Here is a 112,604-nt window from a genome sequence, read left to right as displayed (position 1 = left end):
TGGCGGACGAGACCACTTTCTACGCGCTGCCGGAAGGCTCGCGCGGCATCTTCGTGGGCGGCGGCGGCGCGGTGCGCATCCCGCGCCTCATCGGCACGGCCCGCATGACCGACATGATGCTCACGGGCCGTGTCTACAAGGCGGATGAAGGCGAGCGCGTCGGCTTCGCGCAGTACCTCGTGCCCGCGGGACAGGCCTTCGCCAAGGCGCTGGAGCTTGCGAGGCGCGTGGCCCAGAACGCGCCGCTGACCAATTACGCGCTGATGCACGCGCTGCCGCGCATCGCCGAACAGCCGGCCGACCAGGGCTTCCTGACGGAGGCGCTGATGGCCGCCATCGCGCAGAGCGCGCCCGAGGCCAAGCAGCGGGTGCGCGACTTCCTCGAAGGCCGCGCGGCCAAGGTCGGCAAGAGCTGAGATGGACACGACAGCGTCCACTCCCCGCTACCGGCCGCTGCGCTTCGGCGTGACCCGCGCGGTGCTGCGCGACGGCCCCGGCGGCGTGCGGTATGTGCGCGCCGACCAGCAGCTGGAGGGCCACGCCTCCCGCATGACCGACCGCCTGGCGCACTGGGCCGAGACAGCGCCCAACCGCGTGTTCATCGCGCGCCGCATGCGCAATGCCGACGGCAGCACCGGCGAGTGGCAGAAGATCACGTACCGAGAAGCGCTCGACACCGCACGGCGCGTCGGCCAGGCGCTGCTGGACCGCCGCCTCGGCCCGGAGCGGCCGGTGGCCATCCTGTCCGAGAACAGCCTGGAGCACGCGCAGATCGCACTCGGCTGCCTGTACGCCGGCATTCCCTATTCGCCGGTGTCGTCAGCCTATTCGACCATCAGCCAGGACTACGACAAGCTGCGGCACGTGCTGCAGACGCTGACGCCGGGTCTCGTCTTCACCACGGACGCGGCGCGCTACGGCAAGGCCATCCAGGCGACCGTGCCCGCCGATGTGGAGGTCGTGCTGGGCGAAGGCCGCATCGAAGGCCGCAGGACAACGCCGCTGGAGGACCTGCTGAACACCGAGCCGACGCCCGCCGTCGACCAGGCGATGCGGGCCACCGGCCCGGACACGATCACCAAGTTCCTGTTCACCTCCGGCTCCACCAAGCTGCCCAAGGCGGTGATCAACACGCACGGCATGTGGTGCGCCAACCAGCAGCAGATGCGGCAGTCCATGCCGGTGCTGGCAGAGGAGCCGCCGGTGCTGGTGGACTGGCTGCCGTGGAACCACACCTTCGGCGGCAACCACAACATCGGCCTGACGATCTACAACGGCGGCACCTACTACATCGACGACGGCAAGCCCACGCCGGGCGGCATGGCCGAGACGCTGCGCAACCTGCGCGAGATCGCGCCCACCGTCTATTTCAACGTGCCCACCGGCTTCGAGGCGATCGCCCATGCGATGAAGTCCGACGCCGTCCTGCGCCGCAACCTGCTGTCGCGCGTGCGCATGTTCTTCTACGCCGGCGCGGCGCTCGCGCAGCCGGTCTGGGACCTGCTGCACGAGGTGCAGGAGACAGAGATCGGCGAACGCATCGTGATGGGCACCGGCCTGGGCATGACCGAGTCGTCGCCGTTCGCCGTCTTCGTCACCAGTCCGGAGGTCAGGTCCGGTTACCTGGGCCTGCCGACGCCCGGCATGGAATTGAAGCTGGTGCCCACGGAGGGCAAGACGGAGATCCGCTACAAGGGCCCGAACGTCACGCCCGGCTACTGGCGCAATCCGGAAGCCACCGCCGAATGCTTCGACGAGGAAGGCTTCTTCTGCACCGGCGACGCCGTGCTGTGGATCGACGAAAGCCAGCCGAACAAGGGCCTGAAGTTCGACGGCCGCATCGCCGAGGATTTCAAGCTGGCCACCGGCACCTTCGTCAGCGTCGGGCCGCTGCGCGCGAAGATCATTGCGGCCGGCGCTCCCTACACGCAGGACGCGGTGATCACCGGCCTGAACTGCAACGAAGTCGGCGCCCTGCTCTTCCCCACCGCCGCGGTGCGCAAGCTGGTCCCGCACCTGCCGGCCGACGCCCCGCTGAAGGACGTGCTGGAGAGCGCTGCCGTCCAGGACCACTTCCAGGGCGTCGTCAACGCGCTCGCGAAGCAGGCAACCGGCAGTTCCAGCCGCGTGGCGCGCCTGCACCTGCTGCACGAAGCGCCCTCCATCGACAAGGGCGAGGTCACCGACAAGGGGTCCATCAACCAGCGCGCGGTGCTCAAGCACCGGGATGCCCTGGTGCAGGCCTTCCACGAAGACCGCCTGCCCTTCACGCTCAAGCCGCAGCAGGAGAAGAAATGAACATCCAGGGTCATGCCGCGCTGGTCACCGGCGGCGCCTCCGGCCTCGGCGAAGCGACGGCGCGCGCACTGGCGGCGGCCGGCGCGAAAGTCGCCGTTCTCGACGTGAACTTCGCACTGGCCCAGAAAGTCGCCACGGAGATCGACGGCATCGCCTGCGAGTGCGACATCACCAGCCCCGACAGCGTCGCGGCCGCCATCGCCAAGGCAGCGGCCCGGCACGGCCCGGCGCGCATCCTCATGAACATCGCCGGCATCGGCACGGCCAAGCGGGTCGTGCAGAAGGACGGCAGCGCCGCGCCGCTGGAAGACTTCGCCCGCGTCATCAACGTCAACCTGGTCGGCACCTACAACGTCAGCCGGCTGTTCGCCGCCGACTGCGCGAAGCAGCCCCCGCTGGCAGACGGCGAACGCGGCGTCATGCTGTTCACGGCCTCGGTCGCCGCCTTCGACGGCCAGGTCGGCCAGCAGGCCTACAGCGCCTCCAAGGGCGGACTGGTCGGAATGACGCTGCCGATGGCGCGCGACCTGCCGCAGCACGGCATCCGCGTTTGCACCATCGCGCCGGGCCTGTTCTCCACGCCCCTGATGAAGCAGCTGCCCGAGCCGGTGCAGCAGTCGCTTGCCGCGTCGATCCCGTTCCCCTCACGCCTGGGCAAACCCGAAGAGTTCGCCCAGCTCGCCTGTCATATCGTCAGCAACACGCACCTCAACGGCGAGGTGATCCGCCTGGACGGCGCCCTGCGGATGGCGCCGCGCTGAAACCCTCACCAACCCACGGAGACATAGCCCCATGAAAAAGATCGCGCGTACCCTCGTTGCCGCAGCGGTGGCCCTTGCCGGCGCCGGCGCCGCGCTCGCGGACATCAACATCGGCGTCAGCCTCTCGCTGACCGGCCCGGGCTCCGGCCTCGGCATCCCGATGCAGAACCAGTTCAAGCTGTTCCCCAAGGAGATCGCGGGCGAGAAGGTCAACCTGATCGTGCTGGACGACGCGTCCGACCCGGGCAAGGGCGTGAGCAACGCCCGGCGCTTCGTCACCGAGGACAAGGTGGACCTGATCATCGGCTCGTGCCTGACTCCCGTGGCCGGCGCGATGACGCCGGTGGCGACCGAATTCAAGACGGTGCAGCTGGCGGCGTCTCCGGTGGGCGGCGACAGCCCGTGGCTGTTCCGCCTGCCGCAGGGCAACGAAGTCATGGCCCACGCGGTGGTGGAGCACATGAAAAAGCAGGGCGTCAAGACGATCGGCTTCCTGGGCTACACCGACGCCTATGGCGAACTGTGGCTCAAGGCGCTGACGCCGGAAGCCGAGAAGGCCGGCATGAAGATCGTGGCCACCGAGCGCTTCGCCCGCACCGACACCAGCGTGACCCCGCAAGCGCTGAAGCTGACTGCCGCGAACCCGGACGCGATCCTGGTGGTGGCCTCGGGCTCCGGCGCCGCCATGCCGCAGATGGCCATCGTCGACCGCAACTACAAGGGCAAGATCTACCAGACGCATGCCGCGGCCACGCAGGACCTGATGCGCATCGGCGGCAAGGCCGTCGAAGGCACCTACGTGGTGTCCGGCCCGGCGATGGTCGGCGAGCAGTTGCTCGACAACCATCCGTCCAAGAAGGTGGCCGTGGACTTCTACACCAAGTACGACAAGGCCTTCGGCGCGCCGAACCAGTTCGCCGGCCACTCCTACGACGCCGCCATCGCGCTGGAAAAGGCGGTGCCGATCGCGCTGAAGAAGGCCAAGCCCGGCACCCCCGAATTCCGCGCCGCGCTGCGTGACGCCTTCGAGACCATGGGCCGCACCGTGTTCGCGCATGGCGTGATGAACTGGACGAAGGACGACCACTGGGGCTACACCAACGAGACCGGCGTGATGCTGAAGGTCGCGGGCGGCAAGTTCGTCGTCGAGAAATAAGCGGTATTGCTCCTTCCCCTCTGGGGGAAGGCCGGGATGGGGGCGCTCGCGCGCTGAAGCGCCCCCACCCCAACCCTCCCCCAGAGGGGAGGGAGGAAATCCAGAACAACGAAACTCCCATGGATCTCTCCATCGCCGGCATCCTCGCGCTGGACGGCCTCACCAACGGTGCCGTCTATGCGCTGCTGGCGCTCGCCACCGTCCTCGTGTTCGCGGTCACCCGCGTCATCTTCATTCCCCAAGGCGAATTCGTCGCTTTCGGCGCACTGACGCTCGCCCTGCTGCAGACCGGCAAGGTGCCTGGAACCGTGTGGTTCCTGCTGGTCCTGGCCGCCGCCGCCGCCATCATCGACCTGGTCGATGGAATCCGCCTGCGCCAGCCGCCGGCGCGCATCGCGGTGCAGGTCCTGCGCACCCTCGCCACGCCCGTTGCCGTGTCGATCGTCGCCATCTGGGCGGCGCCGCGCAACTTCCCGCTGGTGATCCAGGCGCTGCTGACGCTGGCACTGGTCACGCCCTTCGGCAAGCTGATCTACCGGCTGGCCTACCAGTCGCTCGCGGACGCATCGGTGCTGGTGCTGCTGATCGTCTCGGTCGGCGTGCACTTCGCGCTGGTGGGCCTGGGCCTGTTCTTCTTCGGCGCCGAAGGCTTTCGCAATCCCAGCTTCTGGGATGCACGTTTCAACGTCGGCCCGCTGGCGCTCACGGGACAGGCCGTCATCATCTTCCTGGCGTCCGTGGCGCTGATCGTGCTGCTGTACCTGTTCTTCGAGCGCACGCTCACCGGCAAGGCGCTGCGCGCCACCGCCGTCAACCGGGCCGGCGCGCGGCTGATGGGCATCTCCTCCAACAACGCCGGCCAGCTGGCCTTCACCATGGCGGCCTTCATCGGCGCGCTGTCCGGGCTGCTGATCGGTCCGACCACGACGATCTTCTACGACAGCGGCTTCATCATCGGCCTGAAGGGCTTCGTCGCCGCGGTGTTCGGCGGCCTCGCCAGCTATCCCCTGGCCCTGGTGGGCGCGCTGGGGGTCGGGTTGCTGGAGAGCTTCGGCTCCTTCTGGGCCAGCGCGTTCAAGGAGGTGATCGTGTTCGCCTCCATCCTGCCGGTGCTGCTGTGGCGGTCGCTGCGCGACCCGCACACGGAGGACCATTGAATGCGCACGTTGCAACGCTTCGCATTCCCCGCCTTCGCGCTACTGATGCTCCTGCTGCCGGCGTTGCCGGTGCCCGACTTCTGGATCACGCAGAGCAACTACGTCGGCCTCTACGCGCTGGTGGCCCTCGGGCTGGTGCTGCTGACGGGCGTGGCCGGCCTCACCTCCTTCGGCCAGGCCGCTTTCGTCGGCATCGGCGCCTACACCGCCGCCTTCCTGGCGGTGAAGATGTCCGCCTCGCCGTGGCTGGCGCTGCTGCTCGGCGTCGGCATCGCCATGGCCGCCGCGCTGCTGCTGGGCGCCATCACGCTGCGCATGTCGGGCCACTACCTGCCGCTGGCCACCATCGCCTGGGGCCTGGCGCTGTACTACACCATGGGCAACATGGAGTTCCTGGGCAAGTACGACGGCATCCTGAACATTCCCACGCTGAAGGTCTTCGGCTACGACCTGGGCACGGGCCGCGGGCTGCACGTGATGATCTGGGCCTTCGCGCTGCTGGCCGCACTGGCTTCCATGAACCTGCTCGATTCGAGGCCGGGCCGGGCCATCCGTTCGCTCAAGAGCGGCGCCACGATGGCCGAAGCCATGGGCATCTCGACCTTCAAGTCCAAACTCACGGTGTTCGTGATGGCGGCGGTGCTGGCCGCCGTTTCCGGCTGGCTGTTCGCCTTTTTCCAGCGCACCGTCAGCCCCAGCCCTTTCGGCATCAACAAGGGCATCGAGTACCTGTTCATGGCGGTGCTCGGCGGCGTGGGCCATGTGTGGGGGGCCTTCATCGGCGCCGGCGTGGTGAAGATCATCGAGGACCAGCTGCAGGTGCTGCTGCCGCGGCTGATCGGCACCAGCGGCAACTTCGAGACCATCGTCTTCGGCGTGATCCTGGTGATCGTGCTGAAGTACGCGCCCGAGGGGCTGTGGAGCTTCGTGACGCGCTGGCTGCCGCGCGCCGACCGCGTGCGCGACTGGGAGGCCGCGCCGCCGCTGCCCGCGCGCGACAAGCCGGCGCCGGGCGAGCCGCTGCTGCAGGTGCAGGCCGTGCGCAAGGAGTTCGGCGGGCTGGTCGCCGTCAACGACATCAGCTTCGAGATCCGCGCCGGCGACATCGTCGGCCTGATCGGCCCCAACGGCGCCGGCAAGTCGACCACCTTCAACCTGATCACCGGCGTGCTGTCGCTCACCGCCGGACAGGTGCGCTACCGCGGCGAGGACATCGGCGGCCTGCCTTCGCGCCAGATCGCGCGGCGCGGCATCTCGCGCACCTTCCAGCACGTGAAGATGATCCCGGAGATGACGGTGCTGGAGAACGTCGCCCTCGGCGGCTACCTGCGAGGCAAGTCGGGCACCGTGCGCGCGATCCTGCGGCTGGACCGCGCCGAGGAGCGTGGCCTGTTCGCCGAAGCGGAGCGGCAGCTCGCCCGCATCGGCATGGCGGACCGGATGCATGAACTTGCCGGCAACCTCGCGCTGGGGCCGCAACGGCTGATGGAAATCGCCCGGGCGCTGTGCTCCGATCCGGCGCTGCTGTTGCTCGACGAGCCGGCCGCCGGCCTGCGCCACAAGGAAAAGCAGGCGCTGGCCGACGTGCTGCGCCAGTTGAAGACCGAAGGCATGAGCCTGCTGCTGGTGGAGCACGACATGGAGTTCGTGATGGGCCTGACCGACCGCATCGTCGTGATGGAGTTCGGCACCCACCTCATGGAAGGCACGCCGGCGCAGGTGCAGGCCAGCCCGAAAGTGCGCGCGGCTTATCTCGGGACGGAGCACTAGATGGCCGACATGCTGCTCCAGGTGTCTGGCTTGCACGCCGGCTACGGACGCGCCGAAGTGCTGGCCGGCCTCGACTTCCAGATCCCGCGCGGCCAGGTCGTCACGGTGATCGGCCCCAACGGCGCGGGCAAGTCGACCACGCTCAATGCGCTGATGGGCCTGCTGCCATTCCGCGGCCAGGTGCGGCTCGATGGCGTGGACCTCGCGTCCACCGAACTGGAAGACCGCGTGATGATGGGCATGGCCCTGGTGCCGGAGCGGCGCGAGCTGTTCGGCACGATGCCGGTGGAGGACAACCTGGTGCTGGGCGGCTACCGGCCCATGAAGCTGCGCGTGCCGAAGTGGCGCGACGGCCTGGAGCGCGTCTACGCATTGTTCCCGCGGCTGAAGGAGCGCCGCGCGCAACTGGCAGGCACCTTGTCCGGCGGCGAGCGGCAGATGCTGGCCGTGGGCCGCGCGCTCATGTCGCAGCCCAAGCTGCTGATGCTGGACGAACCGAGCCTGGGCCTCGCGCCGCTGGTGGTGCGCGAGATCTTCCAGATCATCGAGCGCCTGCGCGAGCAAGGCGTGTCCATCCTGCTGGTGGAACAGAACGCGCGCGCCGCGCTCAACGTGGCCGACTACGGCTACGTGCTCGAGACCGGCGAGATCAGCATGCAGGGGCCTGCCAGCCAGCTGGCCGGCGACCCGCGCGTCATCGACACCTACCTGGGCGCGGCGCGGCCGCAGCCCGCCAACCCGTGATCCCCATCCCCAAGGAAGACGAGTCCATGTCCACCCGACGCCTGTTCGTGCAGTCCGCTGCCTCTCTGGGGGCGCTGGGCGCATTCCCGTTCGCGGCCCGCGCCCAAGCCTTCGAGGCTCCGAAGATCATCAACGGCTTCCCGGCCGGCGGCACCGCCGATGCGACGGCCCGCCGCGTGGGCGAGCGCATGGGCGGCACCGCCTATGCGAAGAACGCCGCCGTCGTCGAGAACAAGCCCGGCGCGGGCGGGCGCATCGCCTGCGACGTCGTCAAGGCCGCCAACCCGGACGGCTCCACGCTGCTGCTGACGCCGTATTCGATGATGTCGATCTACCCGCACATCTACGCCAAGCTTTCGTACGATCCCCTCAAGGACTTCGTGCCCGTGTCGATCGCCGCGGTGATGACGCATGCGCTGGCCGTCGGGCCGCTGGTGCCGGCCAGCGTGAAGACCGTCAAGGATTACCTCGCCTGGGCCAAGGCCAATCCCGACAAGGCCAGCTACGGCTCGCCGGCCGCCGGCTCCACGCCGCACTTCCTCGTGGCGCTGCTTGGCCTGAACCACAACGTGGACCTGAAGCACGTGCCCTACCGCGGTTCGCTGCCGGCGGTGGCGGACATGATCGGCGGCACGCTCGCTTCCACGTCCACGCCGACCGGTGATGCGCTGGCGAACCACAAGGCCGGCAAGATCCGGATCATCGCCACCTCCGGTGCGCAGCGCACGCCGTTCACGCCGGAAGTGGCGACCTACGCGGAACAAGGCTTTCCCGAGCTGACGACCGAGGAATGGTTCGGCTTCTACGCGCCGGCCCGCACGCCGGCCAACGTGGTGGCCAATGCCAACGCCGCCATCAACGGCGCGCTCAGGGACAAGGGCGTCATCGACTCGCTGGGCCTCATGGGCCTCGTCGCACGCGGATCGACCCCCGCGGAGATGGACAAGAGCCAGAGGGACGAACTCACCCGCTGGGGCCCCATCGTCAAGAAGATCGGCTTCACCGCGGAATCCTGAGGAAAAAATGCGATTCATTCCCTTCGCCGTTGCCTTGCTGGCGCTCGCGGGCTGCGCGAGCGCGCCCGAGGCGCCTCGCGTGGCAACGCCCGGCGCACCCGTGCTCGCCTGCGATGCGCTGGCCGCGCGCTTCTCGTTCGCGAACACGCGCATCGCCTCGGCCGAACGCGTCGCGGCCGGCCAGCTCCGGCTGCCCGGCATCGCCGAGCCGATGCCCGAACATTGCGTGGTCAAGGGCGCGATGCACGAGCGCACCAGCCCCGTCGACGGCAAGCGTTACGCCATCTCCTTCGAGATGCGCCTGCCCACGGCCTGGAACGGCCGCTTCTTCTACCAGGCCAACGGCGGCCTCGACGGCTTCGTGACGCCGGCCTACGGCGACATCCTCGGCGGCGGCCAGGCCGAAAATGGCCTCCTCAAGGGCTTCGCCGTCATCAGCTCCGATGCCGGCCATGCGTTCGACCGCAGCACGCCGATCGGCGGCGCCACGTTCGGACTCGATCCGCAGGCCCGCATCGACTACGGCTACAACGCCGTCGTGCAACTCGCGCCGATGGCGAAGTCGCTGATCGTCACCTACTACGGCAAGCCGCCGGGCACCTCGTACCTGGTGGGCTCGTCCAACGGCGGTCGCCACGGTTTCGTCGCCGCTTCGCGCGTGCCCGACGCGTTCGACGGCATCCTGGCCAGCACGCCCGGCTACCGCCTGCCCCTGGCCGCGGCCAAGCAGCTGTTGGATGCGCAGCAGTTCGCCCGGATCGCGCGCCAGGACCCGCAGACGGGTCGCCCGGACCTGGCGACTGCACTGCCTCCCGCCGCGATGGAGTTGGTGGCGCGCAGCGTGCTCGCACGTTGCGACGCGCTCGACGGCCTGGCCGACGGCATCGTCGGCGACCTGCAGGCTTGCGAACGCGCCTTCCAGGTGCAGCGCGACATCCCGACTTGCGCCTCCGCACCCGCAGCCGACTGCCTCTCGACCGAGCAGAAGCGGGTTCTCGCCAACGTGCTGGCCGGCCCCCGCCTGCGCAACGGCACGCCAGTCTACGCGGCACTGCCCGCCGATCCCGGCCTGGCCGGCCGCGACTGGGCGACGTGGAAGTTCGTCAACAGCGTCGGGCCGCGTGATGCCATCGCCATGGCTTTCGTGTTCTCGACGCCACCGGCATCGGCCTCTGTCGTCACGGGCGAAGGCAACAGCCTGATCGATTACGTGCTGGCTTGGGACATCGACCGCGAGGTGCCGAAGCTCGGCCCGGCGATGGAGTTCATGTCGCCGCCGGATCCGCTGATGCGGCGCTTCGTGGCGCGCGGCGGCAAGGTGATCGTCTTCCACGGCACCGCCGACCCGGTGTTCTCTGCGCTCGACACGATCAAGTGGCACGAGGACTTCCACCGCGCGCATGGGCGTGCGGCAAACGACCACGAGCGCCTGTATCTCGTGCCCGGCATGAACCACAGTCGTGGCGGCCCGGCGACCGACCAGTTCGACATGGTCGACGAGCTGGTGCGCTGGGTCGAGGGCGACCAGTCGCCCGGCCCGGTCGTGGCGCGCGCGCGCGGCGCCGGCGCGGCGGTGCCCAACCCCGAAGTGCCCGCCAACTGGGGACCCAACCGCACGCGGCCGCTGTGCCCCTATCCCCAGGTGGCGCGCTACCGCGGCACCGGCGACGTCAATGCGGCAGCCAGCTTCTCTTGCCAATAAGGGCCACGCGATCCATGGCAACGGTCCGCGCTCCCCGCTCCTCCGCCTCCGCCCGCAACTCCGCGCCGGTGGCCGTGGAGGACGTCGACACCTCCTTCCTGGAAAGCCTGCTCGGCTACAACGCGCGGCGTGCGGCGCTGGCCGCCATCACCGTCTTCCTGGAGGAAATGGCGCCGTTCCGGCTGAAGCCGGTCGAGTTCTCGGTGCTGTCCGTGATCGCGCACAACCCCGGCGTCACCTCGCGCCAGTTGTGCAGCGCGCTGGGCATCCTGCCGCCCAACCTGGTGGGGCTGGTCAACGAGCTGGAGAAACGCGAAGTGATCGCACGCAAGCCGCACCCGCGCGACGGCCGGGCCATGGGACTGCACCTGACGGCGTCAGGACAGAAGCTGGTGCGCGACGCCGAGCGCAAGGCGGCCGAGCTGGAAGCCGACATCGGCGCCCGACTGTCGCCGTCCGAACTGCGAACCGTGATCAGCCTGCTCAAGAAGATCTACCGGCCCAGGTGAGCGGCCGCGTTGCACGAACGTCACGCCTGCTATTGTTTGTGTAGCGGCGATTCCGTACACTGCGCCTCCCGTCTCCGAATCCCGAGCCGCGCAGGATTGCCATGCGAACGAGTTCCAAGGAAACCGCCGCCACCTACCAGCTGCTCGCGCTGCTGGAGGCGCGCTATGCCATCCGGGTGCTCTGGGCGCTGCGCGATGGGCATCCGCAAACCTTCCGGCTGCTGCAGGACAGCGTGGGCGGCATCACGCCCAACACGCTGAACACGCGCATCAAGGAATTGCGCGAGGCCGGTCTGATGCAGCACAACGGCGACGGCTACAGTGTCACGGCGAGCGGGGCGGACCTGCTCAAGCGGCTCAACGACCTGCAGGCCTTCGCGGCCAAGTGGGTCGCCCTCCAGGCGAAGAAAAGGCAAGGCTGATGAAAGACTTCCTCAACGCGACCCTGCCCGCGGATGCGCAGCAAGCCACGCTCGTCGGCCGGGCGTGGGTCGAAGGCCAGGGCCCGGTGCTGGTCAAGGTGCAGGGCGACCAGCTCGTCGACCTGTCCCGGCTGGCCGCGACCAGCAGTGCGCTGATGGAACTGGACAAACCCGCCGCCGCGGTGCGCGCGCACGTGGGCCCGGTGATCGGTTCCGTGGCCCAGGCGGTGGCCAACAGCGGCGCCGATGCGCGGGTGGTGGACCTGCCGTGGCTGCTGGCGCCCTGCGACCTGCAGGCCGTGAAGGCTTCCGGCGTGACCTTCGTCGCCTCCATGCTGGAACGCGTGATCGAGGAGCAGGCACGCGGCAATCCGGCCATGGCGGAGTCGGTGCGCAAGGAAGTGGAGGCCGTGATCGGCGACGACCTGTCCAAGGTGCGGCCCGGCTCACCGGAAGCTGCGCAGCTCAAGCAGGTGCTGGTCGGCAAGAACCTCTGGTCCCAGTACCTCGAAGTCGGCATCGGGCCGGACGCGGAGATCTTCACCAAGTCGCAGCCGATGAGCGCCGTAGGCACCGGCGCGGAGATCGGCATCCACCCGGTCAGCGCGTGGAACAACCCGGAACCCGAAATCGTGCTGGTGGTCAACAGCCGCGGCGACACGGTGGGCGCGACGCTGGGCAACGACGTCAACCTGCGGGACTTCGAGGGCCGCAGCGCGCTGCTGCTCGGCAAGGCCAAGGACAACAACGCGAGCTGCGCGATCGGCCCCTTCATCCGCCTGTTCGACAGCGGCTACGGCATCGCCGACGTGCGCGCGACGGACCTGTCGATGCGGGTGCTGGGGCCGGAAGGCTTCGACATGCGCGGCGCCAGCAGCCTGAAGATGATCAGCCGGGATCCGCTGGAGCTGGTGGAGCACGCGATCGGGCCGAACCACCAGTATCCGGACGGGCTGGTGCTCTTCCTCGGCACGATGTTCGCGCCGACGCAGGACCGCTTCGGCCCCGGCCAGGGCTTCACGCATGCGGTGGGCGACCTGGTCGCCATTTCCACGCCGCGCCTCGGTACACTCGTCAACCGCGTCAACACCTCCGACCGCGTCGAGCCCTGGCGCTACGGCATCACCGCCCTCATGCGGGACCTGGCGCGCCGCGGCCTGCTCTAAACCCTCCCGAAAGAACACCATGATCACCACCCCCAGCGGCCTGCAGTACGAAGACGAAGTCGTGGGCAGCGGCTCCGAGGCCAAGTCCGGCCAGGAAGTGCGCGTGCATTACACCGGCTGGCTGTACAACAACGGTGTGCAGGGCGCGAAGTTCGATTCCAGCCGCGACCGCAACGACCCGTTCGGCTTCTCGCTCGGCGCCGGCATGGTGATCCGCGGCTGGGACGAAGGCGTGGCCGGCATGAAGGTGGGCGGCAAGCGCACGCTCGTGATCCCGCCGGAGCTCGGCTATGGCGCCCGGGGCGCCGGCGGTGTCATTCCGCCGAACGCGACGTTGAAGTTCGACGTCGAGTTGCTCGGGACGCGCTGAACATTGTCGTTGTCGGGGTGCCTTCGGCAACCCGACCTACGCAACTGAGCGTCAACGGGGTGCCTGCGGCAACCCGGCCGTAAGCGCGTTGTCGGGGTGCCTTCGGCAACCCGACCTCCGGCCAAGTGGGGCCCCGTCGCCTCGACACCCCCTGCCCGTCCCCTCCCGGCAGAACTTATTTAGCTGGCGATGATGACCTTGACTTGAAAAGGGCTACCCCGCCCCAAGCTCCTCCGCGTCCCGTCAGAACAAGCTTTCCCCCCCATGTCCCACGACACGTCCACCCAGAACGAATTGCCGCAGGATGCCGCCGGCGCTACCGAAGAGGCCGCAGGCCTTGCGGCGACGCCGGAAGCCCCGGACTGGCAGTCCCAGGTCGCCACGCTGAGCGCCAAGAACGCCGAGCTCATGGACCAGCACCTGCGCGCCCAGGCCGAAATGCAGAACGTCCGCCGCCGCTCCGAGGACGAAGTCTCCAAGGCGCGCAAGTACGCGCTGGAAAGCTTCGCCGACAGCCTGCTGCCCGTGTGCGACAGCCTCGAGGCCGGGCTGGCGCACCAGAACGCCACGTCCGAGCAGATCCGCGAAGGCGCCGAAGCCACGCTGCGCCAGCTGAAGGCGGCGCTCGAGCGCAACAAGGTCATCGAGATCAATCCCGCCGCGGGCGCGAAGTTCGACCCGCACCAGCACCAGGCCATCTCGGTGGTGCCTGCCGAGCAGGAGGCCAACACCGTCGTCTCCGTGCTGCAAAAAGGCTATGTCATCGCCGACCGCGTCCTGCGGCCCGCGCTGGTGACGGTCGCTGCGCCGAAATGAAGCCCCCAGCCGCGACCTTGAATCCCTAACAGTTATCCACAACTACCCCACAGACTGATTCAAACCCCGGCAGGGCGTAAAGGTACAGGAGAGAAGAAATGGCAAGAATCATCGGCATCGACCTCGGCACGACCAACTCGTGCGTTGCCATCATGGAGGGCAACAACGTCAAGGTCATCGAGAACTCCGAAGGCGCGCGCACCACGCCTTCGATCGTGGCGTACCAGGAAGACGGCGAGATCCTCGTCGGCGCTTCCGCCAAGCGCCAGGCCGTCACCAACCCGCGCAACACGCTGTATGCGGTCAAGCGCCTGATCGGGCGCAAGTTCACCGAAAAGGAAGTGCAAAAGGACATCGAGCTGATGCCCTACAAGATCACGCCCGCCGACAACGGCGACGCGTGGATCGAGGTGCGCGGCAAGAAGCTGGCGCCGCAGCAGACCTCCGCGGAGATCCTGCGCAAGATGAAGAAGACGGCCGAGGACTACCTGGGCGAGGAAGTGACGGAAGCCGTGATCACGGTGCCGGCTTACTTCAACGACAGCCAGCGCCAGGCCACCAAGGACGCCGGGCGCATCGCCGGCCTGGACGTCAAGCGCATCATCAACGAGCCGACCGCCGCGGCCCTGGCCTTCGGCCTGGACAAGCACGGCAAGGGCGACCGCAAGCTGGCGGTGTACGACCTGGGCGGCGGCACGTTCGACATCTCGATCATCGAGATCGCCGACGTCGAGGGCGAGAAGCAGTTCGAAGTGCTCTCCACCAACGGCGACACGTTCCTGGGCGGCGAAGACTTCGACCAGCGCATCATCGACTACATCATCGGCGAGTTCAAGAAAGAGCAAGGCGTCGACCTGAGCAAGGACGTGCTCGCGCTGCAGCGCCTGAAGGAAGCCGCCGAGAAGGCGAAGATCGAGCTGTCCAACAGCACGCAGACCGACATCAACCTGCCGTACATCACGGCGGACCAGAACGGCCCGAAGCACCTGAACATCAAGATGACGCGCGCCAAGCTGGAGCAGCTGGTCGACGAGCTCATCGCCCGCACCATCGAGCCGTGCCGCATCGCGATAAAGGACGCCGGCGTGTCGGTCAGCGACATCCAGGACGTCATCCTGGTCGGCGGCATGACCCGCATGCCCAAGGTGCAGGAGAAGGTCAAGGAATTCTTCGGCAAGGAGCCGCGCAAGGACGTCAACCCCGACGAGGCCGTGGCCGTCGGCGCCGCCATCCAGGGCCAGGTGCTCTCGGGTGACCGCAAGGACGTGCTGCTGCTCGACGTCACCCCGCTGTCCCTGGGCATCGAGACGCTCGGCGGCGTGATGACGAAGATGATCAAGAAGAACACCACGATCCCGACGAAGTTCGCGCAGACCTTCTCGACGGCCGACGACAACCAGCCGGCCGTGACGATCAAGGTGTACCAGGGCGAGCGCGACATCGCCACCGGCAACAAGCTGCTGGGCGAGTTCAACCTGGAAGGCATCCCGCCGTCGCCGCGCGGCCTGCCGCAGATCGAGGTGAGCTTCGACATCGACGCCAACGGCATCCTGCACGTGGGCGCCAAGGACAAGGGCACCGGCAAGGAAAACAAGATCACCATCAAGGCGAACTCGGGCCTGTCCGAGGCCGAGATCGAGAAGATGGTGAAGGACGCCGAGATGAACGCGGCCGAGGACAAGAAGAAGCTCGAGGTCGTGCAGGCGCGCAACCAGGGCGAGGCGATGGCGCACAGCGTGCGCAAGAGCCTGGCCGAGTACGGCGACAAGCTCGATGCCGGCGAGAAGGAAAAGATCGAAGCGGCCGTCAAGGAGCTGGACGAAGTGCTCAAGTCGGAAGACAAGGACGCGATCGAGGCCAAGACCAACGCGCTGATGACGGCCAGCCAGAAGCTGGGCGAGAAGATGTACGAGGCGCAGCAGGCCGCCGGCGGCGCGGCGGGTCCGGAAGGCAGCGCCGAGAACGCATCGGCCAAGCCGGCCAACGACGACAACGTCGTCGACGCGGAAGTCAAGGAAGTGAAGAAAGGTTAAACCGGACGCCGGCGGCGCCGGTTTAACTCGCCGCGTACGACGCTGGCGCTTGCGCGCAGGTCGACGCGGCGTTCTTTCTGAGGCACCCCACGAACAATGGCCACGAAACGCGACTACTACGAAATCCTCGGTGTTCCCAAGAACGCTTCCGAGGACGAGGTGAAGAAGGCTTATCGCAAGCTGGCGATGAAGTACCACCCTGACCGCAACCAGGGGGACAACGCCAAGGACTCGGAGGTCCGCTTCAAGGAAGCCAAGGAGGCGTACGAGATGCTCTCGGACGCCGAGAAGCGCGCTGCCTACGACCAGTACGGCCACGCCGGCGTCGACCCGAACATGCGCGGGGCCGGCGGCCCGGGCGCGGAGGGCTTCGGCGGCTTCGCCGAGGCTTTCGGCGACATCTTCGGCGACATCTTCGGCCAGGCCCAGCGCGGCGGCGCGGCCGCCGGTGCGCGCGGCGGCCGCCAGGTCTATCGCGGCAGCGACCTGTCGTACGCGATGGAGATCTCGCTGGAAGAAGCCGCCAAGGGCAAGGACGCGCAGATCCGCATCCCCTCCTGGGACGAATGCGAGACCTGCCACGGCAACGGCGCCAAGCCCGGCACGCAGGCCAAGACCTGCACCACCTGCCACGGCCAGGGCGTCGTGCAGATGCGCCAGGGCTTCTTCAGCGTGCAGCAGACGTGCCCGCATTGCCGCGGCACCGGCAAGATCATTCCCGAGCCTTGCCAGACCTGCCACGGCCAGGGCAAGGTCAAGCGGCAGAAGACGCTGGAAGTGCGCATCCCCGCCGGCATCGATGACGGCATGCGCATCCGCAGCGCGGGCAATGGCGAACCCGGCAGCAACGGTGGACCGCCGGGCGACCTGTTCATCGAGATCCGGCTGAAGAAGCACTCGCTGTTCGAGCGCGACGGCGACGACCTGCACGTGGTGGTGCCGGTGGGCATCGCCCGCGCCGCGCTCGGCGGCGAGATCGAAGTGCCCACGCTGGACGGCAAGGCGGCGATCGACATCCCCGAGGGCACCCAGGCCGGCAAGCAGTTCCGCCTGCGCAGCAAGGGCATCAAGGGGGTGCGATCCAGCGTGCCCGGCGACTTGTACTGCCATATCGCGGTGGAGACGCCGGTGAAGCTGACCGAACACCAGCGCAAGCTGCTCAAGGAACTCGACGAGTCGCTGGCCAAGGGGGGCAACAAGCATTCCCCCAGCGATGAGAGCTGGGCGGACAAGCTGAAGGGCTTCTTCAGCGCTTGAGGCTTGCAGCGCAGGCTGACGAGCCCCGCCGGGCTTGTCACGCCGAAGCTACAAGCATCGAGCTTCAGCGCTTGAGGCTTGCAGCGCAGCCTGACAAGCCCCGCCGGGCTTGTCACGCCGAAGCTACAAGCATCAAGCTCCAGCGCTTGAGGCCGTGGCTCAGGCGGCGCCGGGTGTGGTGGCGGTGGAACACCCGCCATCGCCCGGAACCCGCGCTTGGCGGCAAGGTCCAGCTACCGGGTGACAATGGGACATGGCTCTGAGGCTGTTCCGTACCACCGGCTATTCCACCCTGATGATGCCGGGCGAGGCGCGCGTTGCGCCCCACCCGGCGCGCATCACGCTGTGGGCCAGCCTGTGGATCGGCATCGCCTGCAACGTCGCCGTCTGGCGCCTGTTCTCCGGTGACGTCGCCAGCTTTCGCAGCGCGCTGTCCTCCTTCGCCATCCTGGCCGGTGGCAGCGGCCTGGTGTTCAGCCTCCTGGGCTGGCGTCGCACGCTGAAGCCGACCGTCACGCTGGCCCTCCTCGCGGCCAGCCTGCTGGCCTGTGGCCTGTGGAGCCAGCAACTCCCCATCGACACGCTGTGGCATGCGCCATCGCGTGCCGTGCTGCCCGCCTGGGCCAGCTTCCTGCGCTGGCAGCTGCTGGCGCTCGTCCTGGTGCTGGGGGTGGTCCCCATCGTCACCGTGTGGAACATGTCCATGCGCAGGCTGCCCGGTCCGGCCCAGATGCAGGCCAACATGGCGGGCGCATTCTTCGCGGGCCTCGTGCTCACGGCCGGCGTCCTGTTCGCCTGACGCCGCCGCGGCCGCTCAGAACAGGGCGGCCTGGCCCGCCAGTCCCGGCGCCCGGAACAGGTCGGTGGCACAGACGGTCTTCTTGGCGTTGAAACCGTGCCGGCCCGCCGCCTTGCGAAAGCGCTGACCGATCAGGTCGGCCCACGTTCCGGAACCCTTCATGCGCGTCGCGAAATCGCTGTCGTAGTCCTTGCCGCCACGCATTTCCTGGATGCGATGCATGACCCGCTCGGCGCGCTGCGGATAGTGCGTCTGCAGCCAGGTCCGGAACAGCGGCGCCACCTCCCAGGGCAGCCGGATCACGTGATAGAAGGCCTCGCGCGCGCCGGCCTCCCAGGCCGCTTCGAGGACCTGCTCCATGTCGTCGTTCAGGAAGGGGATCTGCGGCGCCAGGCTGACGCCGCAGGGAATGCCCGCGTCCGCCAGCGTCTTGAGGGTGCGCAGCCGGCGGTGCGGCGCCGCCGCGCGCGGCTCCAGCTTGCGCGACAGGTCGGCGTCGAGCGTGGTGATGGTCACGTACACCGCGGCCAGGTTCTGCGCCGCCATGGGAGCCAGCAGGTCGAAGTCGCGCTCCACGCCGCTCGACTTGGTGACGAGCGCCAGCGGGTGCCTGGCCTCCTGCAGCACTTCGATGATGCCGCGCGTCAGGCGCAGCTCGCGCTCCACCGGCTGGTAGCAGTCCGTCACCGTGCCGATGGCGATGAGTTCCGGCCGGTAGCCCTTGCGTCCGATCTCGTGGCGCAGCAGGTCTGCCGCATTGCGCTTGGCGATGATCTTCGTTTCGAAGTCGAGCCCGGGTGAAAGATTCAGGTAGCTGTGGGTCGGCCGCGCATAGCAGTAGATGCAGCCGTGCTCGCACCCGCGATAAGGATTGATGGACTTGCCGAAGTGGATGTCCGGCGAGTCGTTGGCGGTGATGATGCTGCGCGCCGTTTCCCAGATCACTTCGGTCGAGGGCGTGTGCGTGTCGCCATCTTCCTCGGCGTCCCAGCCATCGTCGAAGCCTTCACGCAGGTCGCGTTCGAACCGGTGCGGAAAGCGCGTCGCGGTGCCGCGCCCCTTGATCGCCTCCAGGGGCACACGGACTTCCAGGGTTTCGTTCGACGTGCTGCGGTCGAGACTGTTCATGCATACAGTATGCCGCAAAAGGAGCGTCGGGGTGCGGCTCTGCCGCAACCCGACCTACATGCTATCTGCCCGCTTGTAGGTCGGGTTGACGAAGTCACCCCGGCAAGCCGAGCCGCGCCCTCGCCTCGGCGTACTCGCGCTTCAGCCGCGCCACGTACTCGGCCACCGACGTCACCTGGCTCACCGCGCCGATCCCCTGCCCCGAGCCCCAGATGTCCTTCCATGCTTTCTTGCTGCCTTCGCCGCCGCCGAAGCTCATCTTGCTGGGATCGCTTTCGGGCAGATTGTCGGGGTCGAGGCCGGAGGCGCGGATGCTGGCCTTCAGGTAGTTGCCGTGCACGCCGGTGAACAGGCTGGAGTAGACGATGTCGTCCGAAGTGCCGTCGACGATGGCCTGCTTGTAGGCATCGCTGGCGCGCGCCTCGTGCGTGGCGATGAAGGCCGAGCCGATGTAGCCGAAGTCCGCGCCCATGGCCTGGGCGGCGAGCACCGCGCCGCCGGTGGCGATGGCGCCGGACAGCGCGATCGGGCCGTCGAACCACTGGCGGATTTCCTGCACCAGCGCGAACGGGCTTTTGACACCCGCATGGCCACCTGCTCCCGCGGCCACGGCGATCAGGCCGTCGGCGCCCTTCTCGATGGCCTTGCGCGCGAAGGTGTTGTTGATGATGTCGTGCAGCACCACGCCGCCGTAGCTGTGGATGGCCTCGTTCACGTCCACGCGCGCACCGAGCGACGTGATGATGATCGGCACCTTGCGCTTGACCACCGCCTCCATGTCGTGCTCGAGCCGGTCATTGCTCTTGTGCACGATCTGGTTGATGGCGTAGGGCGCGGCCGGGTGCTGCGGGTTGGCGCGGTTGTACGCCGCCAGCGTTTCCTCGATTTCGTGCAGCCACTCGTCCAGCTGGGAAGCCGGCCGGGCGTTGAGCGCCGGCATGGAGCCGACGACGCCGGCCTTGCACTGCTCGATCACCAGCTTCGGCGTGCTCACGATGAACATCGGCGAGGCGATCACGGGCAGGGAGAGGTTCTGCAGGACGGGCGGCAGTTTCGACATCAAGGCTCCTGGGTTGTCGGGGTGCGCTGCGCGCAACCCGACCTGCGGGAATGTGCGCAACCCGCCCCGGGCGGTCACGGTTTCGGGTAGGTCGGGTTCGCGAAGCGACCCCGACACGGTGGCCTAGAAAGCTTCCAGCGCCAGCGCGGTGACGCTGTCGGCGCCCTCCACGATGCTGTCACGCATCCCAGGCGCCTTGGCCAGGATGTGGTCGGCGTAGAAGCGCGCGGTGGCGATCTTCGCCCGCATGAACGCCGCGTCCTGTCCCTTTTGCAACAGGTCCTCGGCCACCAGCAGCGAGCGCGCCATCTGCCAGCCCGCCACCAGGTTGCCGGCCAGCATCAGGTACGGCACCGACCCGGCGAACACGGCGTTCGGCGAACCCTTGGATTGCTGCGCGACGAAGGCCACCGCGTCGAGGAAGGCCTTGCGCGCCGCGGTCAGCCGCTTGGCCACCGCACGCGCGGCCTCGCTGTCGCGCTTCGCCAGCTCGCCCTCGGTCTGCTCGATCTGGCCAGCGATGGCCTGCGCGGTCTGGCCGCCATCCCGCGCGGTCTTGCGGCCCACCAGGTCGTTGGCCTGGATCGCCGTCGTGCCTTCGTAGATGGTCAGGATCTTGGCGTCGCGGTAGTACTGCGCAGCGCCGGTCTCCTCGATGAAGCCCATGCCGCCGTGCACCTGCACCCCCAGCGACGTCACCTCCAGGCTCATCTCGGTGCTGTAGCCCTTGACCAGCGGAACCAGGAATTCATAGAAGGCCTGGTTCTGCTTGCGCGTCGCCGCATCCGGATGGTGGTGGGAAGCGTCGTACGCCGCGGCGGCCACGCTGGCCATGGCACGGCAGCCTTCGGTGTACGCGCGCATCGTCATCAGCATGCGGCGCACGTCGGGGTGGTGGATGATCGTTGCGGGACCGGCGACGGAGCCATCCACCGGGCGCGACTGCACGCGGTCGCGCGCGTACGCCACCGCCTTCTGGTAGGCCCGCTCGGCCACCGCGATGCCCTGCACGCCCACCGCGTAGCGCGCCGCGTTCATCATGATGAACATGTACTCGAGGCCGCGGTTTTCTTCGCCGACGATGAAGCCGACGGCGCCACCCTTGTCGCCGTACTGCAGGACGGCCGTGGGCGACGCCTTGATGCCCAGCTTGTGTTCGATGCTCACGCAGTGCACGTCATTGCGGGCACCCGGCGAGCCATCGGCATTCACCAGGACCTTGGGCACCACGAACAGGCTGATGCCCTTGACGCCTTCGGGCGCACCGGGAATGCGGGCCAGCACCAGGTGGACGATGTTGTCCGCCATGTCGTGCTCGCCGTAGGTGATGAAGATCTTGGTGCCGAACACCTTGTAGGTGCCATCGGGCTGCGGTTCCGCGCGCGTGCGCACCTGCGCGAGGTCGCTGCCGGCCTGCGGCTCCGTCAGGTTCATGGTGCCGGTCCACTCGCCCGTGACCAGCTTCTCCAGGTAGACCGACTTGAGCTGGTCGGACCCCGCCGTCAGCAGCGCCTCGATCGCGCCGTCCGTGAGCAGCGGACAGAGGGCGAAACTCAGGTTGGCCGAGTTCAGCATCTCGCCGCACGCCGCGCCGATGGTCTTGGGCAGGCCCTGGCCGCCGAAATCCAGCGGGTGCTGCAGGCCCTGCCAGCCGCCCTCGGCGTACTGCCGGTAGGCCTGCTTGAACCCGGGCGTGGTGCGAACCTCGCCGGCATTCCAGCTCGATGGGTTGCGGTCGCCGTCGACGTTCAGCGGCGCCACCACGCCCTCGTTGAAACGGGCGCATTCCTCGAGCACGGCCTGCGCCGTGTCGAGCCCCGCCTCTTCGAAGCCGGGCATCTGCGCGATCTGGTCGATGCGGGCGAGATGCTCGATGTCGAACAGCATGTCCTTGACGGGCGCGATGTAGCTCATGGCGTCACAGGGCCTTGACGAGCTCCGGCACCGCCGTGAACAGGTCCGCTTCCAGGCCGTAGTCGGCCACGCTGAAGATCGGCGCTTCCGGGTCCTTGTTGATCGCCACGATCACCTTGGAGTCCTTCATGCCGGCCAGGTGCTGGATGGCGCCGCTGATGCCCAGGGCGATGTACAGCTGCGGCGCGACGATCTTGCCGGTCTGGCCGACCTGGAAGTCGTTGGGTGCGTAGCCTGCGTCCACCGCGGCGCGCGACGCGCCGATGGCCGCGCCGAGCTTGTCCGCCAGCGGCTCCAGCACCCCGTGGAACTTCTCGCTGGAGCCGAGCGCGCGGCCGCCGGAGACGATGATCTTGGCGGCGGTGAGCTCCGGCCGATCGTTCTTCGCGATCTCCTGGCCGACGAAGCTGCTCTTGCCGGCGTCCGCCGCCGCGCTGGCCGTCTCGACGCCGGCGCTGCCGCCGGTGGCCGCGGCCGGGTCGAAGGCCGTGGTGCGCACGGTGATCACCTTCACGCTGTCGGCGGTCTGCACCGTGGCGATGGCATTGCCGGCGTAGATCGGGCGCTCGAAGGTGTCGGGGCTGTTGACCTTCATGATGTCGGAGATCTGCGCCACGTCGAGCCTGGCCGCCACGCGGGGCGCGATGTTCTTGCCGCTGGCGGTGGCGGGGAACAGGATGTGGCTGTAGTTGCCGGCGATGGCGAGCACTTGCGCGGCCATGTTCTCGGCCAGGCCGTGTTCGAACTGCACGCCGTCGGCGTGGATCACCTTGGCGACGCCGGCAATCTGCGCGGCCGCCTTCGCGGCCGCCCCGGCGTTGGCGCCAGCGACCAGCACGTGCACTTCACCACCGCAAGCGGCGGCGGCCGTGACGGTGTTGAGCGTGGCGGGGCGGATGGTTGCGTTGTCGTGTTCTGCAATGACGAGGGATGTCATGGGGTCTGGTCTCCGGGTACGGATCAAATTCAACTCTTAATGCCAACAACCGGACGCACGTCCGGCTGTCCGCATTCAAATGACCTTGGCCTCGGTCTTCAGCTTCGCCACCAGCGTCGCCACATCCGGCACCTTGACACCGGCGCCGCGCTTGGGCGGCTCGGTGACTTTCAGGGTCTTCAGGCGCGGCTTGACGTCGACGCCCAGGTCCTCGGGCTTGACGATGTCCATCTGCTTTTTCTTGGCCTTCATGATGTTGGGCAGCGTCACGTAGCGCGGCTCGTTCAGGCGCAGGTCGGCCGTGATCACGGCCGGGATCGGCACGGAGATGGTCTCCAGGCCGCCGTCGACTTCGCGCGTGACCTTGGCCTTGCCGTCGGCCACTTCGACCTTGGAGGCGAAGGTGGCCTGGGGCAGGTCCAGCAGCGCGGCCAGCATCTGGCCGGTCTGGTTGCAGTCGTCGTCGATCGCCTGCTTGCCCAGGATCACCAGGCCCGGCTGCTCCTTGTCGAACAGCGCCTTGAGCAGCTTGGCCACCGCCAGCGGCTGCAGCTCCTCGTCGGTCTGCACCAGGATGGCGCGGTCGGCGCCGATCGCCATGGCCGTGCGCAGCGTCTCCTGGCATTGCAGCACGCCGCACGAGACGGCGATCACCTCGGTGACGACGCCCTTCTCCTTCAGGCGAACCGCTTCTTCCACCGCGATCTCGTCGAACGGGTTCATGCTCATCTTCACGTTCGCGATGTCCACACCCGTGTTGTCCGACTTCACGCGGACCTTCACGTTGTAGTCCACCACCCGCTTGACGGGGACCAGGACCTTCATGCTGGGACTCCTAGAGTTTCTTGAGAGGATTTGACGTTGACCGGTGATGGTGCCACGAGCGGAGCTTGTTCAAAATAGAACGACCGTTCTTTTTTGCGATTATAGATCCTGTCGCAGGATGCGATGCGGGTAAGTCTGGACCGCGCGCCCCGAAGGGGCGGCTTACATTGCATCGCACCATTACAAGGAGCTCGTTGGATGAATCGCCGCCTGTTGTCCCTGGCCGCCGCGGCGGCCGCATGCGCAGCCCTCCCCGTCGGCGCGCAGACCGTCCTCACCACGTCGAGCTGGGTGCCGCCGACGCACGCCCTGACCGTGGCCCAGCGGGAATGGTGCGACCTGGTGGAAAAGAACAGCAGCGGCAAGGTGAAGTGCAACCACCTGCCGCGCGCCGTGGCCGCGCCGCCCGGCACCTTCGACGCCGTCAAGAACGGCCTGGCCGACGTGTCCTTCACCGTCCACGGCTACACGCCGGGCCGCTTCGTGCTGCCCCAGATGGCGGAGTTCTCGTTCCTGGGCGACGGCGCCGAGCCCCTGTCGGTGGCGTTCAACCGCATCGCCATGAAGTACCCGCAATTCGCGCAGGAACACCAGGGCGTGCACGTGCTGGCCTATTTCACGCACGGGCCCGGCGTCGTCTTCAACACCAAGCGGCCGGTGACGAAGCTCGAAGACCTGCAGGGCCTGAAGTGGCGCGTGGGCGGCGGCATGGTCAACGAGATCAGCAAGGCGCTGTCGATGAACGTCACGCTCAAGCCGGCGCCCGATTCGTACGAGCTGCTGTCGGGCGGTGTCATGGACGGCACCCTGTTCCCCGCCGAATCGATCGAGTCCTTCAAGATCGACAAGGTGATCAAGCACGCCACCACGTTCCCGGGCGGCCTGTACAACACCAGCTTCGTGTTCATGATGAACAAGGACAAGTACGACAAGCTCGCCCCCGACGAGAAGAAGGCGGTCGACGCCGCCTCCGGCGAAGTCGCGGCGCGCATCATCGGCCGCAACTGGGACAAGGTGGACCGCCGCGCGTATGCGCTGATGCAGGCCAACAACGTGCAGGTCAGCAAGGCGGACGCCAAGTTCGTGGCGGACATCAAGTCCAAGACTTCGGCGCTGGAAGCCAAGTGGGTGCAGGACGCCAAGGCCAAGGGCCTGCCCAACGCCGACAAGGTGCTCGCCGAATTCCGGTCCGAGATCGCCAAGGCGTCGAAGTAAGCCCGCTTGAACAAGCTGCTCGACCTGCTGTGCGGGCTGCTGTCGGGGGTCGCGCTGTTCGCCATCATGGCCCTCACGTTCCTGGACGTGCTGGGCCGCAAGTTCCTGTCGAACTCGATCCCGGGCTCGCTCGAGATGACGGAGCTGCTCATGGTGGTGGTGATCTTCGGCGCGCTGCCGCTGGTGTCCCGCCGCGGCGAGCACGTCGAGTTCGATTCGCTCGACCCCTACCTGCCCTCCTGGCTGCGACGCGCGCAGGCCGTGTTCGTCCACCTGCTGTGCGGCGGCGTGCTGCTGGCCCTGGGCTGGCTGATGTGGCGCACTGGCGCGCAATTCGCCGAGACCGGTGAGACGACCGCGCAGCTGAAGATCTCCAAGGCGCCCTTCATCTACGGCATGGGCGTGCTGTGCGCCCTGACGGGGCTGGTGCACCTGGCGCTGGCGCCGCAAAAGCCCGTGGACAAGGCCGAAGGCGAAGGGGCGGCCCTGTGACCGCGGCGCTGCTGGGATTTGCGGCCATCTTTGCGCTGGCGCTGATGCGCGTGCCGCTCGCCTTCGCGATGGGGCTCGTGGGCCTGGCGGGCATCGGGCTCACGCGCGGCTGGCAGCCGGCCCTGGCGAGCGCGTCCCAGGTGGTCTACGAGACCGGCTTCGCCTACACGCTGTCGGTCATCCCGCTGTTCATCCTGATGGGCAACTTCGTGGCCCGCGCGGGCCTGGCGCACGAACTGTTCCAGGCCGCGTATGCCTTCATCGGGCACGTGCGCGGTGGACTGGCCCACGCCACGGTCGCCGCGTGCGCGGGCTTCGGCGCCATCTGCGGCTCCTCCATCGCCACGGCCGCGACCATGAGCAAGGTGGCGTATCCGTCGATGCGCAAGCTGGGCTACAGCGATGCGCTGTCCACCGGCGTCATGGCCGCGGGCGGCACGCTGGGCATCATGATCCCGCCGTCCACCATCATGGTGATCTACGGGATCATCACCGAGACCAACATCGGCAAGCTGTTCGCCGCCGGCGTGGTCCCCGGCTTGCTGACCGCGGCGATGCTGATGCTGACGATCGTGGTCGTCACCTCGCGCGATCCCGAACACGCGCCGCCCGGCGTGCGCTCCACCTGGCCGCAGCGGTGGCGGGCGCTGCGCGGCATCTGGGGCGTGGTGGTGCTGGTGGTGGTGGTGCTCGGCGGCATCTACGGCGGCTTCTTCACGGCCACCGAGGGCGCGGGCTTCGGCGCGGCCGGCGCCTTCCTGTTCGCGCTGCTGCGCGGGCGGCTGACCTGGGGCAGCCTGTTCGGCGTGCTGGTGGAATCCGCCCGCACCACCGCCATGCTGTTCACGCTGCTGATCGCCGCCACGCTGTTCGCCAACTTCGTGAACTTCACGACGCTGCCCGGCGACCTGAAGGAGTGGATCACGCACCAGGGCTGGTCGCCGACCATGATCGTCGTGGCGATGATGGCGATCTACGTGGTCCTGGGGACGGTGATGGAGGAGCTGACGATGGTGCTGCTCACCATCCCGCTGTTCTTTCCCATCGTCACGTCGCTGGGCTTCGACCCGGTCTGGTTCGGCGTGCTGATCGTGATGATCGTGCAGATCGGCCTGATCTCACCGCCCGTGGGCATGAACCTGTTCGTGCTGAACGCGTTGCTGCCGAACGTGGGCCTGGGAAACATCTTCCGCGGCTGCTGGCCCTTCGTCGCCGTGATGATCGTGATGCTGGGCGTGCTGATCGCCTTCCCGCAGCTCAGTCTGTGGTTGCCGTCGCTGATGAAGTAGCCGAACCCCGGTAGCGGCGCCTACACCCTCTGCCGCGCCTCGTGCACCACCTGTTGCGGATACGGAATCTCGATCCCCGCCGCGCGCAGGCCCTGCAGGACGCGGAAGTTGACGTCGGAAATGACCGCGCCGGAGCCGTTCTGCGGATCGGCGATCCAGAACACCAGCTTGAACTCCAGGGCGCTGGAGCCGAACTTCACCAGCTGCACGCCCGGCCCGGGCTCGGCGATCACCCGCGGCGCGCCGCGCGCCGCTTCCAGCAGGATCTCGCGCACCTGGTCGGCGTCGGCGTCGTAGCTGACGCCCACCTCGGTGGACAGCAGCACCTTCGGGTCCGCCAGCGACAGGTTCTCGATGCGCTCGGTGATCAGCTTCTCGTTGGGCACGATGGATTCGCGGCCGCTGAGGGAGCGGATCAGCGTGTAGCGGGTCTTGATGTCCGCCACCACGCCCTCGAAGTTGTCCACGCGCACGGTGTCGCCGATGCGCAGGCTGCGCTCGGCCAGGATGACGAAGCCGCTCACATAGTTGGCGGCGAGCTTCTGCAGGCCGAAGCCCAGGCCCACGCCGAGCGCGCCGCCCAGCACGGACAGCGCCGTGAGGTCCACGCCCACCGCCGACAGCGCGAACAGGAAGCCGAGCAGCAGCAGCGTCGCGCGGATGGCATTGCTCGCGGCCTTGCGCAGCGACAGGTCCGACACCGTGTCGCGCAACACCTGCCGCTCCAGCGCGGAGGCTACCCAGAGCGCAAGCACCATAACCAGTCCGGAAGACAGCACGCCCTGCACGATCGCCAGCAGGCTGATCTCCGATTTGCCGAAGGAGAAGCGGATCGCCTCCATCTCGTCCAGCACCGCCGGCAGCAGCCCCAGGATCCACAGCACCGCGGCGATCCAGGCCACCCAGGAGAACAGGCGCTCCATCAGCCGCGCGAACGCCGACCGCGGGAAGGCCACCGTGAACACGCGCGCCAGCAGGCGGATGCCGACCAGGGCGACCAGCACGGGCACCGCCACCCGCAGCAGCGGCACCTCGCGGAAAGAACCGAAGCCGACCCGCGCCGAGTACGTCAGTCCCAGCGCCAGCATCGGGAACAGCACGCCGTCGATGGTGCCGCGGCCGAACCAGATCGAATCGGGCGGTGCGCGCCGTCCCAGCAGCCAGCACACGCCCCAGGCGACGGCCAGGCAACCCGACAGTACGGCGACCTCCCACGCGAGGGCGCCGTGGCCGACGTCACGGAGCAGCAGGTCCAGGGCGTTCATTGGGCGTGCGGCGCCCAGGCGGGCTTGCGCTTCTCGGTGAAGGCCGTCACGCCTTCGAGCGCGCAGCCTTCCATCATGTTGGCCGCCATGGTCTGCGCGGCCAGTTGGTACGCCGCCTCGATCCCCATCTCACGCTGGCGGTAGAACAGTTCCTTGCCCATGGCGATCGCAACGCGCGGCTTGGCGACGATCGCGGCGACCAGGCGCTCGATCGCGGCATCCAGCTGCGCGGGTTCCACGGCATGGTTGACGAGCCCGTTGGCCTGCGCCTGTCGCGCATCGATGAACTCGCCGGTCACGAGCATCTCCATGGCCTGCTTCGCCGGCACGTTGCGCATCAATGGCACGCTCGGCGTCGAGCAGAACAGCCCGTAGTTGATGCCGCTGACGGCAAAGCGCGCCTCGGTGGAGGCGACCGCCAGGTCGCACTGCGCGACCAGCTGGCAGCCGGCCGCGGTGGCGATGCCGTGCACGCGCGCGATCACCGGCACCGGCAGTTTCTGCACGGCCAGCATCATGCGGGCGCACTGCGCGAACAGCCTCTGGTAGTAGTCCCGCTCGGGCCGCGCGATCATCTCCTTGAGGTGATGGCCGGCGCAGAACGCCTTGCCGGCGCCGGCCAGCACCACGGCCCGCACCGATTCGTCACCGGCCAGCGCGTCCAGCGCCTCCTGCAACGCCAGCAGCATCTCCTCGCTCAGCGCGTTGAAACTCGCCGGGCGGTTCATCGTCAGGGTGACGACGCCCCGCGCGTCCCGGCTCTCGACCAGTGGCTTGTCCATGGTTGCTCCTCCTCTGCTCGGCCCCGCGTTCAGACGCCGGCCAGCGCCCGCACGTGCGCCTCGACGCTGCGGCCCAGCGCGTCCAGGTTGTAGCCGCCTTCCAGCGACGAGACGATGCGGCCCTTGCCGTGGCGGGCGGCGATGTCCTTGATCTGTTGCGTCATCCACACGTAGTCCGCCTCCACCAGCCCCAGCTGGCCGAGGTCGTCCTCGCGGTGGGCGTCGAAGCCCGCGCTCACGAAGATCATCTCCGGCTTGAACGCCTCCAGCCGCGGCAGCCAGTGCTGCTCGATCAACTGGCGGATCGCCGGCCCGCGCGTGTACGCCGGCACCGGGATGTTCACCATGTTCGCGCCCATCGGGTCGGCGCCGGTGCCCGGATAGAAAGGGTGCTGGAAGATGCCGACCATCAGCACGCGCGGGTCGCCGGCCAGGATGTCCTCGGTGCCGTTGCCGTGGTGCACGTCGAAATCGACCACCGCGACGCGCTTGAGGCCATGGCGCTCCAGCGCATAGCGGGCCGCCACGGCGACGCTGTTGATGATGCAAAAGCCCATCGCCCGGTCTCGGCAGGCGTGGTGGCCCGGCGGCCGTACGGCGCAGAAGGCGTTTTCCAGCTCGCCCGCGATGACGGCGTCCGTGGCGGCGATGGAAGCGCCGGCGGCACGCAGCGCGGCGTTCCAGGTGTGGCGGTTCATCGACGTATCCGGGTCGATCTGCATGCGGTCCATGCCGCCGGCATCGAGCTGCTCCAGCAGCTCCTCGGACAGGCCGCGCATGGCGGCCACGTGCATGCGGTCGTGGGCGAGTTCGAGAGTGTCGGTGCTGGCCAACGGCGCCTCGCGCCGCTCGACGACGTCCAGCAGGCCGGAGGCGAGCATGCGGTCCTCGATGGCATCGAGCCGCTCCGGGCACTCGGGGTGCCCGCGGCCCATCTCGTGTCTCCTGCAGTCCGGGTGCGTGAAATAGCCGGTTTTGTGCATGGCTCGCTTCGGCCTCGGTCCAAATTGCGATAACGTCGCGCTGTATGGAAGCTCGACAAAAACTCAAAACGCTCCTCGACCAGCTTAACACGGTGATCGTCGGCAAGCCCTCTCAGGTGCGCGACTGCGTGGCCTGCCTGCTGGCGGGGGGCCACCTGCTGATCGAGGACGTCCCGGGCGTCGGCAAGACCACCCTGGCGCACGCGCTGGCGCGGGCCTTCGGCTTGCAATTCTCGCGGGTGCAGTTCACCGCGGACCTGATGCCGAGCGACCTGTCCGGGGTCTCGGTCTACGACCGCGGCAAGGAAAGCTTCATCTTCCACCCCGGACCGATGTTCGCGCAGGTGCTGCTGGCCGACGAGATCAACCGTGCCAGCCCCAAGACGCAAAGCGCGCTGCTGGAGGCGATGGAGGAAAAGCAGGTGACGGTGGAAGGCGAGACGCGCGCCCTGCCCTCGCCCTTCTTCGTGATCGCCACCCAGAATCCGCACGACCAGCTGGGGACCTACGCCCTGCCCGAGTCGCAACTCGATCGCTTCCTGATGCGCATTTCGCTCGGTTACCCGGATCGCGCGGCCGAACGCGCGCTGTTCTCGGGCGCCGACCGCCGCGACATGGTGGAGCGGCTGGGCAACACGCTGACCCCGACCGAGCTGCAGCTGCTGCAGCAGCAGGTGCTGGACATCCATGCCGCCGACCCGCTGCTCGATTACGTGCAGGACCTGGTGGCGGCCAGCCGCTCCGGCCGCTGGTTCCTGCAAGGCCTGAGCCCGCGCGCGGGCATCGCCGTCATCCGCGCCGCCAAGGCGCAGGCCCTGCTGTCGGGTCGTGACTACGTGGCGCCGGACGACGTGCAGCAGATCCTGCCGCAGACGGTGGCGCACCGCCTCATCCCCGTGGGCGACGCCGGCCGCGGGCCGATGGAACAGGTGCGCGCGATGGTGGAGGCAGTGCCCCTGCCCTGACGCACACCATGGACGCCACGGTCCTCGACCCGGCCGGCTTCGTCCGGCGCCGCTTTCGCCAATGGTGGCAGGCGCGCCTGCCGCTGTCCGACACGCTGACGCTGACGCAGCGCAACGTGTACATCCTGCCGACGCGCCCGGGTTTCATGCTGGGGCTCACGCTGCTGGTGCTGCTGGTCGGCTCCATCAACTACCAGTTGAACCTCGGCTACCTCCTGACCTTCCTGCTGGCCGGCAGCGCCGTCGCCGGCATGCACGTGTGCCATGCCACGCTGCGCGGGCTCACGCTGATCCTGCTGGCGCCGCCGGCGCAGTTCGCCGGCGCCAGCGCCACGCTGTCGGTGGTGCTGGGCAACAGCCGCAACCAGGTGCGCCACGGCATCGGCCTGGCGGTGCTGGACGCCACGCACGAAGACCACTGGACGTGGACCGATGTGCCGGCCCAGGGGAGCTGCACGGTGCAGGTCGCCTTCCGTCCCGACCGCCGCGGCCTGCACCGCGTGCCGCCGCTCACGGCCGAGACGCGCTTTCCGCTCGGCACCTTCCGCGTCTGGACCGTGTGGCGGCCGGCCGCCCAGGTGCTGGTGTACCCGCGGCCGGAACCGATGCCGCCGCCGCTGCCTGCGGGCGAGCCGCGCTCCGGCGGAACCGCCATGTCGAAGGTGCAGAACACGGGCGAGTTCGAGGGTGTGCGCGCCTACCGGCGCGGCGACCCGCTCAAGCTGGTGGTCTGGAAGAAGGCCGCCAAGACCGACGAACTCGTCAGCCGCGACACCTTGCAGGCCCAGCGCCACGAGCTCTGGCTCGATCACGCGCAAACCGGCCTGAGCGAGCGCGAGGCGCGCATCTCGCGCCTGGCCGCATGGGTCCTGCAGGCGGACAAGATGGGGCAGGACTATGGCTTGCGCCTGCCAGGCCAGAGCGTGCAGCCCGGCAATGGCGAGGCGCACAAGCGCCGGTGCCTGGAGGCGCTGGCCCTGTGCTGAACCCCATCGCCCGCCTGGCCTCGCTGCCGCGCGACGGCCGCGACACGCTGTTCCTGCTGCTGGTGATCGGCTGGGTGGTGGTGCCCCACGTGGCGAACCTGCCCTGGTGGACCTCGGCGCTGGTGGCCATCGTGCTGGCCTGGCGCGCCACGCTGGCCGTGCGCGCGCAGCCGCTGCCCTCTCGGTGGTGGCTGCTCGCGCTGCTGGGCGTGGCGCTGGCCGGCACCTGGCTGACGCACCGCACGCTGCTCGGCCGCGACGCCGGCGTGACGCTGATCGTGGCGCTGCTGGCGCTCAAGACGCTGGAGCTGCGCGCCAGGCGCGACGCCTTCGTCATCTTCTTCCTGGGCTTCTTCACGATGCTCACGAACTTCTTCTTCTCGCAGTCGCTCGCCGTAGCCGCGGCGATGCTGCTGGCGCTGCTCGGACTGCTGACGGCGCTGGTCAACGCCCATATGCCGGTGGGCCGCCCGCCGCTGCGCGAGGCCGCCCGGATCGCCGGCTGGATGGCGCTGCTCGGCGCGCCGGTGATGGCGGTGCTGTTCGTGCTGTTTCCCCGCATCGCGCCCCTGTGGGGCATCCCCGGCGACGCCATGAGCGGACGCAGCGGCCTGTCGGCGCAGATGCAGGTGGGCAACATCGCCTCGCTGGCGCTGGACGAAAGCGTCGCCTTCCGCGTCAAGTTCGAAGGCCCGGCGCCGGCGCAGCGCGACCTGTACTTCCGCGGACCCGTGCTCAGCGAGTTCGACGGCCGCGAATGGCGCCCCCTGATGGCGCGCGCGATGCTGCGCTTTCCGCCGCCGCAGCTGGGCGACCCCCAGCTGGTGGCCTTCGGCACGGGGATCCGCTACGAGGTCACCCTGGAGCCGAACAACCGGCCCTGGCTGCTGACGCTGGACGCGGGAACGCAGGCGCCGCTGGCGCCCAACCTGCAGACCGCCATGACCAGCGAGCTGCAGTGGGTGTCCTCGCGGCCGGTGGTGGACCTGTTGCGCTACCAGGCGGTCAGCCACGTCAACTTCCGCCACGGCCCGCAGCAACGCATCTCCGTGCTGCCGGAATACAGCAACCTGCCGCCCGGGTTCAACCCGCGCACGCTGGAACTCGCCGGCCGCCTGATGCGCGAGAACCCGTCCGGCGACGCGCTGTCCCTGATCCAGGCCGGGCTGCACCAGTTGCGCACCGGCGGCTACACCTACACCCTCGAGCCCGGCGTGTACGGGGAGCACACGGCGGACGAATTCTGGTTCGACAACAAGCAGGGCTTCTGCGAGCACATCGCCTCCGCCTTTGTCGTGCTGATGCGCGCCATGAGCATCCCGGCCCGCGTCGTCACCGGCTACCAGGGCGGCGAGTTGAACCGGGTGGACGGCTACTGGGTGGTGCGGCAAAGCGATGCGCACGCCTGGACCGAGGTGTGGCTGGAAACGCGCGGCTGGGTCCGGGTCGACCCGACCGCGGTGGTGGCGCCGGGGCGCACCGGGATGTTCCAGCGCCTGAGCGCGCCGCGCGGGGTGTTCGCCACCGCCATGGACACGGTGAACCCCACGCTGTCCGCCACCCTGCGCTCCACCTGGGAGGCCATGAACAACGGCTGGAACCAGTGGATCCTGAACTACACCCAGAGCCGGCAGCTCAACATCCTGCGCAACCTGGGCTTCGAGTCGCCGGGCTGGGAAGACTTGAGCCGCGTGCTGATCGGCGTGATCGTGATCGTGGCGCTGCTCGGCGCCCTCTGGAGCTGGTGGGACCGCCTGCAGCACGACCCATGGCTGAGGCTGCTGGCGCGCGCGCGCAAACGCCTGCGGCAGGCAGGGCTGGAAACGGGCGCCGCGACACCACCGCGCGAAATCGCGAAACTCGTCACCACACGCTTTGGCGCGGATGCGCGAGGATGCGTGGAATGGCTCCTGAAACTCGAAGCACAGCGGTATGCGCGCGTGCCGGGAGCCGACTTGCCCGCCTTGCGGCGGGAGTTCCAACAGCTTTCCTGGCCCCATTGATGTCCCGACTTCGTTTCCCCCGGCCCGCCCTGTGGGCCGCCCTGCTCGTCCTGCCCGCCGCGGTGCATGCCCAACCCGCCGTGGCCGAGGAGGCGCCGGCCGCGCGCGCCGCCGCCTCCCTGGCCAAGGGAGTCAAGCCCGCGCAGGCCGCCCGTGCCGCGAACAGTTCCGCGCAGCGGCGCGGCCCGCCGTACGCACAGCGGGAAGACGCGATGCAGTTTGCCGACGAGATCGCGGAAAAGCGCGGCCTGAAGCCGGACTGGGTGCGCAAGATGATCGGGCAGGCGCAGAACCTGTCCGTGGTCTCGCGCCTGATGCAGCCCGCGCCGGCAACGCAGCCGAAGAACTGGCGCATCTACCGCAGCCGCTTCATCGACGCCGTCCGCATCCAGGCCGGGGTGAGCTTCTGGCAGGAGCACGAGCGCACGCTGCAGCGGGCGTCGGAGGAATTCGGCGTGCCGCCGGAGATCATCGTCGGCATCATCGGCGTGGAGACGATCTATGGCCGGCAGCTCGGCGACTTCCGCATCCTCGATGCGCTGGCGACGCTGTCGTTCGATTTTCCGGACAGCCACCCGCGTGCCGCGGAACGCAGGCAGTACTTTCGCGGCGAGCTGGAGCAGTTCCTCGCCACGCATTCGGCCCAGCGCACCAACCCGCTGCGCCCGGTGGGCAGCTACGCTGGCGCCTGGGGCATGCCACAGTTCATGCCGAGCAGCGTGGCGCGCTGGGGCGTGGATTACGACGGCGACAAGACGATCGACCTCGTGAGCAGCATCGACGACGTGATCGGTTCGGTGGCCAATTACTTCAAGGGTTATGGCTGGAACCCCGGCATGCCGACGCATTACCCGGTGCGCTTCGACGCCGAGAAGCTGGACATGGAAGCGCTGATGGCGCCTGACATCCTGCCGACCTTCGGCGTGGCGAGCTTCCAGGCCAAGGGAGCCGTGCTGGAAGGCGCGGCGCTGGACCACAAGGGGCCGCTGGCGCTGATCGAATTGCAGAACGGCGGCGACCCGCCGACCTACGTGGCCGGCACCGAGAACTTCTACGTGATCACACGCTACAACTGGTCCAGCTATTACGCGATGTCGGTGATCGAACTGGGCCGCGAAGTCAAGGAAGCCATGGGCCGAACCACCGCCAGCAGCCGCTGACGGCCGGAATCCCGCGTTACTTCGGTAACCGATTGATGAACGGCCTTGCGCCGTGACATCCGCATCACCACGCGCTGCGTATCTCCGGACAATGGGAAGCGCCATGAACTTCGATGTCGTCATCGACCAGAAGGCGCGGTTCGTCAGGGTCGCGCTCTCGGGCAATCCTTCGATCGGGCAGATGCTGTCGATGATCCACCTGCTCGGCGTGGAGAGCGAGACCTGGGAGCAGACCGCGACCCTGGTGGACCTGCGCGGCGTCGAGACGGAGTTTTCGCAGCTCGAGCAGTTCCGCATCGGCGAGGAGGCGGCATCCAGCCTGTCGCACATGGACAAGATCGCCTCCGTGGTGCCGCCCGCGCGCATCACCCGCATCAGCCAGCGCGCGGCCCGCCGCAATGGCATCGACCTGTGCGTGTTCGGGGATGAGGGGGAGGCTGTGGCGTGGTTGCTTTCGTAGTTGGGGACGCCATGCTCGTAGGCCGGGCGTTGAATTTGTGGTGCGACGTCACGCCGGGGTTCGGCTGCGCGCTCACCTCCGGCCTACGGGGGAGACGCCAACCACTCGCTGAACGCCGCGCGCACGCGCGCGGCCTGCGCTGCCCGGTCTTCGCCGAAGCCGCGGCGGAACAGGCGCGCAGTGGGGTACCAGGGAGAATCCTCGCGCTCCAGCAACCAGCGCCAGTCCGCATTCGGCCCCAGCAGGATCCATACGGGCTTGCCCAGCGCGCCGGCCAGGTGAGCGATGGCGGTGTCGACGGTGACCACCAGGTCCAGCTGCTCGAGCATCGCCGCGCTCTCGCCGAAGTCCGTCCAGTCGCCTGTCAGGTCGACCAGCTCGCGCGCATCCGGCGCGACATCCGTCCACGCACCGGCGTCGCCCTTCTGCAGGTTGAAGCACTGCACCCCGGGGGCCTGCGCCAGCGGGCGCAGCAGGCTGTAGGGCATGGCGCGGTTGCGGTTGTTGACCTGCACGCGCGAGCCGCACCAGGCCAGCCCCACCTTGCGCCGTCCGGCCCATGGCTGCAGCCGCACCGACCAGCGCTCCCGCGCCGCCTGCGGCGCGCGCAGGTAAGGCACCGAGTCCGGAATCGTGTCGAGCGTCACGCCCAGCCGTCCCGGCACGTCCATCAGGGCCGCATGCCATTGCACGCGCAGGTCGCGCCCCGGGCCCGCGCACGGCACGCCGGGAAAACTGGCCTCCACCAGCGGCACCAGCTCCGGCGCCACCGCGCAGGCGACGTCGGCGCCGAGCGCCTGCAATTGCGGCAGGAAGCGCAGGCACTGCAGCACGTCGCCCCATCCTTGCTCGCCATAGACCGCGATTCGCTGGCCCGCCAGCGGCACCTGCCGCCCCGGCCATTCACGGGCGGGCTGGAAGAATGCCGGGCGGCGGAGACGGCCATCGCGCCAGCGCGCCTCGTACGGTTGCCATCCCTCTGGCAAGCGGCCGGCGAGCAGCAGGGTGAACGCGAGGTCGAGCTCCGCGACCGCGAAGCCGGGCTGCAAGGCCAATGCGTGCCGCAGTTGCCGCTCCGCCTCGTCCAGCCGGTTCAGGTTCAGCAAGGCGGTGCCGAGGATGCGCTGCGCGAAGGCATTGCCCGGAGCGATCGCCACGGCGCGTTGCGCATGGCGCAGCGATCCTTCAAAGTCCTCCAGCCGCCACAGCACGCCCGCCAGGTCGACGTGCGCCTCCAGCAGGTCCGGCTGCACGGACAGCGCCTGGCGGTACAGCGCAGCCGCGGCTTCGGCGTCACCGGTGTTTTCCTCGCAGAAGGCCGCATGCAGGAAGTTGCCGGCGCTGCGGGCCTGGAACCGCTGCAACAGGTCGCGGTAGTGCGGCAACGCCTGCGCAAACGACTGCTGCGACAGCAGCAGGTCGGCCAGCAACTGCAGCGGCTCCACCGACTCGGGGGCGATGCGCACCGCATCGGCAACCCAGGCGATGGCGGCGGGCACATCGCCGGTGCCGGCGCACGCCCGTGCCAGGCCGATGCGGGCTGCAAGGGAGTCCGGCTGCTGGCGCAGGGCCTGCGCATACAGGGCCAGCGCTTCGTGGAAGCGGCCGCCGGCCAGCAGCGCCGGGCCCTGGTGCGCTGTCACGCGGGCAGGAGGAAGTCGCGGCTGATGCGCGCGCCCAGGTCGTTCACGCGGTCGAGGAACTGCGTCAGGAACGCGTGCAGGCCGTTGGCCAGGATCTCCTCGATGTTGCCGTACTGCAGCTCGGCGCGCAGCCGGCCGGCGCGGCGCTGCGTCTCGGACGACTGGTCGCCGCCCACCAGGGCGAGGTTGCTCACCACCTCGTTCAGGCTGGCATGCAGCGAGCGCGGCATGTCGGCGCGCAGGATCAGGAGTTCGGCCACGCGCTCGGGCTTGATCACGTCGCGGTACACCTTGCGATAGATCTCGAAGCCGGAGACGCTGCGCAGGATGGCGCTCCAGTGGTAGAAGTCGTATTCCTGGTCCTTCTCGCTGGCGGTGCCGAAGAAGTCGCTCTGCACCGCGTGGAACTTCACGTCCACCAGCCGCGCCGTGTTGTCGGCGCGTTCGAGGAAGGTGCCCAGGCGCATGAAATGCAGCGCCTCGTCCATCAACATGGTCCCCACCGTCACGCCGCGCGACAGGTGCGAGCGGAACTTGACCCATTCGAAGAACTGCCCCGGATCGCGCTCGAAGTCGCCGGCTGCCAGCATGCGGTTGATCTCCAGCCAGGTCTGGTTCTGGGTCTCCCAGGCCTCGGTGGTCAGCGAACCGCGCACGGCCCGCGCGTTCTCGCGCGCCGCGCGCAGGCACGAGACGATGGACGACGGGTTGCTCTCGTCGCGCACCATGAACTGCATCACGCGCTGCGGCTCGACGTCGCCGTGCTTGGCCTGGTAGGCCGGCATCAGCTCGCTGATGGACAGCATGCCCTGCCAGCCCACCTTGGAGACGGCGGCGGACTGCGGCAGCAGCGAGGTCTGGTAATTCACGTCCAGCATGCGCGCGGTGTTCTCCGCCCGCTCGGTGTAGCGCGACATCCAGAACAGGTGGTCGGCGGTGCGGCTCAGCATGGCGTCATACCTCCAGCACCCAGGTGTCCTTGGTGCCGCCGCCCTGCGAGGAGTTGACGACCAGCGAGCCCTCCTTGAGCGCCACGCGCGTCAGGCCGCCGGGCACCATCTGGACGTCCTTGCCGGACAACACGAAGGGCCGCAGGTCGATGTGGCGCGGCGCGATGCCCTTTTCGACGAAGGTCGGGCAGCTCGAAAGCGCCAGCGTCGGCTGGGCGATGTAGCCCTCGGGCTTGGCCTCGATGTGCTTGCGGAAGTCCTCGATCTCCTGCTTCGTCGAGGCCGGCCCCACCAGCATGCCGTAGCCGCCGGCGCCGTGCACCTCCTTGACGACCAGGTCCTTCAGGTTGGCCAGCACGTACGCGAGGTCGTCCTTGACGCGGCACATGTAGGTCGGCACGTTCGACAGCATCGGCTTCTCGCCGAGGTAGAACTCGATCATCTTCGGCACGTACGGATAGATCGACTTGTCGTCGGCGATGCCCGTCCCGACGGCATTGCACAGCGAGACATTGCCGGCGCGATACACGTTCAGCAGGCCGGCCGTGCCCAGCGTGGAGTTCGGCCGGAAGGCGAGCGGGTCGAGGAAGTCGTCGTCCACCCGCCGGTAGATCACGTCCACCCGGCGCGGACCGCGCGTGGTGCGCATGTAGCAGAAGTTGTCCTTGACGAACAGGTCCTGCCCTTCGACCAGTTCCACGCCCATCTGCTGGGCCAGGAAGGCGTGCTCGAAGTAGGCGCTGTTGTACATGCCGGGGGTGAGCACCACCACCGTCGGGTCGTCGGTCGTGGACGGGGCGGATGCGCGCAGCGTCTCCAGCAGCAGGTCCGGGTAGTGCATGACCGGCGCCACCTGGTGGGCGCTGAACAGGTCGGGGAACAGCCGCATCATCATCTTGCGGTCTTCCAGCATGTAGCTCACGCCGCTGGGCACCCGCAGGTTGTCCTCCAGCACGAAGTACTCGCCGCCGCCCTTGCCCTGGCCGTCGGGCGCCCGCACGATGTCCACGCCGGCGATGTGCGAGTAGATGTGGTTCGGCACGGTCACGCCTACCATCTCCTGGCGGAACTGGGTGTTGCCGATGATCTGCTCGCGGGGGACGACGCCGGCCTTCAGGATCTCCTGGCCGTGGTAGACGTCGTGGATGAACCGGTTCAGGGCCGTGACGCGCTGCACCAGGCCTTTTTCCATCCAGCGCCACTCGGCCGCCGGGATGATGCGGGGGATCAGGTCGAAGGGGATCAGCCGCTCGGTGCCCGAGCCGTCCTCATCCTTGGCGCCGTAGACGGCGAAGGTGATCCCCACCCGGCGGAAGATCATCTCGGCTTCTTCGCGCCGCGACCGCATCATCTCCTGCGGCTGGCGGCCGAGCCACTGGGCGTAGGTGCGGTAATGGTCGCGCACGCCCTGCACTTGTGACTGCGACATGCCGCCCATGGACTGCGTCTGGAACTGGACCGGTCCATCGCCGGGCAGCTGGGCGAACATCTCGTCGAATTTCTGCATAAGTGCGTGTTCCTCGGCAAGAGGATAGCAACTTCCAGGCCGCCGGGAGGGCGCAACCGCCGCTAGTTGGTGCGCGCAACGGGCGGCGACGCATGGTGGTGCCAGTAGCGCGGCGCGCTTGCCCGCTCGCAACGCAGCTGCCGGGGTCGGTCGGAATGCCAGGCGGCCGCACCACAATGCGGCGAGCTTTCCACGGCGATATTGCGAACCCGGTAGCGCTCCATCACTTCCGCCGCGGGATGCCCGAAGCGGTTGCGGTAGCCGGCCTGGACGACGGCCAGCGCCGGGCGCACCGCGTCCAGGAAGGCTGGCGTCGACGACGTCTTGCTGCCGTGGTGCGGCACCAGCAGCAAGTCGGCGCGCAGCGCCTGCGGGTCGAGCGCCAGCAGGGCCTCCTGGGCTTTCTCGACGTCGCCGGCCAGCAGGACCCGCGCGCTGCCGTTGCCCACGCGCAGGACGCAGCTCAGCGTGTTCGGCCGGCCCGCGATCGCGTAGTCGGTGGCGGCTGGATGCAGGATGGCGAACTCCACGCCGTCCCACGTCCAGCGCTGGCCGGCCTGGCACCGCTGCGAGCGGCGCAAGGCCTGGAGCGCATGCGTCTCCTCCAGCGAGCTGAGCAGGCGCGCTTGCGCCTGCATGCGCAGCACGGCGACGGCGCCGCCCGTGTGATCGGCGTCCCGGTGGCTGAGGACCAGGGTGTCCACTGTCTCGCCGCCGGCGCGCAGCAACGGCACCAGCACGCGCTGCCCGGCGTCCGTGTCGCGCCCATAGGCCGGCCCGGCGTCGTACACCAGGGTATGAAACGCCGTCCGCACCACGACGGCATTGCCCTGGCCGACATCGGCGGCCAGCACGTCGAAGGCCCCGGGCGCCGGCCGGGGCGCCTGCCACAACAGCACCGGCAGCAACAAGGGCAGCCCCAGCAAGCGCGCCGGCCATGGCAGCCGCGCGGCGAGCAGGATGCCGCCGGCCACTCCGGCGGCACCGGCCCACAGCGGTGGCGCGGGCGAGGACCACGTGGCGAACGGAAGCGAAGCCAGGAGATCCAGGACGGCCGCGAGCCCATCGACGGCGACCGCGCCGGCGCGCCACAGCGGCGGCACGAACACGCCCGCCAGCCCGATGGGCGTGACCACCAGGGTCACCCACGGAATGGCCAGCAGGTTGGCGAGCAGGCCGACCAGGGACACCTGCCCGAACAGCAACAGCGACAGCGGCGTGAGGGCGACCGTCACGACCCACTGCTCGCGCACCATCGCCACGAACGCCCGCCAGGCGCGCTGCGCCGCGCCCACGCCGGCGTGGGCGTCCGCGCGGCGCCCCGTGGCGAACAGCACGCCCACTGCGACGAAGCTCAACCAGAATCCGGCTTGCGTCAGCGCCCACGGATCCACCGCGACGACCGCGGCGCATGCCAGCAGCCAGACCCACGTCCAGGGCCAGTCGCGCGCGCCCAGCCGCAGCAGCGCCACCACGGTGAGCATGCACACCGTGCGCTGGGCCGGAACGCCCCAGCCGCTGAACAACGCATAGGACGCCGCCAGCAACACCCCGCCGGCCAGGCCCGCGTGCTGCGCCGGCCACAGCAGGCAGAGGCGCCCGCTGCGGCGCCAGAGTGCGCCGACCAGCGCCGCGGCCGTCCAGGCGAACATGGTGACGTGCAGGCCCGAGATGCTCATGAGGTGCGCGACACCGGTGGCGCGGAAGATTTCCCAGTCGGCCCGTTCGATGGCGGACTGGTCACCCACCACCAGCGCCGCCAGCACGCCGGCCAACCGCGCGTCCTCCACCTGCCGGAAGATCGCATCCCGCACGCGCAGGCGGGCCTGCTCGACGGGCTTGCGCCAGGTGGCCGCCAGCCGCTGCGGCGGCGCGTCCTTCGGGCCGGCACGCACATAGCCGGTGGCCTGGACGCCCTGCTCCCACAACCACAGCTCGTAGTCGAAACCGCGCGGATTGACATGCCCGTGCGGTGCCTTCAAGCGCGCCGTGAACCGCCAGCGATCCCCGGGCGTCAGTTCGGCGGGCGCGCGCTGCAATTCGGCGCGGCCGTCCGCGCCTACCTCGGCGCCGCCATACCAGCCCAGGATCCAGTGCCGCGGCAACCGCATTGCGGCGCCGTCCAGGGTGACCGATTCGACCTGGAAGCGAAAGCGCACGCCGGTTTCGTCACGCTGCGGCAGCGAGGCGACCAGGCCGGTGGCGACGACGTCGCGGCCTTCCACCGCCGGGTCCAGCCCGCCGGCTGCGAACGAAGCCGCGCGCCAGCCGGTGGCAGCCGCGGAGAGCGTCGTGGCGGCCAAGGCGATGGCCAGCCAGCGCATGGCCCGGCCCCGCAGGCGCGCCAGGACGCCGAGGGCCAGCAGCGCCGCCGCGACACCCCCCGCATACCATCCCCAGTCCCACAGGCGCGGCTGCTGCAGTTGCAATGCAGCGCCGAGCACCACTCCGGCCAGGAAGGGCGCGATCGCTGCACCGCGGGTGGGGAAGGCGCGGGCACTCACCCCCGCTCAACGCGCCGCTCCCGTGGCAGCCCTCCTTCAGCTAGGGGGTGCGCCCGTCAAGAAGTGCGCGTGGCTCGGCTGTAGGACCCACCGGAAGTCCCGCCGTAGGACAAAGCCGCCAGTACCGCTTCGTTCCTGTCCTTACGCGAAGACTGATGACAAGCCGACCCCCACGCCGGGCCAGTTGCACCAAGATACGGCATCCCTACGCAGACCCGCCATGACCAAAGAAGACGCCAGGATCAAGTGGGAGACTGCTGACCGCGCCGCGGTGGAAGCGGAGGCCAAGGTCGCTGCCATCGGGCAGGCCGCACAGGACCCCAGGGTCGCAGAACTGTTCCGCACGGCTGCGCAACTGCGGGCGGAGGCCGATCGCCTGTTCCAGGAACTGGTCGAGCCGGACCAGGACTAGCCGAGCGCCAGCGACTCCATGCGCGCCGCGATGTCGGACAGCGCAGCGACCTCCCGCACGCCGCCGGCCGCGATGGCTTGCCGCGGCATGCCGAAGACGACGCAGCTCGCCTCGTCCTGGGCGATGGTGTACGAGCCGCTCTGGCTCATCTCCAGCATCGCATCCGCGCCGTCGCCTCCCATGCCGGTCAGCATCACGCCGATGGCCTGCTTGCCCATGGTGCGGGCGATCGAACGGAACAGCGTGTCGACCGAGGGGCGATGCCGGTTCACCGGCGGATCGTCCGTCACGCGCGTGAAGTAGGCGGCGCCGCGCCGCGTCAGCATCAGGTGGCGCCCGCCCGGGGCGATGTACGCCACGCCGGGCTGCACCACGTCGCCATCCTCGGCCTGCCTGACGTGGATGTCGCACAGCGTGTCGAGCCGGCGCGCGAAGGTTTCGGTGAAGCCGGCGGGCATGTGCTGCGCGATCAGGATCGGCGGCATGTTCGGCGGCAGCGCACTCAGTACGGTGCGCAAGGCCTCGACGCCGCCGGTGGAGGCGCCGATGCCGATGACGCGCTGCACCGCGCCCGCGGCGGCCGGGTGCGAGGCGCTCGGGAACGGCGACTTGGGCAGCGGCGACAGGCCGCTCGGCGGGAAGGCGCGGCCGCCGCGGCGCCCGACCTTCGCGTTGGAGGCGGCACGGATCTTCTCGGCGATTTCGTGCGCGGTGCCTTCCAGTTCGCCGAAGCTCGAAGGCTTGGGGAAGAAATCCACGGCGCCCAGCTCCAGCGCCTTCATGGTGGTCTCGGCGCCTTGCCGCGTCAGCGACGAGATCATGATCACCGGGATCGGCCGGATCGCCATCAGGTTGCGCAGGAAGTCGAGGCCGTTCATGCGCGGCATCTCGACGTCGAGCGTGATCACGTCGGGCGCGCCGCGGCGAATGCGGTCGAAGGCCAGCACCGGGTCGGGCGACACGCCCATCAGCTCCATGTCCGGCTGCGACTGCACGACCCGCCCGAGGAACGCGCGCATCACCGCCGAATCGTCGATGACGAGGACGCGGATCATCGCGGCGCCCTGAACATCTCGACGTCGCCGCCGCCGCGGCGGCCGGCCAGCCGGGACAGGTATTCGCGTTCGCGCTTTTGCACCGTCTCGCCGGGCGCCAGCTCCAGGCGCTTGACCTGCACCTTGCCGCTGTCGACCAGGAAGTGCACCTTGCGCGGGTAGACGTCCATCAGGTCCTTGGCCAGCAGGCGGATCCCCTCGACCCGCAGGAATTCGAGGGCGAACTCCGAATTCTTCGCGCCCACGTCCAGCCGGCCGAAGCCGGCGAGCAGCTGCGCGCCGCCGAACACCTTGGCCACCATCCGGCGGCGGTCGGCCCCCAGCCGGAGCATGTCGTTGATCAGCACTTCCATCGCATACACGCCGAAGCGTGCCGAGTCCGTCCAGGCGGACTGCGCGCTCGGCCGGTCCCCCGGCAACATGAAGTGGTTCATGCCGCCGATGCGCTCCACCGGGTCCCACAGGCAGGTGGACACGCAGGAGCCCAGCACGGTGGTGATGGCGACGTCCCCGCGGGCCGCATGCCATTGCCCTGGCAGGATCTTCACGGCCGGCAGGCCGAACTCGCGATCGAGGTACTGCAGCGGTGCGGCGGAGGCGGTCACGGATGCCGCCACTAGCCGACCAGGCGTTCGTAGGCGGTGCGCCCGCAGGAGCGGAAGCCGGGGTGCGCGGCGGGGAAGCTTTCGGAGTGGCCCACCATCAGCAGCCCGCCCGGCACCAGCAGGTCGGCCAGCCGCTGCAGCAGCTTTTTCTGGAACTCGCGGTCGAAGTAGATCACCACGTTGCGGCAGAAAATGACGTCGTAGCGCTCCTGCGCCGGCCACACCGGCGACTGCAGGTTCAGCTGCGCGAAGCGCACCATCGCGCGCAGCTCCGGCCGCACGCTGGCCAGGCCGTCGTTGGCGCCGGTGCCGCGCAGGAAATGCCGGCGCAGGCGCTCCGGCGGCAGGCCCGAGGTGCGCTCCATGCGGTAGACGGCGGACTTCGCCGTCTCCAGCACGTCGGTATCGATGTCCGTGCCGAGCACGTCGCCCGCGCAGCCCGCCTCGCGCAGCACCATGGCGATCGACCAGGCCTCTTCGCCGGTGGAGCAGGCGCTGCTCCAGCAGCGCAGCGCGCCGCGCCTGGCGGCGTGCTCGCGGGCCCGCACCGCCAGCAAGTCGAAATGGTGCGGCTCGCGAAAGAAGGCGGTCAGGTTGGTGGTCAGCGCATTGACGAAAGCCTCGCGCTCGCCGGCGGCGTCACCGGTGACGAGCTGCAGGTAATGGCCAAAGTCGTTCAGCTGGTGGGCGCGCAGGCGCCGCAGCAGCCGGTTGTAGACCATGTTGCGCTTCTGGACGCTCAACTTGATGCCCGCGTATTCGGCGATGAGTTGCCGCACGGTGTTGAAGTCGCGCTCGCTGAAGACCACGGACGGGTCCGCGCCCAAGGCAAGGTCGGGGGACAGGGCCAGGTTGCCTGCGGAAGCCGGGGTGCGCACGAAAGCCTTTCGGGTACTACAGGCAATCAGAATTCGGACCAGTCCCCGGTACCGTTGCCCCCGCCCGCGGCGCGCCTGGGCGATGGCGGCGCCTTCGGCGTCGCCAGCTTCGGCGCAGCCTTCCTGGCATACCGGATGGGAGCGATCGTCGCGGTGGCGACGGAGGTCGCCGGGCCGGCGCGCTGCACGTCGACATCCAGCACCGCCACGTCGGCGTCGAGGCGGAAACCACGCGCCAGTTGCAGCAGCGCCGCGGCCTGCGCGTTCATGGCTTCGGTGTCCTGCGTCGCCTGCTCCACCATCGAGGCATTGCGTTCGACCACGCGCTCCATCTGGCCGATGGCGGTGTTCACCTGGCCGATGCCGGCGCTCTGTTCCTGGCTGGCCTGGGCGATTTCGGCGATCAGCGCGCTGACCTTTTCCACCGACAGCACCACTTCCACCATCGTGTGGCCGGCCGTATCGACCAGGCTGGAGCCGGTGTTGACCTTGTGCACCGATTCGGCGATCAGCCCCTTGATCTCGCGCGCGGCGGCGGCGCTGCGCTGCGCCAGGCTGCGCACTTCGGCAGCGACCACCGCGAACCCGCGGCCCTGCTCGCCGGCGCGCGCGGCTTCGACCGCGGCATTCAACGCCAGGATGTTGGTCTGGAAGGCGATGCCGTCGATCACGCCGATGATGTCGGTGATCTTGCGGGACGCATCGGAGATCTCGTCCATGGTGTGCACCACCTGGTCGACGGCTTCCCCGCCGCGGCGCGCCACGTCGGCGGCGCCGGATGCGAGCTGGCTGGCCTGGCGCGCATGTTCGGCGTTCTGCGCCACGGTGGACGTGAGCTGCTCGATGGAGCTGGCGGTCTCCTCCAGCGTGGTGGCCTGTTCCTCGGTGCGTTGCGACAGGTCCAGGTTGCCCTGCACGATGCGGCCGCTGGTGTCGGCGACCGAATGGGCGCCGCTCACCACGTTGCCCAGGATGCCGCGCAGGTTCACGGTCATGTCGGCCAGCGCCTGCATCAGTTGCGCCGCCTCGTCGGAGCCGCCGGTGCGCACCTTCACGGTGAGATCGCCCGCGGCCACGCGGGTGGCGATCCGGGCCGCCACCCGGATCGGCTTGACGATGTGCAGCGTGAGCGGATAGCAGATCACGAACGCCGCCACGAACATCGTGCCGCAGACGGCCAGGAGGAGCGCCTGGGCGGCGCGCGTCGCGTCGGCCAGCACGTCCGGCGCCGGGCGGCTCGCGGCCACGTCGGCCAGCTCCTGCAGTTGCCAGGCGCCGATCAGGCCGAGCGCCGCGATGAAGATCGCGGCGACCAGGAAGGCGATGGTCAGCCGGACGCGGATGGTCGAGCGCCGGAACAGGCCGAAGGCCGTCCGGTCCACTTCGTGCGTTGCAAGCTGTCCGGCCACGGTGTCTCCCGTTCTTTGCGGGTTAGTGAAGCGCGCCGTCGACCAGGGCCATGTCGGCGCCGGTCATCAGCTTTTCGATGTCGAGCAGGATGATCATCTGCTCGTCCACCGTGCCCAGCCCGGTGATGTACTTGGTGTCGAAGGTCGCCGAGGCGAACTCCGGGGTCGGCCGGATGGCGTCGCCCGACAGCGTCAGCACGTCGGACACCGAGTCGACCACCACGCCGACAACGCGGCCGGCGACGTTGAGGATGATCGCGACGGTGAACTCGTCGTAGTTGGCTTCGCTCAGCTGGAACTTGATGCGCAGGTCCAGGATCGGCACGATCACGCCGCGCAGGTTGATCACGCCCTTGATGAACGCGGGCGCGTTGGCGATGGAGGTGGGCGGCTCGTAGCCGCGGATCTCCTGCACTTTCAGGATCTCGATGCCGTAGCTTTCGGCGCCGAGGCGGAAGGTCAGGAACTCGCTGGCGTTCGCATCCGCCAGGGCTTGGGCGGATCGGCTCGCGGCGGGCAGGTGGCTTTGCATATTTGTCTCTCCGTGGGGCCGGACATTCCTTGCGAGAATGCCAGCTACGCGCGCGTGTTGCAATCAGTTAAGGATGGTTACAAGTGCCTGGCGTGCGGTTTTCTCCGGACCCGCCGCTCGCTGCCCAGGACGCGCCGCCGGTCGCCGCGAATGTGTTACAGGAACAACGCTCCGTCGCGCCCGGTGACGCGCACCAGGTGCGCCACGTCCAGGATCAGCGCGACCGAGCCGTCGCCCATCACGGTGGCGCCGGCGAGTCCGGGCACCTTGCGGAAGTTCGTCTCCAGGCTCTTGACCACCACCTGTTGCTGGCCGACCAGTTCGTCCACCAGCAGGGCGGCCTTGCAGCCATCGGTTTCCAGGATCACCGCGATGCCGTTGCCCTGCTCGCGCGGATTGCGCGGCGGGAACAGGCGCGCCAGGTGCAGCACCGGCAGGTACTCGTCGCGCACGCGCAGCGTTTCGCCGTGGCCGGGCAACGCATGCAGTTCTTCGGCCGTCACGCTGAGGGACTCGACGACGCACGCCAGCGGCAGCACATAGGTTTCGCCACTGACGCCGATGGTCATCGCCTCCATGATCGCGAGCGTCAAGGGCACGCTGACCGTCACGCGCGTGCCCTTGCCGTGCACCGACTGCAGGTCCACCGTGCCGCTGAGCGACTGGATGTTGCGCCGGACCACGTCCATGCCGACGCCGCGGCCGGACACGTCGGTCACCGTCTGCGCTGTGGAGAAACCGGCCTCGAACACGACCTGCCAGACTTCGTGGTCGGGCGCGTCGGGCGAGATCGCGATGCCGCGGCGCCGGGCGCCCGCGAGGATGGCTTCGCGGTTCATGCCGCGGCCGTCGTCGCTGACTTCGATGACGATGTTGCCGCCCCGCTGGCTGGCCTTGAGCGTGACCGTGCCGGCGGCGGGCTTGCCGGCCGCAAGGCGCACGTCCGGCGGCTCCAGTCCGTGGTCGATCGCGTTGCGCACCAGGTGGGTCAGCGGATCCGAGATCTTCTCGATCAGGCCGCGGTCCAGTTCGGTGGTCTCGCCGAACATCTTCAGCTCCACCTTCTTGCCCAGGCGCGCCGCCAGCTCGTGCACCACGCGCGGAAAGCGCTGGAACACGTTGGAGATCGGCAGCATGCGGATGGCGAGCACCGCCTCCTGCAGGTTGCGGGTGTGCCGCGACAGGTCGGCCAGGCCGGTGTTGGCGTAGCGGCCGTCGTCAACGGTTTCCTCCAGCGTGCCCGTCCGCGCGAGCATCGCCTCGGTGATCACCAGTTCGCCCACCAGGTTGACCAGCAGGTCGATCTTCTCGGTGGACACCCGGATGAAAGTGGTCTCGTGGGCCGTGGGCATCAGGTCGTGCAGCACGTCCTGCTGCGGCGCCGCCGCAGGCGCCACCGGCGCCTTGGCGGCGCGCTCCTTCTTGAACTGCTCGGGCGAGACGAACAGGTCCACCGGCGCGGAGTCCTTGTGTTCCTCGGCGGCGAAGTCCGCCGGCTGCGGCAGCGTGGCGCGCTCCTGCGCCATGCGGCGGAACTCGGCCGGGTCGACGAAGAACTCGTCCAGTTCCTGGGCCTGGGCCGATGCCGATGCGGCCGCCTCGGGCGCGGCTGCCGGCGCGGGCGCAGCCGCCGTGTCCTCCGCCGGGGCGGGCGCGGCGACCTCGGGGAGCGCCGCGGCGTCGGCGAGGTTTTCGATGGCGATGAGCTCGGGCGCGACCACCAGCGACAGCACGCTCTGCAGGTCCGCCATCGCGCCCTGCAATTGCACGTCGAAGCCGACGCTGCCCCCGTCGCGGTTGTCCACCACGGTGTTGCTGATGGCACCCATGTCGGACAGGCCGGTCAGCATCATGTCCAGTTCGATCTCGTCGATCGGCGTGGCCAGCGGGCCAAGGTGCACGCGGAAGTCGCGCGTCACGGGTCCGGACTCGCCGTTGCGCGCGTCGGTGGAAGGTTGCGCCACCCGGTCGCGCAGCAGCGACTCGGCGTCGCTCGCGTCCGGCGCCTGCGCCAGCAGGCCGCGGCGGTGCAGCACCTGCGAGCGCAGCGTGTCGCCGGCCCGCAGCATGGCGTCGATGTCCTCACCGGCGATGGGCCGCTCGCCCTTGCGCAGCAGGTCCAGCAGGTTCTCCTGCAGGTGCGTGAGGGCCGCGATTTCCGAGCAGCCCAGCATCGCCGCGCTGCCCTTGATCGAGTGCACGGCGCGGAAGATGCCATTCAGGTCGTCCGGCGCCGGCGCATCGATGTCCAGGCGCAGCAGGATCGCCTCCACGTTCGCCAGGTGCTCCTGCGCTTCCTCGAAGAAGATGGTGCGGAAGGCGGCCGGGTCGCCGAAGCTGTTGGCGGACTGGAACATCTGGTTCTCCGTACCTTCAGATGAACTTGCCGACGACGTCCAGCATGCGCTGGGGATCGAAGGGCTTGGCCATCCAGCCGGTGGCGCCGGCCTCGCGGCCCTTTTGCTTGAGCTCCGGGCTGGCTTCGGTGGACAGCACGATCAGCGCCACCGCGTCGTAGTTGGGCAGCGCGCGCAGCTCGCCCACCAGCGTCACGCCGTCCATGCGGGGCATGTTGTGGTCGGTCACCACCAGGTCGAACACGCGCGTGCGCGCCAGCTCCAGCGCCTCGACGCCGTCACCGGCCTCGGCCACTTCGTAGCCCGCGCCCTGCAGCACCGCGGCGACCATCGCCCGCATGGAGCGGGTGTCGTCGACCACCAGGATGGATTTGCTCATGGCTTGCTGCTCCGGGATTTTTCGCGCTTGCGGCTGGAAGGAAGGAACTGGGCGATGACCTCGAGGAGGCGGTCCTCGTCGAGCGGCTTGGTCAGGTATTCGTCGCAGCCGGCCAGAGAGCCGCGCAGCTTGTCGAAGGGCGAGCTGCGGCTGGTCAGCATCACCACCGCGGTCTTCTTGATCGCCTGCTTGTTGGCCTTGATCAGCTTGCAGACCTGGTAGCCGTCGATGCCGGGCAGCACCACGTCCAGGAACACGCAGGTGTATTCGCGCGATCCGGTCAGGCCCACGGCCTCCTCGCCGGTCTCGGCGAAGTCCACTTCGAAGTTGAACGGGGCGAGCTTGGCCTTCATGAACATGCGCACCGAGGCGTTGTCGTCCACCACCAGCACGGTGTCGCCGAGGGCGCGTTTCTTGGCGGCGGCCGCATCCAGCGGCGCCGGGGTCGAGCCGCCGGCGCCGGAACGGCCGGCGCCGCTGGCGGACAGCGGGCGATTCAGGGGCAGCGTGCCGCCTTCGTCGTCCTTGCCGCCGCCGGACTTGCCGGTCGCCGCGCTCACCGTTTCTTCCAGGGCCTGCAGCAGGCGGGCCCACTGCAGCGGCCGCGGCAGCAGCGGAAAGCCCATGCTGTCGACGCCCGCGCCCACCATGACGGCAGGCAGGTTGGCCCGCTTGCTGAGGGTGCGGAACTCGCTCATGGCCTCGGTGTTCTCGGCATCCACCAGGTAGATGTCCGCCGCTCCCGCCACGGTGGCTGCAGGGTCGTACTGCACGAAGCCGGGATCGCGCCGCGCGGCGAGCGCGAAGATGCTGGCAAGCATCGAGCGCTCCACGGGGTTGAACCCGATCACATCGACCAGGTATTGTTCATTCAGGGTCACGTAGTCCACCTTGGCCCAACAGGCCGAGCACCGCTTCCGCATCCGGCAGGCGGCGATTCACTTCCTTGCAAAGCATCCGGTCCACCAGCGGCTGCAACGCCGCCGCCGGGCCGGACAGCCGCGGCGGCTGCGCCACCAGCTGCTGCGAGACCACCTCCATCAACGTCGTTCCGGTGAAGAGCGGCCGGCCGGTCAGCATCTCCTGCAGCATCACGCCCAGGCTGTAGACGTCGGCGGCGGGCGCGGCCGGCGCGCCCTGCAACTGTTCGGGTGCCGCGTAGCGCGGCGTTCCGAGCACGCGGCCGTCGTCGATCGACGCACCCCGTCGCCCGGCTTCGGCCGCCAGCCCGAGGTCGGCCAGCACCAGCACCCCGTTCGACCGCACCAGGAAGTTGGCCGGCTTCACGTCGCGATGCACGAGACCCTTGCGGTGCAACTGGGCGACGCCGCGCGCGGCGTGCTCGATCAGCTCCACCGCTTCCTGCGGATCGACGCCGACGCTCAGGCGGGCCGCGAGGTCACCGCCCGGCAGGTATTCCATCGCCAGCCACTTCCAGGCGCCGGCCTTGCCATGGCCGTGCACTTGCAGCAAGCCGGGACCCGCCGCGCGCGCGGCAAGGATCGCTTCGCGGTCGAACGCGCAAGGTCCCTGCTGCAGCTTGAGGGCCAGGTCGCCGGGTTGGCGCAGGTGATGGGCCAGCCAGACGGCGGAACGGCGGCCGCGTCCCAGCAGGCGCTGCAGCCGGAAGCCCGGAACCTGCGGCGGTTCCTCGCGCTGCGAGGCGCCCGTGGAAAGGGCCTGGATGGAGAGGGCGGCCGAGTGCATCACACCCCCAGCTGGGCCAGGTCGTCGAGCAGCAGGCGGGCCGACGGATAGCGCTGCTCGCGGTCCTTGGCCATCATGCTTTCCATCACGTGCTGAAGGTGCGCGTGCTGCGGCGGCAGCAGCGGCACCGGCGCGTGCACGTGCAGGTGCAGCAGCTCCTGGGCGGAACTCGCGTGGTAGGGCTTGCGTCCGGTGAGCAGTTCATGGGCGAGCACGCCCAGGCTGTACATGTCGCAGCGCGCATCCACCGGCTGGCCGAGCGCCTGCTCGGGGCTCAGGTAGTAAGGGGTGCCCACGATGTCGCCGTCGCCGGTGTCCGTGATCTTCATCGACACCTGCTTGGCCACGCCGAAGTCGGCCAGCGCCAGGCTGCCGTCCTGCCGCAGCATCAGGTTGTCGGGCTTCAGGTCGCGGTGGACGATGCCGACGTCGTGGATCGCCCCGAGGCCGGCGGCCGTCTGCTTGATGTAGGAGAGCGCGGTCGGCGGGTCGATGTTGCCGGCCTTCATGCGCGAGCGCAGGTCGCCCTGCGGGAAGTACTCCATGGCGATGTACGCGTTGGACACCGAGAAGTCCTGGCGGAAGATCCGCGCCACGTTGGGGTGATCGATCTGCGCCAGCAGCGCGTATTCCTGGATGAAGCGCTGCAGGCCGTCGGCCTCCACGGCCTTTTCCATCCGCATGACCTTCAGCACCTGCGGCACGCCGCCTTCCGCGGCCTGCACCAGGAAGATCGAAGCCATGCCGCCCTCGCCGATCTTGCGCAGCACCCGGTAGCCTTCGATCAGGAAGTTCATGCCGGACGCGGCGGCCGCCTGCTGCGCAGGCAGCGACGGCACATGCGAATGCCCGGGCGCGGCGGCGCCGGAAGTGCGCTTGCGCGCCTGCGAGTTCTGCCGCAGCGACTCGCGCAGCATTTCGAAGACGCGCGGCGGCGTGCTGGAGCCCTTGCGCTGCACCAGGCCCGTGACTTCCACGATGTCGATGAAGCTGTTGTCCGGCAGGCTGACCGAGCCGATGCGGCCGCCCTCCGCCCGGCCGGCGGACGCCAGCCGGGTGCCGGCCGACGTGGCGACGCTCCAGCCGAGATCCATGGCCGTGACTTCCAGCAGGCGCGCCACTTCCACGGCTTCCCCGGCCGCATGGACCTTGCCGCTGGCGCGCCGCGAAAGTTCGGCAACGCCCAGGTGGACGCCGCACGCCAGCGTGAGCATCGGCAGCCCCGAGAACTCGGGCCGGCTCGCCACCACCTGCGCCAACTGGACTGCGTCGTGCACCGCCAGGATGGCCGCGTGCAGGCCGCGCTGCGCGTGGTTGGGCTTTTCTTCCGGCTTGTTGTTGAACACGGCCAGGATCGAGTCCGGCCGGCGCTGCGACACTTCCCCGCCGAGCTTCTGGACCGCCTCGGTCAGCATCCGCCGCACTTCGTTGACGAACGAGGCCGCCTGGTCGCCGCTCATCGCGTTGCACACGGTCGAGAAGTGGTGCAGCCGCGCGTAGACGAAGGTCGACACGGTGGCCCCGGCCTGGACGCCGCTGGGATCCAGGGTGGAAGCCATTTGCGAGGAAGGCGCGAACTCGCTGGACGCGACAGGCGCCACAACGGCGGAACGGGCTTCGACAGGTTGTCGCATTTGGTTACATGCTAGTCGAGTTGGTGCGCGACGCACAAGGAAAGGCAGGAACTTTCTCACGACACACCCGACTTGACCCTCTTGTAGCGGCCCCGGCGCAACACCGGTTTCGAACTGCCGCCGCGGCGCCCGCCGACCGGCCTTGCACACGCGACAGCCGGACTTGCCACCAGCCCGTCCCGCCTGGCCTGCCTGTTGCTACGATCAATGGATATGTCCATCCATGCCGCGCTGAATCACGTCACCCATTACAAATACGACCGGCCGGTGAACCTGGGACCGCAGACGGTGCGGCTGCGTCCCGCGCCGCATTGCCGCAGCAAGGTCATCTCGTATTCGCTGCGGGTCGAACCGGCCGGCCACTTCACCAACTGGCAGCAGGACCCGTTCGCCAATTTCCAGGCGCGGCTGGTGTTTCCCGAGAAGACGACCGAATTCAAGGTGACCGTGGACCTGGTCGTGGAGATGGCGGTCTACAACCCGTTCGACTTCTTCCTGGAGCCCAGCGCCGACAAGTTCCCTTTCGAATACACGCCCGAAGTCGCGCAGGAGCTCGCGCCCTATCTTGTGTGCGAACCGCTGACCCCGCTGGTCAAGCAGTACCTGCAGAAAGTGGACCGCACGCCGCGCGCCACCATCGACTTCCTGGTGGCCCTGAACCAGCAGGTGCAGGGCGACGTCCGCTACCTGATCCGCATGGAGCCCGGCGTGCAGACGCCGGAGCAGACACTGGCGCTGGCCAGCGGATCGTGCCGCGACTCGGGCTGGCTGCTGGTGCAGTTGATGCGCCGGCTCGGCCTGGCCGCGCGCTTCGTGTCGGGTTACCTGATCCAGCTGAAGTCCGACGTCAAGGCACTGGACGGGCCGAGCGGGACCGAAGTGGATTTCACCGACCTGCACGCCTGGTGCGAGGTCTACCTGCCGGGCGCCGGCTGGATCGGCCTGGACCCGACCTCCGGCCTGCTGGCCGGCGAAGGCCACATTCCGCTGGCGTGCACGCCGCAGCCGTCCGGCGCGGCGCCGATCGAAGGCCTGATCGACGAAGCGGAGGTGGAGTTCGCGCACCACATGCAGGTGACGCGCATCTACGAGTCGCCGCGCGTGACCAAGCCCTACACCGAGGAGCAGTGGCAGGAGGTGCTGGCGCTGGGCGACGCGGTCGACCGGCAGTTGCAGGCGGGCGACGTGCGCCTCACCATGGGCGGGGAGCCCACCTTCGTGGCGGTGGAAGACCGCGACGCGGCCGAATGGAACACCGACGCGCTCGGACCCACCAAGCGTGGCTTCGCCACCGCACTGGTGCACAAGCTGCGCGATGAATACGGCCGGGGCGGCTTCCTGCATTTCGGCCAGGGCAAGTGGTATCCCGGCGAACAGCTCCCGCGCTGGGCCCTGTCGATCTGCTGGCGCGCCGACGGCCAGCCGTGCTGGAACAACCCGGCGCTGTTCGCCGACGAACGCCAGCCGACGCACTACACCGCCGAAGATGCGCGCCGCTTCATCCACCGCCTGGCCGGCCGGCTGGGCATCACCGACCAGTTCATCCGGCCCGGCTACGAGGACGTCTTCTATTACCTGTGGCGCGAGCGCAAGCTGCCGGTGAACGTGGACCCCTTCGACACCCGGCTGGAGGACGAACTGGAGCGCACGCGCCTGCGCCGCGTCTTCGAGCAGAAGCTGGATGCGGTGGTGGGCTACGTGTTGCCGATCGCGCCGAGCGAGGGCAGGACCGCATCGCTGCGCGGCTCCCCGTGGACGACGGGGCCCTGGTACTTCCGCGACGATCGCATGTACCTGATCCCCGGCGACTCGCCCATGGGATACCGGCTGCCGCTCGAAAGCCTGCCCTGGGTGGGCAAGGCGGACTATCCGTACCTGGTGGAACGCGATCCGATGGCGCCGGCCGGCGCATTGCCTGCGTACGACGCCCTGCGCAGCGGTTACCAGCAAGGGCCGGCGGGCCTGCCCGGCGAAGCGCCGCGTGCTTTCCAGGACCGGCGCGACGAGGCCGGGACTGGCATGGGCTCGGGCCGACCCGCGGGTGAAGGCGTGCGCGAACCCAACCGCTTCGAGTCCGCCCACTGGGTGACCCGCACCGCCATGTGCGTCGAAGTGCGCGACCCCCAGCGCGCCAACGGTCCGAAGGCCGAACGCGAGCACGGCGGCAAGAGCGGCGCGCTGTACGTGTTCATGCCGCCGCTGGCGCACCTCGAGGAGTACCTGGAGCTGCTCGCCGGGGTCGAGGCCACCGCCGCGGAGCTGGGGCTGAAGATCGTGCTGGAAGGCTACCCGCCACCGCGCGACCCGCGCCTGAAAGTGCTGCAGGTGACGCCGGATCCCGGTGTCATCGAGGTAAACATCCACCCCGCGCACAACTGGCGCGAGCTGGTGGACCATACCGAGTTCCTGTACCAGGCCGCATTCGAGACACGGCTGTCGGCCGAGAAGTTCATGACCGACGGCCGCCACACCGGCACCGGTGGCGGCAACCACTTCGTGCTGGGCGGCGCCACGCCGGCCGACTCGCCCTTCCTGCGGCGGCCGGAGCTGCTGGCCAGCCTGCTGGTCTACTGGCACAACCACCCGGCCCTGAGCTACCTGTTCAGCGGCCTGTTCATCGGGCCGACCAGCCAGGCACCGCGCGTCGACGAAGCACGCAACGACCAGTTGTACGAGCTGGAGATCGCCATCAAGGAGATCGAGCGCAGCCGCAAGCTGCACGGCCAGTCCATGCCGCCCTGGCTCGTGGACCGCACGCTGCGCAACATCCTGGTGGACGTCACGGGCAACACGCATCGCAGCGAGTTCTGCATCGACAAGCTCTATTCGCCGGACAGCAGCACGGGCCGGCTGGGCCTGCTGGAACTGCGCGCCTTCGAGATGCCGCCGCACGCGCGCATGAGCATCGCGCAGCAGTTGCTGCTGCGCGCGCTGGTGGCGCGGTTCTGGAAGGAGAGCTATCGGGCGCCCGTGACGCGCTGGGGCACCGAGCTGCACGACCGCTGGCTGTTGCCCAGCTTCATCTGGATGGACATGAAGGACGTGCTGGCCGAAATGCGGCTGGCCGGCTTCGCCTTCGACGATGCCTGGTTCGCGCCGCACTTCGAGTTCCGCTTCCCGCTGGTCGGCGAGATCCAGGCCATGGGGGTCGAGCTCACGCTGCGCAACGCGCTGGAGCCCTGGCACGTGATGGGAGAGGAAGGCGCCACCGGCGGCACCGTGCGCTACGTCGATTCGTCGCTGGAGCGCATCGAGGTCAAGGTGACGGGCCTGAACCAGAGCCGCTATGTCGTCACGGTCAACGGCCGGGCGCTGCCGATGCAGTCCACCGGCACCGCCGGCGAATTCGTCGCCGGCGTGCGCTACCGCGCATGGCATCCGTCATCGGCGCTGCATCCCACCATCGGCGTGCATGCGCCGTTGACCTTCGACCTCGTGGACACGTGGATGCATCATTCCATCGCCGGCTGCCAGTACCACGTCGCGCATCCGGGGGGCCGCAACTACACCACGTTCCCCGTCAACGCCTACGAGGCCGAAAGCCGGCGGCTCGCGCGCTTCTTCCGCATGGGCCACACGCCCGGGCGGCTGGAGATACCGCCGGCCACCATCGACGTGCCGGGCAGCCGCGAATTCCCGTTCACGATGGACCTGCGGCGCGCCCGGGGATGAGCGCCGCACGGCCGTCGCCGGGGTGCAACAGGCAAATGGACCCCCGCTGAGGCGGGGTGGGACAATCGAGCGACGTGGACTCCACCAACGAATCGCTCTTCGGCGCCGATGCGGATGAAACTCCCGCGTCGCTGGCGGCCGCGCTCGCGCCGCCGGCCGCGCCCGGCCACTACGACGAACTGCGCGGCGGCGTCTCCGCGCCGGCTGCGGACCCGCACTCCACCCCGGCGACGCTGGTCGCCTCGCACGCCATGCCGACCGACGGCTGGTCGCGGTTCTTCGAGAACCTGGGCCGCGAGGGTTTCGACGACCTGAACCGCCGCACGACCGACCTGCAGCGGCAGGTGCGCGACAACGGCATCACCTACAACGTCTATGCCGACAAGGGCGGGCCGCAGCGGCCCTGGTCGCTGGACCTGTTCCCGCTGCTGCTGACGCCGTCCTGCTGGCAGCAGATCGAAGCTGGCGTGCTGCAACGCGTGCAGCTGCTCGAATGTATCCTCGACGACGTCTACGGCAAGCAGGAGTTGCTGGCCGCCAACCTGCTGCCGCCGGCGCTGGTGCAGGGGCATCCGGGCTACCTGCGCGCGATGCACGGCGTGCAGCCGGCCGGCGGGCGCCGCCTGCACATCGCGGCGTTCGACCTCGCGCGCGACCCCGAAGGCGCCTGGTGGGTGGTGTCGCAGCGCACGCAGGCGCCGTCGGGCCTGGGCTACCTGCTGGAAAACCGGCTGATCATCTCGCGCCTGTTCCCGTCCGCCTTTCGCGACCTCAACGTGCAGCGGCTGGCCGCGACCTACCGCGCGCTGCTGGAAAGCATGACGGCCATGTGCCCGGCGGCGGCGGACGAACCGCGCATCGTCCTGCTCACGCCGGGCCCGTACAACGAAACCTATTTCGAGCACGCCTATCTGGCCCGTTACCTGGGCCTGACGCTGGTCGAAGGCAGCGACCTCACGGTGCGCGACGAGCGCCTGTACCTGAAGACGCTCAAGGGCCTGGAGCGGGTGCATGGCGTTCTGCGGCGGCTGGACGACGAATTCCTCGACCCGCTGGAGTTGCGCGCCGACTCGCGCCTGGGCGTGCCCGGCCTGCTGCAGGCGGTGCGGGCCGGCAACGTGATGGTGGCAAACGCACCCGGCAGCGGCTTCCTGGAGTCGACCGGCCTGCTCGGTTTCATGCCTGCCTTGAGCCGCAAGCTGCTGGGCGAAGAGCTCAGGCTGCCGGCGCTGCCCACATGGTGGTGTGGCGAGCGCGCGGCCATGCGGTCCGTCCTGCCGCAACTGGGCAACTGCGTCATCAAGCCGACGTACACCGATGCGGGCACGGGCGCCGTGCTGGGCAAGACGCTTTCGCGGCGCCAGCAGGACGAATGGGCCGGCCGCATCATGCGCGAGCCCGACGAGCACACCGTGCAGGCCTACCTGCCGCTGGGGCAGATGCCGACCTGGCGGACTGCGCCGTCCGGCGAGCGGATCGTGCCGCGCTCCTTCCTGCTGCGCGTGTTCGCCGTGTCGGACGGCGCGCAGGGGTGGCGCGTGCTGCCCGGCGGCCTGACGCGCATCGCCGGTGGCGCTCTGGACATCGCATCGATGCAGCGCGGCGGCAGCAGCGCCGACACCTGGGTGCAGACCGACGGCGAGGTGGACCGCACCAGCCTGCTGCACCACGAGCACCCCTCGGTCGACACGCCGCTGCGCAATCGCACCGTGACCTCCCGCGCCGCCGAGAACCTGTTCTGGCTGGGCCGGTACACGGAGCGCACGGAGAACACGGCGCGCCTGGCCCGCCTGGCCATCGCCAGCATGAACGGGGAAGACCAGTCCTCGCAGCCGCTGATGGCGTGGCTGACCGATGTGGCGGTGGCCAACGCACTCGTCCTGCCCGCGGTCCCCTCGGCCACGCAGGCTCGGCGCGTCTTCGAGCGATCGCTGATCGCGGGACTGTGCAAGGCCGACAAGTCACGCAGCGTCGGCTTCAACCTGGCGGCGGTGCGCTCCGCCGCGGCGGCGGTGCGCGAGCGCCTGTCGCAGGAGCAGTGGAACCAGATCGTCGATGGCGAGCGAGCCTTTGTCGAAGCATGCGCCGAAGCGGGAGGCGACGGCGACTATTCCTCGGTGGAAGCATTGCGGGCGCTGGAGGCGCTGTCGGGGCACACGGCCGCGATGACCGGCGCACAGACCGACCGCATGACGCGGGACGACGGCTGGCGGCTGCTGTCCACCGGCCGCCACCTGGAACGATTGGGCTTCCTCTCCCACGCACTGGCGAGCGCCTTCGAAAGCGGCGCAGTGCACGATGAGGGCGGCTTCGAGGCGGTGGTGGCGCTGTTCGACAGCACGATCACTTTCCGCTCCCAATACCAGCAGCGGCACGACATCCCGGCCCTGCTGGACCTGCTGGTGCTGGACGGCGACAACCCGCGGTCGCTGGGCTGGGTGGCGCAGACGCTGCGCAACCGCTTGGCGAAGCTGGCCGGGTCGCGCCATGGCGTCGTGCCGGTCATGGCAATGCCGGTGCCGGACCCGAAGGCCTGGACGCTGGAGGCGCTGTGCGCGCGCGATGCGGCTGGCGGCCATGCGGCGCTGCTGGAGGTGCTGGAGCAGTGCGTGGAAGCCTCGTTCCGCCTCTCCGACGAGCTGACCGCGCGCTACTTCGCGCACTCCGGCGACGGCCGCTACAGCGTCGGGCACTGACATGCTGCTGCACGTCCTGCACGAGACCTCGTACCGCTACGCACCCGCCGTGCGCACGGCGCAGCACATGGTGCACCTCAAGCCTTCCAGCAACGCGCGCCAGCAGTTGCTGAACCACCGCCTCGTGATCGATCCCGAACCGGCCCGGCACAAGGAGACGATCGACATCTACGGCAACACCCGCACCTTCTTCAGCCTGCAGTTCAGCCACGAGTCGCTGCGGGTGACGGCGGAGAGCCTGGTGTCGACCACGCCGGCGCCCGAGGTCACCACCAGCCTGCCGTGGGAGGACGTGGTCGAACGCATCCGCTACCACCGCGGCACGCACTACGACCCGGCGAGCGAATTCGCCTTCGCGTCGCCGTACGTGCCGCGCGACAAGGCTTTTGTCGACTACGCCTTGCCCAGCTTTCCGGCCGGCCGCCCGCTGGCGGAGGCGGCGCGCGAACTGATGCATCGCATCCACGCGGACTTCGAATACGAGACCAGCGCCACCGACGTCAACACGCCGGCGCTGGAAGCGCTGGAACTGCGCAAGGGCGTCTGCCAGGACCTGGCGCACGTCATGCTCGGGTGCCTGCGCAGCCTCGGTCTGCCCGCGCGCTACGTCAGCGGCTACCTGCTCACCGAGCCCGCGCCGGGCCAGCGGCGGCTGGTGGGCAGCGACGCCTCGCACGCCTGGGCCGCGGTGTATCTGCCCACGCCCGGCCAGCCCGGTGAGTGGCTGGACCTGGATCCGACCAATGACCGGCCGGCCGGGGAGGATTACGTGACGCTGGCGATCGGCCGCGACTATTCCGACGTCTCGCCGATGCGGGGCGTGATCCATGGCGGGGCGAATCACCGGCTGCGGGTCGCCGTGACGGTGACGCCGGCTGAAAACGATGCGATGACCCCGGCTGCGCCGGCAATGACAGAATGACCGGTCACAGGAGCAAAACATGAGCGTCTACGACAAGCTGAAGGAACTGAACATCACATTGCCGCCGGTGGCCACGCCGGCCGCGGCTTACGTGCCTTTCGTGCGCACCGGCAACCTGGTGTACCTCTCGGGCCACATCGCCAAGAAAGATGGCAAGGCCTGGGTCGGCCAGCTCGGCAAGACGATGAAGACCGAAGAAGGCAAGCTCGCCGCCCGCGCGATCGCCATCGACCTGATGGGCACGCTGCATGCTGCCGTCGGCGACCTGAACAAGGTCAAGCGCATCGTCAAGGTGATGAGCCTGGTGAATTCCGCGCCGGACTTCACCGAGCATCACCTGGTCACGAACGGCTTCAGCGAGCTGATGGGGCAGGTCTTCGGCGACAAGGGTGCGCATGCACGCAGCGCTTTCGGCGTCGCCCAGATTCCGCAGGGCGCCTGCGTGGAGATCGAGCTGATCGCGGAGGTCTGAGCTAGCGCGCGCCGTCGGCACGCAAGCGCGGCGCTGCGGCGAAGCCGTGGCTCCTTCCCTCCCGCTCCTGCGGCAGGACCAGCACGTCGGCGCGGGTCGCGGCCAGCACCCGCTGGGTGACGCTGCCCAGGAAGAAGTCGGCCAGCGTGCTTCGCGCGCGCTTGCCGATCACCAGCAGCTCCGCGCGCATCGCCCGCTCCCGTGCCAGCACCACCATGGCAGCGTCACCGAAGCCCACGCACGGCAGCGCGTCACCCGTGGTGGCGCCGGCCTGGCCGATCATTTCCTCCAGCGTCGCGCGAGCCCGCTGCGCGCTGCGGTCGCGTTGCTGCCGCACCTGCGCCTCGCTCAGGTCGAACGCGCGCATCGAAATTTCATCACGGACGTCGAGCGCGTGCAGCACTTCCAGCTGCGGCGCCCGCGCGAGCCGCAGTGCCGCGGAGATGACCCGGCGCGCCTGCGGTTCGAGCGCCACCGGCACGAGCAGACGGCGGTAGCTGCCACGGACCGGGCGCTTCACCACCAGCACCGGCACGCGGCACATCCGGATGAGCCGCTCGGCAGGCGTGCCGAACACCAGCTCGCGCAGCGCATTGCCGCGCCGCGAGCCGATCACCAGCAGCGAGGCTTCGCGTGCCACGCGCAGGGTGGCTGCGAGCGGATCTTCCAGTGGGATCTCCAGTTCGATCGACACGCCAAGGCGGTTGCGGATGTCATCCGCCAGCCGCTCGAGCACGGGCGCCGCCGCTTGCGCCGCCACGCGGTCGGCGCATGCGTGGAGCAGCAGCAACGGCAGGCCGAGATCGCGCGCCACCATCGCGGCACGCCACGCAGCGTTCGTCGACGCGTTCGAAAGGTCGTGGGGGACCACCACGGCCCCGGAAGTTGCGGTCCTCATGGCTCGTAGTCTCCGCTGGCTTCGGGCTGGAACAGCACGGCGGCGATGCGCGCCGCGCCTTCCTGGCCGGTCGGCGTGCGCCAGCGCGCTGTTTCGCCCACGCGCAGCCCCAGCACGCTGGTACCTACGGGCGAGAGGACAGAAACGAAGCCGGCACCCGGCTCGGCATGTTCCGGATAGCAGACGGTCAGCTTCGACGGCGCATGGGTGCCGTCGTCCAGCAGCACCTGCGAATACATGGTGACCGTGGTGGGGTCGACCGCACTGGAAGGCACGAGGTCGCTGCATTCCAGCAACTCGCGCATGGCGCGGGCGCCGCCATGCTCGGGCTGTTGCCGCAGCAGGCGGGTGAGGCGCAGGTGATCGATCTGGGTGAGCGTGCGCTCGACGGGAAAGGCGATGGCCACGGGACTCTCCTTGACAGTGCAAAGGTTCCGCGGCGCAGGTGTGCGGCCGCGGGGTGAGGCGCTGTGGAGGCCCGGCGATTCGGAGTGCGCTAAGGGAGGGGGTGAATCGCCGGGCTCAGGAAAGTGCTTGCGATTGCGGACGCCTGCGGGCGCCGCGCACTTCAAGGCCGGGAATTCGCGCGCCACGCCGCGCCACGCCGGTGGCGGCGCGGTGGAATGAAGTGATGCGCGGGATGTTCACGGCCGTAGTCTAGGCCATCGACGCGCCGACAGGGGGAAAGCCCTCACCTTCCTTGCCAGAATGTCCGAACCAGATCCGCGCCCTTCTCGCCAATCATCACCGCCGCCGCGTTGGTGTTGGTCGACACCATCGCCGGCATCACCGACGCGTCGATCACCCGCAGCCGCTCCACGCCTCGCACGCGCAACTGCGCATCCACCACCGATGGCTCGTCGCCGCCCATTCGGCAGGTTCCCGTGGCATGGAACACCGTGCCGCCCTTGGTCCGCGCGAATTGCTCCAGCGCTGCATCGCCGGTCACCGCATTCCCAGGCAGATACTCCTCCCCGGTGACGAGCTCGCGGAACGCCGGCTGCCGGTAGATGTCGCGCAGGATCTTCAGCCCCGACACCAGCACCTTCGCGTCCTGCGGATGCGTGAGGTAGTTGGAAACGATGCGCGGCAGCGCCAGCGGATCCGCGGAACGAACCTGCACCGTACCGCGCGACAGCGGACGGCATTGCGTGGCCGATGCGGAAAAGCCGGAGAAGGAGTGCAACGGATCACCCGGCTTGTCCACGGACAGCGGCATCACGTTCAGCAGCACGTCCGGGCGGCCACCCTCGGCATGCTCGCTGCACACCATGCCGCCGACCTGGCCGGCGCCCACGGTGAGCGGACCGCGCTGGCGGAACAGCCACTGCGCGCCCATGGCGGCCAAGGACAGCGGATTGCGCACCTGGTCGTTCAACGACATGCGCTTCTTCAACTTGACGATGACGCGAGCCTGGTAATGGTCCTGCAGGTTGGCCCCGACCTCCGGCGCGTCCACATGCACCGGCAGCCCGTGCTCGCGCAGCAACGCGGCCGGCCCGATGCCGGAAAGCTGCAGCACCTGCGGCGATTGCAATGCGCCGGCAGCCAGCAGAACTTCACTGTCGGCACGCGTGCTGCGCAACTCGCCCTGCTCCAGCCATTCGACGCCGACGGCGCGGCCGTGCTCCACCAGGATCCGGGTGACGTGGACACCGGTGCGGACGGTCAGGTTGGGCCGCCCCCGCGCCGGCGCGAGGAATGCAGTGGCCGCATCGCAGCGCCAGTGCCCACGCAGCGTCAACTGATACGCGCCAAGCCCCCCGGTTTGCGCGCCGTTGAAATCGGGATTGAAGCCGTGCCCGGCCTGCTGGCCCGCTTCGATCCAGGCCTGGCAATACGGATGATCGTTGCGCAGGTCGGAGACGCACAGCTCGCCCGATCCGCCGTGGTATTCGCTCTCGCCGCCCTCGTAGCGCTCCGACTTGCGAAAGTAGGGCAGCACCTCACGGTAGCTCCACCCCGTCGCTCCCATGCGCGCCCAGTCGTCGAAGTCGGCGTGCTGGCCGCGGATGTAGAGCAGCCCGTTGATGGCGCTGGAGCCGCCCAGGCCCTTGCCGCGCGGCCAGGTGATGGACCGGTTGCCGGTGGCCTCCTGCGGCTCCAGCGGAAACTGCCAGGAAAAGCGCGGGTCGTAGATGCTGCGGAAGTAGCCGATCGGCAGGCGCAGCCAGAAGTGGCCTCCTTCCCCGCCGGCCTCCAGCAGCAGCACGCGGCAGGCAGGATCCGCCGTCAGCCGGTTGGCCAGCACGCAGCCGGCCGACCCTGCGCCGATGATGACGTGGTCGTACCCGGCCGCGGGTCCGGTCATGCCTTGACGGTCTCCAGGAAGGGCTTCGGGTCGAAGTAGTCCTGCGCCTTGACCGCGTTCTGGATGTTGGCGGTGGAAACGAAGAAGTCCGTCACCTGCTGCAGCCACTTGGTGACCGTGCCGTCCTGGTAGTTCTTGCGCCACTCGGAGTTGGTGTAGTACTTGGACGCCTTGAACTGCTCCTTGAAGTCGGGCAGCGGCACGTCGGTGTACTGCGTCTTCTGCAGCATCTCGGCGGCTTCGTCCGGCTTGCCGGTGATCAGCGCATTGGCATCGGCCCAGCCGGCGATCACCTTGCGGATGACGGCCGGGTTCTTGGCGTAGTAGTCGTTGCCCGCGGCCCAGCCGCCCATGATGGCGGCTTGCGGGAAGAAGGCGGAGGCATCGATCAGGCGGCGCGCGCCGGGCAGCTGCTTCTTGATGACGGAGTCGAAGGGCACCCACAGCGCCACGGCCGGCACCGCGCCGGAGATGAACGAGCTGACCGCTTCCGGCATCCGCTGGTTCACTACGTTCACGTCCTTCGGGTCGATGTTGTTGGTGCGCAGCGCCCGATCCAGGAACACGTGCGCCGTGGTGCCGGTGGTGGTGGAGACCTGCTTGCCCTTCAGGTCCGCCAGGGTCTTGATGCCCGAGTCCTCGCGCACCCACAGCTGCGCGGTGGCGTACTCGATGTTGTTCATCAGGAAGGCCTTGCCCTGCCCGCGCGCCGGGAAGTTGGACAGCACGGCGCCGGTGGCCAGCATGTCGAGGCTGCCGCCGATCATGGCCTGGAACAGCTCCAGGCCAGTGTTGAACTTCACGAGTTCGAGATCGAGTCCCTGCTTCGCGAAGCTCCCGATCTGCTGGCCGACGAAGATGTGGCCGTCCACCGCGGGCGTGTGCAGGTAGCCCACCTTCACCTTGGTGCGCGCCTGCGCGAAGGCGGGCAGCGCGGCGGCGCCCAGGGATGCGGCGGCGGCCGCGCGAATCAGTTGCCTGCGTTGGATGGCCATGGTGAGTCTCCTGTGGATGAAGGTGGGAGCGGGATCAATCGGACATGCGCACGGCCTGGCGGGCCTGCGCGGCGTATTCCTGCATGACGAGGTCGCGGATGTGCGCGCGCAGCTCGCCGAAGCGCGGGTCCTCGTGCACGTCCTCCGCGCGCGGGTAGCTGAAAGGCACGTCGATGATGGTGCGGATGCGTGCCGGCCGCGCCGTCACCACGACGATGCGGGACGACAGGTAGATCGCCTCCTCCACCGAGTGCGTGATCAGCATTACCGTCTTGCCTTCGTTCTGCAGCACGTGCAACAGCAGGTCCTGCATGGCCGAGCGCGTCTGCGCGTCCAGGGCGCCGAAAGGCTCGTCCATCAGCAGGAACTCCGGCTTCACCGCATAAGCGCGGGCGATGGCCAGTCGCTGGCGCATGCCACCGGAGAGATGCTTGGGGAAATGATTGGCAAAGTCCGACAGCCCCATGAGCGCCATGTAGCGCGCCACCGTCTCCTCGCGCTGCGCCGCGTCGGCCTTGCTGGCGCCGAGCTTCAGGCCGAACTCGATGTTCTGCCGCACGGTCAGCCACGGGAAGACGCCGTACTCCTGGAAGATGACGCCGCGGTCCGGGCCGGGACCGCGCACCGGCTGCCCGTCGAGCAGCACGCGGCCCTGCGTGGGCTCGACGAAGCCGCCGACGATGTTCATCATCGTCGTCTTGCCGCAGCCGGAAGGGCCGATCACGGAGACGAACTCGCCGTTGCGGATGTCGAAGGAGACGTCGTCCAGCACGCGCATGGGTCCGTGGCTGGTGGGGAAATCGACCGACACGTGGTCGAACGCGATGCGCACCGGCGCGGCGATCGGGACGGGGTTCATGCGATCCGGTCCTGCCAGGCGACCATGCGGCGCGTGGCCATGCGCAGCGCCAGGTCCATCAACAAGGCGATGAAGCCGATGCAGATGATGCCGACGTAGATGGTGTCGAGCTGGAAGAAGGCCGACGCGTCCTGGATCAGCGCGCCCAGGCCCTGTTGCGCCGCGATCAGCTCCGACGCCACCAGCGTCGCCCAGGCCACGCCCAGCGCTACGCGGATCGCCGTGAGGATGTGCGGGATGGTCAGGGGGATGATCACCTTGCGGAAGATCTCGAAGTCGGTGGCGCCCAGCGTGCGCGCCACCTTGATGAAGATAGGGCTGATCTGCGCGATGCCTTCGTACATGACGATGACGCCGGCGAAGAACGACGCGTAGAACAGGATCACCGTCTTGGCGGCTTCGCCGATGCCGAAATACACGATGACGAGCGGAATCAGCGCGATGGGCGGCAACGCGCGAAAGAAGTTGATCACCGGGTCGATGAAGGTGCGCAGGCCCTTGTACCAGCCGAGGCAGAAGCCGACCGGCACCGCCAGCGCCACGCCCAGCGTCACGCCGATGAAGACGCGCTGCGTGGACATCAGCACGTCCAGCCCCAGGCGGCCCTTCGACAGCTCGACGAACTTGGCCGCCACGGCGTGCGGCGAGGGCACGAGCGCGGGACTGATCAGGCCGCTGGCGCGGATGGCATACCAGGCCAACACGATCAGCAGCCAGGGCGCGGCCACCAGCAGCACGCGCGACGCGAAACGGCGCGACCCCGTCATTGCGCCGTGATTCCCGCCTTGCGCATGACCTCGGCCCAGCGCCTGCCTTCGGCCGCGATGAAGGCGTCGAACTCGACGTGCGGCTGCGGATTCAATTCCATGCCGGCGGTGTCCATGCGCGCCTTCACGTCCGGGTGCTTCAGCACCTCCGTCATGTCGGCGGCAAGCCTGCGAACGATCTCCTCCGGCGTCTTCGCCGGCACGAACACGCCCGTCCACGGGCGCACGTCGTAGGCCGGCAGGCTGGCTGATTCCGCCACGGTCGGAATCTCGGGATGGAAAACGATGCGCTGGCCAGCGGTGACGCCGATGGCGCGCAGCTTTCCACTCTTCAGGTGCGGGCCCGCGAGGGCCGCGCTCAGCGCCATCATCGAGATGCGGCCGGCCAGCAAGTCCGTCATCGCCTCGGGCTGCCCCTTGTATGGCACGTGCGTCATCTTCACGTCTGCCATCTGCGCGAGCAATTCGCCGGACAGGTGCGGCGACGAGCCGATGCCGGGCGAACCGTAGGTGAGGGGCTGCGGGCTCTTGCGGGCCAGCGCGATCAGTTCGCCGACAGTCTTCACCGGCGTTTCCGGCGGGACGACGATGATGTTGGGGACGCTTCCGATGCTGAGCACGCCGCGGAAGTCGGCGGGGCTCCATGGAAGATTCTTCGTGATCTGCGGCAGAACGGTGAAGCCGGTGCCCACCATCAGCATGGTGTAGCCGTCAGGCGCGGCCTTGGCGACGGCGTCCGTGCCGATCGAACCGCCGGCGCCGGCCCGGTTCTCCACGATCACCGGCTGGCCGTACTTCTCGGACAGTTTCTGGCCGACACTGCGGGCCACGACGTCCACCACGCCGCCCGCGGGGAACGGCACGACGATGCGCAGCGGACGCGCGGGGAAGGCTTCCTGCGCGACCGCGCTGAAGGACAGGGCCGCCAGCGCCGCGGCAGTGGCGGCGGCTCGCAGTGCATCGCGTCTTTGCATGTCTTTCCTCCGGCCTGCTGGAACAGCGTGGTCTAAACGTCCTATACATAGTACCATTTGGCCGATCCAGCATTCATTCCGGTTTCCCCTAGGCATGCACTTCGCCGACAGCCCCGTTCCCCGCTACGCGCAGCTGTCCGACGTGATGCGGCAGCGCATCGCGCGCGGCACGTGGCCGCGTGGCCACCGGTTGCCCGCGCTGCCGGACCTGATGGCGGAGTTCGGCGTGGCGCGCGTGACGGTGCGCCAGGCAGTCGACCTGCTGGCGCGCGAAGGGCTGCTGTCGCCGCAGCAGGGGCGCGGCACCTTCGTGACGGGTGCGCCCAGCCGCGAACGCATCATCACCGTGGTGACCACGCTCGACGAGCTGGCCCGCGTGTACGAAGACACGCAGCCGCGCATCGTCAACATCGACGAATCGGTGGGCTCGCCGCCGCTGGGCGCCGGCGAAGGCACGCCTGCCGACCGCTATGCCTTCATGCGCCGCGTGCACCTGCGCGACGGCAAGCCGTACTGCGTCATCAACATCTATCTCGACGAGCGGATCTTCCGCCAGTCGCCGCAGGCCTTTCGCAAGAAGACGGTGATCCCGCTGCTCAAGGCCATGAAAGGCGTGCGCATCGCAGCGGCACACCAGGTGCTGACGATCTCCAGCGCCGACATGGAAGTGGCGCAGTTGCTGGAACTGCCGGTGAATGCGCCCGTGGCCGAGGTGCGCCGCATCTTCCAGGATGCCGCGGGCACCGTGATCTACCTGGCGGACGTGACCTACCGTGGCGACGCCATCCGACTGGAAATGGACCTCAAGCCGTGACCCTTGCCCCGCTCCCCTCCGCGCCGTTGCGCCCAGCGCGCGTCGAAGCGTTCGTGCTCCGCTGTCCCATCGCGACGCCCGTGCGCACGTCGTTCGGCACCATGCACGACCGGCCCGCCGTGTTCGTGCGTGTCGAGGACGCGGACGGCTCCGTCGGCTGGGGCGAGATCTGGTGCAACTTCCCTTCGTGCGGCGCGGAGCATCGCGCCCGGTTGCTGGAAACCGTGCTGGCGCCGCTGGCCACCAGCCGCGCGTTCACCGGGCCGGCCGAAGCTTTCGAGTGGTTGAGCGCGCGCACGGCGGTGCTGGCCATCCAGTCCGGCGAGTACGGGCCGATCGCGCAGGTGATCGCCGGCATCGACCTGGCGCTGTGGGACCTGTGCGCGCGGCGTGCGGCGCAGCCCCTGTGGCGCTACCTCGGCGGGTCGAGCGGTGAGGTCGTGGCCTACGCCAGCGGCATCAATCCGGACCGGCCGCAAGACATCGTGGCCGCGAAGCGCGACGAAGGTTATCGCGCCTTCAAGCTGAAGATCGGTTTCGGCAAGGAACGCGACCTCGAGAACCTGCGTGCGCTGCGCGCGCTGCTCGGCCCGGCCACGCCGCTGATGGTGGATGCGAACCAGGGCTGGACGCTCGATGAAGCGCGGGCCATGGCGCCTTCGCTGGCCGAGTTCGACCTGGGCTGGCTGGAAGAGCCGCTGCGGGCGGACCGGCCCTGGCGCGAATGGCGCGAACTGGCGCGCGAAACCCGCATTCCGCTGGCGGCCGGCGAGAACGTCGTGGGCCACGAGGCGTTCGAAATCGCGATCGACTCGCGCACCTTGTCCGTGCTGCAGCCGGACCTGGCGAAGTGGGGCGGCATCTCCGGCTGCTGGCCGGCGGTGCAGCGCGCACACGCCGCCGGCGTGCGCTATTGCCCGCACTACCTGGGCGGCGGCGTGGGCCTGCTGGCGTCCGCGCATGTACTTGCGGCGGCGGGTGGCGATGGCATCCTGGAGATCGATGCGAATCCGAATCCGCTGCGGACGGAGTTGATGGGGCCGCTGCTTCGTTTGCGCGAGGGCCGCGCGTCGCTGGGCGATGCGCCGGGGATCGGGATCACGCCGGATTTGAAGAGGCTCGCGGAGGTTTGCGCCCGCGGGAGTTGAATGCATGTCGGGGTTCGGCTGCGCCGAAACCCGACCTACAAATTCACGACAAGTTCGCACTCTCGGCGTAGGTCGGGTTCGGCGCAGCCGACCCCGACATCTACTCGTCCAGCAACCCACCCCTGTAGAAGCTGTACGCCGTCCCATCGTGCAGGTAGAAGTGCCCGTCCGCGCACCCGTCCTTGCCCGGAAAGAACTCGCGGTACTTCTTCGGCACCAGCCGCTCCAGTTCCTCGTCGGAAAGCTCCTCGAACTCGATCGGCGTGATCGGCTGGCCGGCGCGCAAACGACGGCCTTCCATCACTCGACCCGCGTCACGGCCAGCGGCTTGAAGCCCAGGTCCGCCACCTTGCCCTTGCGGCCACGGACGCCCTTGGCGTTGTTCAACGAGCGGATCTCCAGCACCTCTTCGCGCTCCTTGTCGCCGCGGCCCAGGCCGGTGATGCGCACCGAGCGGGTGTAGGCGGCAGCACCCGCCAGCTCCTCCTTCGGCTCCAGGTCCATCAGCATCAGCCCGCGGCCGCCGTTGGCCATGGGCTTGAGCTCCTTGATCTCGAAGGTCAGGACGCGCTTGCCGGTCGATGCGCAGAACACGTGCGTGGCGAAGGCATCGGTGCCCGCCACGCCCACTAAGGACGGCCGGCAGACGGTTTCGCCCGCGCCCAGCGACAGGAACGACTTGCCGCCCTTCTGCCGCGACACCATGTTCTCCACCGCGGCGACGAAGCCGTAGCCTCCGGAATTCGACAGCAGCAGGAAGACGTTGCCGGCGCCTGCGAAGTAATGAACCAGCTGCGTGCCGGCGTCCATTTCGATCAAGGTCGTGAGCGGCTGGCCATCGCCGCGCGCGCCCGGCAACACCGACACCGGGATCGAATACACGCGGCCATTGCTGCCGAAGGCCAGCAGCGTATCGACCGTGCGGCATTCGAAGGTGCCGTACAGGCCATCGCCGGCCTTGAAGGCGAAGGTGGCAGCGTCATGCCCATGCGCCTGGCGCGCCCGCACCCAGCCCTTTTGCGACACCACCACGGTCACCGGCTCGTCGATCACCTTCACTTCCGCCACGGCCCGCTTCTCGGCCTGGATCAGCGTGCGGCGCGCATCGCCGAACTGTTTGGCGTCGCCCTCGATCTCCTTGATCATCAGCCGCTTGAGCGCTGCCGGCGAGCCCAGGATCTCTTCGAGCTTCTCGCGGTCGGTGCGTAGCTCCTTCAACTCCTGCTCGATGCGGATCGCTTCGAGCCGCGCCAGCTGGCGCAAGCGGATTTCCAGGATGTCTTCGGCCTGCCGGTCCGACAGCTTGAAACGCGCGATCAGCGCCTGCTTGGGCTCCTCCGCCGCGCGGATGATGGCGATCACCTCGTCGATGTTCAGCAGCACCAGCTGCCGGCCCTCGAGGATGTGGATGCGGTCCAGCACCTTGTCCAGCCGATGCTGGGACCGCTTCTGGATCGTGCGCTGGCGGAATTCGATCCACTCCACCAGCATCTGGCGCAGCGCCTTCTGCGTCGGCCGGCCGTCCAGGCCCACCATGGTCAGGTTCACCGGCGCCGAAGTCTCCAGGCTGGTGTGCGCCAGCAGCGTGGTGGTCAGCTCCTGCTGGTCGATGCGGCTCGTCTTGGGCTCGAACACCAGCCGCACCGCCGCGTCCTTGCTCGACTCGTCGCGCACCGCGTCCAGCACCGACAGCACGGTCTGCTTCAACTGCACCTGGTCCTGCGACAGCGCCTTCTTGCCGGCCTTGACCTTGGGATTGGTCAACTCCTCGATCTCTTCCAGCACCCGCTGCGAGCTCACGCCCGGCGGCAGTTCGTTCACGACCAGTTGCCACTGGCCGCGCGCCAGCTCCTCGATCTTCCAGCGCGCCCGCACCTTCAGCGAGCCGCGGCCGCCGCGGTAGGCCTCGGCGATGTCGGCGGCGCTGCTGATCAACTGCCCCCCGCCCGGATAGTCCGGGCCCGGCACCAGCGCGAACAGGTCCTCCTCCGACAGCTTCGGGTTCTTCACCAGCGCGACGCAGGCCTCGGCGATCTCGCGCAGGTTGTGCGACGGGATTTCGGTGGCCAGCCCGACGGCGATGCCGCTGGCGCCATTGAGCAGCGTGAAGGGCAGGCGCGCGGGCAGCACCACCGGCTCCTGCGTGCTGCCGTCGTAGTTGAGGACGAATTCGACCGTGCCCTCGTCGAGCTCGTCGAGCAGCAGGTTGGAAATCCTGGCCAGCCGCGCTTCGGTGTAGCGCATCGCCGCCGCGCCGTCGCCGTCGCGGCTGCCGAAGTTGCCCTGGCCGTCGATCAGCGGGTAGCGCTGCGCGAAGTCCTGCGCCATGCGCACCAGCGCGTCGTACGCCGCCTGGTCACCGTGCGGGTGGAAGCGGCCCAGCACGTCGCCGACCACGCGCGCGCTTTTCACGGGCTTGGGGCCGCTGCCGGTGCCGAAGCCCAGGCCCATGCGGACCATCGAATACAGGATGCGGCGCTGCACCGGCTTCTGTCCGTCCGCCACGTCGGGCAGCGCCCGCCCCTTGACCACGCTCAGTGCGTACTCGAGGTAGGCGCGCTGCGCGTAGGTGGCCAGGTCGAGGCTGCTGTCGTCGCCGCCTGGGTCGAAGGTGATGAGGTCTTGCTCCATGGGTGTCGAGTGTCTTCAGGAAAGGATTTCGTCCGCGTCCAGGGTCACGATGCGGCGCTCGGAGGCGTCGCGCACTTCCTGGTCCAGCCGCGCGTTCAGCCGCTGCAGCAGGACCTTGGGTGGAATGTCGTCGGTCGGCACCTGCGCCAGCACGATGCGAAAGTGCAGGAATTCGGAAGGCGCCACCGGCAAGGGTTCCTTGAGCCCGGCGACGAGGATACGCCCAGCCACGGTGGCGGACGCCTGGCCCGGGGCCACGCCCTCGGCCAGCACGCCGATGCGGGCCTGCGCCAGCCGCGCGGCGACGTCGCCGTCGCGCAGCAGCGATTCGCGCACGCGGCTGGCCGCGGCCAGGACCGCGGACTCCGCGGCTTCGAGTCCGAACTCCGTGGCGATGGAGCCCAGGTTGTCGATGCTCACCACCATCAGCACGCTGGGGTGGCCGTAGCGCCGCGTCAGGTGCCGCGCGGCCAGCACGCGGTCGATCAGAACCAGGGGCGTGCCCAGCCCCGTGAGGGGGTCGACGGTGTTGCGGGCCTGCAGGCGTACGCGGGTCTCGCCGAAGATGCGGTCGCGCCAGCCCGTGCCGACGAAGGTGACGGCGCTCCAGCCGGCCAGCAGCGCGGACACCAGCACCGCGTCTTCCAGCGCGAAGGGCGCGTCGTGCACGGCCAGGTGGAAACCCGCCGCGCCCAATGCCAGCAGGCCTGGCGGCAGCCACCAGATCCAGGGCTGGCTCTGGCGCCAGGCGCGCGCCAGCAGCATCGCCACGACCGAAGTCCACAGCACCATGCCGGCCGCCATCGCCCACACCGAGTACACCGCCGCGATCGCCAGCAGTGGCAGCACCACCGCGCTGGTTGCCAGCAGCCAGCGGCGGCCCTGTCGCAAACCGCCCGCGTGGCTGACCAGGTCGAGCAGCTGCAATCCCGCCAGCGACGGCACTAGCAGGAACACCGCAGGCGGCAGCAGCGCGTGCCGTCCCAGCAGCACCTGCACGACGACCACACCCATCAGCGTGCCGGCCGCATGCAGCAGCAGCGAGCGTTCGTGGTACGCATTGGCCTGGATCACCGACAGCAGCACCACCAGCACTTGCGCACCCACGCAAGCGCCCAGCCACAGCTGCGCGGGATCGATGGCCTCCGTCATGCGCCCGGGGTCGCGGGCTCTGGCACGGGCACCCCCGCGGGCATGTTGCGCCGGCCGCCGGCAGCGGGGATTTCCATGCGGATGCGCGGCGGCGCAATGCTGCCGTCATGGGCCGCCGGCGCAGGCGGGGCCACGGGCGGCTTGAGCATGGCGTACAACTGCATCACCGTCTTCACGTAGTTCTTCGTCTCCGGATAGTTCGGGATGCGGTTGCCGGCGCGCTGCACGGCGCCCTCGCCCGCGTTGTAGGCCGCCAGCGCCAGCTCGATCTGGCCCGGGTACATGCGGATCAGGTCGCGCAGGTAGCGCGCGCCGGTGCGCACGTTGGTGCGCGGGTCGGTGAGCTTGCGCGCGAGGGGACTCTTGCTGTCGCCGCGCACGCCGTAGCGCTCCGCGGTCGCCGGCATGATCTGCATCAGGCCGACGGCCCCCTTGGGCGAGACGGCCGCCGGGTCGAAACCGGATTCGGTGGCGATCAGCGCCTGCAGCAGCTCGTATTCCACGCCGTGCTCGCGCGAGGCCTCGCGCAGGTGATGCTTCACCTGGCGGAAGCTGGGCGAGATGTCGAAGAAGGTCAGCAGCTTGCTGCTGGTGCTGGTGGGCACCGCCACTGCCCGGGGCGGCTTCACGCCCTTGGCCGTATCGAATTCGCCGTCGCCGCGGAAGAACAGCTGGTAGCGCTCGTCCAGCTGCTCGGGCGCGAAGTGCCCGACACCCTTGTCGTCGATATAGCCCCACAGCTCCGCGTGGGCCGGCGCCAGCCACGCGCCGGCGGCCAGCAGCAAGGCGGCGATGGCGCGCGGGAATCTCACGCTTGCAGCTCCAGGGCGCAGCCGCGCCGCTGCACGAATTCTTCCTGCAGCATGGACATGACGACCAGCGAGTCGAAGCCGTCCTGCACCTTCACCGCCTGGCGCAGTTCACCCTCCTGCACGAAGCCCTCGCTGCGGTACAGCTGCTGCGCCAGCGCGTTGCGCTTCTTGATGTCCAGCCAGAAGCGGTGCGCGCCGAGATCGTCGAAGGCGATCTTCTTGACCACCCGCAGCGCCGCGCGGCCGTAGCCCTGGTGCTTTTCCCGCACCACCATCCGCTTGAGCTCGATCGACAGGTGCGGATTGCGGCAGCCGATCAGGATCAGGAAGCCGCCGGCATCGAGGCCGGGCCCGGTCTCGATGATGAAGTGGCGAAAGTCGGGGAACCGGATGGCCGCTTCGTGCTGGATCTTTTCCCACGGCGTGATGTACGGCAGGTTCGCCGGGTCGCGCTCCAGCGTCAGCACGAAGTCCAGGTCGCTCTGCATCGTGGGACGCAGGCGCACCCGGGCCGGGTTGCGATGCGAAGCGGCGGCGGCATTCATGTCAGATGTCGATTTCCACGGAGTCGCCATGCAGCTCCATCAGCTCGCGGCGCGCGGCGGCTTCGCCCTTGCCCATGAGCTTGGTGATCAGGTCCTCGGTGCCCGCAAAGTCGAACTTGCCCAGGCGCACGGGCAACAGGCGCCGCGTGTCCGGATTGAGCGTGGTCTCCCACAATTGTTCCGCGCTCATCTCGCCCAGCCCCTTGAAGCGGCTGATGCTCCACTTGCCCTCGGCCACGCCTTCCTTGCGCAACTTGTCCAGGATAGCCGTCAGCTCGCCCTCGTCCAGCGCGTACTGCTTGCCGGCCGGCTTCTTGCCGCGCGCCGGCGTGTCCACGCGGAACAGCGGCGGCCGCGCGATATACACGTTGCCGGAATCGATGAGCTTGGGGAAGTGGCGGAAGAACAGCGTCAGCAGCAGCACCTGGATGTGCGAGCCGTCGACATCCGCATCCGACAGGATGCAGACCTTGCCGTAGCGCAGGCCGGTCAGGTCGGGCGTGTCGTTGGGGCCGTGCGGATCGACGCCGATGGCCACCGCGATATCGTGGATTTCGTTGTTGGCGAACAGGCGGTCGCGCTCGACCTCCCAGGTGTTCAGCACCTTGCCGCGCAGCGGCAGGATGGCCTGGCACTCCTTGTCGCGGCCCATCTTGGCGCTGCCACCGGCGGAGTCGCCCTCCACCAGGAAGATCTCGTTGTGCGTGATCTCCTTGCTCTCGCAGTCGGTCAGCTTGCCGGGCAGCACGGCGACGCCCGAGCCCTTGCGCTTCTCGACTTTCTGGCCGGCCTTCTGGCGCGACTGCGCCGCCTTGATCGCCAGTTCGGCGAGCTTCTTGCCGTAGTCGACGTGCTGGTTCAGCCACAGCTCCAGCGCCGGCCGCACGTAGCTGGAGACCAGCCGCACGGCGTCGCGCGAGTTCAGCCGCTCCTTGATCTGGCCCTGGAACTGCGGGTCCAGCACCTTGGCCGAGAGCACGTAGGAAGCGCGGGCGAACACGTCCTCCGGCAGCAGCTTGACGCCCTTGGGCTGCAGGTTGTGCAGCTCGATGAAGCTCTTGACCGCGTTGAACAGGCCGTCGCGCAGGCCGCTGTCGTGCGTGCCGCCGGCGGTGGTGGGAATCAGGTTGACGTAGCTCTCGCGCACCGGCTGGCCGTCCTCGGTGAAGGCCACGCACCAGGCGGCGCCCTCGCCTTCCGCGAAGTTCTCGTTGTTCTCGGCGAAACCCTCGCCCTCGAACAGCGGGATCACCGGGTCGGCCGGCAGCGTCTGCATCAGGTAGTCGCGCAGGCCGCCCTTGTACTGCCAGGTCTGGGTGTCCTTCTTCTTCTCGTCGACCAGCTGCACCGTCACGCCCGGCATCAGCACGGCCTTGCTGCGCAGCAGGTGCGCCAGCTCCGGCAGCGGCACCGCGGTGGTCTCGAAGTACTTGCCGTCCGGCCACACGCGCACCGTGGTGCCCTGCTTGCGGTCGTCCGGGCCGGCCTTGCGGACCTTGAGCTTTTCCTCGACGTCGCCGCCGGCAAAGGCGATGGTGGCGACCTGGCCGTCGCGCCAGACCGTGGCTTCCAGCCGCTTGGCCAGCGCATTGGTGACGGACACGCCCACGCCATGCAGGCCGCCGGAGAAGCTGTAGGCGCCGCCCTTGCCCTTGTCGAACTTGCCGCCCGCGTGCAGGCGGGTGAACACCAGTTCGATCACCGGCGCCTTTTCCTCGGGGTGCATGCCGAAGGGGATGCCGCGGCCGTCGTCCTCCACGCTCACCGAGCCGTCGGGGTGCAGCAGGACGCGGATGCGCTTGCCGTGGCCTGCCAGCGCCTCGTCGGCGGCGTTGTCCAGCACCTCCTGCACGGCGTGAAGGGGGTTGTCCGTGCGGGTGTACATGCCCGGGCGCTGCTTGACGGGCTCGAGCCCCTTCAGCACCCGGATGGAACCTTCGGAATACTCGGACGGTGGTTTCGTGGCCATAGGGAGGCGCATTGTAGACGCGGCCCATTTATCCGCTGGATGGGCATCCAGTGCAATCGATTCATGCGAGCCCGTCATCAATGCGCCACGAATAAATCAATGGGGTTGTCGGCGGCACGACGAGCGGCGGGCCCTGCGGCTCGGTACATTCGCCGCATGCCCACCGCCGACCGCAAGCTTTCGATGACGCAGGTGCTCGCCTGCGGCGCCATGATCGTCACCCTCTCGATGGGCATCCGCCACGGCTTCGGCCTGTGGCTGCTGCCGATCACCCAGGCCCAGGGCTGGGACCGCGGCACCTTCTCTTTCGCCATCGCGATCCAGAACCTGTCCTGGGGCGTCATCGGCATCTTCGCCGGCATGCTGGCCGACCGCTTCGGCGCCTTCAAGGTGCTGATCGGGGGCACGCTGCTTTATGCGGCCGGCCTGGCGGGCATGGCGCTGTCACCGAACTCGACGATCTTCGCCCTGACGGCGGGCGTGCTGATCGGCGCCGCGCAGGCCGGCACGACCTACGCCGTGGTGTATGGCGTGATCGGCCGGCAACTGGACCCGGCCAAGCGTTCCTGGGCGATGGGCGTCGCGGCCGCCGCGGGCTCCTTCGGCCAGTTCCTGATGGTGCCGGTGGAAGGTTTCCTGATCCGCGGGCTGGGCTGGCAGCAGGCGCTGCTGGTGCTCTCGGTCGTGGTGCTGCTGATCATGCCGCTGGCCTTCGGGCTGCGGGAGCCCGGCTTCGCTGGCGGCGCCATCCCGCCGAAGCGGCAGCAGACGGTAGGCCAGGCCCTGGCCGAAGCCTTTCGCTACCCGAGCTTCCAGCTGCTGATGGCGGGTTACTTCGTCTGCGGCTTCCAGGTGGTGTTCATCGGGGTGCACCTGCCCAGCTATCTGAAGGACAAGGGCCTGTCGCCGGAAGTGGCCAGCTACGCGCTGGGCCTGATCGGGCTGTTCAATGTGATCGGGACCTATGTGGCCGGAACGCTGGGACAGACCGTGGCCCGCCGCAAGATCCTCGCGTGCATCTATCTCGGACGCGCGATCGCGATCTCGGTGTTCCTGTGGGCGCCGCTGTCGCCGCTGTCGGTGTACATCTTCGCTGCCGTCATGGGCATGCTGTGGCTGTCGACGGTACCGCCGACCAATGCCGCGGTCGCGCAGATCTTCGGCGTGGCGCACCTGTCCATGCTGGGCGGCTTCATCTTCTTCAGCCACCAGATCGGCTCCTTCCTCGGCGTCTGGCTGGGCGGCGTGCTGTATGACCGCACCGGCAGCTACGACGTCGTCTGGTACATCGCCATCGGCCTGGGCGTGCTGGCGGCCCTGGTGAACCTGCCCGTGCGCGAAGCGCCGATCGTGCGCGGCGCGCCGCAGCCTGCGTGACATGAGCCGCCGGGCCGCCCCAAGGCGAATCCCGCAGCGCGTAGCGCGGAGGGCAGCCGAATGAGCTTGCGCAGGAAGAAGGCCCTGGTCTACGGGGGTGCCGCGGCCCTGTTGGTCGCGGTGTTCGTGCTTTACACGCGGCCGCAGATGATGGTGGTGCTGGGCGACATGATCTGGGCGTGTTTCCAGTAGCCATGCACGGCACGCTGGCACCCTCTCCCTGGATCGTGCGCTGGACGCACCTGGTGCCCGCCGGCGGCGACGTGCTGGACCTGGCCTGCGGCGGCGGCCGCCACGTGCGCTGGTTCGCCGAGCGCGGGCATGCGGTGACGGCCGTGGATCGCGACAGTGCCGCGCTCGACACGCTGGGCAGCATCGCGGAAACGGTGGAGGCCGACATCGAAAACGGCCCGTGGCCGCTGGCCGGCCGGCAGTTCGCCGGCGTCATCGTCACCAACTACCTCTGGCGGCCGCTGTTCGCGCGGATCGCCGCCTGCGTGGCCCCGGGCGGCGTGCTGCTGCACGAAACCTTCGCCCTGGGCAACGAGACGGTGGGCAAGCCTTCGCGTCCGGATTTCCTGCTGGCGCCCGGCGAATTGCTGCGTGCCTATGGCGAGCTGCGCACGGTGGCGTTCGAGGACGGCTTCCTCGATGAGCCACCGCGCTTCGTGCAGCGGATCGCCGCGGTGCGGCCCGGGTCCGCCCCGGGGCCGGGCAGGTACGCGCTCTAGTTAGAATCGCCTATTCACGGAACACCCCCCATGACACCGATTACAGGCAGCATCGTCGCGCTCGTGACGCCGATGCACGACGATGGCAGCGTCGACTACGCGGCGCTGCGCAAGCTCGTCGACTGGCACATCCAGGAAGGCACGGACTGCATCGGCGTCGTCGGCACCACCGGCGAGTCGCCGACGGTCGATGTCGAAGAGCATCGCGAGATCATCCGCGTCTCCGTGGAGCAGGCGCGCGGCCGCGTGCCCATCATGGCCGGCTGCGGGGCCAACTCCACGCTCGAGGCGATCGAGCTGGCCCGCTACGCGCAGAAGGTCGGCGCCGACTGCCAGTTGCAGGTCGTTCCCTACTACAACAAGCCGACGCAGGAAGGCATGTACCGGCACTTCAAGGCGATCGCCGAGGCCACCGGCGACCTGCCCACGGTGCTGTACAACGTGCCGGGCCGCACGGTGGGCGACATGCTGCACGAGACCGTGCTGCGGCTGGCCGAGGTGCCGGGCATCATCGGCATCAAGGAGGCCACCGGCAACCTCGAGCGGGCCCAATGGCTGATCCGCGACGTGCCGAAAGGCTTTTCCATCTATTCCGGCGACGACCCCACCGCCGTCGCGCTCATGCTGTGCGGCGGCCAGGGCAACATCAGCGTCACCGCCAACGTGGCGCCGCGGCTGATGCACGAGTTGTGCGTGGCAGCGGTCGCCGGCGACTGCAAGCGCGCCATGGAGATCCAGCGCAAGCTGATGCCGCTGCACAAGCACCTGTTCGTCGAGGCGAACCCGATCCCCGTGAAGTGGGCCATGGCCCGCATGGGGCTGATGGGCGGCGCACTGCGCCTGCCGATGACACCGCTCACCCCTGCCTACGAGCCCGTGGTCGAAGGCGCGCTGCGCGCCGCCGGCCTGCTGGCGTGAGCGCAACGAATCCAAGAGGTATTTTCATGAAGTTGATCGCCAAGTTCGGCCTGCTCGCCCTGGCAGCCGCGCTGTCGGGCTGTTCGATGTTTTCGGTGCTCGAGGGCGACCGCATCGACTACAAGAGCGCCACCAAGGGGCCGTCGCTCGAGGTTCCGCCGGACCTCACGCAGCTGTCGCGCGACACGCGCTACGTCGTCGCGGGCGGTGCCGTCTCCGCCAACAGCTACCAGGTGGGGCAGGCCGTCCCCGGCTTGCCGACTGCTGCCACCGCCGTCGGCGACGTGCGCATCGAGCGCGCGGGCAACCAGCGCTGGCTGGTGATCAACCGCCCCGCCGACCAGCTGTGGGGGCCGGTGCGCGACTTCTGGCAGGAAAGCGGTTTCCTGCTGGCCATGGACCAGCCCAACCTGGGCATCATGGAAACCGACTGGGCCGAGAACCGCGCCAAGATCCCGACCGACTTCATCCGCAACTCGCTGGGCAAGCTGCTCGACTCGGCCTACTCCACGTCCGAGCGCGACAAGTTCCGCACGCGCCTGGAGCGCTCGCCCAATGGCGGCACCGAGATCTTCGTCAGCCATCGCGGCATGGTCGAGGTCTACAGCAACACGGAGAAAGACCAGACGGTCTGGCAGCCGCGTCCCGCGGACCCGGAACTGGAAGCCGAGTTCCTGCGCCGCCTGATGGTGCGCCTCGGCGTGCCGCAGGCGCAGGCCCAGGCGGCAACATCCGTGTCCTCCGACCGTCCGATCTCGCGCGTGACGGCGGTGAACAGCCAGCCCGCCGTCGTCATCGACGAAGGCTTCGACCGCGCCTGGCGCCGCGTCGGCCTGGCGCTGGACCGCACCGGATTCACGGTCGAAGACCGCGACCGCAGCCAGGGCACGTACTTCGTGCGCTACGTGCCGCCGAATCCGGACAAGAAGCAGCAGGGCTTCCTCGGCAAGCTGTTCAGCCGGGCCGAGAACGCCGAGCAGCCCCTGAAGTTCCGGATCAACCTGAAGAGCGAAGGCACGACCACCACGGTGTCCGTGTTCAACGCCAACGGCACGCCCGAGACGTCGCAGAACGCCCAGCGCATCGTGCAAGTGATCGCCGACGACCTGAAGTAACGGTGATCCGCTTCAAGAGCCTGGGCAGTGGCAGTTCCGGGAACGCCACCGTGGTCCAGGCGCGCGGCGGCACGCAGGTGTCGCACCTGCTGGTGGACTGCGGTTTCGGCATCCGCGACCTCGACAAGCGCCTGCGCGCCGCCGGCATGCTGGCCGACCAGGTCGATGCGATCTTCATCACCCACGAACACGGCGACCACATCGGTTGCGCGCGCCAGCTCGCGCTGCGCGAGCGCATTCCGGTGTACATGAGCGAGGGCACCTACGCGGCCATCGGCCAGCCGGACCTGGACGGGCTGCTGCGCATCGCCTGCGACGGCATGCTGTTCGAGGTGGGCGGCCTGCAGGTGCGGCCGTTCACGGTGCCCCACGATGCACGCGAGCCGCTGCAGCTGACGTGCACCGACGGCGACACCCGGCTGGGGGTGGTGACCGACCTCGGGCATGTCAGCGCGCACGTGCTGCAGGAGGTGGCGGGTTGCACCACGCTGCTGCTGGAATGCAACCATGACGAGGACATGCTGGCCGCCGGCTCCTACCCGCCTTTCCTGAAGCGGCGGGTCGGCGGCGGCTGGGGTCACCTGCCGAACAGCGCGGCGGCGTCGCTGGCGCAGGCAGTGCATGCGGCGGGACGCCTGAAGCAGGTGATGGCTGCGCACCTGAGCGAGCAGAACAACAAGCCGGAGCTCGCGCGGCACGCGCTGTCGACCGCGCTGAATTGCGGCGAGCAGGACGTGCTGGTCGCGGATGGCGCCAGCGGCAGCGCCTGGATCACGGCTTGAAGGATTGCCGGGGTCCGCTGTTCGCGGAACCCGGCCTACGAAGTCCGCCCCGCGGGAATTGCACTTTCGTAGGTCGGGTTCGACGAAGTCGACCCCGACATTCCAACGCCCATGAAAAAGGCCGCCCGAGGGCGGCCTTTCGCGCTTTTGGGAAAGCGGCTTAGGGCTTGGCGGCCGAAGCGGCGCCGGCAGCAGCGGACGCGGCGCCAGCAGCAGCGGAGGCGGCACCAGCGGCAGCGTCGGCTGCGGGGGCAGCAGCCGGGGCCGGGGCGGGAGCAGGAGCCGGGGCAGCGGCGGGGGCCGGTGCCGGAGCGGGCGCGGGCTCTTCCTTCTTGCCGCAGGCAGCCAGGGCAGCAGCAGCGATCAGGGAGGCGAGAACGAGCGATTTCTTCATTTCAGTTTCCTTGTAAGCGTGAGACAAAAACAGATCCGGAATATTTTGTCCAGGCGGTCGATGCCGCTCGTGACCGAGTTCAGAGGCTCGGGCCCCCTTTAGCTCAGCCAAACATTATAGCGGGAACAGGCGCGCCATCGGGCCACTCGGCGTGCCCGAATCACAGGCCGAGGGTGGTCGATGGAAAGGCCGGGCTCGATTTCGCCAGCCATTCGGCCAACCGCTCGCGCAACAGCAGGCGGCGTTCAGGCTCGCTGCCGCAATAGCCATTGCAACGATCGATGTCGAGCCGCTCCATCACCCAGCCGGGGCTCCACAGCGCACTCGGCAACTCGAGCGGATCCGCGCTCGGGCAGCCCATGGCGGTGACGATGTGCGACCACCGGCCGCGCCACTGCACGAAGCGCGCGTGCTGCCGCACCACGTCGTCGTAGCGCCGCGCCAGCAACGTGATCCGCCGTCCCGAGTGGGACCAGGCCAGCAGCGAGTCCATCACCGCGCGCTCGCCCAGCGGCCAGTCGCCAAAGCTCGGGTCGCTGAAGATGATTTCGCGCCAGCCCTCGTGCGCCGCATGGTCCAGCGCATCGCGGATGAGCTGGCGAAAGTCGGTCCGGCCTTCGAAACGCCTCGAATGCAAGGGCGGCAGCGCCGCGGCATCGTTGTCCCGGTCATCGCTCATCGGCAGCCTCCGTACCGGCATGCGCCCAGCCGGCTTCGCACCACGACAGCAGAAGCGCGCGGGCCCCTTCGCTGGCGCCGGCAAGCTCGCGCGCGTCGAGCCGGCGGTGGTCGGCCAGCCGCCGCATCAGCGTCGCATCGCGGCCCGCGGCACGCCAGGCCTCGCCATTGATGAAGACATGGCGCCGATCGTGCAGCATGCGGGTCCGCGCGTCCAGCACCAGGGCCCGCAGGCGGCGCGGCGCGCGGCCGGGCTCGAACCAGACGTTCGGCTTCGGCTCGGTCAGGTACTCGCCCAATGCGCGATCCAGCGCGGCGGGATCGCTCAGCGCGGCGGCGAGCGCCTCGCGGGCAAAGGTGGCCAGCCCTTCCGGGATCGCGCCCGGGGTGTCCGTCGCCAGCTGGCGGGCATCGCGGTAGATGCTCGCATCGCTGCCCTCCTCCGCGGCTTCGTCGGCGATGCGCTGCAGCAGCTCGCGCGCCAGTTCGTTGCGCGCCGGCGCCCGGAAGCCGATGGAATAGGTCTGGCAGTCGCCGCCCACCGCCACGCCGTCGTGCGCGTAGCGCGGCGGCAGGTAGAGCATGTCGCCCGGTTCGAGCACGAATTCCTCTTCGGCTTCGAAGTTGGCGAGGATCTTCAGCGGCACGCCTTCCTGCAGCTGCAGGTCGCGTTGGCGGCCGATGCGCCAGCGGCGCCGTCCCTGCGCCTGCAGCAGGAACACGTCGTAGCTGTCGAAGTGCGGGCCGACGCCGCCGCCGTCGGACGCGTAGCTGATCATCAGGTCGTCCAGCCGCGCCGCGGGGATGAAGTCGAATCGGTGCAGCAAGGCATGCGCGCGGGCGTCGTGCAGGTCGACGCCCTGCACCAGCAGGGACCACCGGGGTTGCTTGAGCGCCGGCAAGGCGCGGCGGGCGAACGGCCCGCGCTGCAGGCGCCAGCCGCGCCGCGGGTCCTGCGACACCAGGCGCGACTCCACCCCTTCACGCGCGGCCAGCGCGAACAGCTCGGCCGGTGGCAACAGCGGCTCGAACCCGGCCATGGCCTGGCGCACCAGCAGGGGCTTTTTCTGCCAGTGCCGGCGCATGAACTGGTCGGGAGTCAGACCGCCGAGCAGCGGGAGGGTTCGATCGGTGGGCATGGGAACTGCGACAATTCTCCTATGGAAATCACACCGCACTGCGTCGTGGCCCTGACGTGGACCCTGAAGGACACGCTGGGCGAAGAACTGGACACGCTGGAAGAGCCCGTCGAATTCCTGGTGGGCGGCAGGGACCTGCTCGCGAAGATCGAGGAGGCGCTGCAGGGCCATGAGCCCGGCGACCGGGTGGACTTGCACCTGGAACCGGAAGATGCTTTCGGCGACTACGACGAAAAGCTGGTGTTCCTGGAGCCCCGGAACGTGTTCCCGAAGGAACTGGAAGAAGGCGTCACCTTCGAGGGCATGCCCCCGGGGGCGTCCAGCCAGGACGCGCCGTCCGACGTGATCTACACGGTGACCGAGATCTATCCCGAACACGTGGTGCTGGACGGCAACCACCCCCTGGCAGGCATCGCATTGCGCCTGCAATTGAAGGTGGAAGCCGTGCGCGAGGCGACGGAAGACGAATACGAAGCGAAGACCCTCGGGATGGGCTTCTTCCGGATCGGCTAACTCCGATAGATCATGCCGTTGTCGATGCGCACGCGGTCGCCAATGCGCAGGTCACCCGTGGCCGGCACCTCGTAAGTGCGCACATATCCCTGGTCCGACCGCATCGTGATGCGATAGCCCGGTTGCGTGACGACGCCGGCATTGTTGTACGCGATGGCGTGGCCCACGCTGGCGCCGGCAACCCCGCCAAGCACCGTGGACGCGGCGCGGGCGCCGCCCGAACCGAACTGGTTGCCGATCAGCGCGCCGGCGATGCCGCCCACGACGGCGCCCATCGGATTGGGCGCTTGCCGGTAGACGGCGCCCACGGGCAGGTATTCGATGTTGACGATGCGGCCTGAGTCGGTGGCCACCACCGGGCCCGATGGCGCCGGATAAGGAGCCTGGCCGTAGGCGGGACCGCCATAGCCCGGGCCGGCGGGATAGGCGACACAGGCGCTGAGCATTGCAGTGGCAGCACCGATGGCCGCCAGGCGGGATAGGTTGCGCATGAAAAATCTCCTTGGTTCGATGATGGGCCGGGACCGCGGAATGTCCAGTTGGCCCCATACCGCCGATTGGAGCCACGGACGGGTAGGCACGCACGCGGGCAATCGCGTGCCTTGCTGTAGGAGACCGATGGGCGGGCTGTCGGCGTCGGCCCACGCCGGCGGGATCAGCCCTTGCCGGTCGAGCCGTAGCCGCCGGCGCCGCGCACCGTGGCGGGAAATTCGGTGACCACGTGGAAAGTTGCCTGCTGCACCGGCACGATCACCAGCTGGGCCAGCCGCTCCATCGGCTGCAGCGTGAACGCGGTGTCGCTGCGGTTCCATGCGCTCACCATGAGCTGGCCCTGGTAGTCGCTGTCGATCAGGCCGACCAGGTTGCCCAGCACGATGCCGTGCTTGTGGCCCAGCCCCGAGCGCGGCAGGATCAGCGCGGCGTAGCCCGGGTCCTTCAGCCAGATGGCGATGCCGGTCGGCACGAGCTGCCAGGCATTGGGCTGCAGGGTGAGCGGCTCATCCAGGCATGCGCGCAGGTCGAGCCCGGCGCTGCCCGGCGTCGCATAGGCCGGCAACTGGTCGGCCATGCGGGGATCGAGGATCTTGACGTCGACTTGCATCGTGAGGTTCAGCGTCGTTGAAGGCGTTGGGCGATCTCGGCGACCAGCCGCCGCGCGCAGTCGAGCTTGGAGGCGCGCGGCAGTTCCTGCACACCGTTCGCGTCGACCAGCAGCATCTGGTTGTCGTCCTGGCCGAAGGTCAGCGGGCCGATGTTGCCCACCAGCAGCGGGATGCCCTTGCGCTCGCGCTTGGCGGTGGCGTGCTTCACCAGGTCGTGGCTTTCGGCGGCGAAGCCGACGCAGAACAGCGCGCCGCTCTTCGCGCGCGCGGTCTTGGCCACCGTCGCCAGGATGTCCGGGTTCTCGACGAACGCCAGCGTCGGCGCGGCGCCGGAGCCGTCCTTCTTGATCTTCTGGTCCGAGTGCGTGGCGGGCCGCCAGTCGGCGACGGCGGCCGTGGCCACGAACACGTCGGCGCGCGCGGCTTCGCCTTCGGTGGCCGCCAGCATGTCGCGCGCCGATTGCACGTCGATGCGGCGCACGCCGCGCGGCGTGGGCAGGTGCACCGGGCCGGCGACCAGCACCACGTCGGCGCCGGCCTCGCGCGCCGCGCGGGCGATGGCGAAACCCATCTTCCCGGAGGAGTGGTTGGTGATACCGCGGATCGGGTCGAGCGCCTCGAAGGTGGGGCCGGCGGTGACGACGACCTTTTTCCCCGCCAACGCCTTCGGCTGGAAAAATGCGATCAGATCTTCGAGCAGCTCGTTCGGCTCGAGCATGCGGCCGTCACCGGTTTCGCCGCAGGCCTGGAAGCCGCTGCCGACGCCGAGGATGGTGGCGCCGTCGTCGGCCAGTTGCTGCATGTTGCGTTGCGTCGCCGGATGCGCCCACATCTCGCGGTTCATGGCCGGCGCGATCAGCAGCGGCACCTTGTCCACGGGCCGGGCCAGGCACATCAGCGAGAGCAGTTCGTCGGCGCGCCCGTGCACCAGCTTCGCCATGAAGTCGGCGCTGCAAGGGGCGATGAGGATGGCGTCGGACTGCCGCGACAGGTTGATGTGCGGCATGTTGTTCGGCTCGCGCGCGTCCCACTGCGAGGTGTAGACCGGGCGCCCGGACAGCGCCTGCATGGTGACGGGCGTGATGAACTGCTCGCTGGCTTCGGTCATCACCACCTGCACCGTCGCGCCCTCTTTCACCAGCGCCCGGCACAGTTCAGCCGCCTTGTAGCAAGCGATGCCGCCGGTGAGCCCGAGGACGATGTGCTTGCCGGCGAGGTCGTTCATGGGCGGAGTGTAATTGTCCGTCGGCCTGACTGCGCAAGAGGTGGTGCCGCGCATGCCCCTCACCCCAGCCCTCTCCCCGGAGGGGAGAGGGAGGAAGAGCGCGAAGCGAGCACGAGCAGCCACTCGGAGGGTGGGTTCGCGCAGCGACCCCGCCAATCCATGCGGCATTTCCGCACACTCCCGGCCTTGCCGCGTGCCCTGCCGAGGCCTTTCCTTATAATCTCGCTTTACCACCTCCTCGGGAGCGCACCCTCCCGACCTGACATGACCAAATTCGTCTTCGTCACCGGCGGTGTGGTGTCCTCCCTCGGCAAGGGAATCGCCTCAGCCTCCCTCGCAGCGATCCTGGAGTCGCGGGGCCTCAAAGTCACCCTGATCAAGCTCGACCCGTACATCAACGTGGATCCGGGCACGATGTCCCCCTTCCAGCACGGCGAGGTGTTCGTCACCGACGACGGCGCGGAGACCGACCTCGACCTGGGCCACTACGAGCGCTTCGTCACCACGCGCATGCGCAAGGCCAACAACTTCACCACCGGCCAGATCTACAAGTCGGTGCTGGAAAAGGAACGCCGGGGCGACTACCTCGGCAAGACGGTGCAGGTGATCCCGCACGTCACCAACGAAATCCAGGACTACATCCGCCGCGGCGCCGGTGTCGGGACGCCGAACGAAGTGGACGTGGCGATCGTCGAGATCGGCGGCACGGTCGGCGACATCGAATCGCTTCCTTTCCTGGAAGCCGTGCGCCAGATGGCACTGAAGCAGGGACAGAACAACGCGGCCTTCGTGCACCTGACCTACGTGCCCTTCATCAAGGCCGCCGGCGAGCTGAAAACCAAGCCGACGCAGCACACGGTGCAGAAGATGCGCGAAATCGGTATCCAGCCCGACGCGTTGCTGTGCCGGGCCGACCGCATGGTGCCGGAGGACGAGGCCGAGAAGATCAGCCTGTTCACCAACGTGCCGCGCTGGGGCGTGATCAGCATGCCGGACGTGGACACCATCTACAAGGTGCCGCGCCTGCTGCACGAGCAGGGCCTGGACGGCCTGATCTGCGACAAGCTGCGCCTGAACACGCCGCCCGCCAACCTGAAACGCTGGGACGACCTGGTGTACGAGGTGGAGCATCCGCGCGGCGAGATCAACATCGCCATGGTGGGCAAGTACGTCGACCTGTCCGACAGCTACAAGTCGTTGAACGAAGCGCTGCGCCACGCCGGCGTGAAGAACCACGTTCGGGTGAAGGTCGACTACCTCGACTCCGAGACCATCACGCCGGACATGGTGGGCAACCTCGCCAGGTTCGACGCGGTGCTGGTGCCGGGCGGCTTCGGCAAGCGCGGCATCGAAGGCAAGGTGGCCGCGGCGCGCTTCGCCCGCGAGAACAAGGTGCCTTACCTCGGCATCTGCCTGGGCATGCAGGTCGCCACCATCGAATTCGCGCGCGACGTCGCCGGCCTGCCCGGCGCCAACAGCACCGAGTTCGATCCGCACACCCCGCACCCGGTCATCGCGCTGATCACCGAGTGGCAGGACGCCGACGGCACGATCAAGACGCGCACCGAGCAGTCCGACCTGGGCGGCACCATGCGACTGGGCGCGCAGAGCTCCGACGTGGCCAAGGGTACGCTGGCCCACCAGATCTACGGCGACGTGGTCACCGAGCGGCACCGCCACCGCTACGAAGCCAACGTGAAATACCTGGACCAGCTGCGCAAGGCCGGGCTGGTGATCTCCGCGCTGACGCAGCGCGAGCACCTGACCGAGATCGTGGAATTGCCGCAGGACGTGCACCCCTGGTTCGTGGGCGTGCAGTTCCACCCGGAATTCAAGTCCACGCCGTGGGACGGCCACCCGCTGTTCAATTCATTCATCCAGGCCGCCTGCGAGCACCAGGCGGCCACCCAGAAGGCGGGCGGCAGCAAGCCGCTCAAGGCGGTGGCTTAAATGAAGCTTTGTGGTTTCGACGTGGGCCTCGAGCGGCCCTTCTTCCTGATTTCCGGCCCGTGCGTGGTCGAGTCCGAGCAGCTGCAGATGGACGTGGCCGGCCAGCTGAAGGAGATCACCGCGGCGCTCGGCATCCCCTTCATCTTCAAGAGCAGCTACGACAAGGCCAACCGCTCCTCCGGCACCAGCTTCCGCGGTCCCGGCATGGAAAAGGGCCTGGAAATCCTGGCCAAGGTGAAGCGCGAGCTGAAGGTGCCGATCCTGACCGACGTGCACTCCGAGGCGGAGATCTCGAAGGTCGCGGAGATCGTCGACGTGCTGCAGACGCCCGCGTTCCTGTGCCGGCAGACCGACTTCATCCGCGCCGTGGCGCAGTCCGGCAAGCCGGTGAACATCAAGAAGGGCCAGTTCCTCGCCCCCGGCGACATGAAGAACGTGATCCAGAAGGCCCGCGATGCCGCACGCGAGAAGGGCCTGAACGAAGACAATTTCATGGCCTGCGAGCGCGGCGCCAGCTTCGGCTACAACAACCTGGTCTCGGACATGCGCTCGCTGGCGATCATGCGCGAGACCGGCGCCCCGGTGGTGTTCGACGCCACCCACTCGGTGCAGTTGCCCGGCGGCCAGGGCACCAGCTCCGGCGGCCAGCGCGAGCACGTGCCGGTGCTGTCGCGCGCGGCGGTCGCCGTCGGCGTGGCGGGCCTGTTCATGGAAACGCACCCGGACCCCGCCAAGGCGCTGTCCGACGGCCCCAATGCCGTGCCGCTGAAGCACATGCGCGCGCTGCTGGAAACGCTGGTGGAGCTCGATCGCATCACCAAGAAGAACGGCTTCCTGGAGAACCACTTTGCCTAGCGCCTACATCCTCGCCAACGTCGACGTCAAGGACCCTGCCGCGTACGAAGAGTACAAGCGGCTGTCCACCATTGCCATGAAGGCGCACGGCGCGGAAGTCTGCGTGCGCGGCGGCAAGACCGAAGTGCTCGAAGGCGACTGGACGCCGCACCGCGTGGTCCTGCTGAAGTTTCCTTCCGTCGAGAAGGCGAAGGCCTTCTACGCCTCCACCGAGTACAAGGCGGCGATCGAAGCACGCAAGAACATCGCGGTGATGCGGATGGTGGTGATCGAAGGGGTTTGAATACGGGCAGCCGGACGCAGAAGGCGCAGAAGTTACGCAGAAGACGCAAGAAAATTCAGGAAAAGGTTTTTGGATTTCCTTCTGCGCTTTCTGCGGACTTCTGCGTCTTCTGCGTCCGGCAGTTGGGTTTTGGTTCTGAAAACTTGAAGAGAAACTGAATGAGCGCAATCGTTGACATCGTCGGCCGCGAGATCCTGGACTCGCGCGGCAACCCCACCGTCGAATGCGACGTGCTGCTGGAGTCGGGCACCATGGGCCGCGCGGCCGTGCCGTCGGGCGCTTCCACCGGTTCGCGTGAAGCCATCGAACTGCGCGACGCCGATCCCGCGCGCTATCTGGGCAAGGGCGTACTCAAGGCCATCGAGCACATCAACACCGAGATCTCCGAGTCCGTGCTCGGCCTCGACGCTTCCGAACAGAACTTCCTCGACAAGACCCTGATCGACCTGGACGGCACCGAGAACAAGAGCCGCCTGGGCGCCAATGCCATGCTGGCGGTGTCGATGGCCGTCGCGCGCGCCGCGGCCGAAGAGTCCGGCCTGCCCCTGTACCGCTACTTCGGCGGCATGGGCGGCTGCATGCTGCCGGTGCCGATGATGAACGTCGTCAACGGCGGCGCCCACGCCAACAACAACCTCGACCTGCAGGAGCTGATGATCATCCCCGTCGGGGCGCCCAGCTTCCGCGAGGCGGTGCGCTACGGCGCCGAGGTGTTCCACGCGCTCAAGAAGATCATCCACGACAAGGGCATGTCCGTCGCCGTGGGCGACGAAGGCGGCTTCGCGCCGAACGTGGAGAACCACGAAGCGGCGATCCAGATGATCCTGCAGGCCATCGAGAAAGCCGGCTACAAGCCCGGCGAGCAGATCGCGCTGGGCCTGGACTGCGCCGCCAGCGAGTTCTACAAGGACGGCATCTACGACCTGACGGCCGAAGGCCAGCGCATGAGCGGATCCGACTGGATCGGCACGCTCGAGAGCTGGGTCGGCAAGTACCCGATCATCAGCATCGAGGACGGCATGGCCGAAGGCGACTGGGACGGCTGGAAGCTGCTGACCGAACGCCTGGGCAAGAAGGTGCAGCTGGTGGGCGACGACCTGTTCGTCACCAACACGAAGATCCTGAAGGAAGGCATCGACAAGGGCATCGCCAACTCGATCCTGATCAAGATCAACCAGATCGGCACGCTGACCGAGACCTTTGCCGCCATCGAGATGGCCAAGCGCGCCAACTACACGGCCGTCATCAGCCACCGCTCGGGCGAGACCGAGGACTCCACCATCGCCGACATCGCGGTGGGCACCAACGCCGGCCAGATCAAGACCGGCTCGCTGAGCCGCAGCGACCGGATGGCCAAGTACAACCAGCTGCTGCGCATCGAGGAAGACCTCGGCGAGATCGCGCAGTACCCCGGCAAGGCCGCCTTCTACAACCTGCGGGGCATGTGACCAGCCGCGTCGTTGCCGCCCTCCTGATCGGCCTGCTGGCCGTGGTGCAGGCCCAGCTCTGGCTGGGCCGCGGCAGCGTCGGCGACGTCGCGCAGATGCAGCGCAAGCTGGACGAACAGAAAGCCAACAACGCCCTCGCCCAGCAAGCCAACGAGCGCCTGTCGGCCGAAGTGCGCGACCTGCGCGAGGGGCTCGAGACGGTGGAGGAAAAGGCGCGCGGCGAGCTGGGCATGGTCAAGCCCAACGAAATCTACGTGCAGATCGTGAAGTGATGCGCGCATCACGTGCGTATCCCCGCGCAGGCGGGGATCCAGGGCTGCCTTCGTGACGCACCGGATTGCCCTCCTCGGCGCGCAAGGCACCGGCAAATCCCAGCTCGCCCAGGAACTCGCAGCGCATCTCGACGGACTCGTCACAGTGGTGATCGAGGACGCCACGGCGCTCATGGCCGCGATCCATGCCGGCATGCCGCTGGACGATGCGGAGCTCCATCGCCTGGCCGCGGAGCACAAGCACCGCTACGACGCCACGCTGGTCACCGGCCTGGACCTGCCCTGGACGCCCGACGGCCTGCAGCGTGACCCGAGCCATTCGCGCGAAGACACCGACACGCTGGTGCGCTCACTGCTGCAACGCGCCGGCATCGGCTACCAGGTGGTCTACGGCCAGGGCGACCAGCGCCTGCACAACGCCCTCGCGGCGCTGCGCCCGACCGGCTTGCTGCCAGGCGCCCCGCAGCAGCAGGACGACCCGGGCAAGCCGTGGACGTGGAATTGCGAGAAGTGCAGCGATCCGGCTTGCGAGCACCGGCTGTTCACCCGGCTGACGAAGCAGCGCTGATCCTGCGGGCCAGCCGGTCCTGCCACGGGGCGCTCATCGCAGGGATATCCCGCACGTGCGCCACATGCTGCACGCCCGGCACCCGCCGGCGCACCACGATGTGGGAGCTGCCGCCGCACCAGATCGGCAGCCCTGCCGGCAGTTCGGCGCGCAATTGCTCCAGGCTTCGCTGCACGTGCGCCGGATTGGCGCTGGCGGTGAAGCTCAGGCCAACCACGTCGGCCTCGAAAGCCGAAGCGGCGGAGACCACCTGCCCGACCGGCACGCGGACGCCGAGCGAGGTGCACGCCCACCCCTCCAGCATGAACATGGCCTGGGCCATGAGCAGGCCCAGCCCATGCGACTCTTCCGGCAAGGTGGCCAGCAGCACGCGCGGCGCTTCGGCATCGGCGGGCGGCAGCCGGGCCAGGTGGGCGCGCAGCAGCACCTGCACCGTTTCGGTGTACAGGTGTTCCTCGAACACCTGGAGGCCGCCGCACGACCAGCCGTCGCCGACGACCGCGTTCATGCGCGGCAATTCGTCGCAAACGAATCCGGCAAGGCCCGCGCTGCGTATCCGAAGCTCGAGCATTTGCCGCAGGGCGACAGGATCATGGCTTCGCAAGGAATCGAGCACGACATCATCGGCGGCTGCGACCGCGTGCGCGCGGCCGGCCAGCGCGCCCGGCGCCGGCGCCTCGATCGCCGCGAGCTCCGCCGGCTCCAGCTGCACCAGCCGCCCGGGCCGGTAGCCCTGTGCCATGAGTTCCGCGATGCGCCGCAGCTTGCCGACCTGCTGCTGCGGATAGCTGCGCTCCCCGCGCGCGTCCCGACCCGGCTGCGGAAAGCCGTAACGGCGCTCCCAGATGCGCAGCGTGGCGCGTGCGATGCCGGTCGCCTGTTCGACCTCCGCGATCGGAATCCCCGTTGGCTGTTGTGCGATCGCGTCCATGCGGGATTGTGGCCCGGCTGGACGCGGGAATGTGCACCGCGCGTGAACAAGTCGCGGCTTCCGAGCGCTCGTCGCGGACCGATGGCCACATCGATGTGACATTTTGTTTCAGTATCCAGCCACCCCGAACCCAACCGAGACGACGTGATGAAACGTGCCTTCCCCTGCCTTTGCCTGCTGCTCGCGCTTGCCGCGGCGGCGTTGCCTTCCGTGTCGCCGGCCGCCGAGCCGGAGGTGCTGGCGCACCCCTGGGTGGTGCCGCCCTTCAACCGCGAGCCGGAGGCGTACTTCACCAACCTGCGCGACGGCGACGTGCGCGAGGCGCCATTCGTGCTGCGGTTCGGGCTGTCGATGCGCGGGCTGGTCCCGGCCGGCAAGACCGCCGAGCGTGCCGGACACCACCACCTGCTGGTGAACCAGCCGCTGCCGCTGGACTTCAAGCAGCCGCTGCCCTTCACCGAGAAGTACATCCACTTCGGCAAGGGCCAGATGGAGCACGTGGTGGACCTGCCACCCGGCACCTACACCTTCAACCTGCTGCTGGCCGACCAGGGCCACATCCCGTACTTCGTCTTCAGCAAGACGGCGCGCATCACGGTCACCAAGCGGCGCGCGCTGGCGCCGGGCGAGAACATCGTCGGCGCACCCCGCGTCGAAATCCTGCGGCCGGTGCCGAACGAGACCTTGCGCGGACCGCTGCGCGTGCAGTTCCATGCGAGCGGCCTGAACGTGGCGCACGCCGACGCCAAGGTGGCGGGCACGGGCCACTTTCGCCTGACGCTGGCGCGCGCCGGTTCGCCGCCGGAGGTGCTGAACTTCCGCGCCGGCCAGACCGAGGTGTGGCTCAATCCGCCCAAGGGGGAGTACCAGCTGAAGCTGGACCTGGTGAGCAACACCGAGCCCGGCACGGTGCTGGCCACGACGCCGGCGCAGAAGCTGGCCGTCGCGCCCTCGCCCCTGTGATCACTGCACGGTGGACGGCCCGGGCGGCCGGTCTCCCGGCGCGGTGAACAGCTGCACCGCGTCGACCGAGTCGAAGCGGTAGTGCTGGCCGCAGAAGTCGCAGGTGACGTCGATGTCGCCGCGCTCGGCGATGATGCTGTCCGCCTCTTCCTGGCCCAGGCCGCGGATCATGCTGGCCACGCGCTCGCGGCTGCAGGTGCAGGCAAAGCGCGGCGTCTGGGCGTCCAGGCGCAGGATCTTCTCCTGCCAGTACAGCCGCCGCAGGATGGTCTCCACGTCCAGTTCCAGCAGTTCTTCGCTGGTCAGGCTGGCGGTCAGCGTGGCGATGCGGTTGAAGTGCTCCATCTGCTCCTCGGGGTCCATCGCCTGGCCCTTCGCGATGTTGCCCTGGCCTTCCACCGGCAATCGCTGGATCAGCAGCCCGGCCGCGACCGATTCGTTGGCGGCCAGCACCAGCCTGGTATCGAGCTGCTCGGACTGCCGCATGTAGTGCTCCAGCACGCCGGCCATGTCCGGCTTGCCGTCGCCGTGCGTGGCGTTCAGCGGCACCACGCCCTGGTACGCCTGCTGCCCGGGCATCCGGTCCTTGGGGTCGAGCGTGATCGCGCAGCGGCCGCGGCCATTGACGTTGACCAGGTCCTGCAGGTGCGCGTCCGCCGCCACCTCGCCGACCACCTTGGCCGTCACCCGCAGGCTCAGGTCGTGGTGCACCTCGGCCACCGCCACCTTGACGGGACCCTCGCCGAAGATCTGCATGACCAGGGCGCCGTTGAACTTGATGTTGGACTGCATCAGCACGGCCGCCGCCGCCATCTCGCCCAGCATCTCCGTCACCGGCCACGGCCAGGGCGACTCGGTGTCGTCGGTGCGGCGGCGCGCCAGGATTTCGGTCCAGGCATCGGTGAGGCGGACCACCATGCCGCGCACCGGCAGGCCGTCGAACAGGAACTTGTGCAACTCTGACATCAGCCGATCTTCTTGCGCTTCTGGTGGCGCAGCGCGTTGTCCACGTAATGCTGGGGAATGGTCTGGAACTTGGCGATCTGCTCGGCGTCCAGCGTGCGGATGGCCTTGGCCGGCGCGCCGACGATCAGCGAGTTGTCCGGGAACTCCTTGCCCTCGGTCACCACGCTGCCCGCGCCGACGATGCTGTTGCGCCCGATGCGCGCGTTGTTCAGGACGACCGCCTGGATGCCGATCAACGTGCCGTCGCCGATGGTGCAGCCGTGCAGCATGACCTGGTGGCCCACCGTCACGTTGTCGCCGATCACCAGCGGCACGCCGAAGTCCGCATGCAGCACCGAGAGGTCCTGGATGTTGGTGTTCTTGCCGATGGTGATCTTCTCGGTGTCGCCGCGCACGACGCAGCCGTACCAGACGCTGGCGTTCTCGCCCAGCGAGACCTGGCCGATCACCTCCGCGTTGTCGGCGACCCAGGCGCCGGGCGCCAGTTGCGGGGCCGCGCCGTCGAGTTCGTATACCGCCATCGTGACTCCAAGGTCGCAAAAACTAGAATTGTAGGGATGGACTTGAGACTACGGGCTCTGCAGGCCTTGTGCACGGAGTCGCCGCGCGAGAAGGCAGCGCTGGCAATGGCACTGTACGCCGGAGCGGCGGAGCTCTCCCTGTCCCCCACCGCGCCCGTGGCCGACAGTGCGCTGCCGGGCCGGCCTGCCTTGCCACGCCTGGTCCACCCGGCCCGCGTGCCACGGCGCTCGCCCGCCAATCCGGCAGGCCTGGCGGCGTTGCTCCACGCCATCGCGCACATCGAGCTCAACGCCATCAATCTCGCCCTCGACGCCGCCTGGCGATTCGAAGGCATGCCGGATGCGTTTCACCTCGACTGGGTGCGGGTCGCGGCCGAGGAGGCCTACCACTTCACGCTGCTGGTGGACCACCTGGCGACGCTCGGCCACCAGTACGGCGACTTCGACGCGCACGACGGCCTGTGGGCCATGTGCGAGAAGACCGCGGACGACGTCGTCGCGCGCATGGCGCTGGTGCCGCGCACGCTGGAGGCGCGCGGCCTCGACGCCACGCCGCAGATCCAGGACAAGCTGCGGCAGGTCGGCTCACCGGCGGCGCTGCGTGCCGTGGAGATCCTGGACGTGATCCTGCGCGACGAGGTCGGCCACGTGGCGGTGGGCAACCGCTGGTACCGGTGGTTGTGCGAGCGCGATGCGCTCGACCCGGTGGCGCACTATCCGTTGCTGGTGGAGCGCTATTGCGCGCCGCGGCTGTATCCGCCGTTCAATCGCGCGGCGCGATTGGAAGCGGGGTTTTCGGAAGACGAGTTGGCGTGGCTGGTCGCGAGCGTGCCTCGCGCGTGACACCGGGGTTCGGCTGCGCGCTCACCGCCGGCCTACGAGTCCCGTCATTGCCCGTAGGCCGGCGGTGAGCGGCGAAGCCCGAACCCCGGTGATCAAGTCGTCAACGTCTGCACGATGTCCGCATACCAGGCGCAGTTCAGCCCCAGCGTCTCATCCAGCACCGCATCGCGGGTGCGCATGTCGACGCGGGCCGAATGGATGCCCAGCAGCTTCCACGGCAACTCCGGGTTCCCGCCAGGATCCTTCATCACCACCGGCGCACCGCTGGCGCCGCGGTGCATGCGGGCGTCGGTGACGAAGTAACCCTGCCCCTGGAAACGCACGCCGAAGGCGGACGCCACGATGGCATGGCGAGCCACGGGCAGGTAGTGCAACGTGTCGTAGAAGCCCAGCGGAAAGCCGACCACCAGCACCGGCGTGCCGATGTCGATCTCCTCCAGCGGTCCTTGCAGGTGCTCCGGCGTGAAGGCGCGCAGGTTGGCCCCCTCGGGCAACGCGGCGCGGTCGATCTCGACGGTGACCACGTCGATCTCGCCGCCGGAATCGCGCGCATGGCGCCACACGCTCTTGCCATCGCGGAACAGCGGGACCGACAGGCGGGCAAAGCGCGTCAGGTCCACTTCGTCGGTGTGCAGCGTGAGCTCCACGCGGTCCGGGTGATGGCCGGTGGGCTCGTCCACCAGCACGTGCCGGCTGGTCACCACGAAGAGGCGGCCGTCGCGCTCGTAGAAGAAGCCGCTGGCCGCCGTCAGCAGCCGGGTGTCCAGGAAGGTCTGGACCCGGACCACGGCCAATAGCAAAGGCTCGATCATCGGACCGGCTCGCTGGCGGCCGGCGGCCGGTAAGGCCGGCCCATGCCGATGGTGCGCAGCGCGGCCACGAGTTCGACGCGCGCGCGGTCCATCGACAGGTAGCCGCCGGCGCCGCGCTCCATCAGTTCTTCCAGCTCCGCCACCGGCTGGCCGCGCACCAGCAGCAGGATGCACGTCACCGGCGACAGCGCCCGGGCGGCGGTGATGAGGTGCGGTGCTTCGGCGCCGACGCTTTCGAGGTCCACCACCAGCACATGGGCCGCGGTGACGCGCAACAGCTCGAGGGCCTCGGTGTCGCCCGCCACGTCGCCGACGATGCGAAAGCCGACTTCGTCCGCGATGAAGTCGCACAAGGCGAAGCGGTGTTCCTGCTGCGCATGCAGCACCGCGATGTTCATGCTGGTCGGGCTCATCCAGCCGTCTTTCTGGCCGTCCCGCCGGGACCGGCATCCGTGGACACGGCCTGCCACGTTCGATAAGGCTGGCGCAGCACGCCGTCGTTGCCCGCCACGGGCTGGATCTGGAGCCGCCGCGACTGCGGCAGCACGCTGCCGAAGATGGAGGCATAGGCGGAGTCGGCGGCGTCGCGTCCCGAGGTCAGTCGCACGAAGCCCATCGGGATCGCGGTGCCCGAAGGATCGAACAGGTACCAGCGTCCGCCGACAAAGGCTTCCACGTAGGCATGGAAGTCGGTGGGGCCCAGGGCGGGATCGGCGCCATAGTCCAGTCCCGTGGTGAACCGCGCAGGGATGTTGACCGCGCGGCACAAGGCGATCATCAGGTGCGCGAAGTCGCGGCACACCCCCTGCTTCTGGCGCAGCGTGTCCACGGCGGAGGTGGTGCCGGAGGAACTGCCGCTGACGAAAGCGACGTTGCGGTTGACCCAGTCGCAGATCGCCAGCACGCGGCCGTAGCCTTGCCACATGGAACCGAATTCGTCCATCGCGAACTTGTTCAGTTCATCGGACGGGCAATAGCGGCTCGGATACAGGTAGGGCAGCACTTCTCCCGGCAGGTTCGGAACCCAGGTTTCCGGAATGCCCGCCGGCTCGTCGAAGTGATGGGCGATGTCCACGGTGGCAGAGTAACGCAGGCTGACGACGCCGGGGTCCGCGCGCAAGCGCAGGAAGCGGCCGTTCGTGAAGGGGTCGACGTATTCCTGTGGCACGAGCCCGGGGGTCAGCCACAGATCTTCCTGCAGCACCGTCTGCTGTTGCGTGCGCGCCGCCTGCACGTTGAAGATGAAGTCCGATCCGGCTGCCTGCACGAGGTAGGAAAGCTCCACCTCGTAGGCCATGCGTGTCGGGGGAAATGCGGTCATCGGCCATGCTAGCACTGCAGCGCACGCGCGAGCGAGGATGCGCGGGATCGGTTACCATGCACGGGCTCGACGTGTTCAAGACGTCAACCCGCAGGTCTCTTGTCCCTCCCGCCGCACCGGCGTGTCGTGTCGAAAATCCCGAATCGTTGATCTTCTTGGCGTTACGCGCACCGCGCAGGCATGTTGCCGCGCGGCCCTTTGAAGAAAGACATCGAATTATGGAAAAGCAGACCGGCACCGTGAAATGGTTCAACGAGACCAAGGGCTACGGCTTCATCGCCCCGGACAACGGCGGCAAGGACCTCTTCGCCCACTTCCGCGAAATCCAGGGTGACGGCTTCAAGTCCCTGGCCGAGAACCAGCGCGTCGAATTCAACGTGACGCAAGGCCCCAAGGGCGACCAGGCATCGGCCATCACCGCCATCGCCGCCTGAGCCAGGCGCGACGACCCGGCCGCACGCTCCCGCGCGGGGGCGTGCCGGCAACGAAAGGCGTAAGCTCTCCCTGAACTGCTGCGAAGGACCACCCCATGGCCAAGCCGAACTATGGCTTCGAGAAACGTCAGCGCGAGCTCGAGAAGAAGCGCAAGAAGGCCGAGAAGGCCATGAAGAAATCCGGCCCGCAGGACCAGGATTCCGACCAGCCGCAATCGGACGCACCGGCGGTCGCCCCAGCCGAATCCTCCAGCCAGGACGGCGCCAAGGCCTGAGCGGCCCCGGCCCTCACTCCACCTTGATGTTGCCCGCCTTGATGACGCGGGCCCACTTGTCGATCTCCGACTTCTGGAAGGCACCCAGCTCCGCCGGCGTCATGCCGCCGGGCTCGATGCCCTGAGCCACCAGGTTGTTGCGGATCTCGGGGTCCTTGATGGCCTTGATCATCTCCGCGGAAAGCCGATCGACCACCGGCTTCGGCACCCCGGCCGGCGCGAAGATGGCCTGCCACGACACGATCTCGAAGCCCGGCAGCGTCTCGGCAATCGCCGGCACCTCGGGCACCGAGGCCGAACGCTTCTCCGACGTCACTCCCAGCGCGCGCAGCTTGCCGGCCTTGATGTGCGGCAGCGCAGGCGCCAGGTTTTCGAAGATCACGTCCGCGCCCTGGCCCGACAGGATGGCGTTGAGCGACTCGGCACTGCTCTTGTACGGCACGTGGACCATCTTGCCGCCGGTCATCTGTTCGAAGAACACCCCTGACAAATGCTGCGACGTCCCGTTGCCGGAGGAAGCGTAGTTGATCGTGCCCGGCTTCGCCTTGGCAGCAGCGATCACATCCTGCACGCTCTTGTACGGACTGTCCGCGCGCACCACCAGGATGTTGGGCATGGAGCCGATCATGGTGATCGGCTGGAAATTCTTGATGGGATCGTAGGCCAGCTTCGAATACAGGCTGACATTGATGGCGTGCGAGCTGATCGTGCCGCCCTGGATGGTGTAGCCGTCGGGCGCGGCCTTGGCCGTGTAGTCGGAGCCCATGCTGCCGCCGGCGCCCGCCCGGTTCTCGATCACGAACGTGGTGCCAAGCGCGGTGCCCACCTTGGGAGTGACCAGTCGTGCCAGCACGTCCGTGGTGCCGCCGGCGCCGAACGGCACGACATACGTGATGGGCTTGCTGGGCCACTGGCCCTGCGCGTGGGCCGGGACGGCTGCGATGGCCAGGCCGAAGAAAACGGCCAGCGCAAGTTGGCGACGGTGCATGGGATGTCTCCTGGTTGTAGAAACATCCTACAAGAAGGAGACGCCTCCCCGCACCCTCACTTCCCCTCAGTGGCGCACCAGCTTGTAGAGAAGCCAGGCGCCGAAGACCGCGAACCCGATCTTGCGCACCGACATGCGCTTGCGCGGTGCAGGCGACGCGGCATACCCGGCCAGCGGATCCTCCCCCGGCTCGATGCGCTCACCCTTGATGACATGGGGCAGGCGGTCGGTGGTGCCGAGATCCGGATCGATCAGCAGGCCGGCCTTGCGGACGCCACCGCCCCGGCGGGACTCGGTGCGCTCGTGCGCCAGTGCTTCCATGCCGGTGCGGCCTTCTTCCACCGCGAGATCGGACTCGACATCGGGCAGGTGGATGTCCCCGCTGAGTTTCACGTTGCCTTTGGGGTGGGGCATGACTGCTTGCTTTCCGTGGAGTTGTTGGTGCGCCCAATCTAGCGAGGCAGCGCCGGCCGTCGTGTAGGAAGCAAGGAAAGGAAGGTCCGGGCTCTCTCCCGCAGGGCGCAGGCCGTGGCTACAACTCACCGCTGTGCCGCTGCACGCGCTCGGACACGCGCTGGCGCAACCGCAGCCGCGCGGCGTCGGCCAGCATGCGGCCGGCCCACCGGTACACGTTGTACTCGTGCACCGTGCTGCGCAGGCTGGCCATGCGCTCGCGCTGCTCGGCGGCCGGCATGGTCAGGGCCTGGTGCAGCGCATCGGCCGTTTCCTCGACGTCGTACGGGTTGACGACCAGGGCCTCGGGCATCTCGCGCGCCGCCCCGGCGAAGCGGCTCAGGACCAGCACGCCGCGCTCGTCGTCGCGTGCCGCGACGAATTCCTTGCACACCAGGTTCATGCCGTCATGCAGGCTCGTCACCATGCAGGCGTCCGCCGCGCGATACAGCCGGTTCACCTCGTCGTGCCCATGGTGCTGCGCCAGCAGCCGGATCACCGGCGCGTCCGGGCGGCCGAAGCGCGCGTTGATGCGCTCGGCGCTGCGATGGATGCGCTCCTGGAAGCTGCGGTATTCCTCCAGCGCCTCGCGCGACGGCGCCGCCACCTGGATGAAGCTGAAGCGTCCCTGCCACTCCGGGTATTTCTCCAGCATGCGCTCGATGGCATTGAATCGCTCGAAGATGCCCTTGGTGTAGTCGAAGCGGTCGACGCCGACGCCCAAGTGGTGCCCTGACGGGATCCGGAGGCGTTCGAACACTTCGGCGCGGCATTGCTCGGGCGTCGGCCACGCCGTCGTCACCTCCGGCAGCGGCCATTCGATCGAGATCGGGTAGCTCTCGACCAGCGTCTGCGCACCGCCGAAGGTGATGGTGGAATGTTCGTGCTCGATGCGCGCCTCCAGGTAGCGGTCCACCGTCTCCAGGAAGTTCTTGCAGTGGTAGCGCGTGTGGAAGCCGAGGATCGTGCTGCCCAGCATGCCCTCGAGGATTTCGCTGCGCCACGGGCAGATGCCGAACGACTCGGGGTTGGGCCAGGGAATGTGCCAGAAGGTCAGGATGGTCGCGCGCGGCAGCTTGCGCCGCACCATGGCCGGCAACAGCGCGAAGTGGTAGTCCTGCACCAGCACCACCGGGTCTTCGCTGCGCGCCTCGGCCACCACGGCATCGGCGAACAGCTGGTTCACCTCGCGATAGTGCTCCCAGTCACCCTTGCGGAACACCGGCCGCACGTGCGCCACGTGGCAAAGGGGCCAGAGCCCTTCGTTGGCGAAGCCGTAGTAGTAGCCCTCTTCCTGCTCCCTGGTGAGCCAGATGCGGCGCAGCAGGTAGGCATCCTCGCCCGGCGGCAACGCCACGCGGTCGTGCCGGTCCACCGCGTCGCGGTCGCCATCGCCGCTGCCGTGCGCTATCCAGGTGCCGGAGCAAGCGCGCATCACCGGCTCGACCGCGGTGACGAGGCCGCTGGCAGGCCGGCGGACCTTCACCTGGCCGTCCTTGCGCTCGTGGATGTAGGGCTCGCGGTTGGAGACGACGATGACCTGGTCGCCGCGCAGCTCGGTGCGCAGCAGCGACTGCAGGCGCTGTGGGTTCCAGCCCGCGTCGGGCCGCTGCACCCGGCGGTATTCGTCGTCCAGGTCGCGCAGGCGCTGCCGCAGGTCAGCGGCGAGTGGATCGAGTTCGGGCGAGGAACGCATCATGGGCCGCACCAACCCCTCGCCGCGCAGCAATGCGCGCGCGCCGGAGACCCAACCCAGCCAGCTCAACTGCGCGACGATCACGGTGGCCAGCGCGATGGCAGCGCCCAGCGCGGCGATGAACAGCACCAGGTACTTGCGCGTGTCCTGGCTGCGGCGCTCGATGAAGCTCAGGTCGTGCATCAGCACCAGGTTGCCGGCCAGTCCCGCCTCACCGTTGATGGGGTGGAAGCTGACGTGCACCGGGCCGCCCTCGATGCGAAGCTGCGGGTCCTTGGCCTTCGCGACGTCGCGCGCGGCATCGCAGCCCAGGTCGTTGGGAAAGCGCTGGGTGCGGCGCAGCACCTTGCCGTCGGGGGAGCACCAGCCGATGGCCACCAGCCGTTCGTCCTGCACGGCGCGGTCGAACAGGGATTGCAGGCGGCGGCCGCGCGCCTCCTGCAGCGCATCCGTCAGCGAGTCGGACAACGCGTTGGCCACCAGCGTTCCCCGCATGTCGAGGTCGCGCGCGAACCAGCGCAGCGTCAGCCGGTCCATCAGCGGCAATGCCAGGTAGGCCGCTCCGGTCAGGATCAGGACCAGCGGCACCAGGAAACGAAGCTGGAGGCGGAAGGTCTTCACTCGTTCGACCCGAGCGGGAACGAGGCGCCGCGCTCGTCGATGCCCAGTTCGTCGATCAGCCTGCCCAGGTCGCGGTCCAGGCGGTTCAGGGTGGCGGTGTCCAGCCGCTGCAACGCATCCGGCAGCAGGCCGGTGAAGGGACCGGGCGCCTTCTTCAGGATGCGCTGCCCCTGGGGCGTGATCTCCAGTTGCACCGCGCGCCGGTCCGCGGCGCCGCGGCCGGAGACCACCAGCCCGGCGTCTGTCAGCGCCCGCAGCAGGTTGCTGGCGGTGGACTGGTGCACGTCCATCGCCCGTGCCAGGTCTCCGACACCGATGCCCGGCTGGTCGCGCACGACGCTGAGCGCCCAGACCTGCGCCCCGGAAATCCCCGCCTTCTTTTCGACACTGCGGAAATGCGCCTTGATGGCGTTGAACACGAGCCGGAAGCGGCGCAGCACCCGGGCCGGAGGCTGCACCCGGCCGGCCGTTGCTGGTTTCGTCGAAGTCTTGACAGTGGCCATGCCGGCTGGAAGAAAAACGCCCCCCGGACGGACCGGGGGGCGAACAAGGAGTTTCCGGAATGAAAGATCACTCGCAGCTCATGCCGCGGTCCCATGATATCCATTTGCACAAATGCGTCAATGCGGGTTCGCGCGTAAGGGCCGGCGGCCCACGCGCAGGGCCTACTCTGCCTTGATGCCCACGGCCCGCACGATGCGCAGCGTGCTGTCCGCCTCGGCGGCGATCTGCCGCGTGAACTCGCGCGCGGTGCCGCCGGTGGGCACGTTGTCGCTGGCCATCAGGCGGTTGCGCATCGCAGCCGTGTTCAGCGCGTTGTTGATGTCGGAATTCAGGCGGTCCAGCAAGCGCTGCGGCACGCCGGCCGGCGCGAAGATGCCGAAGTGCGACGACAGGTTGGCGCGTGGGTAGCCCAGTTCGGCCAGCGTCGGCACCGTCGGCAGGCTCTCCAGCCGCCTGGGCGCACCGATGGCCAGCGGCCGCAGGCGCCCGGACTTGATGTGTTCGGTGATCGTGGGCCCTGCATTGACCGACAGCACCTCGAACTGGCCGCTCAAGGCATCGGTGATCTGCTGGCCGCCGCCCTTGTAAGGGATGTGGACCATCTGCACCTTCGCCGTGTCCTGCAGTTGCTCCAGCATCAGGTGGCCCAGCGACGCCTGGCCCGACGTGGCCCAGCGCATCGCGTTGGGCGCGTCCTTCGCGCGCCCGAGCACGTCGCGAAAATCCTGCGCCGGATTGGCGGACGTCGCCAGCACCAGCACCGGCGAGATCATGACGCTGACGATCGGCGCGAAGTCGTGCTGCGCGTCGTACGGCACCTTGCCGAGGGCGGGGCTCAGCACCAGCGGGCTGATGGCCGAGAAGGCCAGCGTGTACCCGTCCGGCAACGACTTGGCCAGTGCGTCCATGCCGATCGTTGCGCTGGCCCCGGCCTTGTTCTCCACGATCACGGGTTGGCCGAACAGGGGTGTCAGTTGCTCGGCCAGCGCCCGTGCGACGACGTCGCTGACGCCGCCGGGCGGGTACGGGACGATCAGGCGCACCGGCTTGGCAGGCCAGGCCTGCGCATGCACCGGCAACGCGGCGGCGGCGGAAAGTGCGACGAGCGCGGTACGGCGGGAAATGGACATGGGGACTCCGGTCAATCCAGTTGCAGCTTGCGCTCGCGGATCAGCCGCGACCACTTCTCGTTCTCGGCCTTCGCGAAACCGGCGAATTCCGCCGGGCCCTGCGAGTGCACGTCGGCACCGGCGGCAGCGAACTTGGCTTTCAGCTCGGGGTTCGCCAGCACCTTGGCGAGCTCCGCGGACAGCTTGTCCACCACGTCCTTCGGCATGCCGGCGGGGCCGACCAGCCCCTGGAAACCCACCGCTTCCATGGACGCGAAGCCGAGTTCGCGCACGGTGGGCACGTCCGGCAGTTGCGGGTCTCGCCGCGGGCCGGTGACGGCCAGCGCCTTGAGCTTGCCGCCCTTCACCTGCGGCAGCAGCACCGTGCCGGCGTCGATCAGGATCTGGGTCTGGCCCCCGATCAGGTCCTGCACGGCCGGCGCACTGCCCTTGTACGGCACGTGGGTCATGTCCAGGCCGGTTGCCTGGTTCATCAGCTCGCCGTTCAGGTGGGTGGAGGTGCCATTGCCGCCGGAGGCGAAGTTCACCTTGCCGGCATTTCCCTTGGCCCAGGCCACGAACTCGCGCAAGTCCTTGGCGGGGTGGTCGGGGCGCGTGACGGCGATGTAGCTGCCCGCACTGATCTGGCCGATGTACGTGAACTGCTTGACAGGGTCGTATGGCAGCTTCGCCTGCAGGTAGGGAGCGATCGCGAAGGGACCGGTGTTCGCCAGCAGCAGCGTGTAGCCGTCGGGCGCCGCCCGCGCCAGCTCGCCCGCGGCCAGCATGCCGCCGGCGCCGGGCTTGTACTCCACGATGATCTGCTGCTTCAGCGCATCCTGCAGCGGCTGCTGGATGGTGCGGGCAGCGAAGTCGATGCCGCCGCCCGGCGGGTAGCCGACGATCAGCTTGATCGGCTTGGTGGGATAGCCCTGCGCGGCGGCCAGGCCGGCGGCCGCATACAGCGCGATGGTGGTCAGAATCTTCTTCATCGATTGCCTTTCCTCGTTGTCGGTCAGCCGCGCGGATGGTGTTGCGAGTGCAGCACCTTCAGCCGTTCACGCGCGACGTGCGTGTAGATGGTGGTGGTGGAGATGTCGGCGTGCCCCAGGAGCATCTGCACGGCGCGCAGGTCTGCGCCGTGGTTCAGCAGGTGGGTGGCGAAGGCGTGGCGCAAGGTGTGCGGCGACAGCGGCGCCGTGATGCCCGCCGCGTGCGCGTGCTTCTTCACGATCACCCAGAACATCGCCCGCGTCATGCCATGGCCGCGCGCCGTGACGAACAGGTCGTCGGTCTGCTGGCCTGCCAGGATGGCGGCGCGCGCCTCGGCGAGGTAGCGCTCGATCCAGTCCCGCGCCACCTGGCCGAACGGAACCAGGCGCTCCTTGCTGCCCTTGCCCATGACGCGCAGCACGCCCTCGTTCATGCCCACCGCGAAAGTCTTCAGGCCCACGAGTTCGCTCACGCGCAGACCGCTGGCGTACATCAATTCCAGCATCGTGCGGTCGCGCAGTCCCAGCGGCGTGCCGACGTCGGGCGCATCGAGCAACGCCTCCACCTGCGCCTCGCTCAAGGTCTTGGGCACGCGCATCGGCTGCTTGGCCGACTGCAGGCGCATCGTCGGGTCGGCGTCGATCAGCCGCTCGCGCAGGGCCCAGCGGAAATAGCGCTTGAAGACGGTGAGGCGGCGGTTGGAGGTGGTCGGCTTGGTGCCGGCGTGGCGCGCGGCGAAGTAGCCGTGCAGGTCGGTCTCGGTGGTGGCCGGCAAGTGCAATCCCCGCCCTTCCAGCCACCTGGCATAGAGCGTGAGGTCGCGCCGGTAGGCGGCGAGCGTGTTGCGCGACAGGCCCTCTTCGAGCCAGAGGGCATCGATGAAGGTGTCGATCGCTTCGGTCATGCTGGATTCTGTCATCCCCGCGGAGGCGGGGACCCAGGGCTTCCAGGACTCCGGGAGCTCTGGGTTCCCGCCTGCGCGGGAATGACGATCAGTCCAGCGTCAGCTTGGCCGACTCCACGACCTTCCTGTACACCGCGTACTCCGCCTTGATCTGCTCGGCGAACTGATCCGGCGTGTTGCCGATGATGATGGAACCCGTGTCCTCGATGCGCTTGCGCACCGCCGGGTCCTGCAGCGACTTGACCGTCGCGGCATGCACCTTGTCGACCACTTCCTTGGGCAAACCCTTGGGGCCCAGGATGCCGTAGTACGCCATGCGGTTCACCGGCTCCAGGCCCACTTCCTTGAACGTGGGCACGTTCGGCAGTTCCTTCAGGCGCTGCGGCGCGGCCACCACGATCGGGACGAGGCGGCCGTCCTTGATGAAGGGCAGCGCGGACGGCAGGTTGTCGAAGATCATCGGCACCTGGCCGGCCACGGTGTCGTTGAGCGCCGGACCGGCGCCGCGGTACGGGATGTGCGTCACGAAGGTGCCGGACATTGTCTTGAACAACTCCATCTGCAGGTGGCCGATGCCGCCCGTGCCCGAGGAGGAATACGAGTACTTGCCAGGGCTCTTCTTCAACTCCGCGAGGAAGGCCTTGTAGTCCTTGGCGGGGAAACTGGGATGCACCGCGATGATGTTGGGCGTGGCCGCGATGTTGATGATGGGCGTGAAGTCCGTGGTCGGGTTGTACGGGATCTTCGGGTTGATCGCCGGATTGGCCGCGGTGGTGGACACCGTCGCCACGCCCAGCGTGTAGCCGTCCGGCGTGGAACGCACGGTTTCGGTGGCGCCGACCACGCCGCCGCCGCCGGCCTTGTTCTCGACGATGACGTTCTGCCCCAGGTTCTTGCCCAGCGGCTCGGAGATGACGCGGGCGATGATGTCCGTGGTGCCGCCGGGCGCGAACGGCACCTGCAGCCTCACGATCTTGGTCGGATAGCCCTGCGCGAACGCGGGGGCGGCCACGGCGGCCAGCGCGCCGGTGGCGGCAACGATCCAGACACGTCTTTTCATGGGGAACTCCTTCAACGATGGAATGCGCAAACCCATCATCCTAGTGCAGAACAGGAGCGCGCCCGCGGGCGTGGGCTATCCTCGGCCGCGTGAATTTTGTCCACCTGCTCCTGCCGGACTTCGGGCTCATCCTTTGCGGCTATCTCCTGTGCCGGTACACGGCGCTGAACCGCACGGTGTGGGAGCAGGTGGAAAACCTGGTCTATTTCTTCCTGTTCCCGGTGCTGCTGTTCCAGTCCATCGTGCGCAGCCCGCTCGACCTGGTGGCGACTTCCAGCCTGGTGGCGGCCGGCCTGCTGCTGGGCGTCAGCGGCATTGCGATGGCGTATGCGCTGCCGTGGGTGCCGGGGTTGCGGCGCCACATCGATGCGCGCGAGCACGCAGGGGCAGCGCAGGTCGCCTTCCGCTTCAACTCCTTCATTGCCCTGGCCCTGTCGGAACGCCTGCTCGGCGCACAGGGGCTGCTGCTAATCGCGGTGCTGATCGGCGTGTGCGTGCCGCTGTTCAACGTGGGCGCGGTCTGGCCCATGGCGCGGCATTCGCAGACCGGGTTGGGCCGGGCGCTGGTGCGCAACCCGCTGATCATCGCCACCGCGCTGGGGCTGGCCGCCAACTTCTCGGGCTTCCAGACTCCGGAGTGGCTGGCACCTACGGTCCATCGCGTGGGCGGCGCCTCGATTCCCCTGGGACTGATGGCCGCCGGGGCGGGCATGCAGTTCGGGCACCTCGCGCAGCAGAAGGCGCTGGCAGCGGGGCTGCTGACGATCCGGCACTTGCTGATGCCGCTGGTGGCGGTGGGGCTGGCTTGGGTGTTCCGGCTGGATGCGGCGCAGTCGACGGTGCTGATCGCGTTTTCGGCGCTGCCGACGGCGTCGAGCTGCTACGTGCTGGCCTCGCGCATGGGGTACAACGGGGCGTATGTGGCGGGGTTGGTGACGCTGTCCACCGTGCTGGGGATGGCCAGCTTGCCGTTTGCGTTGGGGGTGTTGCGGTAGGCGGTTTTGCGCAGACCGGTCACCGGGGTTCGGGCTTCGCCGCTCACCGCCGGCCTACGGGGCCCGGGATACTCGTGGCTCTCTTCGTAGGCCGGGGTGACGCCAGGAACCCCGGTGATGCGCGAACCGCTCTCACCCGCCCAACGCCCAAGCGACATGCTCGCGCACCACAGGATCTGGATGCTCCATGCGGGCCTGCAACGCGGCCCGAACTTCCGCATCCTCCCTCTTCGCCAGCGCATTCCCCATCGCCACCGCAATATTCCGCAACCACCTGGCATGCCCGATGCGCCGAATGGGGCTGCCCTCGGTGTTGCGAAGGAAGTCCTCCTCGCTCCACGCGAACAGCGCCACCAGCGGCTGGCCGAAAAGCGCGTCCCGCGGCGCGAAGTCCGGCACCAGCGCGGGCTGGGCGAACTTGTTCCAGGGGCAAACGAGCTGGCAGTCGTCGCAGCCGTAGATGCGGTTGCCCATGAGCGGGCGCAGTTCGACCGGGATGGAGCCGTGATGTTCGATGGTCAGGTAAGAAATGCAGCGGCGTGCATCCAGCCGGTACGGCGCGACGATCGCCCCGGTCGGGCAGACATCCAGGCACGCGCTGCAGGTGCCGCAGTGGTCCGCCACCGGCTCGGTCTCGGGCAGGGCCATGTCCACGAAGATCTCGCCCAGGAAGAACATGGAGCCGCCTTCGCGGTTGAGCACCAGCGTGTGGCGGCCACGCCACCCCTGGCCGCTGCGGGCGGCGAGTTCCACCTCCAGCACCGGCGCCGAGTCTGTAAAGACGCGATGACCGAAAGGCCCGACGGCGGCGGCGATGCGATCGGCGAGCTTCTGCAACCGTGAGCGCAGCACCTTGTGATAGTCCCGCCCCCGCGCATAGAGGGAAACGATGCCTTCCTCGGGACGCTGCAGGCGATCGAACTCGATGGCCTGCCAGCCTTCCGGTGTCGCCCCAAGGTAATCCATGCGTGCGGTAATGATGGAAGTCGTGCCCGGCACCAGTTCCGCCGGGCGGGCGCGACGCACGCCGTGGGACTCCATGTAGGCCATGGACCCATGAAAGCCGTTACCAATCCATGCGGCCAGCCCCGGCTCCGCGCTCGAAAGATCCACGCCGGCCACGCCGATTTGGGAAAATCCGAGCTCGCGGGCCCAGGTGCGGACCTGGGCCACCAAGGAAGGACTTTCGCTCTGACTGCCGTTGAACGCCACGCGTCCATTGTAGGAACGCCCTCTTCCCCCCTCGTCTGGGAGGGGGAGGACGGCACCCGCGCGTTCGCGGCCCGGCTGGCGTCGCACCCCGCCATCGCCGATGCATTCATCGCCTTGCATGGGAACCTGGGCGCCGGCAAGACCACGCTGGTGCGCCACCTGCTGCGTGCGCTGGGGGCGCAGGGCCGCATCAAGAGCCCGACCTATGCGGTGGTGGAACCGTACGAGCTGCCCGACCTGAACGCCTGGCACTTCGACTTCTTCCGCTTCGAGGACGAAAAGGAATGGGAGGACGCCGGCTTCCGCGACGTCTTCGCGGCCCCCGGCCTGAAGCTGGCCGAGTGGCCCGAGAAAGCCGGCGCGCTGCTGCCGACGGCGGACCTGGACATCCACATCGCCCTGGGCGACCGCGACGACCGCCGCAACGTGCGCCTGCATGCCAACACGCCGCTGGGCGCGGAGCTGCTCTCGTGAGCATGAAGCGACGCCAACTCCTGCGCGCCGGCAGCCTGGTGCTGCTGGTGGGCGCCCACCAGATCGTGCGTGGCGCCACCGTCGTGGCCGTGCGGCTGTGGCCCGCGCCCGACTACACGCGGCTGACGATCGAGTCGGATGGATTGCTCACCAGCAAGCTGTGGCAAAGCGCGGAGCGCCTGGTGCTGGACATCGACGGGCTGGAGCTGGACCCGACGTTGCGCGAGCTGGTCGCCAAGGTGCGGCCGGACGACCCCTACATCGCCGCCATCCGCCTGGCCCCCCAGGGCGAAAAGGGCGTGCGGCTGAACCTGGACTTGAAGCAGCCCGCGGTGCCGCAACTCTTCAACCTGTCTCCCGTGGCCGCCTACAAGCACCGGCTGGTGGTCGACCTCTACACGCCCAAGCCGGAGGATCCGCTGGAGGCCCTGATCGCCGAGCGGATGAAGGAAAAGCCGCGCGCCATCGCGCCGGCCCCTGCCGCGTCCCCCGACCCCATCGGCGACCTGATCGCGCAGCAGATGCAGCGGCCGCCGAGGGCCTCCCATGGCGAGCAGCCACAGCAACTCCCGGCCAACGCCAAGACCGACCGCCTGATCATCATCGCGCTGGACCCGGGCCATGGCGGCGAGGACCCCGGCGCCGTGGGCCCGAGCGGCACGCGCGAGAAGGACGTGGTGCTGCGCATCGCGCACCTGCTGCGCGACCGCATCAACGCCAGCTCCATCAACGGCAACCCGATGCGCGCCTTCCTGACGCGCGACGCCGACTTCTTCGTGCCGCTGCACGTGCGCGTGGACAAGGCGCGGCGCGTGCAGGCGGACCTGTTCGTCAGCATCCATGCCGACGCCTTCATGACGCCCACGGCGCGGGGCGCCAGCGTCTTCGCCCTCAGCCAGGGCGGCGCCTCCAGCAGCGCGGCGCGCTGGATGGCGGACAAGGAAAACAAGGCCGACCTGATCGGCGGCCTGAACGTGAAGGTGCAGGACGTGCACGTCGCCCGCGCCATCCTGGACATGAGCACCACCGCGCAGATCAACGACAGCATGAAGCTGGGGAGCGCACTGCTGGGCGAGATCGGCAACGTGGGCAAGCTGCACAAGGCGCAGGTGGAGCAGGCCGGGTTTGCGGTGCTGAAGGCGCCGGATATTCCGAGCGTGCTGGTCGAGACTGCGTTCATTTCCAATCCCGAGGAAGAAGGGAAGTTGCGCAGCCCGGAGTACCAGGAGCAGTTGGCGGATGCGCTGGTGCGGGGGATCCAGAGGTATTTCTCAAGGAATCCGCCGTTGGCGAGGAATCGGCCGTTGTAGGCGGACCGCGGTTGGCGGGATCCTTGGTCGGCCTCTCCTCGTAGGCCGGCGGTGAGCGAAGCGAACCCCGGTACCTGCCGATTTCAGGTCCTCGGCTTCAAAAGCTGATATCCCGCATCGTGGCCACAAAATCCCGATGCGACAAGGACTTGCCGCCACGACAACACACGACGTTATTCTGCAATTGCGGGATTGCAGGTTCCGGGGCGCGCTCTTACATTTGTCAAACGCCCTGCTTCCAGGCTGCGGCCTTCCAGGTCCGGATTTCGGAGAGTTCTTATCCTGCGAGATGAAAGGAAAAGCTTGAGGAATCAATCGGTTGGCGCGATCGACCTGGCTGGGAAAAGCGGCGGGTGCGGGGTTCCAGGTCTTAGGTTGCGGTCTACATTACGTTATACGTCATAGGGACAGCGTGTTCGTTTTCGAGCTTCTAATTCCGGGGACTTGGCTCAGTTACGAGGACAGTGACTGGAGTTGGCGAATGCAAAATCAGCTTCAGGCGCTTACGTCGCAGTTCTTTGAGGCGAACCTCGCACTGAATCTATTCGTTGCCTCTAGTTCCACACCTTCGTTCGCGAGCCGCGACGCCTGGGAACGAGACGCGCAGCGACGTTCTGAGATCCGTAACGCGGTTGAATCCGAGCTAGGCGGCTGGGGTGTTGCCGATTGGGAGGCCGTGCATCTCGAATCAGAGCTACGGTTCAAGCGCGAAAAATGGTCGAACGGCAGCGTACCGAGGGAGTTCGAACACAAGGTGCCGTTCCTATATGCGCGAGCTTTCCTGTACGCACTCGACGCATTTGACAAAATTCTTGGTGCGCTTTCACGTGAACCACAAGTTCCGTCACAAGTGTCTGATTGGCACGCACAAGTTGAAGTTCAATTTCCCCATCTCCGTGGAGTTCGAAATACATCACAGCACGTCGAAGATCGTGGCCGAGGATTAGGAGCAGGACGAAATCCCCAGCCTCTTGACCTCAAACCGATCGACAACAACTTCATCAAGGCTCCGGGAGGGGCGCTTGTCTTGAATAGCCTCAACGGGAGTCGATACGGCTCCACCATGGCGGACGGCCACTACGGAGAAATTGATGTCTCTCCTCAGTCGATGGAGCAAGTCCAACGAATTCTTGTTGGTGTCCTGGGCTCTTTTCGGTGGCAGGGTCCCAAGCAGCACCTCCCGCACGCATGACGTATAACAGGTCGTTCGACACGGACA

The 112,604-nt window shown here is 68.5% G+C and carries 110 protein-coding genes (1 of these 110 running past the window's edge); 53 read left to right on the top strand and 57 right to left on the bottom strand.

What is annotated here, in order from left to right; translation table 11 throughout:
• The 17 genes from WG902_RS17360 to WG902_RS17280 form a co-directional block, all read left to right on the top strand.
• Window positions 1-416: the 3' portion of a crotonase/enoyl-CoA hydratase family protein gene (locus WG902_RS17360; RefSeq protein WP_340061402.1), read on the top strand. 361 nt of this gene lie to the left of the window's left edge; only the last 416 of its 777 coding nucleotides appear in the window; its start codon lies beyond the left edge, outside the window; the stop codon is at window positions 414-416.
• 1 nt (window position 417) lies between these two features.
• The gene (locus WG902_RS17355) at window positions 418-2,298 is read left to right on the top strand and encodes a feruloyl-CoA synthase (RefSeq protein ID WP_340061401.1); all 1,881 of its coding nucleotides are present in this window, start codon (window positions 418-420) and stop codon (window positions 2,296-2,298) included.
• Entirely contained in the window at window positions 2,295-3,059 is a 765-nt protein-coding gene (locus tag WG902_RS17350; RefSeq protein ID WP_340061400.1) for an SDR family NAD(P)-dependent oxidoreductase, read from the top strand. Before WG902_RS17355 ends, WG902_RS17350 begins: the two co-directional genes overlap by 4 nt.
• Window positions 3,060-3,090: 31 nt before the next feature.
• Window positions 3,091-4,215: an ABC transporter substrate-binding protein gene (locus tag WG902_RS17345; protein WP_340061399.1), complete on the top strand. Its 1,125-nt coding sequence runs from the start codon at window positions 3,091-3,093 to the stop codon at window positions 4,213-4,215.
• Between the two features lie 119 nt (window positions 4,216-4,334).
• Window positions 4,335-5,372 carry a branched-chain amino acid ABC transporter permease gene (locus tag WG902_RS17340; RefSeq protein ID WP_340061398.1) on the top strand — a complete coding sequence of 346 codons (1,038 nt, stop codon included), beginning with the start codon at window positions 4,335-4,337 and terminating at the stop codon, window positions 5,370-5,372.
• Window positions 5,373-7,142, top strand: coding sequence for a branched-chain amino acid ABC transporter ATP-binding protein/permease (locus tag WG902_RS17335; protein WP_340061397.1), 1,770 nt, complete (start codon window positions 5,373-5,375; stop codon window positions 7,140-7,142).
• On the top strand, window positions 7,143-7,886 hold the full coding sequence (locus WG902_RS17330) for an ABC transporter ATP-binding protein (protein ID WP_340061396.1): 744 nt from the start codon (window positions 7,143-7,145) through the stop codon (window positions 7,884-7,886).
• Window positions 7,887-7,912: 26 nt separating this feature from the next.
• A complete protein-coding gene (locus tag WG902_RS17325) occupies window positions 7,913-8,902 on the top strand; it encodes a Bug family tripartite tricarboxylate transporter substrate binding protein (protein WP_340061395.1) in 990 nt (329 codons plus the stop codon).
• 7 nt (window positions 8,903-8,909) lie between these two features.
• Window positions 8,910-10,604, top strand: coding sequence for a tannase/feruloyl esterase family alpha/beta hydrolase (locus WG902_RS17320; protein ID WP_340061394.1), 1,695 nt, complete (start codon window positions 8,910-8,912; stop codon window positions 10,602-10,604).
• Between the two features lie 14 nt (window positions 10,605-10,618).
• Window positions 10,619-11,113 carry a MarR family winged helix-turn-helix transcriptional regulator gene (locus WG902_RS17315; protein WP_340061393.1) on the top strand — a complete coding sequence of 165 codons (495 nt, stop codon included), beginning with the start codon at window positions 10,619-10,621 and terminating at the stop codon, window positions 11,111-11,113.
• Window positions 11,114-11,214: 101 nt separating this feature from the next.
• Window positions 11,215-11,535 (top strand): winged helix-turn-helix transcriptional regulator, encoded by a 321-nt coding sequence (locus tag WG902_RS17310; protein ID WP_340061392.1) that lies wholly within the window; start codon window positions 11,215-11,217, stop codon window positions 11,533-11,535.
• Window positions 11,535-12,701 (top strand): fumarylacetoacetate hydrolase family protein, encoded by a 1,167-nt coding sequence (locus WG902_RS17305; RefSeq protein ID WP_445263703.1) that lies wholly within the window; start codon window positions 11,535-11,537, stop codon window positions 12,699-12,701. Before WG902_RS17310 ends, WG902_RS17305 begins: the two co-directional genes overlap by 1 nt.
• Window positions 12,702-12,720: 19 nt before the next feature.
• Complete coding sequence (locus WG902_RS17300; protein ID WP_340061391.1) at window positions 12,721-13,071, top strand: FKBP-type peptidyl-prolyl cis-trans isomerase; 351 nt, start codon at window positions 12,721-12,723, stop codon at window positions 13,069-13,071.
• Between the two features lie 264 nt (window positions 13,072-13,335).
• Window positions 13,336-13,887 (top strand): nucleotide exchange factor GrpE, encoded by a 552-nt coding sequence (gene grpE / locus WG902_RS17295; RefSeq protein WP_340061390.1) that lies wholly within the window; start codon window positions 13,336-13,338, stop codon window positions 13,885-13,887.
• A gap of 98 nt (window positions 13,888-13,985) precedes the next feature.
• Window positions 13,986-15,920, top strand: coding sequence for a molecular chaperone DnaK (dnaK, locus tag WG902_RS17290; RefSeq protein WP_340061389.1), 1,935 nt, complete (start codon window positions 13,986-13,988; stop codon window positions 15,918-15,920).
• A 96-nt stretch (window positions 15,921-16,016) separates the two neighbouring features.
• A complete protein-coding gene (gene dnaJ, locus WG902_RS17285) occupies window positions 16,017-17,177 on the top strand; it encodes a molecular chaperone DnaJ (protein WP_340061388.1) in 1,161 nt (386 codons plus the stop codon).
• A 253-nt stretch (window positions 17,178-17,430) separates the two neighbouring features.
• The gene (locus WG902_RS17280) at window positions 17,431-17,976 is read left to right on the top strand and encodes a hypothetical protein (protein WP_340061387.1); all 546 of its coding nucleotides are present in this window, start codon (window positions 17,431-17,433) and stop codon (window positions 17,974-17,976) included.
• Between the two features lie 15 nt (window positions 17,977-17,991).
• Here WG902_RS17280 and WG902_RS17275 read toward each other — a convergent pair whose 3' ends face one another.
• The 5 genes from WG902_RS17275 to WG902_RS17255 all read right to left on the bottom strand — a co-directional run bounded on the left by WG902_RS17275 (window position 17,992) and on the right by WG902_RS17255 (window position 23,840).
• On the bottom strand, window positions 17,992-19,104 hold the full coding sequence (locus WG902_RS17275; RefSeq protein WP_340061386.1) for a PA0069 family radical SAM protein: 1,113 nt from the start codon (window positions 19,102-19,104) through the stop codon (window positions 17,992-17,994).
• Between the two features lie 94 nt (window positions 19,105-19,198).
• Window positions 19,199-20,164, bottom strand: coding sequence for an NAD(P)H-dependent flavin oxidoreductase (locus tag WG902_RS17270; RefSeq protein WP_340061385.1), 966 nt, complete (start codon window positions 20,162-20,164; stop codon window positions 19,199-19,201).
• Window positions 20,165-20,287: 123 nt separating this feature from the next.
• Window positions 20,288-22,078: an acyl-CoA dehydrogenase gene (locus WG902_RS17265; protein WP_340061384.1), complete on the bottom strand. Its 1,791-nt coding sequence runs from the start codon at window positions 22,076-22,078 to the stop codon at window positions 20,288-20,290.
• Between the two features lie 4 nt (window positions 22,079-22,082).
• Complete coding sequence (locus tag WG902_RS17260; RefSeq protein ID WP_340061383.1) at window positions 22,083-23,015, bottom strand: electron transfer flavoprotein subunit alpha/FixB family protein; 933 nt, start codon at window positions 23,013-23,015, stop codon at window positions 22,083-22,085.
• A 75-nt stretch (window positions 23,016-23,090) separates the two neighbouring features.
• A complete protein-coding gene (locus tag WG902_RS17255; RefSeq protein ID WP_340061382.1) occupies window positions 23,091-23,840 on the bottom strand; it encodes an electron transfer flavoprotein subunit beta/FixA family protein in 750 nt (249 codons plus the stop codon).
• A gap of 198 nt (window positions 23,841-24,038) precedes the next feature.
• Between WG902_RS17255 and WG902_RS17250 the strand changes: the two genes are divergently transcribed.
• From WG902_RS17250 to WG902_RS17240, 3 genes are read left to right on the top strand one after another with little or no spacing between them, the layout of a single operon-like run.
• Window positions 24,039-25,055 (top strand): TRAP transporter substrate-binding protein, encoded by a 1,017-nt coding sequence (locus tag WG902_RS17250; protein WP_340061381.1) that lies wholly within the window; start codon window positions 24,039-24,041, stop codon window positions 25,053-25,055.
• A 6-nt stretch (window positions 25,056-25,061) separates the two neighbouring features.
• Window positions 25,062-25,547 carry a TRAP transporter small permease gene (locus WG902_RS17245; protein ID WP_340061380.1) on the top strand — a complete coding sequence of 162 codons (486 nt, stop codon included), beginning with the start codon at window positions 25,062-25,064 and terminating at the stop codon, window positions 25,545-25,547.
• Window positions 25,544-26,836: a TRAP transporter large permease gene (locus WG902_RS17240; RefSeq protein ID WP_340061379.1), complete on the top strand. Its 1,293-nt coding sequence runs from the start codon at window positions 25,544-25,546 to the stop codon at window positions 26,834-26,836. Before WG902_RS17245 ends, WG902_RS17240 begins: the two co-directional genes overlap by 4 nt.
• A 20-nt stretch (window positions 26,837-26,856) precedes the next feature.
• Here WG902_RS17240 and WG902_RS17235 read toward each other — a convergent pair whose 3' ends face one another.
• From WG902_RS17235 to WG902_RS17225, 3 genes are read right to left on the bottom strand one after another with little or no spacing between them, the layout of a single operon-like run.
• Complete coding sequence (locus WG902_RS17235) at window positions 26,857-28,101, bottom strand: mechanosensitive ion channel family protein (RefSeq protein ID WP_340061378.1); 1,245 nt, start codon at window positions 28,099-28,101, stop codon at window positions 26,857-26,859.
• On the bottom strand, window positions 28,098-28,883 hold the full coding sequence (locus tag WG902_RS17230; RefSeq protein ID WP_340061377.1) for an enoyl-CoA hydratase: 786 nt from the start codon (window positions 28,881-28,883) through the stop codon (window positions 28,098-28,100). Before WG902_RS17230 ends, WG902_RS17235 begins: the two co-directional genes overlap by 4 nt.
• Before the next feature lie 29 nt (window positions 28,884-28,912).
• Window positions 28,913-29,866, bottom strand: coding sequence for a histone deacetylase family protein (locus WG902_RS17225; protein ID WP_340061376.1), 954 nt, complete (start codon window positions 29,864-29,866; stop codon window positions 28,913-28,915).
• 44 nt (window positions 29,867-29,910) lie between these two features.
• On the opposite strand from WG902_RS17225, the gene WG902_RS17220 reads away from it, so the two are divergent.
• The 5 genes from WG902_RS17220 (at window position 29,911) to WG902_RS17200 (ending at window position 35,440) form a co-directional block, all read left to right on the top strand.
• Window positions 29,911-30,831 (top strand): AAA family ATPase, encoded by a 921-nt coding sequence (locus tag WG902_RS17220; RefSeq protein ID WP_340061375.1) that lies wholly within the window; start codon window positions 29,911-29,913, stop codon window positions 30,829-30,831.
• An 8-nt stretch (window positions 30,832-30,839) separates the two neighbouring features.
• Window positions 30,840-31,817: a DUF58 domain-containing protein gene (locus WG902_RS17215; protein WP_340061374.1), complete on the top strand. Its 978-nt coding sequence runs from the start codon at window positions 30,840-30,842 to the stop codon at window positions 31,815-31,817.
• Window positions 31,814-33,820: a transglutaminase family protein gene (locus WG902_RS17210; protein WP_340061613.1), complete on the top strand. Its 2,007-nt coding sequence runs from the start codon at window positions 31,814-31,816 to the stop codon at window positions 33,818-33,820. The genes WG902_RS17215 and WG902_RS17210 overlap by 4 nt, the downstream gene beginning before the upstream one ends.
• Window positions 33,820-34,980 (top strand): lytic murein transglycosylase B, encoded by a 1,161-nt coding sequence (mltB, locus tag WG902_RS17205; protein ID WP_340061373.1) that lies wholly within the window; start codon window positions 33,820-33,822, stop codon window positions 34,978-34,980. The genes WG902_RS17210 and mltB overlap by 1 nt, the downstream gene beginning before the upstream one ends.
• A gap of 103 nt (window positions 34,981-35,083) precedes the next feature.
• A complete protein-coding gene (locus tag WG902_RS17200; protein WP_340061372.1) occupies window positions 35,084-35,440 on the top strand; it encodes an STAS/SEC14 domain-containing protein in 357 nt (118 codons plus the stop codon).
• Window positions 35,441-35,523: 83 nt separating this feature from the next.
• Here WG902_RS17200 and WG902_RS17195 read toward each other — a convergent pair whose 3' ends face one another.
• The 4 genes from WG902_RS17195 to WG902_RS17180 all read right to left on the bottom strand — a co-directional run bounded on the left by WG902_RS17195 (window position 35,524) and on the right by WG902_RS17180 (window position 42,044).
• Window positions 35,524-37,083 carry a tetratricopeptide repeat protein gene (locus tag WG902_RS17195; RefSeq protein WP_340061371.1) on the bottom strand — a complete coding sequence of 520 codons (1,560 nt, stop codon included), beginning with the start codon at window positions 37,081-37,083 and terminating at the stop codon, window positions 35,524-35,526.
• Window positions 37,080-38,033, bottom strand: a complete 954-nt coding sequence (locus tag WG902_RS17190; RefSeq protein WP_340061370.1) for an alpha-E domain-containing protein — start codon at window positions 38,031-38,033, stop codon at window positions 37,080-37,082. Before WG902_RS17190 ends, WG902_RS17195 begins: the two co-directional genes overlap by 4 nt.
• A 4-nt stretch (window positions 38,034-38,037) precedes the next feature.
• A complete protein-coding gene (locus tag WG902_RS17185; RefSeq protein WP_340061369.1) occupies window positions 38,038-39,540 on the bottom strand; it encodes a circularly permuted type 2 ATP-grasp protein in 1,503 nt (500 codons plus the stop codon).
• 62 nt (window positions 39,541-39,602) lie between these two features.
• The gene (locus WG902_RS17180) at window positions 39,603-42,044 is read right to left on the bottom strand and encodes a DNA internalization-related competence protein ComEC/Rec2 (protein ID WP_340061368.1); all 2,442 of its coding nucleotides are present in this window, start codon (window positions 42,042-42,044) and stop codon (window positions 39,603-39,605) included.
• Between the two features lie 220 nt (window positions 42,045-42,264).
• Between WG902_RS17180 and WG902_RS17175 the strand changes: the two genes are divergently transcribed.
• Window positions 42,265-42,456 (top strand): hypothetical protein, encoded by a 192-nt coding sequence (locus tag WG902_RS17175; RefSeq protein WP_340061367.1) that lies wholly within the window; start codon window positions 42,265-42,267, stop codon window positions 42,454-42,456.
• On the opposite strand, the gene WG902_RS17170 is transcribed toward WG902_RS17175, so the two are convergent.
• From WG902_RS17170 to WG902_RS17125, 10 genes are all read right to left on the bottom strand, one after another.
• Window positions 42,453-43,511: a protein-glutamate methylesterase/protein-glutamine glutaminase gene (locus WG902_RS17170; protein WP_340061366.1), complete on the bottom strand. Its 1,059-nt coding sequence runs from the start codon at window positions 43,509-43,511 to the stop codon at window positions 42,453-42,455. The two genes, WG902_RS17175 and WG902_RS17170, sit on opposite strands and share 4 nt — an antisense overlap.
• A complete protein-coding gene (gene cheD / locus WG902_RS17165; protein ID WP_340061365.1) occupies window positions 43,508-44,116 on the bottom strand; it encodes a chemoreceptor glutamine deamidase CheD in 609 nt (202 codons plus the stop codon). Before cheD ends, WG902_RS17170 begins: the two co-directional genes overlap by 4 nt.
• Before the next feature lie 11 nt (window positions 44,117-44,127).
• Window positions 44,128-44,994, bottom strand: coding sequence for a CheR family methyltransferase (locus WG902_RS17160; protein ID WP_340061364.1), 867 nt, complete (start codon window positions 44,992-44,994; stop codon window positions 44,128-44,130).
• Window positions 44,995-45,020: 26 nt separating this feature from the next.
• The gene (locus WG902_RS17155) at window positions 45,021-46,403 is read right to left on the bottom strand and encodes a methyl-accepting chemotaxis protein (protein WP_340061363.1); all 1,383 of its coding nucleotides are present in this window, start codon (window positions 46,401-46,403) and stop codon (window positions 45,021-45,023) included.
• 22 nt (window positions 46,404-46,425) lie between these two features.
• On the bottom strand, window positions 46,426-46,935 hold the full coding sequence (locus WG902_RS17150) for a chemotaxis protein CheW (protein WP_340061362.1): 510 nt from the start codon (window positions 46,933-46,935) through the stop codon (window positions 46,426-46,428).
• Window positions 46,936-47,090: 155 nt separating this feature from the next.
• The gene (locus tag WG902_RS17145; RefSeq protein ID WP_340061361.1) at window positions 47,091-49,292 is read right to left on the bottom strand and encodes a chemotaxis protein CheA; all 2,202 of its coding nucleotides are present in this window, start codon (window positions 49,290-49,292) and stop codon (window positions 47,091-47,093) included.
• 16 nt (window positions 49,293-49,308) lie between these two features.
• Window positions 49,309-49,671: a response regulator gene (locus tag WG902_RS17140; RefSeq protein WP_340061360.1), complete on the bottom strand. Its 363-nt coding sequence runs from the start codon at window positions 49,669-49,671 to the stop codon at window positions 49,309-49,311.
• On the bottom strand, window positions 49,668-50,552 hold the full coding sequence (locus WG902_RS17135; protein ID WP_340061359.1) for a response regulator: 885 nt from the start codon (window positions 50,550-50,552) through the stop codon (window positions 49,668-49,670). The genes WG902_RS17140 and WG902_RS17135 overlap by 4 nt, the downstream gene beginning before the upstream one ends.
• Window positions 50,539-51,378 carry a serine/threonine-protein kinase gene (locus WG902_RS17130; protein ID WP_340061358.1) on the bottom strand — a complete coding sequence of 280 codons (840 nt, stop codon included), beginning with the start codon at window positions 51,376-51,378 and terminating at the stop codon, window positions 50,539-50,541. Before WG902_RS17130 ends, WG902_RS17135 begins: the two co-directional genes overlap by 14 nt.
• A complete protein-coding gene (locus tag WG902_RS17125; protein WP_340061357.1) occupies window positions 51,378-52,937 on the bottom strand; it encodes a protein kinase domain-containing protein in 1,560 nt (519 codons plus the stop codon). The genes WG902_RS17130 and WG902_RS17125 overlap by 1 nt, the downstream gene beginning before the upstream one ends.
• A 288-nt stretch (window positions 52,938-53,225) precedes the next feature.
• On the opposite strand from WG902_RS17125, the gene WG902_RS17120 reads away from it, so the two are divergent.
• From WG902_RS17120 to WG902_RS17105, 4 genes are all read left to right on the top strand, one after another.
• Complete coding sequence (locus WG902_RS17120) at window positions 53,226-56,684, top strand: transglutaminase family protein (RefSeq protein ID WP_340061356.1); 3,459 nt, start codon at window positions 53,226-53,228, stop codon at window positions 56,682-56,684.
• A gap of 74 nt (window positions 56,685-56,758) precedes the next feature.
• Window positions 56,759-59,380, top strand: a complete 2,622-nt coding sequence (locus WG902_RS17115; protein WP_340061355.1) for a circularly permuted type 2 ATP-grasp protein — start codon at window positions 56,759-56,761, stop codon at window positions 59,378-59,380.
• A 1-nt stretch (window position 59,381) separates the two neighbouring features.
• Window positions 59,382-60,302, top strand: a complete 921-nt coding sequence (locus tag WG902_RS17110) for a transglutaminase family protein (protein ID WP_340061354.1) — start codon at window positions 59,382-59,384, stop codon at window positions 60,300-60,302.
• A gap of 19 nt (window positions 60,303-60,321) precedes the next feature.
• A complete protein-coding gene (locus WG902_RS17105) occupies window positions 60,322-60,774 on the top strand; it encodes a RidA family protein (RefSeq protein WP_340061353.1) in 453 nt (150 codons plus the stop codon).
• Between the two features lies 1 nt (window position 60,775).
• Here WG902_RS17105 and WG902_RS17100 read toward each other — a convergent pair whose 3' ends face one another.
• From WG902_RS17100 to WG902_RS17065, 8 genes are all read right to left on the bottom strand, one after another.
• Complete coding sequence (locus WG902_RS17100) at window positions 60,776-61,672, bottom strand: universal stress protein (RefSeq protein ID WP_340061352.1); 897 nt, start codon at window positions 61,670-61,672, stop codon at window positions 60,776-60,778.
• Window positions 61,669-62,079 carry a GreA/GreB family elongation factor gene (locus WG902_RS17095; protein ID WP_340061351.1) on the bottom strand — a complete coding sequence of 137 codons (411 nt, stop codon included), beginning with the start codon at window positions 62,077-62,079 and terminating at the stop codon, window positions 61,669-61,671. The genes WG902_RS17100 and WG902_RS17095 overlap by 4 nt, the downstream gene beginning before the upstream one ends.
• Window positions 62,080-62,194: 115 nt before the next feature.
• The gene (locus tag WG902_RS17090) at window positions 62,195-62,320 is read right to left on the bottom strand and encodes a hypothetical protein (RefSeq protein ID WP_340061350.1); all 126 of its coding nucleotides are present in this window, start codon (window positions 62,318-62,320) and stop codon (window positions 62,195-62,197) included.
• Window positions 62,321-62,363: 43 nt separating this feature from the next.
• Window positions 62,364-63,983, bottom strand: coding sequence for a GMC family oxidoreductase (locus WG902_RS17085; protein ID WP_340061349.1), 1,620 nt, complete (start codon window positions 63,981-63,983; stop codon window positions 62,364-62,366).
• Entirely contained in the window at window positions 63,980-64,978 is a 999-nt protein-coding gene (locus tag WG902_RS17080) for an ABC transporter substrate-binding protein (RefSeq protein WP_340061348.1), read from the bottom strand. The genes WG902_RS17085 and WG902_RS17080 overlap by 4 nt, the downstream gene beginning before the upstream one ends.
• 34 nt (window positions 64,979-65,012) lie before the next feature.
• Window positions 65,013-65,837: an ABC transporter ATP-binding protein gene (locus tag WG902_RS17075; RefSeq protein WP_340061347.1), complete on the bottom strand. Its 825-nt coding sequence runs from the start codon at window positions 65,835-65,837 to the stop codon at window positions 65,013-65,015.
• Complete coding sequence (locus WG902_RS17070; RefSeq protein ID WP_340061346.1) at window positions 65,834-66,604, bottom strand: ABC transporter permease; 771 nt, start codon at window positions 66,602-66,604, stop codon at window positions 65,834-65,836. Before WG902_RS17070 ends, WG902_RS17075 begins: the two co-directional genes overlap by 4 nt.
• Window positions 66,601-67,578, bottom strand: coding sequence for a Bug family tripartite tricarboxylate transporter substrate binding protein (locus WG902_RS17065; RefSeq protein WP_340061345.1), 978 nt, complete (start codon window positions 67,576-67,578; stop codon window positions 66,601-66,603). Before WG902_RS17065 ends, WG902_RS17070 begins: the two co-directional genes overlap by 4 nt.
• Window positions 67,579-67,672: 94 nt before the next feature.
• Here WG902_RS17065 and WG902_RS17060 point away from each other — a divergent pair, with 94 nt between their 5' ends.
• Together WG902_RS17060 and WG902_RS17055 are read left to right on the top strand one after the other, a co-directional pair.
• Window positions 67,673-68,392 carry a GntR family transcriptional regulator gene (locus WG902_RS17060; protein ID WP_340061344.1) on the top strand — a complete coding sequence of 240 codons (720 nt, stop codon included), beginning with the start codon at window positions 67,673-67,675 and terminating at the stop codon, window positions 68,390-68,392.
• A 53-nt stretch (window positions 68,393-68,445) separates the two neighbouring features.
• Window positions 68,446-69,540 carry a mandelate racemase/muconate lactonizing enzyme family protein gene (locus tag WG902_RS17055; protein ID WP_340061343.1) on the top strand — a complete coding sequence of 365 codons (1,095 nt, stop codon included), beginning with the start codon at window positions 68,446-68,448 and terminating at the stop codon, window positions 69,538-69,540.
• A gap of 100 nt (window positions 69,541-69,640) precedes the next feature.
• On the opposite strand, the gene WG902_RS17050 is transcribed toward WG902_RS17055, so the two are convergent.
• Genes WG902_RS17050 through WG902_RS17025 form a run of 6 tightly spaced genes read right to left on the bottom strand, consistent with a single transcriptional unit; the run spans window position 69,641 to window position 76,649 of the window.
• Window positions 69,641-69,841 (bottom strand): hypothetical protein, encoded by a 201-nt coding sequence (locus tag WG902_RS17050; RefSeq protein WP_340061342.1) that lies wholly within the window; start codon window positions 69,839-69,841, stop codon window positions 69,641-69,643.
• Window positions 69,841-72,171, bottom strand: a complete 2,331-nt coding sequence (gene parC, locus WG902_RS17045) for a DNA topoisomerase IV subunit A (protein WP_340061341.1) — start codon at window positions 72,169-72,171, stop codon at window positions 69,841-69,843. Before parC ends, WG902_RS17050 begins: the two co-directional genes overlap by 1 nt.
• 15 nt (window positions 72,172-72,186) lie before the next feature.
• Window positions 72,187-73,323 (bottom strand): GGDEF domain-containing protein, encoded by a 1,137-nt coding sequence (locus WG902_RS17040; RefSeq protein WP_340061340.1) that lies wholly within the window; start codon window positions 73,321-73,323, stop codon window positions 72,187-72,189.
• Window positions 73,320-74,135, bottom strand: coding sequence for a lytic transglycosylase domain-containing protein (locus tag WG902_RS17035; RefSeq protein ID WP_340061339.1), 816 nt, complete (start codon window positions 74,133-74,135; stop codon window positions 73,320-73,322). Before WG902_RS17035 ends, WG902_RS17040 begins: the two co-directional genes overlap by 4 nt.
• Window positions 74,132-74,680 carry a GNAT family N-acetyltransferase gene (locus tag WG902_RS17030; protein WP_340061338.1) on the bottom strand — a complete coding sequence of 183 codons (549 nt, stop codon included), beginning with the start codon at window positions 74,678-74,680 and terminating at the stop codon, window positions 74,132-74,134. The genes WG902_RS17035 and WG902_RS17030 overlap by 4 nt, the downstream gene beginning before the upstream one ends.
• 1 nt (window position 74,681) lies before the next feature.
• Window positions 74,682-76,649, bottom strand: a complete 1,968-nt coding sequence (locus tag WG902_RS17025) for a DNA topoisomerase IV subunit B (RefSeq protein WP_340061337.1) — start codon at window positions 76,647-76,649, stop codon at window positions 74,682-74,684.
• A gap of 156 nt (window positions 76,650-76,805) precedes the next feature.
• Here WG902_RS17025 and WG902_RS17020 point away from each other — a divergent pair, with 156 nt between their 5' ends.
• From WG902_RS17020 to WG902_RS16995, 6 genes are read left to right on the top strand one after another with little or no spacing between them, the layout of a single operon-like run.
• Window positions 76,806-78,026, top strand: coding sequence for an MFS transporter (locus WG902_RS17020; protein ID WP_340061336.1), 1,221 nt, complete (start codon window positions 76,806-76,808; stop codon window positions 78,024-78,026).
• Window positions 78,027-78,086: 60 nt separating this feature from the next.
• Window positions 78,087-78,218 carry a hypothetical protein gene (locus WG902_RS17015; RefSeq protein WP_340061335.1) on the top strand — a complete coding sequence of 44 codons (132 nt, stop codon included), beginning with the start codon at window positions 78,087-78,089 and terminating at the stop codon, window positions 78,216-78,218.
• Window positions 78,219-78,220: 2 nt separating this feature from the next.
• Window positions 78,221-78,757: a class I SAM-dependent methyltransferase gene (locus WG902_RS17010; protein WP_340061611.1), complete on the top strand. Its 537-nt coding sequence runs from the start codon at window positions 78,221-78,223 to the stop codon at window positions 78,755-78,757.
• A gap of 30 nt (window positions 78,758-78,787) precedes the next feature.
• Window positions 78,788-79,675: a 4-hydroxy-tetrahydrodipicolinate synthase gene (dapA, locus tag WG902_RS17005; protein ID WP_340061334.1), complete on the top strand. Its 888-nt coding sequence runs from the start codon at window positions 78,788-78,790 to the stop codon at window positions 79,673-79,675.
• A 26-nt stretch (window positions 79,676-79,701) separates the two neighbouring features.
• Entirely contained in the window at window positions 79,702-80,790 is a 1,089-nt protein-coding gene (gene bamC / locus WG902_RS17000; protein ID WP_340061333.1) for an outer membrane protein assembly factor BamC, read from the top strand.
• A gap of 2 nt (window positions 80,791-80,792) precedes the next feature.
• A complete protein-coding gene (locus tag WG902_RS16995; protein WP_340061332.1) occupies window positions 80,793-81,572 on the top strand; it encodes an MBL fold metallo-hydrolase in 780 nt (259 codons plus the stop codon).
• Between the two features lie 160 nt (window positions 81,573-81,732).
• Here WG902_RS16995 and WG902_RS16990 read toward each other — a convergent pair whose 3' ends face one another.
• The 3 genes from WG902_RS16990 to WG902_RS16980 all read right to left on the bottom strand — a co-directional run bounded on the left by WG902_RS16990 (window position 81,733) and on the right by WG902_RS16980 (window position 83,783).
• Entirely contained in the window at window positions 81,733-81,966 is a 234-nt protein-coding gene (locus tag WG902_RS16990; protein WP_340061331.1) for a hypothetical protein, read from the bottom strand.
• Window positions 81,967-82,126: 160 nt separating this feature from the next.
• On the bottom strand, window positions 82,127-82,645 hold the full coding sequence (locus tag WG902_RS16985) for a hypothetical protein (protein ID WP_340061330.1): 519 nt from the start codon (window positions 82,643-82,645) through the stop codon (window positions 82,127-82,129).
• Complete coding sequence (locus WG902_RS16980; protein WP_340061329.1) at window positions 82,635-83,783, bottom strand: JmjC domain-containing protein; 1,149 nt, start codon at window positions 83,781-83,783, stop codon at window positions 82,635-82,637. Before WG902_RS16980 ends, WG902_RS16985 begins: the two co-directional genes overlap by 11 nt.
• 21 nt (window positions 83,784-83,804) lie before the next feature.
• Between WG902_RS16980 and WG902_RS16975 the strand changes: the two genes are divergently transcribed.
• Window positions 83,805-84,296: an FKBP-type peptidyl-prolyl cis-trans isomerase gene (locus WG902_RS16975; RefSeq protein WP_340061328.1), complete on the top strand. Its 492-nt coding sequence runs from the start codon at window positions 83,805-83,807 to the stop codon at window positions 84,294-84,296.
• On the opposite strand, the gene WG902_RS16970 is transcribed toward WG902_RS16975, so the two are convergent.
• From WG902_RS16970 to coaBC, 3 genes are all read right to left on the bottom strand, one after another.
• On the bottom strand, window positions 84,293-84,787 hold the full coding sequence (locus tag WG902_RS16970) for an outer membrane lipoprotein (protein ID WP_340061327.1): 495 nt from the start codon (window positions 84,785-84,787) through the stop codon (window positions 84,293-84,295). The genes WG902_RS16975 and WG902_RS16970 overlap by 4 nt on opposite strands.
• 164 nt (window positions 84,788-84,951) lie before the next feature.
• A complete protein-coding gene (dut, locus tag WG902_RS16965) occupies window positions 84,952-85,398 on the bottom strand; it encodes a dUTP diphosphatase (protein WP_340061326.1) in 447 nt (148 codons plus the stop codon).
• 8 nt (window positions 85,399-85,406) lie between these two features.
• On the bottom strand, window positions 85,407-86,624 hold the full coding sequence (coaBC, locus tag WG902_RS16960) for a bifunctional phosphopantothenoylcysteine decarboxylase/phosphopantothenate--cysteine ligase CoaBC (RefSeq protein WP_340061325.1): 1,218 nt from the start codon (window positions 86,622-86,624) through the stop codon (window positions 85,407-85,409).
• A gap of 264 nt (window positions 86,625-86,888) precedes the next feature.
• On the opposite strand from coaBC, the gene WG902_RS16955 reads away from it, so the two are divergent.
• The 6 genes from WG902_RS16955 to WG902_RS16930 all read left to right on the top strand — a co-directional run bounded on the left by WG902_RS16955 (window position 86,889) and on the right by WG902_RS16930 (window position 92,000).
• Entirely contained in the window at window positions 86,889-88,574 is a 1,686-nt protein-coding gene (locus WG902_RS16955; protein WP_340061324.1) for a CTP synthase, read from the top strand.
• On the top strand, window positions 88,575-89,429 hold the full coding sequence (gene kdsA / locus WG902_RS16950; RefSeq protein ID WP_340061323.1) for a 3-deoxy-8-phosphooctulonate synthase: 855 nt from the start codon (window positions 88,575-88,577) through the stop codon (window positions 89,427-89,429).
• On the top strand, window positions 89,422-89,712 hold the full coding sequence (locus WG902_RS16945) for a DUF1330 domain-containing protein (protein WP_340061322.1): 291 nt from the start codon (window positions 89,422-89,424) through the stop codon (window positions 89,710-89,712). The genes kdsA and WG902_RS16945 overlap by 8 nt, the downstream gene beginning before the upstream one ends.
• 158 nt (window positions 89,713-89,870) lie before the next feature.
• Entirely contained in the window at window positions 89,871-91,160 is a 1,290-nt protein-coding gene (eno, locus tag WG902_RS16940; RefSeq protein WP_340061321.1) for a phosphopyruvate hydratase, read from the top strand.
• The gene (locus WG902_RS16935) at window positions 91,157-91,432 is read left to right on the top strand and encodes a septum formation initiator family protein (RefSeq protein ID WP_340061320.1); all 276 of its coding nucleotides are present in this window, start codon (window positions 91,157-91,159) and stop codon (window positions 91,430-91,432) included. The genes eno and WG902_RS16935 overlap by 4 nt, the downstream gene beginning before the upstream one ends.
• A gap of 52 nt (window positions 91,433-91,484) precedes the next feature.
• Window positions 91,485-92,000, top strand: coding sequence for an ATPase (locus WG902_RS16930; RefSeq protein WP_340061319.1), 516 nt, complete (start codon window positions 91,485-91,487; stop codon window positions 91,998-92,000).
• On the opposite strand, the gene WG902_RS16925 is transcribed toward WG902_RS16930, so the two are convergent.
• Window positions 91,975-92,931, bottom strand: coding sequence for a MerR family transcriptional regulator (locus tag WG902_RS16925; protein WP_340061318.1), 957 nt, complete (start codon window positions 92,929-92,931; stop codon window positions 91,975-91,977). The two genes, WG902_RS16930 and WG902_RS16925, sit on opposite strands and share 26 nt — an antisense overlap.
• 147 nt (window positions 92,932-93,078) lie before the next feature.
• On the opposite strand from WG902_RS16925, the gene WG902_RS16920 reads away from it, so the two are divergent.
• Entirely contained in the window at window positions 93,079-93,894 is an 816-nt protein-coding gene (locus WG902_RS16920; RefSeq protein WP_340061317.1) for a DUF4399 domain-containing protein, read from the top strand.
• On the opposite strand, the gene hslO is transcribed toward WG902_RS16920, so the two are convergent.
• Both hslO and WG902_RS16910 read right to left on the bottom strand, forming a co-directional pair.
• On the bottom strand, window positions 93,895-94,860 hold the full coding sequence (gene hslO, locus WG902_RS16915) for an Hsp33 family molecular chaperone HslO (RefSeq protein ID WP_340061316.1): 966 nt from the start codon (window positions 94,858-94,860) through the stop codon (window positions 93,895-93,897). It abuts the gene before it with no gap.
• Window positions 94,860-95,381 (bottom strand): gamma carbonic anhydrase family protein, encoded by a 522-nt coding sequence (locus tag WG902_RS16910; protein WP_340061315.1) that lies wholly within the window; start codon window positions 95,379-95,381, stop codon window positions 94,860-94,862. Before WG902_RS16910 ends, hslO begins: the two co-directional genes overlap by 1 nt.
• Before the next feature lie 36 nt (window positions 95,382-95,417).
• On the opposite strand from WG902_RS16910, the gene WG902_RS16905 reads away from it, so the two are divergent.
• The gene (locus tag WG902_RS16905; protein WP_340061314.1) at window positions 95,418-96,224 is read left to right on the top strand and encodes a ferritin-like domain-containing protein; all 807 of its coding nucleotides are present in this window, start codon (window positions 95,418-95,420) and stop codon (window positions 96,222-96,224) included.
• A 92-nt stretch (window positions 96,225-96,316) separates the two neighbouring features.
• Here the strand turns inward: WG902_RS16905 and WG902_RS16900 are convergent, their stop codons facing one another.
• Genes WG902_RS16900 through WG902_RS16890 form a run of 3 tightly spaced genes read right to left on the bottom strand, consistent with a single transcriptional unit; the run spans window position 96,317 to window position 98,357 of the window.
• Window positions 96,317-97,036, bottom strand: coding sequence for a S1 family peptidase (locus WG902_RS16900; protein WP_340061313.1), 720 nt, complete (start codon window positions 97,034-97,036; stop codon window positions 96,317-96,319).
• A complete protein-coding gene (locus WG902_RS16895; RefSeq protein WP_340061312.1) occupies window positions 97,033-97,449 on the bottom strand; it encodes a hypothetical protein in 417 nt (138 codons plus the stop codon). Before WG902_RS16895 ends, WG902_RS16900 begins: the two co-directional genes overlap by 4 nt.
• Window positions 97,446-98,357 (bottom strand): transglutaminase-like domain-containing protein, encoded by a 912-nt coding sequence (locus WG902_RS16890; protein WP_340061311.1) that lies wholly within the window; start codon window positions 98,355-98,357, stop codon window positions 97,446-97,448. Before WG902_RS16890 ends, WG902_RS16895 begins: the two co-directional genes overlap by 4 nt.
• A 218-nt stretch (window positions 98,358-98,575) precedes the next feature.
• Here WG902_RS16890 and cspE point away from each other — a divergent pair, with 218 nt between their 5' ends.
• A complete protein-coding gene (gene cspE, locus WG902_RS16885; protein ID WP_332823759.1) occupies window positions 98,576-98,791 on the top strand; it encodes a transcription antiterminator/RNA stability regulator CspE in 216 nt (71 codons plus the stop codon).
• 95 nt (window positions 98,792-98,886) lie between these two features.
• Entirely contained in the window at window positions 98,887-99,066 is a 180-nt protein-coding gene (locus WG902_RS16880; RefSeq protein WP_340061310.1) for a hypothetical protein, read from the top strand.
• Between the two features lie 13 nt (window positions 99,067-99,079).
• Here the strand turns inward: WG902_RS16880 and WG902_RS16875 are convergent, their stop codons facing one another.
• The 8 genes from WG902_RS16875 to WG902_RS16840 form a co-directional block, all read right to left on the bottom strand.
• A complete protein-coding gene (locus tag WG902_RS16875; RefSeq protein ID WP_340061309.1) occupies window positions 99,080-100,054 on the bottom strand; it encodes a Bug family tripartite tricarboxylate transporter substrate binding protein in 975 nt (324 codons plus the stop codon).
• 66 nt (window positions 100,055-100,120) lie between these two features.
• The gene (locus tag WG902_RS16870) at window positions 100,121-100,468 is read right to left on the bottom strand and encodes a hypothetical protein (RefSeq protein ID WP_340061308.1); all 348 of its coding nucleotides are present in this window, start codon (window positions 100,466-100,468) and stop codon (window positions 100,121-100,123) included.
• A 118-nt stretch (window positions 100,469-100,586) separates the two neighbouring features.
• Window positions 100,587-102,824 carry an alpha,alpha-trehalose-phosphate synthase (UDP-forming) gene (locus WG902_RS16865; RefSeq protein WP_340061307.1) on the bottom strand — a complete coding sequence of 746 codons (2,238 nt, stop codon included), beginning with the start codon at window positions 102,822-102,824 and terminating at the stop codon, window positions 100,587-100,589.
• Window positions 102,821-103,327 carry a MarR family winged helix-turn-helix transcriptional regulator gene (locus WG902_RS16860; protein ID WP_340061306.1) on the bottom strand — a complete coding sequence of 169 codons (507 nt, stop codon included), beginning with the start codon at window positions 103,325-103,327 and terminating at the stop codon, window positions 102,821-102,823. Before WG902_RS16860 ends, WG902_RS16865 begins: the two co-directional genes overlap by 4 nt.
• 162 nt (window positions 103,328-103,489) lie before the next feature.
• Window positions 103,490-104,458: a Bug family tripartite tricarboxylate transporter substrate binding protein gene (locus WG902_RS16855; protein WP_340061305.1), complete on the bottom strand. Its 969-nt coding sequence runs from the start codon at window positions 104,456-104,458 to the stop codon at window positions 103,490-103,492.
• An 11-nt stretch (window positions 104,459-104,469) separates the two neighbouring features.
• Window positions 104,470-105,429 carry a Bug family tripartite tricarboxylate transporter substrate binding protein gene (locus WG902_RS16850; RefSeq protein WP_340061304.1) on the bottom strand — a complete coding sequence of 320 codons (960 nt, stop codon included), beginning with the start codon at window positions 105,427-105,429 and terminating at the stop codon, window positions 104,470-104,472.
• Between the two features lie 23 nt (window positions 105,430-105,452).
• Complete coding sequence (gene xerD, locus WG902_RS16845) at window positions 105,453-106,349, bottom strand: site-specific tyrosine recombinase XerD (RefSeq protein ID WP_340061303.1); 897 nt, start codon at window positions 106,347-106,349, stop codon at window positions 105,453-105,455.
• Window positions 106,350-106,422: 73 nt separating this feature from the next.
• Window positions 106,423-107,394, bottom strand: a complete 972-nt coding sequence (locus WG902_RS16840; RefSeq protein ID WP_340061302.1) for a tripartite tricarboxylate transporter substrate binding protein BugE — start codon at window positions 107,392-107,394, stop codon at window positions 106,423-106,425.
• Between the two features lie 89 nt (window positions 107,395-107,483).
• Here WG902_RS16840 and WG902_RS16835 point away from each other — a divergent pair, with 89 nt between their 5' ends.
• Window positions 107,484-108,389 carry an AEC family transporter gene (locus tag WG902_RS16835; RefSeq protein ID WP_340061301.1) on the top strand — a complete coding sequence of 302 codons (906 nt, stop codon included), beginning with the start codon at window positions 107,484-107,486 and terminating at the stop codon, window positions 108,387-108,389.
• Between the two features lie 132 nt (window positions 108,390-108,521).
• On the opposite strand, the gene queG is transcribed toward WG902_RS16835, so the two are convergent.
• Window positions 108,522-109,601: a tRNA epoxyqueuosine(34) reductase QueG gene (queG, locus tag WG902_RS16830; protein WP_445263702.1), complete on the bottom strand. Its 1,080-nt coding sequence runs from the start codon at window positions 109,599-109,601 to the stop codon at window positions 108,522-108,524.
• Between queG and tsaE the strand changes: the two genes are divergently transcribed.
• The 3 genes from tsaE (at window position 109,581) to WG902_RS16815 (ending at window position 112,577) form a co-directional block, all read left to right on the top strand.
• Complete coding sequence (tsaE, locus tag WG902_RS16825) at window positions 109,581-110,075, top strand: tRNA (adenosine(37)-N6)-threonylcarbamoyltransferase complex ATPase subunit type 1 TsaE (RefSeq protein ID WP_445263707.1); 495 nt, start codon at window positions 109,581-109,583, stop codon at window positions 110,073-110,075. The two genes, queG and tsaE, sit on opposite strands and share 21 nt — an antisense overlap.
• A gap of 2 nt (window positions 110,076-110,077) precedes the next feature.
• The gene (locus tag WG902_RS16820) at window positions 110,078-111,385 is read left to right on the top strand and encodes an N-acetylmuramoyl-L-alanine amidase (RefSeq protein ID WP_340061300.1); all 1,308 of its coding nucleotides are present in this window, start codon (window positions 110,078-110,080) and stop codon (window positions 111,383-111,385) included.
• A 481-nt stretch (window positions 111,386-111,866) separates the two neighbouring features.
• Window positions 111,867-112,577 (top strand): hypothetical protein, encoded by a 711-nt coding sequence (locus WG902_RS16815; protein ID WP_340061299.1) that lies wholly within the window; start codon window positions 111,867-111,869, stop codon window positions 112,575-112,577.
• The last annotated feature ends 27 nt before the right edge of the window (window positions 112,578-112,604 follow it).

Source organism: Ramlibacter sp. PS3R-8 (assembly GCF_037572435.1).
Lineage (GTDB): Bacteria > Pseudomonadota > Gammaproteobacteria > Burkholderiales > Burkholderiaceae_C > Ramlibacter.
This window is presented reverse-complemented; position numbering and strand designations above follow the sequence as displayed.

Coding starts and splice junctions, on each gene's coding strand:
- WG902_RS17260 (WP_340061383.1), bottom strand. CDS start 23,015: ATGACATCCCTCGTCATTGCAGAACACGACAACGCAACCATCCGCCCC.
- WG902_RS17280 (WP_340061387.1), top strand. CDS start 17,431: ATGGCTCTGAGGCTGTTCCGTACCACCGGCTATTCCACCCTGATGATG.
- WG902_RS17150 (WP_340061362.1), bottom strand. CDS start 46,935: ATGCAAAGCCACCTGCCCGCCGCGAGCCGATCCGCCCAAGCCCTGGCG.
- WG902_RS17145 (WP_340061361.1), bottom strand. CDS start 49,292: ATGTTCCAGTCCGCCAACAGCTTCGGCGACCCGGCCGCCTTCCGCACC.
- WG902_RS17025 (WP_340061337.1), bottom strand. CDS start 76,649: ATGGCCACGAAACCACCGTCCGAGTATTCCGAAGGTTCCATCCGGGTG.
- WG902_RS16855 (WP_340061305.1), bottom strand. CDS start 104,458: ATGTCCATTTCCCGCCGTACCGCGCTCGTCGCACTTTCCGCCGCCGCC.
- WG902_RS17330 (WP_340061396.1), top strand. CDS start 7,143: ATGGCCGACATGCTGCTCCAGGTGTCTGGCTTGCACGCCGGCTACGGA.
- WG902_RS17075 (WP_340061347.1), bottom strand. CDS start 65,837: ATGAACCCCGTCCCGATCGCCGCGCCGGTGCGCATCGCGTTCGACCAC.
- WG902_RS16870 (WP_340061308.1), bottom strand. CDS start 100,468: ATGCCCCACCCCAAAGGCAACGTGAAACTCAGCGGGGACATCCACCTG.
- WG902_RS17070 (WP_340061346.1), bottom strand. CDS start 66,604: ATGACGGGGTCGCGCCGTTTCGCGTCGCGCGTGCTGCTGGTGGCCGCG.
- WG902_RS17120 (WP_340061356.1), top strand. CDS start 53,226: ATGTCCATCCATGCCGCGCTGAATCACGTCACCCATTACAAATACGAC.
- hslO (WP_340061316.1), bottom strand. CDS start 94,860: ATGTCAGAGTTGCACAAGTTCCTGTTCGACGGCCTGCCGGTGCGCGGC.
- WG902_RS17190 (WP_340061370.1), bottom strand. CDS start 38,033: ATGCTGAGCCGCACCGCCGACCACCTGTTCTGGATGTCGCGCTACACC.
- cspE (WP_332823759.1), top strand. CDS start 98,576: ATGGAAAAGCAGACCGGCACCGTGAAATGGTTCAACGAGACCAAGGGC.
- WG902_RS16975 (WP_340061328.1), top strand. CDS start 83,805: ATGGAAATCACACCGCACTGCGTCGTGGCCCTGACGTGGACCCTGAAG.
- parC (WP_340061341.1), bottom strand. CDS start 72,171: ATGGAGCAAGACCTCATCACCTTCGACCCAGGCGGCGACGACAGCAGC.
- WG902_RS16980 (WP_340061329.1), bottom strand. CDS start 83,783: ATGCCCACCGATCGAACCCTCCCGCTGCTCGGCGGTCTGACTCCCGAC.
- WG902_RS17250 (WP_340061381.1), top strand. CDS start 24,039: ATGAATCGCCGCCTGTTGTCCCTGGCCGCCGCGGCGGCCGCATGCGCA.
- WG902_RS16910 (WP_340061315.1), bottom strand. CDS start 95,381: ATGGCGGTATACGAACTCGACGGCGCGGCCCCGCAACTGGCGCCCGGC.
- WG902_RS17355 (WP_340061401.1), top strand. CDS start 418: ATGGACACGACAGCGTCCACTCCCCGCTACCGGCCGCTGCGCTTCGGC.
- WG902_RS17185 (WP_340061369.1), bottom strand. CDS start 39,540: ATGCAGAAATTCGACGAGATGTTCGCCCAGCTGCCCGGCGATGGACCG.
- WG902_RS17110 (WP_340061354.1), top strand. CDS start 59,382: ATGCTGCTGCACGTCCTGCACGAGACCTCGTACCGCTACGCACCCGCC.
- WG902_RS17275 (WP_340061386.1), bottom strand. CDS start 19,104: ATGAACAGTCTCGACCGCAGCACGTCGAACGAAACCCTGGAAGTCCGT.
- WG902_RS17130 (WP_340061358.1), bottom strand. CDS start 51,378: ATGCACTCGGCCGCCCTCTCCATCCAGGCCCTTTCCACGGGCGCCTCG.
- WG902_RS17320 (WP_340061394.1), top strand. CDS start 8,910: ATGCGATTCATTCCCTTCGCCGTTGCCTTGCTGGCGCTCGCGGGCTGC.
- WG902_RS16970 (WP_340061327.1), bottom strand. CDS start 84,787: ATGCGCAACCTATCCCGCCTGGCGGCCATCGGTGCTGCCACTGCAATG.
- WG902_RS17100 (WP_340061352.1), bottom strand. CDS start 61,672: ATGAGGACCGCAACTTCCGGGGCCGTGGTGGTCCCCCACGACCTTTCG.
- dapA (WP_340061334.1), top strand. CDS start 78,788: ATGACACCGATTACAGGCAGCATCGTCGCGCTCGTGACGCCGATGCAC.
- WG902_RS17175 (WP_340061367.1), top strand. CDS start 42,265: ATGACCAAAGAAGACGCCAGGATCAAGTGGGAGACTGCTGACCGCGCC.
- WG902_RS16850 (WP_340061304.1), bottom strand. CDS start 105,429: ATGAAGAAGATTCTGACCACCATCGCGCTGTATGCGGCCGCCGGCCTG.
- WG902_RS17225 (WP_340061376.1), bottom strand. CDS start 29,866: ATGCACAAAACCGGCTATTTCACGCACCCGGACTGCAGGAGACACGAG.
- WG902_RS17080 (WP_340061348.1), bottom strand. CDS start 64,978: ATGGCCATCCAACGCAGGCAACTGATTCGCGCGGCCGCCGCCGCATCC.
- WG902_RS17310 (WP_340061392.1), top strand. CDS start 11,215: ATGCGAACGAGTTCCAAGGAAACCGCCGCCACCTACCAGCTGCTCGCG.
- WG902_RS17050 (WP_340061342.1), bottom strand. CDS start 69,841: ATGGAAGGCCGTCGTTTGCGCGCCGGCCAGCCGATCACGCCGATCGAG.
- WG902_RS17335 (WP_340061397.1), top strand. CDS start 5,373: ATGCGCACGTTGCAACGCTTCGCATTCCCCGCCTTCGCGCTACTGATG.
- WG902_RS16860 (WP_340061306.1), bottom strand. CDS start 103,327: ATGGCCACTGTCAAGACTTCGACGAAACCAGCAACGGCCGGCCGGGTG.
- WG902_RS16880 (WP_340061310.1), top strand. CDS start 98,887: ATGGCCAAGCCGAACTATGGCTTCGAGAAACGTCAGCGCGAGCTCGAG.
- WG902_RS17305 (WP_445263703.1), top strand. CDS start 11,535: ATGAAAGACTTCCTCAACGCGACCCTGCCCGCGGATGCGCAGCAAGCC.
- WG902_RS16840 (WP_340061302.1), bottom strand. CDS start 107,394: ATGAAAAGACGTGTCTGGATCGTTGCCGCCACCGGCGCGCTGGCCGCC.
- WG902_RS17010 (WP_340061611.1), top strand. CDS start 78,221: ATGCACGGCACGCTGGCACCCTCTCCCTGGATCGTGCGCTGGACGCAC.
- WG902_RS17325 (WP_340061395.1), top strand. CDS start 7,913: ATGTCCACCCGACGCCTGTTCGTGCAGTCCGCTGCCTCTCTGGGGGCG.
- WG902_RS17345 (WP_340061399.1), top strand. CDS start 3,091: ATGAAAAAGATCGCGCGTACCCTCGTTGCCGCAGCGGTGGCCCTTGCC.
- WG902_RS16990 (WP_340061331.1), bottom strand. CDS start 81,966: ATGAAGAAATCGCTCGTTCTCGCCTCCCTGATCGCTGCTGCTGCCCTG.
- WG902_RS17140 (WP_340061360.1), bottom strand. CDS start 49,671: ATGAGCAAATCCATCCTGGTGGTCGACGACACCCGCTCCATGCGGGCG.
- WG902_RS17105 (WP_340061353.1), top strand. CDS start 60,322: ATGAGCGTCTACGACAAGCTGAAGGAACTGAACATCACATTGCCGCCG.
- WG902_RS17350 (WP_340061400.1), top strand. CDS start 2,295: ATGAACATCCAGGGTCATGCCGCGCTGGTCACCGGCGGCGCCTCCGGC.
- WG902_RS16955 (WP_340061324.1), top strand. CDS start 86,889: ATGACCAAATTCGTCTTCGTCACCGGCGGTGTGGTGTCCTCCCTCGGC.
- WG902_RS16920 (WP_340061317.1), top strand. CDS start 93,079: ATGAAACGTGCCTTCCCCTGCCTTTGCCTGCTGCTCGCGCTTGCCGCG.
- dnaJ (WP_340061388.1), top strand. CDS start 16,017: ATGGCCACGAAACGCGACTACTACGAAATCCTCGGTGTTCCCAAGAAC.
- eno (WP_340061321.1), top strand. CDS start 89,871: ATGAGCGCAATCGTTGACATCGTCGGCCGCGAGATCCTGGACTCGCGC.
- WG902_RS16925 (WP_340061318.1), bottom strand. CDS start 92,931: ATGGACGCGATCGCACAACAGCCAACGGGGATTCCGATCGCGGAGGTC.
- xerD (WP_340061303.1), bottom strand. CDS start 106,349: ATGACAGAATCCAGCATGACCGAAGCGATCGACACCTTCATCGATGCC.
- mltB (WP_340061373.1), top strand. CDS start 33,820: ATGTCCCGACTTCGTTTCCCCCGGCCCGCCCTGTGGGCCGCCCTGCTC.
- WG902_RS16815 (WP_340061299.1), top strand. CDS start 111,867: ATGCAAAATCAGCTTCAGGCGCTTACGTCGCAGTTCTTTGAGGCGAAC.
- WG902_RS17255 (WP_340061382.1), bottom strand. CDS start 23,840: ATGAAGGTCCTGGTCCCCGTCAAGCGGGTGGTGGACTACAACGTGAAG.
- WG902_RS17060 (WP_340061344.1), top strand. CDS start 67,673: ATGCACTTCGCCGACAGCCCCGTTCCCCGCTACGCGCAGCTGTCCGAC.
- WG902_RS17270 (WP_340061385.1), bottom strand. CDS start 20,164: ATGTCGAAACTGCCGCCCGTCCTGCAGAACCTCTCCCTGCCCGTGATC.
- WG902_RS17015 (WP_340061335.1), top strand. CDS start 78,087: ATGAGCTTGCGCAGGAAGAAGGCCCTGGTCTACGGGGGTGCCGCGGCC.
- WG902_RS17125 (WP_340061357.1), bottom strand. CDS start 52,937: ATGGCTTCCACCCTGGATCCCAGCGGCGTCCAGGCCGGGGCCACCGTG.
- WG902_RS16895 (WP_340061312.1), bottom strand. CDS start 97,449: ATGAGCCCGACCAGCATGAACATCGCGGTGCTGCATGCGCAGCAGGAA.
- WG902_RS17265 (WP_340061384.1), bottom strand. CDS start 22,078: ATGAGCTACATCGCGCCCGTCAAGGACATGCTGTTCGACATCGAGCAT.
- WG902_RS17215 (WP_340061374.1), top strand. CDS start 30,840: ATGGACGCCACGGTCCTCGACCCGGCCGGCTTCGTCCGGCGCCGCTTT.
- grpE (WP_340061390.1), top strand. CDS start 13,336: ATGTCCCACGACACGTCCACCCAGAACGAATTGCCGCAGGATGCCGCC.
- WG902_RS16890 (WP_340061311.1), bottom strand. CDS start 98,357: ATGACCGCATTTCCCCCGACACGCATGGCCTACGAGGTGGAGCTTTCC.
- WG902_RS17200 (WP_340061372.1), top strand. CDS start 35,084: ATGAACTTCGATGTCGTCATCGACCAGAAGGCGCGGTTCGTCAGGGTC.
- dut (WP_340061326.1), bottom strand. CDS start 85,398: ATGCAAGTCGACGTCAAGATCCTCGATCCCCGCATGGCCGACCAGTTG.
- WG902_RS16900 (WP_340061313.1), bottom strand. CDS start 97,036: ATGATCGAGCCTTTGCTATTGGCCGTGGTCCGGGTCCAGACCTTCCTG.
- WG902_RS16985 (WP_340061330.1), bottom strand. CDS start 82,645: ATGAGCGATGACCGGGACAACGATGCCGCGGCGCTGCCGCCCTTGCAT.
- WG902_RS17235 (WP_340061378.1), bottom strand. CDS start 28,101: ATGAACGCCCTGGACCTGCTGCTCCGTGACGTCGGCCACGGCGCCCTC.
- WG902_RS17040 (WP_340061340.1), bottom strand. CDS start 73,323: ATGACGGAGGCCATCGATCCCGCGCAGCTGTGGCTGGGCGCTTGCGTG.
- WG902_RS17020 (WP_340061336.1), top strand. CDS start 76,806: ATGCCCACCGCCGACCGCAAGCTTTCGATGACGCAGGTGCTCGCCTGC.
- WG902_RS17315 (WP_340061393.1), top strand. CDS start 10,619: ATGGCAACGGTCCGCGCTCCCCGCTCCTCCGCCTCCGCCCGCAACTCC.
- WG902_RS17170 (WP_340061366.1), bottom strand. CDS start 43,511: ATGATCCGCGTCCTCGTCATCGACGATTCGGCGGTGATGCGCGCGTTC.
- WG902_RS17300 (WP_340061391.1), top strand. CDS start 12,721: ATGATCACCACCCCCAGCGGCCTGCAGTACGAAGACGAAGTCGTGGGC.
- WG902_RS17065 (WP_340061345.1), bottom strand. CDS start 67,578: ATGCAAAGACGCGATGCACTGCGAGCCGCCGCCACTGCCGCGGCGCTG.
- kdsA (WP_340061323.1), top strand. CDS start 88,575: ATGAAGCTTTGTGGTTTCGACGTGGGCCTCGAGCGGCCCTTCTTCCTG.
- bamC (WP_340061333.1), top strand. CDS start 79,702: ATGAAGTTGATCGCCAAGTTCGGCCTGCTCGCCCTGGCAGCCGCGCTG.
- coaBC (WP_340061325.1), bottom strand. CDS start 86,624: ATGAACGACCTCGCCGGCAAGCACATCGTCCTCGGGCTCACCGGCGGC.
- WG902_RS16905 (WP_340061314.1), top strand. CDS start 95,418: ATGGACTTGAGACTACGGGCTCTGCAGGCCTTGTGCACGGAGTCGCCG.
- dnaK (WP_340061389.1), top strand. CDS start 13,986: ATGGCAAGAATCATCGGCATCGACCTCGGCACGACCAACTCGTGCGTT.
- WG902_RS17220 (WP_340061375.1), top strand. CDS start 29,911: ATGGAAGCTCGACAAAAACTCAAAACGCTCCTCGACCAGCTTAACACG.
- WG902_RS17230 (WP_340061377.1), bottom strand. CDS start 28,883: ATGGACAAGCCACTGGTCGAGAGCCGGGACGCGCGGGGCGTCGTCACC.
- WG902_RS17030 (WP_340061338.1), bottom strand. CDS start 74,680: ATGAATGCCGCCGCCGCTTCGCATCGCAACCCGGCCCGGGTGCGCCTG.
- WG902_RS17340 (WP_340061398.1), top strand. CDS start 4,335: ATGGATCTCTCCATCGCCGGCATCCTCGCGCTGGACGGCCTCACCAAC.
- WG902_RS17085 (WP_340061349.1), bottom strand. CDS start 63,983: ATGACCGGACCCGCGGCCGGGTACGACCACGTCATCATCGGCGCAGGG.
- WG902_RS16820 (WP_340061300.1), top strand. CDS start 110,078: ATGAAGCGACGCCAACTCCTGCGCGCCGGCAGCCTGGTGCTGCTGGTG.
- WG902_RS16875 (WP_340061309.1), bottom strand. CDS start 100,054: ATGCACCGTCGCCAACTTGCGCTGGCCGTTTTCTTCGGCCTGGCCATC.